We start from the raw sequence: 112460 nt of genomic DNA, 5'->3' as shown, positions 1-112460 counted from the left end.
TCGGCGTCGTCCTTGAACAGCCGCATTTCGTCGAGCATGGCCAGCAGGTCGTGCGCCACCGCCGGCGCCGTGATGCCGGTGCGCGCCTGGCGCCGTACCGCCAGCAGCCAGTTCTTCATTTGCATGTCGAGCGCGGCGCTGTGCCCGAGCGCGTAATACGCCGCCGGGGCGTTGGCCAGCAGCCTGGCCATTTCGGCGTCCAGCTCCTCGATCGGGAAGGCGCTATCGAAGCCGAAGGCGGCGCGCGCGCCCTCGGGGCCATGGCGAAAGCCGTCCCAGATTTCGCGCTCGACGTTCTTCTGGCGGCAGAACAGGATCGCCTGCGCCGCCGTCGCACCGTGGGCGGCCACCAGCACCAGCACGCTGTCCGGTTCCGTGAAGCCGGTCAGATAATAAAAATAGCTGTCGTGGCGGTAGGGATAGTCGGTGTCGCTGTTGCGCTGCACTTCCGGTGCGGTCGACAGGATCGCCACCGCGCCCGGCTGCATCGCCGCGCACAGGCGCGCGCGCCGCGCTGCAAAGGGCGCGCTGTTCATGGCGCGGCCTTGCGTGCGCCCAGCGGTGCGTTGAGCTCTTCGAGCTGCGCCACCGTGCCGACGTTGACCCAGTCGCCTTCGTAGATTTCGCCGCCCACCTGGCCCAGCTGCGCGTACTGGCGGATCAGGGTGCCCAGGCGCGCATGCGTGCCCGGTGCGATGGCCTTGAACATCTCGGGCCGGTACACGCCGATGTTCGAGAAATTCCACTTGGTGTCGCCGTCGTTGGCCACCTGGTACATGGTCAGGCCGAAGTCGCCCTCCGGATTGTGGAAGGGGTTCGGCGTCAGGTAGATCCAGCAGGCGTCGCGCTTCTCGGGCGGGTAGGGATTGCCCCACATGTCTTCGTCGATCAGCACATCGGTGACCTGGGCAAAATCGAAGTAGGGGCAGTAGATGTCGGCCGACAGCACCAGGAACGGTTCGTCCCCCAGCAGGTGCAGCGCGTTGGCGATGCCGCCGGCGGTCTCCAGCGCCACCGTTTCGGGCGAGTAGGCGATGCGCGCGCCGTACCTGCCGCCGTCGCCCAGCTCGCGCTCGATCGCCTCGCCCATGTACGCGTGGTTGATGACGATCTCGGTGATCCCGGCACGCACCAGGTTCAGGATATGCCAGACGATCAGCGGACGGCCGCGCACCTTGAGCAGCGGCTTGGGACAATGGTCGGTCAACGGCCGCATGCGTTCGCCGCGGCCGGCGGCCAGGATCATGGCTTTCATGATGGGCTCCGCATCAGAAGGTGTAGCCCACTTGCGGCGCCTTGTCCTCGAAGGCGTCGAGCAGGCGCGCCAGCGGTTTGAGGACGATGTAGCGGTTGGCGGTCTTGCGCACGTAGTCGGTCACCGTGGCCAGGTCGCCCATGTAGGCGCTCTTGCCGTCGCGGTAGTTCAGGCGGCAGAAGATGCCGAGGATTTTCAGGTGGCGCTGCAGGGCCATGAATTCGAAGTCCTGGTAAAAGGCGTCGATGTCCGGGTTGACCGGCAGTCCGACCGCCTTGGCGCGCTGCCAGTAGCGCACCACCCAGTCGAGCACGATCTCTTCATCCCACTGCACATAGGCGTCGCGCAGCAGCGAGGCCAGGTCGTAGGTGACCGGGCCGAACACGGCATCCTGGAAGTCCAGCACGCCCGGATTGCCCTGGTCCATGAACATCAGGTTGCGCGAATGGAAATCGCGGTGCATGAAAACCTGTTGCTGCGCCAGGTTATTGGCGATGATCGCCTCGAACACCTTGTTCAGCTGCGTGCTCTGTTCCGGCGTCATGGTCACGCCCAGATGCTTGCCGACGAACCATTCCGGGAACAGGTTCAGCTCGCGTTCGATGAAGGCGCGGTCGTACTCGGGCAGCACGCCCGGTTCGCTGGTGAGCTGGAACTTGATCAGGGCGTCGACCGCGTCCGAATACATGAACGGCGCGTTGTCGACGTCCAGGCGCTGCAGGTACGTGGTGGTGCCCAGGTCCGACAGCAGCAGGAAGCCGTTGGCCACATCCTGCGCCACGATGGCCGGCACCGAGACGCCGGCAGCGAGCAGCAAGCCTTGCACGTGGATGAAGGCCGGCACGTTTTCGCGCTCGGGCGGGGCATCCATGGCGATCAGGGTGTCGCCCAGCCTGGCGCGCAGTGCGGGCGCGACGTCGAGCCGGAAGTAGCGCCGGAAGCTGGCGTCGGCCGAGGCCGGACGGCGCGATTCGACCTGCACCAGGCCGAGCGTGGCGAGCCAGGTGGTGAGCTGCGTCAGGCGGGTGTCCGACGATGTTGCTGGGGTGGTGGGGAGCGTTGAAGACATGATGCAGCCTGAGAATCCGATTGAAGATGAAGATTCCCATATAATAAGGGATTAAACTCAAAAAATCGCCTGCCATGGTGTTTGCACACGTCATTTCATGAGCTGGAAAAAACCGGCAGCTCTCCCCTCGCAGCGTTGGGCCTATGCCCTGACGGCGCTCGTCACCGCCACCGCGGTGCCCTTGCACGCCCAAACCGTCCAGAACGTCCAAAAGCGCGAACGTACCGAAGATCCGAACCTGCCCGTTACCGTGCGCGCAGAGGAAATTTCCGGCCGCCCCGAACGCGAACTCATTCTTGAGCGCAAAGTCGAACTGAGCCGGGGACAAACCCGGATGAAAGCCGACCGCGCCTGTTTCAAGAACGTCGAGAATGAAGTCACCGCCAACGGCAATGTCTGGATGGAACGCTTCGGCGACACCTACAAGGGCGAGGAGTTGCAGCTGAACTTGTCTTCGGGCAAGGGTTGGGTGCTGCGTCCCGAGTACCGCATGGAGCTCAACAACGCGCAGGGCTCGGCCAAGCGCGTCGATTTCATCAGCGAAGACGAGGCCATCGTCACCGACGGCACCTACACCACCTGCGAAGGCCTCACGCCCGACTGGTACCTCAAATCGAACACCCTGCGCCTGGACGCCGGGCGCGACGTGGGCGTGGCCGGCAAGACCGTGATCTATTTCAAGGGCGTGCCGATCATCGGCACGCCGGCGCTGTCGTTCTCGCTGTCGGGCGCGCGCCGCTCGGGCTGGCTGCCGCCGACCGTGGGCCTGCGCTCCAAGGGCCGCGCCGAGGTCTTGCAGCCTTACTACGTCAATATCGCGCCCAACCGCGACCTGACCCTGTATCCGCGCTGGATGCTCGACCGCGGCATCCAGTTCGGCGCCACCGGGCGCTACCTGGGCGAAAACGACTATGGCGGCTATGCCGGCCAGACCCACGCCGAGGTGCTGCCCAACGATAAAGTCACCAAGACCGACCGCTGGCGCGTCAATTCGCAGCACAACCAGGGCGTCGCGCGCGGCCTGTCGTTCGGCTGGAACCTGAACGGCGCCTCGGATGACAATTATCCGAGCGACTTCTCGCAGTCGATTTCCAGCAGCGCCGAACGCCAGCTGGTGCGCGAAGTGCGCACCGACTATCGCGCCGAGCACTGGAACATGTCGCTGCGGGCGCAGAGTTACCAGATTTTGCAGGACCCGAATTTTTTCATCGCGCGTCCTTACGCGCGCTTGCCGGAATTGCTGATTCATGCCGGCCGTTACGACGTCAACGGCTTCGACTGGGCGGTCGACACCGAAATCACCCGTTTTTCGCATCCGGACCTGCCGACCGGCAACCGTGCGGTGGTGATGCCGCAGGTCAGTTATCCGATCGTGCGGCCCGGTTACCACATCACGCCCAAGCTCAGCCTGCACGCCAGCGCCTACGAGCTCAGTCGTGGGGTCGACACCGCCGCCAACGCCCCCAACTCGCTCACGCGCGCGCTGCCCACCTTTTCGCTCGACAGCGGCCTGGTATTCGAGCGCGACGCCAAGCTGGTCGGGCGCAAGATGACGCAAACGCTCGAACCGCGCCTGTTCTACGTGTACACGCCGTACAAGGACCAGAGCAAGTTCCCCAATTTCGATACCTTCGAGGCCAGCTTCAACATGGCCCAGATCTTCAACGAAAACCGCTTCGTCGGCAATGACCGGGTCTCGGACGCGAACCAGTTGACCGCGGCCCTGGTCTCGCGCTTTCTCGAATCGAACGGGGCCGAGCGCCTGCGCCTGGTGTTCGGGCAGCGCTTTTACCTCAACGAGCAGCGCGTCCAGCTGCTGGCCAACACCCCGCGCACCGAAAGCCGCTCCGACGTGCTGCTGCAGGCGTCCGGACGGATTTCCGAGAAATGGAACTTCGACAGCGCGGTGCAATACAATGCCAGCGCCAGCAGCGTGGTCGCGTCCAACTATGCGGTGCAGTGGCAGCCGGGCGAGAAAAAGGTCATCAATGCCGAATATCGCTTCCTGCGCGACAGCGTCAAGAATGCGATGATATCGTCGCAGTGGCCGCTGTCGGCGCGCTGGTACGGCGTGGGCCGGATGAATTACTCGGTCCTGAGCCACAAGGTGGTCGAAAGCCTGGTCGGACTGGAGTATCAGGCCGATTGCTGGGTGTTCCGCATGGGCGGCCAGCGTTTTGTGACGACCACGCGCAATACCTCGACCCAGGCGTTCGTCCAGCTTGAGCTGAACGGCCTGTCCAAGCTTGGTTTCGGCAGTCCGCTCGAATCGTTTTACAAGAGCGTTCCAGGTTATACGAGGCTCAATCCGGGCCCGAGCCGTTAAGCGGGACGTCGGATTTTTTATTCACCGAATTTCACCTGAATATGAGTGCTTCCCAGATTATGCGTAATATCCGTATGCACCAACTCAAGATCGCAGCGACGCTGCTGTGCGCCCTGTGCGCCGGACAGGCCGCCGCGCAGGGCGCTCCGGCCAAGCCAGGCGCCCCGGTCAAGCCGGCGGCAGCGCCGGCCGCCAAGCCGTCGGGCGGCTTTCTGCCGCCGGCATCGGCTTCCGCCAATGTCATCGATTCGATCGCCGTGGTGGTCAACGATGAAGTCATCACCCGCAACGAAATCGCCGCGCGCGTGCGCGCCGTCGAAGGCGCGATGAAGTCGCAGAACGCGCCCGTGCCCGAAGCGGCCGACCTGCAGCGCCAGGTGGTCGAACGCATGATCGTCGAACGCGCCCAGATGCAGCTGGCCAAGGAAATGGGCGTGCGCGTCGACGACAGCATGCTCGACCGTGCCATCGGCCGCATCGCCGAGCAGCAAAAGATGTCGGTGCAGGAGATGCGCAACCAGATGGAAAAGAGCGGCACCACCTTCGCCGCCTTCCGCGAAGAGATCCGCAGCGAAATCATGATGCAGCGCCTGCGCGAGCATGAAGTCGACAACAAGATCCAGATTTCCGACGCCGAAGTCGACACCTACCTGGCCGCCGAAAAAGCCGCCGCCGCCGACAAGGTCGAAATGAACCTGTCGCAGATCATGGTGCGCATCCCCGAAAACGCCTCGCCCGAGCAGATCGCCGCGCGCCGCGCGCGTGCCGACGAAGTGATGCGCCAGCTGCGTACCGGCGCCGATTTTGCCAAGATCGCCGCCACCTATTCCGATTCGAGCGATGCGCTCAAGGGCGGCGAAATCGGCTGGCGCAACGCCGACCGCCTGCCGCCGCTGTTCTCCGACGCCCTGTCCAAGCTCAAGCCGGGCCAGGTCACGCCGGTCCTGAAAAGCACCACCGGTTTCCACATCCTCAAGATGGTCGACAAGCGCAACCTGGCCGACACCACCGCCCCGGCGCCGGTGCAGCAGACGCGCGCGCGCCACATCCTGCTCAAGGTCAGCCCGACCATGACGGCGGCCGACGCCAAGCGCAAGCTGACCGAACTGAAGGAACGCCTCGACAACAAGGCCGCCAAGTTCGAGGAACTGGCGCGCCTGTTCTCCAATGACGGCTCGGCCAGCAAGGGCGGCGACCTCGGTTGGCTGTACCCGGGCGACGTCGTGCCCGAATTCGAGACCGCCATGAGCACGCTCAAGCCGGGCGAGCTGAGCGACGTGGTCGAAACGCCGTATGGTTTCCACCTGATCGAAGTGATGGAACGCAAGAGCGACGACCAGAACAAGGAACGGGTACGCATGGCCGCGCGCCAGGTGATCCGCGACCGCAAGCTCGAAGAAGCCACCGAAGACTGGGCGCGCCAGGTGCGCGACCGCGCCTACGTCGAGTTCCGCGACGAAAACAAGTAAGCCGATGCACCAGGCAAGCACACGGCCGGCGATCGCCATCACCACGGGCGAACCGGCCGGGATCGGGCCCGAAATCTCGATCCGCGCCGCCTGGGCCATGCGCGCGCAGGTCAACTGCGTGCTGCTCGGCGACGCCGCCTTCCTGGCGCTCACCGCCAGCCTGATCGACCCCGATATCCAACTCGCCGCGCTGTCGGTGCAGGCGCTGCGCAACGGCGGCTTGCCGCAGTTCGGGCCTTCCCGCATCGCCGTCATCGACGTGCCGCTCGGCGCCCATGTGGTGCCGGGCGTGCTCGATCCGGCCAACGGGCGCGCGGTGCTGGCCACGCTCGACCTGGCGGTCGAAGGCGCGCGCGCCGGCTGGTTCGATGCCATCGTCACCGCGCCCCTGCAAAAGAGCACCATCAACGACGCCGGCGTGGCCTTTTCTGGCCATACCGAATACCTGGCCGAAAAGACCGGCACCGCGCAGGTGGTGATGATGCTGGCCGGCGAGACGGAACCCGGCAATCCGCCGCTGCGGGTGGCGCTGGCCACCACCCACCTGCCGCTCAAGGATGTCGCGGCGGCCATCACCCGCGACGGCCTGGGGCGCGTGATCGGCATCATCGACGCCGACCTGAAAACCAGATTCGGCATTGCATCGCCGCGCATCCTGGTGACCGGCCTCAATCCGCACGCCGGCGAGAACGGCTACCTGGGACGCGAAGAAATCGACACCATCACGCCGGCACTGGAACAGGCGCGCGCGCTCGGCATCGATGCGCGCGGGCCGTATCCGGCCGATACCCTGTTCCAGCCCAAATACCTGATCGAGGCCGACTGCGTGCTGGCCATGTACCACGACCAGGGCCTGCCGGTGCTCAAATACGCCACCTTCGGACGCGGCGTGAACATCACGCTCGGCCTGCCGCTGATCCGCACCTCGGTCGACCATGGCACGGCGCTCGACCTGGCCGCCGCGGGCCTCGGGCGCGCCGACTGCGGCAGCATGGAACAAGCCATCCGCACCGCCCTGCACATGGTGGACGCCGCTGCGGCCCATGGTGCATCGCAGCTTTAGAACAGAATCGAGAAGAAGAATATGAAACACGTCGCCCGCAAGCGCTTCGGCCAGAATTTTTTGACCGACAAACTCGTCCTCGATAACATCATCGACGCCATCGGACCCGAGAAGGGCCAGGCGATGGTCGAAATCGGACCCGGGCTGGCCGCCATGACGGCGCTGCTGCTCAAGCGCCTGGACCACATGCACGTGGTGGAACTGGACCGCGACCTGGTCGCGCGCCTGGAAAACAACTTCCCGCGCGAGAAGCTGACCATTCACTCGGGCGACGCGCTCAAGTTCGACTACGGCCAGATTCCGGTGCCGGAAGGGCAGAAGCTGCGCGTGGTGGGCAACCTGCCGTACAACATTTCGAGCCCGCTGCTGTTTCACCTGGCCGAATTCGCGCACCTGATCGAAGACCAGCATTTCATGCTGCAGAAGGAAGTCGTCGAGCGCATGGTGGCGGCGCCGGGCAGCAAGGTGTACGGCCGTTTGTCGGTGATGCTGCAGTGGCGCTACGACATGTCGCTGATGTTCATCGTGCCGCCGACCGCGTTCGATCCGCCGCCGCAGGTGGAGTCGGCGATCGTGCGCATGGTGCCCGTCGCGCGCAAGCTGGCCTGTGACGGCCCGACGTTGGAGGCGGTGGTGATGAAGGCGTTTTCGCAGCGCCGCAAGGTGATCCGCAACTGCGTGGCGGGGATGTTTACCGAAGCGCAGCTGGTCGAGGCGGGTATCGATCCGTCGACGCGTCCGGAGACGGTCAGCCTGGAGCAGTATGTGGCGCTGTCCAATTTGCTCAAGCAACCGGCCTGATTGGCCGACCTGATGGGAGCATTGTCATGATCATGCTGAAAGTCCCGTACGCCGAAAAAGACGAGGCCAAGGCCCTGGGCGCGCGCTGGAACAAGGATAGCAAGCTGTGGTACGTGCCCGATGGCGTGGATGCGGCGCCGTTCCAGCGCTGGGTGCTCAAGGGCGTGGCGCCGAGTCCCGCCAAGGCTTCCGGCGCTCCGGCGGGCAGGGTCGATTCGTATGTGGGCAAGCAGGTCGTGGGAGCGCGCTACGTGGCGCTGGAACACGGGTGCAATCCGTTTGTGGCGTGCGCGGAGTGCCAGCCGAAGCTGGCGGCATCGGGATGGACGGATGCGCGCGCCGAGGTGCTGCGGATTGTGGGTGGGCTGACGACCTGAAAACCGTCATTCCCGCCGAGTGCCGCCTTGGCGCGGGAATGACGGTTTTTATGTTAGTGGCTAATGGTCCTTAGGTCCCGATCCGCCCACCATCGTTCTTGGTAATCACGATGGTCGCCGAACGTGGGCGCTTGCCGGCGCCGTAGCCGGCATTGCTCGGCCACTGGCTGGTGTACTTCGACGGATCGGCCAGATTGGCCTGCGCCGTGTTCTCGCCCGGGTGCTGGATGTTGATGAACATCGACTTCCCATCCGGCGTTTCGCAGATACCCGTGATTTCCGACCCCACCGGCCCGACCAGGAAGCGCTTGAGCGTCTCCGCGGTCGGCTTCTTGCCCACATAGGTATCGACCGCCAAGGTGCCGCCACCGGCCTTCGGATGGTTCAAGGTGACCTTGGCGCCATCGCCGACCGTGCCCGGGATAGCGGCGAGCATCATGCAGTTGCTGACGTCGGTGTACGCGCCGTCGTCGGTCTGGATCCAGCAGATGCCGGTGTACGGGCTGAAGGCCAGGCCGTCCGGGCTCGAAAAATCCTGGTCCGCGGTCAGGTTCGACAGATTCACGAAACCGCCATTCGCACCGGCTTCGGCGCCGAACAGGTACACGTCCCACGTAAAGCTGGTCGCCGCCGCGGCGCCCGCGCCTTCCTTCATGCGCAGAATATGGCCGTTCGGATTACCGTTTTGGGCCGAGCTGCCTTTCATGTCGGTGTAGGCGCGCGGGTTGGCGCTGTCCGGCGCCAGCTGCGAGGAGGTCGGGTCGACCGCGCGGTTCGAGTTGTTGGTCAGCGCGTAGTAGATCTCGCCGTTGGCCGGATTGACCGAGCACCATTCCGGGCGGTCCATCCTGGTCGCGCCAACCGCATCGGCGGCCAGGCGGGCGTTGATGGCGATGTCGGCCTGGTCGGCGAACTTGTACGCGCCGTATGCGGCGATCGCGGCGGTCGACATGGCCAGCTCGATCCACTGGCCGCTGCCGTCGGCATTGAGCTTGGCGACATACAGCTTGCCGCTGTCGAGGTATTTGTCGCCCGTGGCCATGCGGTCGCTGGCGGTGGCGTCGGCGGCGGCCCACACGGCGGTCGAGACGAATTTGTAGATGTACTCATTGCGCGAATCGTCGCCCATGTACACGGCCAGCTGCTGGCCGACGACCGGGTTGCCGAAGGCGGCGCTTTCGTGCGCGTAGCGGCCCAGCGCGGTGCGCTTCTTCGCTGCCTTGGACTTGTCGTACGGGTCCATTTCGACGATGTAGCCCATGCCGTTCATTTCGTTGCGGTAGTCGTCGCTGCCGTCAAGCGACGTCCCTTTCTTGCTGATGTCCCAGCGTGCGTATTTGTCGTCGGTGCCGGCGCTTTCCCAGCCGTGGCGCGAGGCGGCGCCCTGGTTGCGGCCGTAGCGCTTGAGCGAAGCGACGCTCTTGTCGCCGACGCGCGCGGCATCGTCGGCGCTGCCGCGCACGAAGTAGCCGGACCAGTTTTCTTCACCGGTCAGGAACGAGCCCCAAGGCGACTTGCCGGTGCCGCAGTTGTTCAGGGTGCCGCGCGTTTTGGTCGCGCTCGGCGAATATTTGGTCACCAGCAGCGCATTGCCGCGCGCGGGGCCGGACAGCTCGATGTCGGTCAGCGGCGTGATGCGGCGGTTGAATGACGAATCCTTGACGTAGGCCCAGGCGGCGCCGCTCTTCCTGACTTCGACCACGCTCACGCCGTGGATCGCCACTTCCTTGTCCACTTCCGCGGCAGGGCGCGGCAGGGTGGTCACGCCGCCATTGGCGTGCAGGAAGAAGGACGACAGTTTGGCGTCGGTGGTCGCTTCGTGGTTCACGGCCAGCAGGCCGCGTTCGGAACCGGTGGTGGTGGCGCTGCCGCTCGCCGACAGGCCGTAGAACTCCATGCCGTCGTGATGGTCGCCGGCGCGGGTCTCGAAGTCGCCGTCGGTGCCGTCGTTCTTGTAGGCGGCGGTGGTGCCGTTGAGCGGGTCGCCCAGCGCATAGATGACGGACGCGGTGTAGCCGGCCGGGACGCTCACGACGTCGGCCAGGCTTTTCGGAACGGCGCTGAACGCCAGCAGTTTCTCAGCCGGGACCGGCGTCGGGGTCGGCGTCGGGGTAGGGCTTGGGCTGTCATCGCTGCTGCAGGCTGACAAACCGACTGCGCCGAAGATCGCCGTGGCGGCCGACGCCATGCCGCCGCGCAGCAGGCTGCGGCGGCTCAGGCGGGCATTGAGCACTGTATTGAAGTGTTCATTCGGCGAATCGTTGCAGTCGATATCATCTGGATCGATGGACGTGCGAACCAGATCGTTTGGCTTGTTCATGAAGGTCCTATGGCTGGGGGTTAATTTAGCAAGCCGGATTCTAGCCAGCCCAGATGACCGTGCCGTGACGGCAAGATGACCGGATGATGACAGACAGCGCCCCGCTTATCCGGCATGCATGGCGCGCAAGGCGATCCATGCAGAAATATCGTTTCCAAAGGGCTAACATTGCTCTTGCTTATGCCATGATGGGCGCTGCTTGCCGAACCATTTGCCCTCACCATGAAGGAACGTCATCCGATGAGTTTTGCCCGCACACTGTGTCTCCTGCTCGCTGGCCTGGCCGTCAGCCTGCCGGGCGCGAGCGCCCTGGCCGCGCCGACGGCCACTGCCGCCGCCGACAGCGCCGCCAACAAGGCAGTCCTGGAATTCATTCGCGCCGAGATGGAGGAACGCCGCATTCCGGGCTTGCAGATTGCCGTGATCCGCCACCGGAAAGTGGTGCTCTCGAGCGCGATCGGCGTGGCCAGCATCCAGCACGGGGTCGCGGTCGACAAGCACAGCGTGTTCTCGCTTAATTCCGCGACCAAGCCGTTCACCGGCGTGGCCATCATGCAGCTGGTTGAACAGGGCAAGCTCGCCCTCGACGCGCCGGTGTCGCGCTATCTCGATGGCTTGCCGGCCGCGTGGCAGGGGGTGACCGTGGCCCAGCTGCTCAATCACACGTCCGGGCTTCCCGACGTCCTCGATGCGGAAGGCGACCTGCTGCCGGGCGGCATGGAGGGGGCGTGGAAGAGCGCGCAAACGCTGCCGGTGCAGTTCGCGCCCGGCCAGCGCTTCAGCTATAACCAGACCAATTACGTACTGCTGGGGAAAATCATCGACCGCCTCAGCGGCGAGCCTTTCCTGGCGTTTATCCGGCACGGGCAGTTCGACGTGGCCGGCATGCCCGACAGCTCCTTCGGCGACAGCGGGGACATCATCAGGAATAAGGCCAATTCCTACCGCTTCGGACGCGACGGTACGCTGCGCAACGTGATCGAGGAGTTTCCGCCGGCAATGCGCACGGGAGCCGGCATGAATACCACTGCCACCGAACTGGGCAAATGGATCGTGGCCCTGCAGCAGGGACGCCTGCTCAAGCCGGCGAGCATGGCCGCGATGTGGACGCCATCGTCCTTCGCCGATGGGCGGCCGGCACCGTGGGCGATGGGCTGGCCGGCGATCCGCCGCGGCGAACAGCCGCACCGGGCGGTGGCGGGCATCGGGGGCGGGCGTTCGGCCTTCTATATGTATCCCGACGACGACCTGGCGGTGATTATCCTGACCAACCTGGCCGGCGCCCAGCCGGATCAGATGATCGACACCGTGGCGGGATTTTATGTGAAGGGCCTGCGCGCCACCGGCGGCGGATATGCCCTGTTTCGCTTGCGCGAGCAGACCGGCCGCGGCGGTTTCGATGATATCGACGCGACACTGCGGCAGGTGACGCAGCAATATGGGGTGCCGAACCCGTCCGAGGGCAGCCTGAACGGCTGGGGCTACCGCCTGCTGTCGCGCAAGCAGCTCAAGCCGGCCATTGCGGTACTCGGCCTGGCTACGCGCCTGTATCCGGACAGCGCCAATGCCCATGACAGCCTGGCCGAAGCGTACCAAGCCCTTGATGACCATGCGCTGGCGATCCGCCATTACCGGCGTTCGCTGGAACTGAATCCGGAAAACCGCAATGCGGCGGACCACTTGAAAGCGCTGGAAAAGAAGTAGCGCGAAAATCAGGACAAAAAAAAGCCCGCTGTGAAGCGGGCTTGAAATCCAATTCTTTTTGAGGAGAGTTGGAGGAGACAGGTGCAATTATGCTGCGCTACAGCATATCAAGCCAATTTATCTTTGTAATATCAGTTATAGCTTTTGCAAATATCACCTTCAGCATCCCCGCCCGCCTTATTTTTCGCGGCAGGTCACGTCGATGTCGGTGACGTCGGCATCGCCCTTCGCGCCCTCGCCCATGACGCCAACGGCGCGCTCGACCGTGCAAACATACTTGCCGCCGTCCGGCTGGGTCAGCACCGAGACGCCGTAGCTGGTACCGTAGGGGATCGCCCCGGCGAATTTGTACGCCTTGGCATCCTTGGGCATGGGGTATCTGTCGTTGCTGCCGTTGATCAGCACCAGGCCGTCGCCCGTATAGGGACGGGACTGGCCGTCGGCGCCGATCACGTTGACCGCGCCGCCGATCGAAAAGGCGTTGTCGGTGCACTTGACAATCACGTTGATGGAAGCCTGGCGCCCGGCGGTGTCCTTGCCATTCTCCCATGTGCACTTCTGGTGATCAGCACTTTTCTTGACCTGGACATCGTAGGGTACGCCGTATTCGATCGTGTTGGGGAAGCGGAAACTGGTGGCCTTGGCCTCGACCGTCAGGTCTTGCATGCCGACGTTACTCATTACCAGGCCGGAATACTTCAGGCCTTCAATTTTGCCTTCGACAGGGAAGGTCGCTTTGCCGCCGCAAGCGGACAGGCCCACGACGAGGGCCAGCAGCAGCGAATGGCGCAGGACGGATAACTTCATAGAATTCTCCAGAGGAAAGGGCGCCACCCGCGCAGGGGCGGCTGCCGGGATCAGTTGCAGGTGATGAGGATGTTGTCGACGTCGGCTTTGCCCATCGTGCCGACGGCGTTGTCAATCCGGCAAGTCAGGCCCGGCGGCTGTTGCAGCACGCTCACGCCGTAGGCCAGGGTTTCGCCGACCTGGCCGAGCTTGTCTTTTTTATTTTCAGCCAGCTGGGTCATGTTGAATTCGGTGTTGTTGGCGGGAATACTCAGGCGATGATCGCCGTTGATGATGACCAGCGGGCCGCTCGTCAGGCCGGTGATCTTGCCTTTAAGGTCGTGCGGAATCAGGGTGCAGCGCACGATGATCCGGCCGACGCCGTACACGCTCGACTTGCCCTTGCCGTTTTCCACGCTGCAGGTGGCGTTCGATGGTGGCGACTTGACGGTGATGTCGAATTCGGTATTGTTGGCGATCAGGTCTGGAAACACGAAGCCGGTGGCGTCCGGTTCGATCTTGAGATCCGGGCCGCCCTTGTTTTGCAGCACCAGACCGGACACGGTCACATTCGTCACGGCGCCGCCCAGCTGCACGGTGCCATCATCGTCGCCGCCGCAAGCGGCAAGACTCAGCGCGCACGACAGTGCCACGGCGGAACGCAGGTACAGATTTTTCATACTTTCTCCAAAACGAATGCGGTAAGGTGGGAAGGCTGGGCCGCCGATGGACAGCCTGATGTGGACGTCATTTTAGTGCATTTGTTAACGCGGCGGCTCATTGCCTTGTATCGGTGTGTAAGGCGTCGCCTTGGCGCGTCGCCTTGGCGCGCCGCCTTGGCGCGCCTTGACACACCGGCAGGCGCGACGATTGATTTTCGGCGCCGCCCTCGTTATGCTGGAACCTGACCCACTACCGAGCCAGAACATGAGCACCACGCCGCGCCGCGCCTGGCCCAAAGCCATCCTGTTCGACCTGGACGATACCCTGTGGCCGATCGCCCCGGTCATTTTGCAGGCCGAGCAAACCCTGCACACCTGGCTGCACAGCAACGCGCCGCGCGTGGCCGAGCGCTTCACCATCGACGCCCTGCGCCAGGCGCGCCTGGCCCTGTTGGCCCAGCAGCCCGAGTTCGAGCTCGACCTGGGCGCGCTGCGCCGCGCCGGCCTGCTGTCGGCGTTCGAGGCGGCCGGCGAAGACGCCGCCAAGGTCGAGCAGGCCATGGTCCATTTCTATGCGGCGCGCAATGCCGTCATTCCCTATGACGACGTGGTGCCCGGCCTGCTGCGCCTGAAAGGCCGCTCCCTGCTCGGATCGGTTACCAACGGCAATGCCGATTTGCAGGCGATCGGCCTGTCGCACCATTTCAAGGTGTCGGTGGCGGCCAGCCAGTTCGGCCGCGCCAAGCCGGACGCGGCCATCTTCCTGGCCGCCTGCGAGGAACTCGGGGTCGACCCGGCCGATTGCGTGTACGTCGGCGACGACGTGCTGCTCGACGTGCAGGGCGCCCAGCGCGCCGGGCTGCGCGCGGTCTGGCTCAACCGCACCGGCAGTGCGCGCCACCTCGAACACGGCGTGGTGCCGGACGCCATCTGCCGCAGTTTCGACGAGCTGCTCGACTGGCTCAAGCGCGAGCACGATTGAGGCGGCCGGGACGCGCAGTCGACATTACTGCACACCGCGCCTGCGAACGTGCATAATAAGGGGATCAGCACTTGTGCTTGCCCTTGTCTTTGTCCTTACTGCACCCCACCTAGAATCATGCAACTCGATACCCGTGCGCAAACGCTGCTCAAAGCCCTGGTCGAACGGTACATCGCCGACGGCCAGCCGGTCGGGTCGCGCGCGCTGTCGAAGATTTCCGGACTCGACCTCTCGCCCGCGACCATCCGCAACATCATGGCCGACCTGGAAGAGCTGGGGTATGTGGCCAGTCCGCACACCTCGGCCGGACGCATTCCGACCCCGCGCGGCTACCGCATCTTTGTCGATACCTTATTAACTGTACAACACCTGGACGAGCACGCGGTCGACGGGCGGCTGCGCCTGCCGGCCCAGCAGCCGCAAAAGATGATCGCCAACGCGGCGCAAATGCTGTCGTCGCTGTCGCAGTTCGCCGGCGTGGTGCTCAGCCCGCGGCGCGAATCGGTGTTCCAGCAGATCGAATTCTTGCGTTTGTCCGAAAAGCGCATCCTGCTGGTGATCGTCGATCCGCGCGGCGACGTGCAAAACCGCCTGCTGCTGACCGAGGCCGATTACACCCCGGCCCAGCTGGTGCGCTCGGCCAATTACATCAACCAGAATTACGGCGGCCTGTCGTTCGACGACGTGCGCACGCGCCTGACCAGCGAATTGCGCCAGTTGCGCGACGATATGGGCAGCCTGATGCAGGCCGCGGTCGAGGCCGGCAGCGAAGCGATGGCCGACCAGTCGGACGACATGGTCATTTCCGGCGAGCGCAACCTGCTCAGCGTGTCGGACCTGTCGTCGAACATGACGTCGCTGCGCCAGATGTTCGACATGTTCGAGCAAAAAACCGGGCTGATGCAGCTGCTGGACGTCTCGAGCAAAGCAACCGGCGTGCAGATCTTCATCGGCGGCGAATCGAACCTGGTGCCGATGGATGAAATGAGCGTGGTCACGGCACCGTACGAGGTCAACGGCAAGATCGTCGGCACCCTGGGCGTGATCGGGCCGACCCGCATGGCGTACGAGCGCGTCATTCCGATCGTGGACATCACGGCCAAGCTGCTGTCGAACGCGCTCAGCCACTCCTAGGCGGCGCGCGTTGCCGGCATCAGGCCGGGATCAGGTTTTGTGGGGGCAGGCAGGCTTGACGCAGTTGCCGTAAATCGCCAGCGCGTGCTCGGCAATCTTGAAGCCGCGCTCGACCGCCACCTTGTGCTGGCGCGATTCGATTTCTTCGTCGTAGAACTCTTCCACGCGGCCGCAGTCGAGGCACACCAGGTGATCGTGGTGCGAACCGGCGTTGAGCTCGAAAATCGCCTTGCCGGTTTCAAAATGGTTGCGGTTGAGCAGGCCGGCCTGCTCGAACTGGGTCAGTACGCGGTACACGGTGGCCAGGCCGACATCCATATTATCGGTCAGCAAAATCTTGTAAACATCTTCCGCTGTCAGGTGGCGCACCTCGCTGTTCTGGAAAATCTCGAGGATTTTCAGACGGGGCAGGGTGGCTTTCAGGCCGCTGGCTTTGAGGTCGCTAGGATTGTTACTCATGTTTGTTACTCGTATATTGGCGTAGTGCTTTATCATATAGCGTTTTAGACGGAGGTGCCTAGGCTTCCGTACAACGATTTGAGGTCCTCTATGCCTGTCGATACTGCCGTTTTGCACCGTTTTAGCTTGCGCGCCCCGCTCGTGGCGGCCCTGGCCGGCGCCGTTCTGAGCCTGTCCGGCTGCGCCATGTTCGGCGGCGCCAAGGATCCCGTGGTCCCGGTGAACGCCTCGCCCGGCGACGGCGCCCAGACCGTCCAGGCCAGCAAGCTGCAGAAGTTCCTGTGGATTTTCTCGCCGTATCGTCCGGACATTCAACAAGGCAACTTCATCTCGCAGGAAATGCTGACCCAGCTCAAGGTGGGCCAGACCCGCGAACAGGTCAAGTTCCTGCTCGGTACGCCGCTGCTGACCGACATCTTCCACGCCGACCGCTGGGACTTCCCCTTCTATCTGGCGCGCGGCGATGGCGAGCTGACCAGCAGCCGGGTGACGGTCTACTTCAAGGACAACAAGGTCGAGAAATTCGACGGCGGCAATCTGCCGACCGAGAAGGAATACATCGCCCGTATCGCCGGTCCGACCAAGGTGGCCGCCAAGGAAGCGCCGAAGCGGGAAGAAGCCGGTTCGGCCTCGATCAAGATCAACAAATAAGTTTTTCAATACACAGCACCAGCGCACGGGCGGCACGAGGGTCGGCACAATGAATCAGATGAAAATTGCAGTAGCGGGCGCCGACGGGCGCATGGGACGGATGCTGGTCGATGCGGTCGCGGCCGCTCCCGACGCGGTGCTGGCCGGCGCGCTCGGCCTGGCCGGTTCGCCGTCGATCGGCCAGGACGCCGGCGCCTTCGGCGGCCATCCGGGAGGCATCAGGATCGAATCGGACCTGGCTGCCGGCCTGGCCGGGGCCGACTTCCTGATCGATTTTACCCGTCCCGAAGGCACGCTCAAGCATCTGGAATATTGCGCCGCCCACGGCATCAAGCTGATCATCGGCACCACCGGTTTTGATGACGCCGGCAAGGCCGCGATCGCCGCCGCCGCCGAAAAAACCGCGATCATGTTCGCGCCCAATATGAGCGTGGGCGTGAACGTCACCCTCAAGCTGCTCGAACTGGCCGCCAAAAGCTTTGCCGAAGGCTACGACATCGAAATCGTCGAAGCGCACCACCGCCACAAGGTCGATGCGCCGTCCGGCACCGCCCTGAAGATGGGCGAAGTGATTGCCGACGCGCTCGGGCGCGACCTCAAGGAATGCGCCGTCTACGGGCGCGAAGGCGTCACCGGCGAGCGCGATCCGTCGACCATCGGCTTCGCCACCATCCGCGGCGGCGACATCATCGGCGACCATACCGTGCTGTTTGCCGGCACCGGCGAGCGCATCGAAATCAGCCACAAGTCCAGCAGCCGGGTCAGCTACGCCCACGGCGCCTTGCGCGCCTGCCGCTTCCTGGCCGACAAGGCGACCGGCTTGTACGACATGCAGGACGTGCTGGCACTCAAGGACTAGGCGGCGTCATGCCACCGGTCAATCACTTCAGCGTCGCGCGCTACTGGGAACAGGGCGACGCGATCAGCCACGCGGTGGCGTACGTGCTGATGCTGATGTCGCTGGTGAGCTGGTTCTTCATCCTGTCCAAGGCGCTCAGCACTTGGCGCGTGCGCCGCGCGGCGCCGGCGCTGGACGCCTTCTGGGGCGCACCCAGCCTGCAAGACGGCATCGCCCTCCTGAGCCTGGCCGACCGCGAGCGCATTTATGTGCCGCTGCCCGCGCAAGGGCTGGCGCATGCCGGTGGCGCCGCCACCCTGGCCGGCGAAATGAGCAAGGATGAACAGATCATCCGCGTGCTGCGCCAGGAAATCACGCGCGCCACCCATCGCATCGAAAGCGGACTGACCGTGCTGGCCTCGATCGGCGCCACCGCCCCGTTTGTGGGGCTCCTGGGCACGGTGTGGGGGATTTATCATGCGCTGTCGAATGTGCCCGCGGCCGGCATCGTGCAGATCGACAAGATCGCCGGGCCGGTGGGGGAAGCCCTGATCATGACCGGCTTCGGGCTGGTGGTGGCCATTCCCGCCGTGTTGGCGTATAACGGATTGAACCGCCTGAACCGGCTGACCCTCGCCGAACTCGACGGATTTGCCCACGATTTGCATTCCTACTTCAGCAAATAAGGGGAACGGCATGGCATTCGGCAGCTTCAATCCATCGCGCCAGCAGTCGATGATGAGCGATATTAACGTGACCCCGATGGTCGACGTGATGCTGGTGCTGCTCGTCATTTTCATCATTACCGCGCCCATGTTCACGCATGCGGTCAAGCTCGACCTGCCGCGCGCGCAGGCTGCGGCGGCGCAGCAGCAGCCGGACACGGTCACCATCGCCATCGATGCGGCCGGCGTGCTGCATTGGGGCGAGCAGCAGGTCGATGCGGCCGGACTCGATGCGCGCCTGCTGCAGGCCGCGCGCCAGGCGCCGCAGCCCGAACTGCAGCTGCGCGCAGACAAAAACACCCGTTACGAAGTCGTGGCCCAGGTCATGGCGGCGGCGCAGTCCCGTGGGCTGAGCAAGCTGGGCTTCGTGACCGATCCAAAAAAGGAGAAACAACATGGCCAGCGCTGAACTCAATGGTGCCTCGATCCTCGGCTGGGATACCTTTCATTCCGAAAGCCGCGCGGCGTTCGGGTTTCCCGAGTTTTACGCCAACACGATGGATGCCTGGGTCGATTGCCTGAGCTATCTGCGCGACGAAGACGGCATGACCAAATTCCGGCTGAAACCGAACGAGGTGCTGGAAATCGTCGTCAAGGATGCGGCATCGATGCGCGAGCGCGTGCCCGACCTGCTCGAAGAGATGACCTTCTGCATCGCCGGCATCAACGAGCGCTATGAGGATTACGGCGAAAAGCCGGCGCTGGCGCTGGTGTTGCGCTGACCGGCTTCATGCTGCGCGGGCGGCGTGTGCCCGCGTACAGCTTGCGGATGGTGCTTAACGCACCTTCTTGAGGTCGAAATGGGGGTTGTAGATCAGCCCCAGCGTGTTGCCGAACGGATCCTTCAGCTCGACCACCTTGATCCCTTCACCCACGTCCTGGATGGCCGAGTGGATACTCGCGCCCAGGCCCGTGATGCGGTCGGCTTCCGCCTCGATATCATCCACGCCCCAGTACGCCACGCAGCCGGGCATGCCGGGTTCGCCCGGGTGCAGGCCCAGTTCGAAGCCGCCGATCTCGAAGCCGATATAGAACGGCTGATCGAAGTAGGGGGCGGTGCGGAACACCTCGGTAAACCAGGCCTTGGCCGCATCCATATCCTTGACCGGGTAGCAGACAGTACGCATTCCGTTGATCATGTTCGTCTCCTTGAGTGCAAAGCAGCATCCTGCCATGGGGTGCCGCGTTTGTATTGTAAAAATGTAAGGCGGTCAGGTCGGCGGCGTGCCGAACGATTCCGGCGTACTGCCCGACAACTGGCGAAATTCGTGGATCAGGTGCGGCTGGTCGTAATAGCCGAGATCGAGCGCGAGGCGTGCCCAGTCGAGCTGGCCTGTATGGGTGGCTGCGCGGATGCGCGCGCTCGCCTGGCGGAAGCGGCACACGCGCGCGAATTGCTTGGCGCCCAGGCCGACCCCGGCGCGGAACTGGCTGGAGAGGTGCTGGCGCGACACGCCCAGTTGCGCGGCCAGCGTGTCGATGCGCATGGTGCCGCCCGATTGTTCGATGGCGCCCACGGCCGCGTCGATCAGGCCGGGCGCCTTGATCGTCCCGTTACTGCGCAGGCGCCGCAGCAGCAGGCGTTCGACAGTGGTGACGGCGTCGACGTCGGAGAGCGTGCGCGACCAGATGGCATCGTTGAACTGGCGCACCGCCGCGCCGCCCCATAAGTCGTCCAGCAGCGGATGCTGGTCGGCCAGTTCGTGCAGCGGCATGGCGAAAAAATGGGCGGCGGCGCCCGGCTTGAAGCGGGCCGCGATGGTGCGTACAGGCTGGTGCACGGGAACATGGACGACCGTACTCATCATGCCGGACACCCGGCTTAGCGCGGCCACGTCCTGCCACAGGATATCCATGCAGTTATCGGGCAGCACCCGGTGCGTGACCGGCGTGGCGCCGGGCAGCACCTGGCAGGTCCACAGGCAGGCCAGGTAGGGCGCCAGCGCGGGGTGAGGCGGGTGTTCCTGGTAGAGGACCATGGTAGTGCCGGGCACGGGGCAAAAAGGCCATTTTACCCTGCGCACACCGTGCTTGAAGATGGCGTCATGGGAAGTAAACCCTGGCAAGAATCGCGCCGTTCATGACGATAAGAAGGCCAAGTACCCAGCGGTGCATGGCCAATGCATCTTTTACCGAGCGCAAGTCTGCAGCCATAATCTCGATCTTCGCGTTCAGATCGGCTCGAAGACCGTCGATCTTCGCGTTCAGATCGGCTCGAAGACCGTCGATCTTCGCGTTCAGATCGGCTCGAAGACCGTCGATCTTCGCGTTCAGATCGTTTCGGACACCATCGATTTTTGCGGTCAGATCGATTCGGATACCTTCGCCTTTGGCGTCGAGCAACCCGATTTTTGCGCTCAGATCCGTTCGGACCCCGTCGATTTTTGCATTGAGCAACCCGATTTTCGTGCTCAGATCCGTTCGAAACCCGTCGATTTTTGCGTCGAGCAGGTCGATTTTTGCGCTTGATTCTGCTCTGAACGTCTGTAACTCGGCGCCGAGTTTTGTCTTTGCCAGATCGATCCGCGCGGTCAAACGCTCTTCCGACTGGTGAATATCGCATTGCAAGTCGTTCTTCATTTGCAGGCGGTCGGATGTCGACACCCCCTCGCTCGCCACTTCGTTCAGTGCCTTGGCATGCACGTCCGCCTGGTTCCTGGCAACCCCGGCCGATTCTAACTGCTGGGCATAGTCTATCGGATCGAATTCGATTGTCATGACGTCAATCTCCGGTATGTGGTATTCGGTTCGGCGGAACATGCGGGTACATCGCTTGGCCTGCGACGACCCTTGGTGTAAGCCAAAGCGTCGAATGTGCTTGTCATGTTATTTCGACAGCAACGCCACCCGATAGTTCAGCGAAATTTGGCGCCCAAGCCCCGGCCGCGCCCGGATGCGGGATGTGCCAGTATAATGACCGGTTCATATTCACTTTTGGCCGGGCCACGCTTGGCTGCACATATCATGCAAGATAAATATAGTCCCGCCGACGTTGAACAAGCCGCCCAAGCCCACTGGAAGGCGATCGACGCCTACAAGGCCGTCGAGAACGACCCGCGTTTCCCGAAAGGCAAGTACTACGCCTGCTCCATGCTGCCTTACCCGTCGGGCAAGCTGCACATGGGCCACGTGCGCAACTATACGATCAATGATGTGATGTACCGCTACCTGCGCATGAGTGGCTACAACGTGCTCATGCCGATGGGCTGGGACGCCTTCGGCATGCCGGCCGAGAACGCGGCCATGCAAAACAACGTGCCGCCGGCGCAATGGACCTACTCCAACATCGCCCACATGCGCGAGCAGATGGAGTCGATGGGCCTGGCGATCGACTGGTCGCGCGAAATGACCGCCTGCAAACCCGAGTACTACAAGTGGAACCAGTGGATGTTCCTCAAGATGCTCGAAAAAGGCATCATCTACAAAAAAACCGGCACCGTGAACTGGGACCCGGTCGACCAGACCGTGCTGGCCAACGAGCAGGTGGTCGACGGCAAGGGCTGGCGTTCCGGCGCGCCGATCGAAAAGCGCGAAATCCCCATGTATTACGCGCGCATCACCGACTACGCCGATGAACTGCTCGACTACGTCGACAACAAGCTGCCGGGCTGGCCGGAACGCGTGCGCGTCATGCAGGCCAACTGGATCGGCAAATCGGTCGGCGTGCGCTTCGCTTTCCCGCACACCATCGCCAACGCCGCCGGTGACTTGATCGACGACGGCAAGATGTATGTCTTCACCACCCGCGCCGACACCATCATGGGCGTGACCTTCTGCGCCGTGGCGCCGGAACACGCGCTGGCGCAGCACGCCGCCCAAACCAACCCGGAACTGGCGGCCTTCATCGCCGAGTGCAAACTCGGTAGCGTGATCGAAGCCGACATGGCGACGATGGAGAAGAAGGGCATGCCGACCGGCCTGTTCGTCACCCATCCGATCACCAATGAGCAGGTCGAAGTCTGGGTCGGCAACTACGTCCTGATCACCTACGGCGACGGCGCCGTCATGGGCGTGCCCGCGCACGACGAGCGCGATTTCGCGTTCGCCAAAAAATACGATCTGCCGATCAAGCAGGTGGTCGCCGTCGAAGGCAAGGAATATTCGCTTGACGCCTGGCAGGAATGGTACGGCGACAAAGAGAGCGGCGTATCGGTCAACTCGGGCAAATACGACGGCCTCGATCACATTTCCGCTGTCAACGCGGTTGCTGGCGACCTGGCCACGGCCGGTCTTGGCGACAAGAAGATCACCTTCCGCCTGCGCGACTGGGGCATTTCGCGCCAGCGCTACTGGGGCACGCCGATCCCGATGATCCATTGCGCCGATTGCGGCGTGGTGCCGGTGCCCGAGAAAGACCTGCCGGTGGTGCTGCCCGAGGACTGCGTCCCGGACGGCAGCGGCAACCCGCTGGGCAAGCACGAAGCCTTCCTCAAGTGCGACTGCCCGCAGTGCGGCAAACCGGCGCGCCGCGAAACCGACACGATGGACACCTTCGTCGACTCGTCGTGGTACTACATGCGTTATACCTCGCCGGGCAGCAGCGACGCCATGGTCGATGCGCGCAACGATTACTGGATGCCGATGGACCAGTACATCGGCGGCATCGAACACGCCGTCATGCACTTGCTGTACGCGCGCTTCTGGACCAAGATCATGCGCGAACTCGGCCTGGTCAAGTTCGACGAGCCGTTCGTCAACCTGCTCACGCAGGGCATGGTACTGAACGAAACCTACTACCGTGACGATGAAGCGGGCCGCAAGTCCTGGTTCAACCCGGCCGACGTCGACCTGACCCTGGACGACAAGGGCCGTCCGCAAGGCGCCACGCTCAAGAGCGACGGCCAGCCGGTGGTCATCGGCGGCACCGAGAAGATGTCGAAGTCGAAGAACAACGGCATCGACCCGCAAGCCCAGATCGGCCAGTACGGCGCCGACACCGCGCGCCTGTTCACCATGTTCGCCTCGCCGCCGGAGCAGACGCTCGAGTGGTCCGACAGCGGTGTCGAAGGCGCCAGCCGCTTCCTGCGCCGCGTGTGGGCGTTTGCCTACGCGCAGTCGCCGCGCATCGCGTCGGCCCTGGCCGCGACCGACAAGGCCGAAGGCGGCGAAGCGCATAAAACGCTGCGCCGCGAACTGCACAAGGTCCTGCAGCAGGCCGACTACGACCTCAAACGCATCCAGTACAACACCGTGGTGTCGGCCTGCATGAAGATGCTCAACACGATGGAATCGGCCAAGCTGGAAGACGGCCCGGCCACCGACGCGGTGATTGCCGAAGGCCTGTCGATCTTCCTGCGCGTGCTCAACCCGGTCGCCCCGCATATCACCCACGTGCTGTGGGAAGAACTGGGCTACGCCAAGGTGCACGGCGACATCCTCAACGTGCAGTGGCCGCAGGTCGACCCGGCCGCGCTGGAACAGGCCGAGATCGAGATGATGATCCAGGTGAACGGCAAGCTGCGCGGCTCGATCAAGGTGGCCAAGGATGCCGACAAGGCGTCCATCGAAGCGATGGCGCTCGCTTGCGAAGCGGTGCAGAAGTACATCGAGACGCCACCGAAAAAGGTGATCGTGGTGCCGGGCAAGTTGATCAGCATCGTGGTGTAAGCGATGACGATCCTTCGCTCCGCCACCGTGCTGCGCACCGTTTGTGCGCTGGTGCTGCTCGCAAGCCTGAGCGCGTGCGGCTTCCAGCTGCGTGGCTCGAACGGCCAGTTCAACATGCCGTTCCGCAGCATCTACCTGGCGTTCCCCGAAACGTCGGCCCTCGGCACGGAATTGAAACGCAACCTGCGCGGCGGCGACGCCGTGCAGGTGCTGACCGATGCGTCCAAGGCCGAGACCCTGTTCGACGTGCTGTCGGAAACGCGCGGCAAGCAGATCCTCTCGCTCAACGCCCAGGGCCGCGTGCGCGAATATCTGCTGACCTACACCCTGGTGTTCCGCCTGCGCGACGCCAATGGCGCCGAGCTGCTGCCGGCCACCGAAATCTCGCTCAAGCGCTCGATCACCTTCGACGAAACCCAGGTGCTGGGCAAGGAATCGGAAGAAGTGCTGCTGTACCGCGACATGCAGACCGACCTGGTACAGCAGGTCCTGCGCCGCCTGGTGGCGGTCAAGCCGACATGAGCATGAGCGATGCAACTGCGGGTTGATGCCCTCGAAGGGCACCTGGCCAAGACGATCGCGCCGCTGTACGTGATCTCCAGCGACGAGCATCTGCTGGCGCTGGAGGCGGCCGACAAGATCCGCCGTGCGGCGCGCGCCAATGGCTATTCGGAGCGCGACGTGCTGACGGTCGAGCGCACCTTCAAGTGGGGCGAGCTGCTGGCCGCAAACCAGGCCATGTCGCTGTTCGGCGACAAGAAGCTGATCGAGCTGCGCATCCCGACCGGCAAACCGGGCAAGGATGGCGGGGCGGCGCTGCAAAGCTACGCCAAGGACCTCAGTCCCGACAACCTCACGCTCATCACCCTGCCCAAGCTGGACTGGCAGACGGCCAAGGCGGCCTGGGTCGGCGCGCTGCAGCAGGCCGCGGTGTACATCGAGATCCCGGCGGTCGAACGCGCCCAGCTCCCCGGCTGGATCGGCACGCGCCTGGCCGCCCATGGCCTCTCCGCCGACCGCCAGTCGCTCGACTTCATCGCCGACCGGGTCGAAGGCAACCTGCTGGCGGCGCACCAGGAAATCCAGAAGCTCGCGCTGCTGCACGATCCGGGCAAGCTGACGTTCGAGCAGATTCACGACGCGGTGCTCAACGTGGCGCGTTACGACGTATTCAAGCTGTCCGAGGCGATGCTGGCGGGCGATTCCTCGCGCCTGGTACGCATGCTCGAAGGCTTGAAAGGCGAGGGCGAGGCGCTGCCGCTGGTTTTATGGGCGGTCGCCGAAGAAATCCGTACGCTGTTAAAATTGAAATCCGGGATGGCGCAAGGCAGGCCGCTCGGCGTGCTGCTCAAGGAACACCGCATCTGGGGTCCGCGCGAACGCATGATGGAACCGGCGCTGCGCCGCATCTCGCTGCCGACCCTGGAAGGGGCGATGCGCGACGCCGCGCAGGTCGACAAGATGATCAAGGGCCTGCGCGCCAAGGGCTTTGCCGGCGACGCCTGGGATGCGATGCTGCAGCTGGCCTTGAAAGTAACGCGCGGATAGACCGCAGCGGCACGCTACCATGGTGCCTGCGCGATGGATGCGCTTCACCTACGTAGACGAGATAATGAACATTACCGAATACATGCAACAGGTCGGCCAGCGCGCCCGCGCCGCTTCGCGCGCGATGGCCAGGTCCGACAGCGCCACGCGCAACCGCGCGCTGCTGCTGATCGCCGACGCGATTGTGCGCGATAGCGCGCTGCTGCGCGCCGCCAACCAGCTCGATCTCGACGCCGCCGCCGCCGCGGGCCTGGCGCCGGCCATGCTGGACCGCCTGCAGCTGTCGGACAAGGCCATCGACACCATGGTCGAAGGCTTGCGCCAGATCGTCTCGCTGGCCGATCCGATCGGTGAAATCTCGAACATGAAGTTCCGTCCGAGCGGCATCCAGGTGGGCCAGATGCGCGTGCCGCTGGGCGTGATCGGCATCATCTACGAAGCGCGCCCGAACGTCACGGTCGATGCGGCGGGCCTGTGCATCAAGAGCGGCAACGCCACCATTTTGCGCGGCGGCTCGGAAGCCATCAACTGCAACCGCGCGCTGGCGAAAATCGTGGCCGAAGGCCTGGCCGGCGCCGGCTTGCCGAACGATGGCGTGCAGATCGTCGACACCACCGACCGCGCCGCCGTCGGCGCGCTGATCACCATGCCGGAATATGTCGACGTGATCGTGCCGCGCGGGGGGAAAAGCCTGATCGCGCGCCTGATCGCCGAGGCCACGGTCCCGATGATCAAGCACCTGGACGGCATCTGCCACGTCTACATCGACACCAGGGCCGATCTGGAAAAAGCCGTGGCGATCGCCTTCAACGCCAAGTGCCACCGCTACGGCACCTGCAACACCATGGAAACGCTGCTGGTTGCGCGCGCCATCGCCCCGGCCGTGCTGCCACGCCTGGCCGCGCTGTACGCGGCGAAGGAAGTCGAACTGCGCGCCGATCCGGAAGCGCTGGCGCTGCTGGCCGGCTACCCGCACCTGGTGGCCGCCGTCGAAGAAGACTGGAGCACCGAGTACCTGGCGCCGGTGCTGTCGATCAAGCTGGTGGACGACATGGATGCGGCGATCGACCATATCAACACGTATTCGTCGAAGCATACGGAAGCGATCATCACCGAAGACTACAGCGACGCGCTGCGCTTCCTGCGCGAAGTCGATTCGGCCTCGGTGATGGTGAACGCTTCGACGCGCTTCGCGGACGGCTTCGAGTATGGCCTGGGCGCCGAAATCGGCATCTCCAACGACAAGCTGCACGCGCGCGGGCCGGTCGGACTGGAAGGCCTGACCTCGCTCAAGTACGTGGTGTTCGGCCACGGCGAAATCCGCACTTAACTTACTTTGGATTGCCATGCTCTGGATTAAAGCGTTTCACATCGTCTTCATCGCCTCGTGGTTTGCGGGGCTGTTTTACCTGCCGCGCATTTTCGTCAACCTGGCGCAGGAAACCGACACGGTCGCCACCACGCGATTGCTGCTGATGGCACGCAAGCTGTTTCGCTTCACCACCATGCTGGCGGTGCCGGCGGTGCTGCTGGGTGTCTGGCTGTGGCTCGGATACGGCTTTCGGGGCGGCTGGATGCATGCCAAGCTGGCGCTGGTGCTGCTGGTGATCGGGTATCACCACGCGTGCGGCTCGCTGCTTAAAAAATTCGAGAACGGCGCCAGCAAGCGCAGTCATGTCTGGTTCCGCTATTTCAACGAGGTGCCAGTGCTGCTGCTGACCGCCATCGTGATCCTGGTCGTGGTCAAACCCTTCTGACGGGGGCTTCATGAGTAAAACGGTTCAGTATTTTTTCGCGCCGCAGTCGCCCTGGGCATATCTGGGACATGAGCGCTTCGTCGCCATGGCGCAGGAACGCGGGGCGCTGATCGACATCAAGCCGTTCGACCTGGGCAAGGCGTTCAGCGTGTCGGGCGGGCTGCCGCTGGCCAAGCGCGCGCCGCAGCGCCAGGCGTACCGCCTGCAGGAGCTGGCGCGCTGGTCGAAGCATCTGGGCTTGCCGCTCATTGTGCATCCGACGTACTTTCCGGTGCCGCCCGATGCGGCGGCGCGCCTGATCATCGCGGCGCGCACCGGCCTGGGCGCCGATGCGGCGCTGGGGCTGACCGGCGCCATCATGCGGGCGCTGTGGGCCGAGGACCGCAATATCTCGGACGCCGATACGCTGGCGCAGATTGCCAGCGCCTGCGGGCTCGATGGGAAGATGCTGGTCAAGTCGTCCGAGACGGCCGGCGTGCAGGAACAGTATGACCGCAACACCGATGAAGCCATGGCCGCCAGCGTGTTCGGGGTGCCGTGGTATGTGGTTGACGGGGAGGGGTTCTGGGGACAGGACCGGCTTGATTTTGTGGAGCGGGCGTTAAGTTAGCTTGGCGCTGGAATGGCGCGGCGACCGGAACGACGGTGGCGGCGCGAGCGACGAAGATTTTGCAGTAACGATAAGACGATTTTTTTACAACGGACAAAGGGTTCACCAAATGCCATCATTTTTCTGCCCATGCCCACGCGGCATGGAAGCGGCACTCGCCGAAGAACTGGGCGAAATCGCCCTCACCAGCACCAACATGAAGGTGCATAACCAGGTTCCCGGCGGCGTGCACTGCTCCGGCGACCAGCTTGATGCCTACCGCATCAACCTGCACTCGCGCATCGCGTCGCGCGTGCTGATGCGCATGGCGCACGCCAGCTACGCCAACGAAAACGATATCTACGACCTGGTCCTGGCCCAGCAATGGGAAGACTGGTTCAGCGTCGACCATACCATCCGCGTCGACGTCACCGCCGTCAAGTCGCCCCTGCGCAGCCTCGAATTCACCACGCTCAAGATCAAGGATGCCATCTGCGACCGCTTCCGCGACCAGTTCGACAAGCGCCCGTCGGTCAACACGCGCGAGCCTGACATGCGCATCGTGGGCTTTCTCGACAACCGCAACTTCACCGTCTATCTCGACACCTCCGGCGAAGCCCTGTTCAAGCGCGGCTGGCGCGAGGAAACGGGCGACGCGCCGCTGCGCGAGAACCTGGCCGCCGGCATGCTGCGCGTCTCCGGCTGGAAGCCGGGCACGGTGCTGTTCGATCCGATGTGCGGCTCCGGCACCATCCTGATCGAAGCGGCCCAGATGGTGCAGGGCATTCCGCCCGGCGCGCGCCGCAGTTTCGCGTTCGAGAAATTCCACAATTTCGTGGCCGCCCCGTGGCAGGACATGAAGAACGCGATCAAGCCGCTGCCGTTGCCGGCCGAACCGACCATCTTCGGCAGCGACATTTCGGGCGACATGGTCGCCATGACGCGCCACAACCTGAAAATCGCCGGCATCATGTTCGACGTGCCGCTCAAGCAGATCGAGGCGCAGGAAGTCAAGGCCCCGACCGAGCAGCCGGGCATCCTGCTGACCAACCCGCCGTACGGCGAGCGGATCGGCGTGCGCGGCGACAGCACCATCCCGGCCGACGACATGTCGGTCGCGTTCTACTCGGCGCTGGGCACCACGCTCAAGCAGCGCTTCGCCGGCTGGACCGTGTTCCTGTTCACGGCCGACCTGACCTTGCCCAAGCTGCTGCGCCTGAAAGAAGCGCGCAAGACGCCATTCTTCAACGGCGCGCTCGAATGCCGCCTGTTCCGGTTCGACATGGTAGCCGGCTACAACCGCCGCGAAGAAGCCAAGCCAAAACCGGAGTAAGCATGTTCCCCAGCCCGCCGCCCGACCTGCCGCCGGACCCCATCACGCCGGTGCCCCCGCCGCCCGTGATCCGGCGCGCGGTGCCCGGCACGGTGGGCCTGGCGAGCTTGCTGGCCGGCTTGTCGATGCTGGGACCATTCTCGATCGACGCCTACCTGCCGGCCTTCCCCAACATCCAGGCGTCGTTGAATGCGACGCCGATCGAGGTCCAGCAAACCCTGACCGCCTACATGCTGGCCTTTGCCGGCATGGTGCTGTGGCATGGGGCGCTGGCCGACGCTTTCGGGCGGCGCAACGTGGTGCTGTGCGCGCTGGTGGTGTTCGCCATCGGCACCTTCGGCTGCGCCGCCTCGCATTCGGTGCACTACCTGTGGATCTTCCGCATCATGCAGGGCGTGTCGGCCGGGGCCGGGGTGGTGGTGGGCCGCGCCATCATCCGCGACCTGTACGACGATGCGCCGGCGGCGCGCCTGCTCTCCCTGGTGACGATGATCTTCACCATCGCGCCGGCGATTGCGCCGATCCTGGGCGGCTGGATCGTCAAGTATTCCGACTGGCGCACCATCTTCCTGGTGCTGCTGGCCTACAGCGTGATCCTGTTCATCTACTGCTACCGGCGCCTGCCCGAAACGCTGCCGCCGGAAAAGCGCCAGGCCTTCAATCCGCGCTACCTGTGGCAGAACTACAGCGCCATTTTCAGCTCGGCCCTGTTCCACATGAAGGCCGGCATCGTGGCCTTCAATTTCGCCGGCCTGTTCCTGTATATTGCGGCCGCGCCGGTGGCGCTGCCGCTGCATCTGGGCCTCGGGCCCGATCAATTCGGATGGCTGTTCATTCCGTCGGTGGCCGGCATCTTCCTGGGCGCGCTCGCGGCCAACCGCATCGCCGGCAAAATCACGTTCGCGCGCCAGATCGGCATCGGCTTCGGCTTCCTGCTGACGGCCGCCGTCGCCAATCTGTTGTATCACAGCGTCTTTACGCCAGCGCTGCCGTGGAGCGTGGCGCCGATGTTTTTCTACACCTTCGGCATGTCGCTGATCGCGCCCGGCGCCACACTGCTCGCGCTCGACCTGTTCCCGCACATCCGCGGCACGGTGGCCTCGTGCCAGTCGTTCGCGGTGACCCTGCTGGGAGCGCTGGTGGCGGGCGTGATCGCGCCCTTCCTGTCGCACTCGATGCTGTGGCTGGCCATGGGGCAGGTCGGTTTCGCCCTGTGCGCACTGGGCTTGTGGGTGGCGTCGCGCAGGTACCGCCGCCAGCGCCTGGCCATCGGAGCGTGAGCGTTAAGCGGACTGAACAATAAAACTTTTGCCTTGGGTAATGTTCCACCGGTCAACATTCGTGCATATATGCTAAGATAGCCGTTTTTAAAACCTGACACGCTGCCCAAACCTCGCGCGCGACAGGCGTAATCTGATTTTTTCGTCGTGGCCGCATTGCGTAGTGCGCCACCTCCAACCATCGACCATTTGGCGGCAGTTTTCGACACAATGCAGCATTCGGACAACGATCTTCGCAAGCGGCCAGAGCGTGCCCTGCTACCACTGTTTCCCGTACCAGCCGGGCAAGTGCGCGTTGCCGATGCGGACGATGGATTCCGTTTAAGGCTCCAATGAACGACAATCCTGCCAGCGTACTGTCGCCGGCCGCTTCCGCCGCCGAGCCGTCCGCCTCTTTCGGCGAGGCCGATATCCCCGCGCTGCCGCGCATCCTGCTGATCGACGACGAGCCGCGCCTGCTGTCGGCCCTGCACGACCTGCTGCGCGACCGCGGCTTCGAACTGGTAACGGCCAAGAGCGGCGCCGAAGCGCTGGCGCAGCTGAGCGCGCGCCGCTTCGACCTGGTCCTGCTGGACCTGCGCCTGCCCGACATGAGCGGGCACGAGATCATGGACTTCATCAACGAGCGCGACATCGATGCCGACGTGATCGTGATGAGCGGCGACGTCGGCATCGAGGCGGCCATCGGCGCCCTCAAGCGCGGCGCCTACGATTACCTGCGCAAGCCGTACAGCCGCGAAGAGATGCTCAAGACGGTCGGCAATGCGCTGCAGCAGCGCAGCCTGACCATGGCCAACGAGCGCATCGCCTCGCAGCTGGAAAACTCCGAGAAGCTGTACCGCTACCTGGTCGACAGCTCGCCCGACATCATCTACACCCTCAACCACGAGGGCCGCTTCACCTTCATCAACGACCGCGCCTTCCAGTTGCTCGGTTTTGCGCGCGAAGACCTGATCGGCCAGCACTACACAATCCTGGTGCACGATGAAGACCTGGAGCGCGCGCGCTACGCCTTCAACGAGCGCCGGGTCGACGAGCGCGCTTCGCGCAATGTCGAACTGCGCCTCAAATGCCATGCGCGCGCCGGCCAGAACCGGGCGTTCAACACGACCCTGATGACGATCTCGCTCAATTCGATGGGCATGCATGTGCCGGATCACGACGTCAAGAAGCTCGAGTTCTACGGCACCTACGGCGTGGCGCGCGATATCACCGACCGCAAGCGCGCCGAAGAAGTCATTTCGTACCAGGCTTACCACGACATCCTGACCGACCTGCCGAACCGCATGCTGTTCAAGGACCGCCTCGGCTTGGCCATCATCCAGGCCAAGCGCAAGCTTACCGAGCTGGCCGTGATGTTCATCGACCTCGATCGCTTCAAGCTGGTGAACGACACGCTCGGCCACGTCAAGGGCGACGAGCTGCTGCAGCAGGTCGCGCTGCGCCTGAAGCAATGCCTGCGCGATGGCGACACCCTGGCACGCCAGGGCGGCGACGAATTCACCATCGTGCTGCCGGAACTGGCGGGACGCGGCGAAGCGAAGGCGATCGCCGAAAAATTCCTCACCTGCCTGCACCTGCCGTTCGACCTCGATGGGCACCAGGTGCACGTGTCGGCCAGTATCGGCATTGCGATCTATCCGGGCGACGGCGAGTCGATCGACGAGCTGCTGCGCCACGCCGACATCGCCATGTACCAGGTCAAGGCGCTGGGCAAGAACGGCCACAGTTTTTATCACAACTCGATGCTCGACGTGTCGCACCAGAAGATCGCGCTGGAACAGAGCCTGCGCAAGGCGCTCGAGCAGAACGAGCTGGAAATGTACTACCAGCCGCAGATCGACGTGATCACCGGCCGCATCATCGGCGCCGAAGGGCTGATGCGCTGGAACCATCCGCAGCGCGGCGTGCTGACCGCGAACGAGTTCCTGCCGTTCGCCGAAGACAATGGCCTGATGCTGCCGATTTCGGACTGGATGCTCGACGCCTTGTGCCGCGATATGCTGGTGTGGAACGAGAACGGCGGCGAGGCGATCCGCCTGTCGCTGAATTTGTCGCCGCAATACCTGGACCGCGGCGACTTTTTCGAGAAGATGCGCGGCGCGCTGCTGCGCTACGGGATTTCGCCGGCGCAGATCGAGGTCGAGATCACCGAGAATATCTGCATCCGCAATCCGCAATACGCGATCGAACAGTTGAACAAACTGTGCCAGCTGGGGGTGTCGGTGGCGATCGACGATTTCGGCACCGGGTATTCGTCGCTGTCCTACCTGCACCGCTTCCCGATTCACACGATCAAGATCGACCAGTCGTTTGTGAAGGAAATCCACGACGAGCAAGGGCATTATCCGGTCATCCTGGCGATCATTTCGATCGCGCGCGGCCTGGGCCTGCACCTGATCGCCGAAGGCGTGGAAACCGAGGTGCAGGCGCGCTACCTCAAGTCGAACGGCTGCCTGACCATGCAGGGTTACCTGTTCCATCATCCGATCTCGCTGGGCAGCTTCCTGGAAGTGCTGCAGGAGCAGGAAGTGCAGCTGGCCGCTTCCCTGGCCACGCCCAAGGCCAAGCGGGCCTGATTGCCGGCTTGCGGCGACTGCGGGCCGGTCGCTGTGTGGCGGCAACAATGCTAACTTGCAATATTATTAACACTTCCCCATGAGCGGACTGGCGCGGCGCCGCAACACGGCGTCATCATCTGCAGACCGGCGGCGCATACCGCGTGCGCCCGTCCGTGGGAATGATGTAATATACTGTATATGCATACAGTTGAGCGCCAAGCCCATGGAACTGACCGACAAGCTGGAAATCCTCGCGGATGCCGCAAAATACGATGCCTCCTGCGCCAGCAGCGGCGCGCCCAAGCGCACTTCCGAGGGCAAGGATGGCATCGGCGCCACCAATGGCATGGGCATTTGCCACAGCTACACGCCGGACGGGCGCTGCGTCTCCCTGCTCAAGATCCTGCTGACCAATTTCTGCGTCTACGACTGCCAGTATTGCGTCAACCGCCGCACTTCCAACGTGCCGCGGGCACGCTTTTCAGTCGATGAAGTGGTCAAGCTGACGGTCGATTTTTACCTGCGCAACTATATCGATGGCCTGTTCCTCAGTTCCGGCATCATCCAGTCGGCCGACTACACCATGGAGCAATTGGTGGCCATCGCGCGGCAGTTGCGTGAAGTACACAATTTTCGTGGCTACATCCACCTCAAGACCATTCCCGACGCCGACGCCGCCCTGATCGCCGCCGCCGGCAAATACGCCGACCGCCTCAGCGTCAACATCGAACTGCCGACCGAGGGCAGCATCACGCGCCTGGCGCCCGAAAAAAGCGTGCATACCATCAAGCTGGCGATGGGTTCGATCCGCCGCAAGCTCGACGAAAAGGCCGAGGAGCCGCGCGCGCCCAAGTTCGCGCCGGCCGGGCAGAGCACGCAGATGATCGTCGGGGCCGACGCCAGCGACGACCAGACCATCCTGAACACGGCCGAAACCCTGTACGGCAGCTACAAGCTCAAGCGCGTCTACTATTCGGCCTTCAGCCCGATTCCGCAAAGCCCGGACAGCGTGCCGCTGGCGCCGCCGCCCATGCAGCGCGAGCACCGGCTGTACCAGGCCGACTTCCTCATGCGCAGCTACGGCTTCAACGCGGCCGAACTGCTGCCGGCGGCCGGCAACCTGGCGCTCGACATCGATCCCAAGCTGGCCTGGGCCCTGGCGCACCGCGAGCATTTCCCGATGGACTTGAACATGGCCGAGGAATCGATGATCGCGCGCGTGCCCGGCATTGGCCTGCGCAACGCCAAGCGCCTGGTGGAGCTGCGCCGCCTGCGCCGCATCCGCTACGCCGACCTGACCCGCCTGCGCTGCAGCATGAAAAAAATCGCGCCCTTCATCGTCACGGCCGACTACCGTCCGGCCTCGGACACCACCGCGTCCGAGGTACTGCGCCGCTCGATGGCCGAGCATTCACCACGGCAGCTGGATTTATGGGCGGAATTGCAGGCGGCGTAAGCGCGGCCGCGTCCGCCGCGGCCGGGCGTCCGGTACTGGTCCATTCCTTCGACCAGTGGCGCCACGCCGCGCGCGACTTGCTGGCGCACAAGGTGCCGCCCCACGCGGTGCAGTGGATTTCGCACAAGGATGATGGCGATCTGTTTTCGCAGGGCGCGGAACCGCAGGCGCCGGAGGCTGTCCAAACGGACAGCAAGTCCACCATGCGCATTCCGCGCCAGCTGATGGACATGCTGCAAAGCGCGGCCTGCTGCCGCGTGCCGAACCGCTGGGCGTTTTTATACCTGGTGCTGTGGCGCTGGCAGCAGGGCGAAAAAGACGTGCTCTCGGCCGCCGACGAAGATGGCGCCCGCCTGCACGCCATGGTCAAGGCGGTGCACCGCGAGGAGCACGACATGCACGCATATATCCGTTTCCGCGAGCGCCGCGAAGATGCCGGCCCGCCCCGTTTCGTCGCCTGGTTCGAACCGGCCCACGACGTGCTGCCGCAGGTGGCGCGCCACTTCGCCAGCCGCATGGGTAAGGTCACGTGGATGATCGCCACGCCCGAAGCCAGCGTGCTGTGGGATGGCGCCACCCTGCACAGCACCGGCCCGCTGATGCGCGGGCCGGAAGACATCGACGACGCCGGCGAAGCCCTGTGGCTGACGTACTACCGCAGCATCTTCAACCCGGCCCGCCTCAACGCCGACCTGATGCATGGCCACATCCCCACGCGTTTCTGGAAGAACCTGCCCGAGGGCGCGGTGGTGCCCGAGATGGTGTCGCAGGCCGCTGCCGGCGCGCGCAAGGTGGGCCAGACGCACAGCGTTGGGCAGCGCGGCGGCACCGTCATTCCCATCAGTGCCGACAAGGCCCAGCCGCAGCGCGACGCGCCCAGCACGCTCGACCAGTGCCGCCGCTGCGAATTGTGGCAGAACGCGACCCAGGCGGTCGGCGGCGTCGGCCCGGTCGAAGCGCGCATCATGCTGGTGGGCGAGCAGCCGGGCGACCAGGAAGACCTGGCCGGCCTGCCGTTCGTCGGCCCGGCCGGGCAGCTGCTCGACCGGGCCATGGCCAAGGCCGAGCTGGACCGGCGCACGATCTACCTCACCAATGCCGTGAAGCACTTCAAATGGGAGCCGCGCGGCAAGCGGCGCATGCACAAGACGCCGGCCCAGCGCGAGGTCGACGCCTGCAGCTACTGGCTCGGCAGCGAGCTGGAGCAGGTCCAGCCGGAGGTCGTCGTTGCCCTGGGCAGTACCGCGCTCAAGGCGGTGACGGGCAATCCGCACGCCACGCTCAAGGACGTGCTGGGCAAACCGTTCATGCACGAGGGGCGCTGGGTGGTGGTGGTGTATCACCCGTCCTACATCCTGCGCGTGCCGGGCGAGGACATGAAGACGCAAGCGTTCGGCGTGATGGTCGATGGCTTTCGCCAGGCGCGCGAACTGGCGGCACCAGCGGCACCTTGATGACGCGCTGGTGCCAGGTGCGGACCGTTACGCCGTCGGCCGCACGCCGCCCGCATGGGCGCCGACGCAACGCATCAGCGCATGGCTGGCTGCATAACACGCGATAACGACGCATCCCACGAGCACATAACAAAGCGGCCCCGGCTGCTGCATCAGGCGGTGGCCGAACAGGTCGGCACCGACGGCGGTGACCAGCATCATCAAGGGAAAATGAAACAGAAAGGCCACGCTGGCGCTGTCGGCCAGATGGCGGTTCAGCCTGGCAAAGAAGGATGGCGCCGCCCCATCCACCCTGGAGGGCATCGGGCTGCGGTAGAGCACGGCAGCAACCGCGGCAAATCCTGTGCCGACGAGCACGTACTTCCAGAGCATCAGCATCTGTCCCCATGGCACCGGCAGCAGATCGGTGCGGGCACCAGCCAGGCGCGAAAACAGGAGGGCCGCAGCCAGCAAGGCCCAAGCCGCCACCGGATGGAGGAGAGGCCGCTGCCACGGTCCGTGCAGCCCGACGCCCACGCCCAGCATCCAGATCGTCAGCCAGGGCCAGAATGTCGGCGGCATCCACACCACCAGGCCGAGCAGCAGTGCGGCGCCCATCGCCACGCTCCACGGTTTGCCGCTGCGCCACGCATGCCGCAGCAAGACCAGCAGGCAGCATGACCACCACAAGAAGGCGTACAGGTACAGCATGCCGTTGCTGCCGAAAGTCGGCACCAGCACGGGTTGCAGCATGAACAGGTTGCCGAAAAAGGCACTCCAGCTCAGCGTTACCGTACTAAAGTCGGGAAAGTCCGAATACACGCCCGACTCGTTGAGAAAATGCGCGCCGGCCAGGTCGAGCAGGCCGCCCAGGACCAGCAGGGGCAACAGCGCCAGGTGCGAGCGCCACCAGCGGCCCAGCAGGGCAAGTTCTCCCTGCGCCCGCGGCTTGTCTCGCAGGATCAGGCCGGCGAAAATGCCGTTGATGACGAAGAACACCGCAAAGGATTCGTGCCCCAGTCCGGTGAGGAAATAAAACACCTGATCGACACGGGACTTGTCGGTCAGGGCATTGTAGTCGACCAACATGAGGAAGCGGACGTGGTACAGGAGCGCCATCAAGGCGCTGATCCACAGCGACATGTCGAGGAATGATGCAAAGCGTCTATTCATTTTGCGCTCCTTCATAGGGCCCGGACGTCAGCCCAGCGGCCTATTGTCGATGCATGTGATCGACTGTAGTTTGTGGGCCGACAAAGACGCGGGCCTCTGCCGCATCAACGTAGTGACAGTCTGCAATCCGGAACACCGATTGACGCCGGGCGCGGCGCCATGGTGAACCGTGGATCAGGGGGCAAGATGGCGAACGGATCGAAAACCCTTGGGTACGGGGCGGGCGGGAGCTATAATGCGTGCGACCGTTCAGGTCGTCAAAGCGTCCGAATCGGACCAGAAATGCGGCTGTAGCTCAATGGATAGAGTATTGGCCTCCGAAGCCAAGGGTTGTGGGTTCGATCCCCGCCAGCCGCACCAATAAGTCAATCAGCGTTTTTCGCTTTCATTTTGCAGTCCCGCGGCCCTCGCATCTCCGGCCGGCTACCTGCTCTTCACAGAGCAGTTCCATTCCCTTGACCAGTCAGTTTCGGTCTGCCAACGTCAACATATGCGCTGCATTCCTGGATTGCTCAGCCTATCAGGGCCACCATCGGGCCTTGCCAGGATGAGCGGCCGTCACTGTTTTCATCACACCCGCTGTGGCTGAAATTTGTCAAAAACACCAAAACCCGCGTAGAATACGGCTGCACGCGGGTGTAGCTCAATGGTAGAGCAGAAGCTTCCCAAGCTTACGACGAGGGTTCGATTCCCTTCACCCGCTCCAGTAACATCCCTGTCCTGCGCATGCTCCCGATACTCAGTTTCCCCAGGCCCCCCGCTTCTTACCTCTTGCATTAAAGCTGTGCATGGCAGGCGTGAGCGCATGCATTTCACTGTGCATCTTCTAGGGTTTCAATGAACAGAATCGCCGCATTTTGCTATTTCATAATGGCGCTTGCGCTGCGGCCGGTCCTGCAGCGGCATGCACTCCGCTCAAGGCGACCGCGTATCGCTCAAGATTCTGGAGCATTTCAAAGGCCCTCAATTGCAAAGCATCCAGGCGCTATCTCAATCACCAGAACGAGTCACATCCTGTTGCAGGCGGGTTGACAATCATCCATCTGTGCATAAACCTCGTCCTTGCCGGATCGTTGTCAACCGCCGTTCGGATACACCAGCAACAGCCTAGAACGGGAGCGCTTCGGTATCTTCCGGCAAGGCATTGACATCGACAAAGGTCACGTGTTCGAGCTGCACGAGCGCGAGCAGCTCACTGGTCTGGAACGTGGCATATGCGCGAAAGCCATTGTTCTCGATCGACACCAGCATGATCGGCAAGGCCGGAAAATACGGCTGCAGGCGCACCAGCAGTGCCGCTCCGCGCTCCGGCAGCGTATCGGCCGAATCGACCAGCACGATTGCCAGTTCGGCGCCGCCCACGGTGATGCAGGCCGATTTCATCGCTCGCCCGGGTCGCGGCGGACCTGAGAACCTTCGGGTGCAGCATGCAGGTCGAGTATTCTTTGCACGGGTTTGAGCTGCACTTCGTGCGGGCGGAAACAGGGGATCTTCAGGATTTGTGCATCCGCGATCATGTCGTCGTCGTTCGTATAAATCGCGCTGACGCGATACTGACGCGCGATCGCCAATATCTGCCGATCGATTTTGACTTGTTGCCATGCAAGCGTGGATCGGCCCTTCTTCGTGCCTGTGGCGCCAACGATTTCCTGGTGAAGCAGTGCCGCTTCATAGGCGCTGATATCATCGAAGGGAAGAATCTGGACATAGGCGCGCGAACGAAACGCGGTGGAAAAAACGCTGGCCGAGGCGTCGCTGCCGCACAAATATTCTGCCCACGCGGGGGCCGGGATGCCAATTACTGTTTTGCTAATGCTTAGTTCAGAAAGGAGACCCTGAATCCGCTCCTTCGTTTCCGAAGTTTCCAGCCGGGATAGTTCAACAAGGACGTTGGCATCGAACAGTATCAATCGAGTCCTCGCAGTTTCCGCCATTCGGCTTGGGGATTACTCATTTGAGCCCAACCGTTGTCCGGAGACGCAAGGACAGAAAGCAGGTCTTCAGGGGAGCTCTGATCCAATAGTTCCCAACTATCGATGTCAAGAATGTCCAGGATCCACTTCCCATCTTGTCCACGTGTCCATCGACCACTGCCATGCACCCGGATGGGTGCTTCCAGATAATGGCGCGACAGTTTTTTCGCGTTGGCGGCGCCGCGGATCTGACAACGCACGACCTGTCCTTCCAGATCGTTCAGTGTCACAGGAATCGACGAGTCGCGGCCACCAATTTTAATCACCGTGCCATCGATTGTGGTAGGTTTGGTAATCGACACCGTTTCAACAATTTTGCGGTTTCTTCCGGGAAAAGCAAGGACGACACCGCCGTGCACGTGAACCGCGCCGACCGCCTTGTCTTCGCGCAGCAAGCAGTCGAGCTGGTTATATGCCTTATGGATAGAGGCCGCTGCCGTGCCCGCATCGACGGATGCCAGTTGCGTCATCACCGTCGTCATCGCCGGCTCATCAACCCACACTTGCAGCAGGGCGCTACCCTTTTCGACCACATCGAAATGAACGTAGTCGTCACTCCCATACAGCGTTGACAGCGCTGACAAATACTCGGCCAGCCGGCTCATCGGAAGCGTGTCCGGCGTGCGGCTGTCGATGCTGAACGTAATCTTTTCTTTGGATTCCATGGGATTCCTCGCCTTCTCCGAGTATAGCGGCACTCGTCTCGATACGCTTGCGATAATCAGATGCGTCAGATGCGTCAGATGCGTCAGATGCGTCAGATCCGGTCGCTCTCCTTGCGCACCACGCGCCCCACGATGATGCAGTCGCTGCCCCGGCACACCTTGCGGTGGTACTTGCGCTTGTCGGAATTGTCGGACTCCAGCCACCATTCGCCCGCATCGCGCGAGAGCCGCTTGACCACCGCCTCACCCTCGTAATTGACGGCGAACACCGCACCATCGACCGGCCGGTTGTCGGCCGTATTGATCACGATGATGTCGCCCTCGTACAAGGTGGGCTCCATGCTCTGGCCTTTGACGCGCGTGGCCACCAGACGTTCCGGAATATAGTTGTTGCGCCCAACCCAGCCGGCGTCGAGCGGCAGGGTGGACCCGGTATCGTGCCCGGGATCGGTCTGAAAACCGCTGATGCCGGCCGACAGGCGCAGCGTCACCATCTTGATCTGCACAAAGCGCGGGTCGCCATCTTCGGCCACGATGACCGGCTGCATCTCCCCGGGAAGGCCATCGGCCCCGGCGGCACGGCGCGCCATCGGTCCCGTGCCTTCGTGCAGCCATTCGAACGCCACCTTGCAGGCCGACGCCAGCGCCGCCAGGGTGGCCGCTTCCGGGCCGCGCGTGCCGCTGCGGTTGATGATGCGGTTGATGGTCGGCTGCGGCACGCCGGAGGCACGCGACAGGGCGCTCTGCGACTGGAAACCGGCTTCTTCCATCGCGTGTGTCAGGCGGTCTGAAATAGTCATGAACCAATTATACACGTACGAATAGATTTTTTCAAAACCGTAGCGTGCTCTTGTTGAAAATCTATCCGAGCGCGTATAGACTGTGTTCATGGAAAAAGACATCTCCACCCTGTTACGGGAAATCAAGGACGCAACCGGGTGGACGGAGATGCGCATGGCGACGGCGCTGGGGACCACCCAGCCAACTGTCAGCCGCATCCTGAATGGCCAGGCGGACTGCAAAATCGCCACCTTTCACGCCATTTGCGCCCTGCACGCGCTGAAATGCCCTCTCGCCCGCGCAAGCGGACCGTTGACCTGACCTGAGGCACACATGAGCAAGACCAATATTGCCGGCGGCCTGTCCGCCGCACCGGGACAGTCACGTCCGCACCCTGTCCGGCGCGCCGTTGCGCCACCGGCATGCGCCAGCCGCGCCGCGCGCCGCCTGATCAACGATTTTTTGGAACGCCGGAGCCCTGGTGGCGCTGACGCTCTTCGATGCCCACCAGCGCTTCAAGGAGGTTCTATGCGCACCTTTCTACACCTGAAACCCCGGCTTTGCTGGACCTGGCTGCTCTCCTCATGGGACACCAGTGCAATCGCCGCCACCAACTTCGCCAGCGACCTGTCGAGCATCCCGCTCGATGGCGTCGCCGTCGCCGTCACGCTGTCGCTGGTCGGCGGCGCCGCCGGCACGCTGCAAAAGATCGCCAGTCCCGATGTGGTGATCAAGTCGCTGCCGCTGGAGATCGCCAAGGATATCCTGATCTCCCTGGTGGCCGGCCTGGTAACGTACTCGCTGTGCGCGTGGCAGGAAATTCCGCTCCTGCTGCAACCGGGCTGCATCACCATTGCCGCCTATGGCGGCTCGCGCGTGCTGGAACGCTACCTGTCGGCCGGCATCTCGCGCATGGAGCGCCTCGACGGCAAGCAGGACTAGCCGTCCTGGCGCCTCCTGCTACCCGCTGCCGGCGCCTGCCGCCGGCACGGGGGCGCCGTACGATATAATGTCGTCCTGCCTTTTTTTCCTCATCCATCCCCATGTCCGCAGATACCCCGAACCGCCCGATGTTGTACGACCCGACCGAACACCGGATTCGCAGTTTCGTCACGCGCGCCGGCCGCCTGTCGATCGCCCAGGCGCGCGCGCTGGAAGAGCTGGGACCGAAGTTCCTGGTCGACTACGCCAAGGCGCCGCTCGACTTTGAACAAGCCTTCGGCCGCCGTGCGCCGGTGATCCTCGAAATCGGCTTCGGCATGGGCGACACCACCTCGCACATCGCCAAGGGCATGCCGGAGAAGGACTTCATCGGCGTCGAAGTGCACACGCCCGGCGTGGGCAGCCTGCTCAAGCAGATCGGCGAACAGGACCTGACCAATTTGCGCCTGATCCAGCACGATGCGGTCGAAGTGCTCAACCAGATGATTCCTCCGGCCTCGCTGGCCGGCGTGCACGTGTTCTTTCCCGACCCGTGGCACAAGGCGCGCCACAACAAGCGCCGCCTGCTGCAGCCGCCGTTCGTCAAGCTGCTGGCCGAGCGCCTCGCGCCGGGCGGCTACCTGCACTGCGCCACCGACTGGGAAGACTACGCGGTCCAGATGCTCGAGGTGCTCGGCGCCGAGCCGCTGCTGCAAAACACGGCCGAAGGCTACGCGCCGCAGCCGGCCTACCGTCCCCTGACCAAGTTCGAAAACCGCGGCATCAAGCTCGGTCACGGCGTCTGGGACCTGGTGTTCACCAAAAAATAAGCCGACCTTGGGCCGACCTTGGGCCGACCTTGGGCCGACCTTGGGCTGGCCTTGGGCGACGCGGCCATGCAGGCTGCATCGCCACGTATTTTTTTCCAAAGTGGTAGCGTTTCCAATTAGAATGCGACTTCTTGGTACGCTTCTTCACGAGGAGTTAATACGATGGGTTCAACGGCACCCCGCCTGGACGTGGTCGACGCATTGCGTGGCTTTGCCATCGTCTCGATCATGCTGCTCCATAACATCGAGCACTTCGACCTGTACTACGTCGTACCCGATCTCCCGGCCTGGCTGGTTGTCATCGACAAGATCATCTGGGAGTGCGCCTTCTTCCTGTTCGGCGGCAAATCGTACGCCATCTTCGCACTGCTGTTCGGCCTGACCTTCCACTTGCAGGCGCAGCGCCGCGCCGGGCGTGGCGAGGATTTCCGCGCCCGCTACGGCTGGCGCCTCCTGATCCTGTTCGGCTTCGGCTTGCTCAACTCGATGTTCTACCACGGCGACATCCTGACCATCTATGCCGTCATCGGCCTGTGCCTGCTGCCGGTGGCGCGCATGCGCGATGGCGTGGTGCTGGCGCTGGCCGCCGCCCTGATGCTGCAGCCGCACGCATGGCTGGTGCTGGGCGACGCCATGCGCCATCCGGACGCGAAGATCGGCGACCCGGTCTCGTGGCAGTATTTCGCTCGCATGAATGCATACCTGACGGGCGACTCGCTCCTGCGCGTCTGGGCCGGCAACCTCACCAACGGCAAGCTGGCGGTGATTCACTGGAGCTGGGAAAACGGGCGCGTATTCCAGATCATGTCGCTGTTCATGCTCGGCATGCTGGCCGGGCGCCGCGCTCTGTTCGAGGCCGTGCCGGCAAGCCTGCGCTTCTGGCGCCGCACCCTCGCCGGCGCCGCGCTGCTGTTCATTCCCCTGTTCGCGATCAAGACCATGCTGCCCGACCTGGTCGCCAGCGCCGCCGTGCGCCGCCCGCTGGGCACCATCATCGCCTCATGGTCGAACGTGGCGTTCATGCTGGTGCTGGTGGCGTGCTTCGTGCTGCTGTATCAGCGTGGCGCCTTCACGCGCGCACTGCGCGTGCTGGCGCCCCTGGGACGAATGAGCCTGACCAGCTACTTCACCCAGTCGATCATCGGCTCCTTCATCTACTACGGTTTCGGCCTTGGCCTGTACAAGGTCACCGGCGCCACAGTGTGCCTGCTGATCGGCGTGGTGCTGGCGGCGCTGCAGTGCGCGTTTTGCGCATGGTGGCTCAGGCGCCACGCACAGGGCCCGCTGGAGCGGTTGTGGCACCGGGCGACCTGGATAAGCGCGCGCCAGCCGGCATGAACGCCAGCACGTTCCCGCCCAGGACCAGCAGCTGGCCGCCAACAGCGAGGGCGCTCCACTGGTAACCCTCGAGCACCGTCGACACGCTCAGCGCCACCACCGGGAACAGCACCGTCGAATAGGCCGCGCGGTCAGGGCCGATGCGCCCGACCAGCAGCAGGTAGGCGGTAAACCCGACCACCGAGCCGGGAATGGCCAGGTACAGCAGCGAGGCGGCGTAGCGCATGGTCGGTTCGAGCGCGAAGGGCATGTTGAGCAGCCACGCGCCGCAACCGAGAATGGTGGCGCCGATCAGCATGGCCCAGGTATTGGTCAGCCACGGCGTCAGGCCGAGTGCCTGCATGCGCGAGGACAGCAGGTTCCCGGTCGAGAAGCACACGGTGCCCAGCAGCGCCAGGCCGAGGCCGAGCAGCATGCCGCTGTCGTTCCAGTGTCCGCGCATCTGCGGCAGGAACAGCAGGGCGATGCCGCAAAGACCGAGCAGCGCGCCGCCCACCACCTGGCGCCGGATCGGGCGTCCCATGAACAGGCGGCCATTGATCGCATTCCAGATCGGCGCGGTCGAAAACACCACCGCCACCAGCCCGCTCGGCACCCATTGGCTGGCGTAATAGAAGCACAGGAAATTACAGCAGAACAGGGCGAAACCCTGGGCCAGCAGATAGCGCCAGGCGCTGCGCGGCGGCCAGATGGGTTTGCGCGCGGCGATCAAGAACAGCATCAGCACCGCGCTGGCGATCCAGAAGCGGTAGGCGATCGATACCGGCGCCGGCACCACGCCGAGTTGAAAGGTAATGGCGATCCAGGTGGTACCCCAGATCGCGACGGTGAGAAAGTAGAGGAAGATATTCATGGCCCCATCTTGAACCGGCATGCCTGGTGCGGCTTGTCTGATCTTGCGCACTTTGGGCCGGCCGCCGGCAGCGGCGGGCATGCCATGCTAGACTTTTCAGCATGCACTCACGCCCACCGCTCATATCGCACGCCGTCTTCAACACCATGAGCGGCACCAATGCCACGCTCGAACGCTTCGCGTGGCTGGGCGACGGCTTGGCTGCGGCGATTTGGAAGCGCGAAACCGTGGAGGAGTTCACCAGCTATGTGCAGCCGGGCCACCACACCCTGTCGTGCTACCTGGGCGGCGGCTACCGTACCGAGCGCGCCGGCGTGCCGGGGCGTTACGGGGCGCCGCAGCAGCTCTGCTCCATGCCCGACTGGCACGAGTCGCAATGGGTGGTGCGCGGCCATGTGCACATGCTGCATGTCTACTTCATGCCCGAGCACTTCACGCGGCGCGCCGTGGCGGAACTGGACCGCGAACCGCGCGAGCTGACCCTGGCCGACCGCACTTACTTTGAAAACCCCCGTATCGTGCAGCTGTGCGAGGCGCTGGTGGGGCAGTCCTGGGACGATACGGGCCAGCTCCTGCGCGCCAACGAGATCACCCACGAGGCGCTGAGCGAACTGCTTCGTTCGCAGGCCATCGTGCGGCGCGACCTGCGCCTGCGCGGCGGCCTGGCACCGCTGGTCAGGCGCCGCCTGGCCGACTATATCGAGCAGCACCTGGCGCAGCCGGTAACCCTGGGCGAACTGGCGCAGCTGGCGTGCATGTCGGAGTTTCATCTGGCGCGCATGTTCCGCGTTTCGTTCGGGATGCCGCCCTCAAGCTGGGTGGCGCAGCGCCGTATCGAACGCGCACGCGCCCTGCTCAAGGCCGGCAAGCTGCCCTTGCAGCAGATTGCCGCCGCCTGCGGCTACGCGGACCTGAGCCACTTCAGCCATCGTTTCAGCAAGGCGGTGGGGGCCCCGCCCGGGCGTTACCGCCAGGCGCTGGCGGGATGAGCCTTAGCTCATCTCCATGATGATGGCGACGATCTCGTCGCCGTAAGAGACCAGTTTTTTCTCGCCCACGCCGGTCACCCCGCGCAGTTCCTGCAGCGAGGTGGGTTTGGCCTTGGCGATTTCGCGCAGGGTGGCGTCGACAAAAATCACGTAGGCCGGCACATTGTGCGCGCGCGCGGTTTCGACCCGCCACCAGCGCAGCTTCTCGAAGATCGCCTGTTCCGATTTGGACAGGTCCATCTCCACATGCCCCTTGGACGAGGCGGACGGCGCGCGCTTCTGCTTGACCGGCTTCTGGTACTGGCGCAGCTGCACCTTCTGGCCGCCCTTGAGCACCGGGCGCGCGGCGTCGGTCAGCTTGAGCGAGCTGTAAACTTCGTGGTCGACCGTGATCAGGCCGAGCGCGATGGCCTGGCGCAGGATGGCGCGCCACTCGGCTTCGGTGCGTTCGCTGCCGATGCCGTACACCGACAGCGAATCGTGGTGCCACTGCTTGATGCGGTCCGTCTCGACCCCGCGCAGCACGTCGATCACATGGCCGGCCGCGAAGCGCTGGTCGACCCGGTAAATCGCCGACAGCAGCTTTTGCACCGGCACCGTGCCGTCGAACGACACCGGCGGAATCAGGCAGGTATCGCAATTGCCGCACGGGGTGGATTGCTCGCCGAAGTATTCGAGCAGGCGCACGCGCCGGCAGCTGAGCGTCTCGCACAGGCCCAGCATGGCGTCGAGTTTCATCGACAGCACGCGCTTGAAGGTTTCGTCGGCTTCCGACTCGTCGATCATGCGCCGCTGCAGCACCACGTCCTGCAAGCCATACGCCATCCAGGCGCTGGCCGGCATGCCGTCACGGCCCGCGCGTCCGGTCTCCTGGTAGTAGCCCTCGATGCTTTTCGGCAGATCCAGGTGGCACACAAAACGCACGTCCGGCTTGTCGATGCCCATGCCGAAGGCGATGGTCGCGACCATGACAATGCTCTCCTCGCGCAGGAAGCGCGCCTGGTTGGCGCTGCGCTTGGGGTAGTCCATGCCGGCGTGGTAGGGCAGGGCGCGGATGCCGTTCTCGTTCAGGAAGTCGGCGGTTTCTTCGACTTTTTTACGCGACAGGCAGTACACGATGCCGGCGTCGCTGCCATGCTCGGTGGTGATGAAGTCGAGCAGCTGCTTGCGTCCGTTACCCTTCTCGACGATCTGGTAGCGGATGTTCGGGCGGTCGAACGAGGACACGAACTGGCGCGCATCGCCCAGTTGCAGGCGCAGCGCGATTTCGGCGCGGGTCTGCTGGTCGGCGGTGGCGGTGAGCGCAATGCGCGGCACGTCCGGGAATTGCTCGTGCAGGATCGACAGCTTGATGTACTCGGGGCGGAAGTCGTGCCCCCACTGCGATACGCAGTGCGCCTCGTCGATGGCGAACAGCGCGATTCTCGAGGCCTGGAACAGGTCCAGGCAGCGCTGCGTCATCAGGCGCTCGGGCGCCACGTACACCAGGTCGATCTCGCCGGTGCGCACCAGGCGTTCGATGCGCATCGATTCTTCGTACGTCTGGGTCGAATTCAAGAACGCGGCGCGCACGCCGACTTCGGCCAATGCGTCAACCTGGTCCTGCATCAGCGCGATCAGGGGCGAGACCACCACGCCGACGCCGTCGCGCAGCAGCGCGGGAATCTGGTAGCACAGCGACTTGCCGCCGCCGGTCGGCATGAGCACCAGCGCGTCGCCGCCGCTGGCGACGTGTTCGACGATCTCCTTCTGCTGTCCGCGAAACGCCGGGTAGCCGAAGACCGTTTGCAGCTGGTCGAGCGCGCGCGCTGAGAGACCTGGATCCATTATTCCGCCCAAACGACCCATCCGTAGTGCGAGCTGGCCAGCACCACGATGCCGAATACAATGCGGTACCAGGCGAACACGGTGAAGTCATGGGTGCTGATGTAGCGCAGCAGCCAGCGCACGCACAGGAAGGCCGAGATGAAGGCCGCGATCGAGCCGATGCCGAACATCGGCACGTCGGCCATCGACAGCACATCGCGTTCCTTGATCAGCGAATACACGGTGGCCAGCAGCAGGGTCGGGATCGCGAGGAAGAACGAGAATTCGGTCGCGGCCTTGCGCGGCAGGCCGAACATCATCGCGCCGATGATGGTCGCGCCCGAGCGGCTGGTGCCGGGAATGAGCGCCACGGCCTGGGCGCAGCCGACCTTGAAGGCGTCGAGCAGCGTCATGTCGTCGACCGTTTCAACGCGCACCACCGGAGGATTGAGCTTGTTGCGGCGCTCCACCCACAAGATGATGATGCCGCCGATGATGAAGGCCAGCGCCACCGGCACGGGCTTGAACAGGGCCGACTTGATCATCTTGCCCAGCAAAAGGCCGAGCAGCGCGAGCGGCAGGAAGGCGACGATCAGGTTGAGCATGAACTTCTGCGCCTTCGGGTCGGACGTCAGCCCGCTCATCACCGAGGCGATGCGCACGCGGTATTCCCAGCACACCGCCATGATGGCGCCGGCCTGGATGACGATCTCGAACACTTTCGCTTTCTCGTCGGTGAAGTCGAGCAGGCTGCCCGCGAGGATCAGGTGGCCGGTCGAGGAAATCGGGAGAAATTCGGTGAAGCCTTCCACCAGACCCATGATGATGGCTTTTAGTGCGAGAGCGAGAGTTATGTCCATGAAGCAGTTTGTATTGTTATCGGGGAAGTCGGACCGGATGACGGCACGGTGCGGGGTCGAAGCTTACCACGAGCACGCCTCCGGCCTCTGATCCAGCCGCATATGTAGCGCTGTTTTTCGTGACGGGTCGGGCTATTGTTTTCTTGTTGCAATATTTTTAACGTCGTCCAGCAGTGGCAGGATGGCCAGGGTCATCAGTGCCAGCGCCAGCGGCACCGTCGCCACGTAGCCGAGGCGGCTGAAACCGAAGGCGCCGGCCACGCCGCCGAGAAAAAAGCAGGCGGCCAGCGTGGACAGCAGCTTGAGGCGTTTGCGGTCGCTCGCCACCGGCGCCAGCCCGGCCTGGGCAGGCGCCGGGCGGTTGAGGTACATCATCTTGCCCAGTTCAATGCCGATGTCGGTGACGATCCCGGTGATGTGCGTGGTACGGATCTCGGCGCGCGACAGTTTGGTGATGAGGGCATTCTGCAGTCCCATGATAAAACTGAGCAGCATCACCGTCACCGATGCAAACAGGCCGTCGATATCGGCCAGGCGCGCGCCGAGCAGGCCAAAGCAAAGCAGCAGGACCGATTCGAGCATCAAGGGCAGCGCATATTCGCCGTGGAGCGCGCGGCGCCGGCCGTAATTGACCATGATCGCGGTGCAGGCCGCGCCGGACATGAACGCGAGCAGCGCTCCGAGGCCGGTCAGCACCAGCGCGTGCGCGCCCAGCACCAGGTCGTCGGCCATGCCCGAAACCACGCCGGTCATGTGCGAGGTGTAGCGCTGCACCGCCAGGAAGCCGCCGGCGTTGATGGCGCCGGCCACGAATGCCAGCATGTAGCCCAGGTGCGCATTGGCGTTGCTGGAGCGGCTTGCCGCGGTGAGCCTTCTGGCGTAGTTGACGGGCATGGGCGGTGCTTTCTCGGGGGCCGGTCATGCATTGTAACGCGGCCCGCGCCGCCGTTTAGCGGGATCCGGCCAAGGCCAGCGCGTCGGCGCCGGCCGCAATCTGCATCGGCGTTGCGGGGTCGGTGGCCGCGCGCCACACGGCTTCGGCCACGTCCTGCGCGAGCGTGACCGCTGGCGACTCGCTCCATCCCGCGAAAACCCGCTGCGCCAGTTCGGCATAGGCTTCGGGGATCGCGCCTTCCATGCGGGGACGGGCATTTTCGCCGAAGCGGGTTTCCGGTGCGCGTCCCGGCAGCACCAGCCGCGCGCGTACATTAAATGGTGCCAGTTCCAGCGCAAGCGACTCGGTAAACGCGTTCACCGCGGCCTTGCTGGCCGTGTACACCGATAGCAGCGGCAGCGGTTCATAGGTCACGCTCGAGGTGACGTTGACGATCACGCCGGCCTTGCGCTGCCTGAACTGCGGCAGCACCGCCTGCGTCATCGCGATCGTGCCGAGGGTGTTGGTGTCGAAGACTTCGCGCGCGGTGGTCATCGTTGTGCCTTCGAGGGCGGCCAGCACGCCGATGCCCGCATTGTTAACCAGAACGTCGATCGGGCCTGCGGCGCCGATGGCTTGCGCGATGCTGTGCGCATCGGCGATGTCGAGGGCGATGATGCGCAGGCGCCCGGACGGCGGCAGCACGTCGGCACGCGGCGTGCGCATGGTGGCGATGACGTTCCAGTCGCGTTCGAGGAAGTAGCGCGCGGTCTCGAGGCCGAAGCCGGACGAGCATCCGGTAATGAGGATCGTTTTCATGGGAACTCCTGTGGGTGGTTGGCAGTACAGGCACTGTAGCCGCCGTCCGCCGGACGGGCTGTAATCGCGAGTCCACTTTTCATGTTCAGGAGTCCGGTTCATGATCGATCCACTTGCGGAGGTTGTGACCTTGCTGCAGCCGCGCGCGCCGTTTTCGAAGGTCGTCAGCGGCGCCGGTGCGTGGCGCATTCGCCGCGCCGAGTCGGGGCAACCGTTCTACTGCGTGCTGCTCGACGGCGCTTGCCGCCTCGAGGTCGATGGCTGCGCGCCGGTCGACCTGGTGCAGGGCGACTTCGTGCTGATTCCTTCCGTGTTCGGTTTTACGATGTCGAGCATGTCGCCAACGACAGCGTTTGAGGCCGACACCACGCCCGTCGCGCTGTTGCATGGCGAGTTCCGGCTCGGCGTGCAGGGCGAGCCGCCCGATGTCCTGCTGCTGGTGGGGCACTGCGTCTTCGGCTCGCCCGATGCGGCCTTGCTGGTATCGCTGCTGCCGCAATTGGTGCACGTGCGCGGCGAACCCCGGCTGGCCATCATCGTGCAGCTGGTCGCGGACGAATCGCGCGCGCAGCGGCCGGCGCGCGACGTCATCCTTTCGCGCCTGCTGGAAGTGCTGCTGATCGAATCGCTACGTTGCTCGGCGGGGACTGCGGCGTCGCCCGGCCTGTTGCGCGGCCTGGCCGACGAACGGCTCGCGCTGGCGCTGCGCCGCATCCACGAAAACATGACGCGCCCCTGGACGGTGGCACAACTGGCAAAGGAAGCTGCCCTTTCGCGTTCGGCGTTCTTCGAGCGCTTCAGCCGCGCGGTGGGCATGGCGCCGATGGCTTACCTGCTGGCCTGGCGCATGGCACTGGCAAAGGATCTGCTGCGGCGGCAAGAGGGTGGCCTGGCCGAAGTGGCCGAACGCGTCGGGTACGCCTCGGCCAGCGCGTTCAGCGTTGCCTTCACCCGCCACGTCGGCCTGCCGCCCGCGCGCTATGCACGTGGGCAGGCAGCGCCTTAAGCGCGATCCATCAGCGCAGTGATGGCGTCGAGCGACGGCGGCGCAGCACCCGCCGACTGGCAAGCTGCCGCGCCGGCGGCCACCGCGAAGCGCAGATGGCCGGCGGGAGCACGCTGCGCTTCGTGCAGGAAGCTCCAGGCCAGCGCCGCGATGCTGGCGTCGCCCGCGCCGACGCTGTCGGCAACGGTGATGCGCGGCGAGGCCGCGTGCCAGGCTTCTGCGCCGATGTGCAGCGAGGCACCTTGCGCGCCGCGCGTGTACAGGTAGGTGGCGCCGGGGTTCCAGCTGCGCAGGGCGGCAAACGCGTTCTCAAGATCGTCGGTGCGAAACAGCCCGGCCAGGTCTTCATCGGACACCTTGATCACATCGGCCAGCGCCGTCATGCGCTGCAAGGTGGCGTCATAGCGCTGGTCCATCAGTGCCCGAAAATTCGGGTCGTAGCTGATCTTCACGCCGTCGGCCTTGAGCGAAGCGGCCAGTGCCAGCAGCTTGCCAGCGAGCGGCTCGCGCGCCAGGCTGATGCCGCCGAAGTGCGCCCACTTGCAGTGCGCGCGCCAGCCGTCCGGCAGGCGCGCCGCGTCGAAGTGCAGGTCGGCGCTATCGTCGCCCACGAAAAAATAGCTGGGCGGGTCGGTCCGGTAGACGATCGCCAGCAGCGGCGAGCGCGCCTCGCGCTGCACGAAGCGCAAATCCAGGCCGGCCGCCGCGCTGGCGTCCCACAGCTGGTCGCCGAAGACGTCGCAGCTGACAGCGCCGGCGAAGGCGCTCGGCACGCCCAGACGCGCCATGACGCGCGCCACGTTCCAGGTCGAGCCGCCCACCTGGCTGCGCCAGTGTTGCTGGCCCGGTTCGGCGATCATGTCGGTCAGCGCCTCGCCGGCGGCCACGAAAATCGGGAATGTCGGTGCGTTCATCTCAGTCCTTGAGCACATTGAGCACTTCGTAGCAGGCGCCCATGGTGTGGTAGTCGACCTTGCCGGCCGGGCTTTTCTCGTCGGTCAGCTTGGCGTTCGATGGGCTGAGAATGCGGTACCAGGCGCCGTGCTGGTGGTCGACAAAATGAGTCCAGCTGTATTCCCAGATGCGCTGGTACCAGTCCCAGTACACCGCCTCGCCCGTGCGCGCGCCCAGCAGCGCGGCCGCGGCCAGGCTCTCGGCCTGCACCCAGAAGTATTTGTGGCCGTCGCAAATGCTGCCGTCGGGCGCGAAGCCGTAGAAGATGCCGCCGTGCTGCGCATCCCAGGCCTTGTCCATCGCCTGTAAAAACAGCGCACAGGCGCGCGGCAGCAGCCAGTCCGCTTCGCCCAGCAGGTGGGCCTGGTGGCGTTCCAGGATCAGCAGCAGCTTGCTCCATTCGGTCAGGTGGCCCGGCTGGAAACCCCACGGCCGGAAGATGTTGCTGCTGTCGTGGCGGTTGTAGTCGTGATCGACCGACCAGTCGGCGCGATAGTGCTCCCACACGGTGTCATTGCACAGCGCGGCCTGGCGCACGGTGATGTTGTAGGCCAGCGTTTCGGCGCGGCGCAGATAGGCATTCTCGCCGGTCGCTTCAAAAGCGCTGAGCAAGGCTTCGCAGGCGTGCATGTTGGCGTTCTGGCCGCGGTAGGGCGCCAGCTGCGACCAGTCGGCGTTTGCTTCGTCGGCGTACAGGCCGTACTGCGGCTCCCAGAAGCGGCGCTCCATCAGGGCGAAGGTTTCTTCGATATGCAGGCGCGCCTCTTCCACTCCGGCCATCAGCGCGTGTGAATAGGCCAGCAGCACGAAGGCCAGGCCGTAGCAGTGGTTGGTACCGTCGGTGACCTCGCCCTTGCCGTCGGCCCAGTGCAGCTGCCAGCAATAGCCGCCGGTGGCCGGATTGCGGTGCGCACCGCGCAGGAAGTCCAGGCCGTGCAGAAGACGCATCTCGTCGGCCGGGTCGCCGAACTCGCGGTACGCCATCGCATAATTGAAGATGAAGCGCGTGCTGCTCACCAGGTGACGCGTGTGCGCGTCGTAGACCGTGCCGTCGTCCTTGTAGAAGTGATAGAAGCCGCCGCTGGGGTCGACGCAGCGCGGATCGTAAAAGCGCTTGGTGTGGCGAATGTGGTCAAGCAGGGTATCGCGCGAGTGAAAATCGGGGGCCATCGTCAAGTCTCGTTGTCAAAAAAAGGGTGTTGAAAAAGGTATGGATAAGCGCGGGGACGCAGTTGTCCCTGGCGCCGGTTGAATGCGGCGCGCGCTGTGCTGCTTTTGCATGGGGGTTGGTCAGCCGGTGGTGTTCGCTCGCTTCATTTGTGCGGTCCCCAGTCGTCGCACACGGTGCTGGCCCGGACGATCAGTTCCACCGGCGCGACCTGCTCCACCGGTGCGTCCTGCTGGTCGCGCAGCAGCAGCTCGACGCCCATCGCGCCGAGCTCTTTTTTGTCGATACGCAGCGTCGTCAGAGGGCGGTGGCCGAGCACCGCGCTGGAGATGTCGTCGAAGCCGACGATCGATACGTCGTGCGGCACCGTCAGGCCGGCCGCCAGGCAGCAGCGCATCGCCACCAGGGCGGCGCTGTCGTTGTAGCAGAACACCGCGTCCGGCGGATTGGGCAGGGCCAGCAGCGACTGCATCGCTTCGCAGGCCCCGGTTTCGAGATCGACGCCATCCGGCAGGCTCGCTTCCAGGCGCGGGTCGGCCAGCATGCCCGACTCGAACAGGGCCTGGCGGTAGCCCTTGTTCCGTTCGCGCACGCTGTAGTGGCCGAGGGAACCCGAGATCATGCCGATGCGCGTGCGCCCCAGGCCGATCAGGTGTTTGGTGGCCAGGTAGCCGCCCATGAAATTGTCCGGGTTGACCGAGCTGTAACCGCGCAGCTTCATGTCGATCAGGACCAGCGGCTTGCCGCTCGCGCGCAGGGCGCCCAGCAATTCGGGTTCGAAAAAGCCGGCGCACACGATCGCGTCCGGCGCATGCATGCGCAGCTGCTCGGTCACGCCATCGGCCGGACCGACCGCCATGAACGAAAGCACGATGCCCTGCTTGCGGCAGGCTTCCTCGGCCCCGTGCAGCACCGGCGAATAGAACGGGCTGCTGGCGGCCGTGTTGTGCTGGCGGTGCAGCAGGAAGGTCAGGCGCCGCATGCGCTTGCGCCGCAGGTTGGTAAAATCGTAGCCCAGTTCATGGGCGGCCGACAGCACCATCTGGCGCGTGGTTTCGGTCAGACCCGGCTCGTTCTTGAGCGCGCGCGAGATGGTCCCCGCCGACACGCCGGCAAACTTGGCGATGTCGCGGATGGTGACGTTCGATGGGCTGGCGGCGCTCATCGGAACCGGGCCGGCGGGGTGCTCAGATGCGGGGTCGGGACGATCACAAGCTTCTCCAGTGGCAGATGCCTTTTTATGCTGAGAGTCTTGCATATCGATTAGCCCATGGTCAAACGATTGGTCCGGTTTGCAAACAGTTTAGCCGGGTTTTACTAAACAGGGTCGCGCCGCCTGTTGCGCAGCCGCCCAAGCGCGGCTCCCCGGGCGTAGCACCCTGCGTGCGGCCGTCCGCGTGTTTAGCGATCATGGCTAAACATGATCGAAAGCGCCACCTTTTGTTTGACCCGTCGACAGTCCGCATGCACACTCCCCCTCATCCATATAAACCGGCCGGCGACCTTTTCCAGGCGCCGAGCAGGTAAATACAAAGAGGAGACACGCACGATGAACACCCGCACGACCACCCTGATCAAACACGCCCTGGCCGTCGCCATCGCGGCCGCCCTGCCGCTGATTGCCGGCGCGGCCGAGGCGCCCATGCCGTGGATGAACCGCGCCCTCTCCGCCGACCAGCGCGCCACGCTGGTGCTCAAGGAAATGACGCAGGAAGAAAAGCTGCAATGGGTGTACGGCTACTTCGGCTCGGACTTCGCACCCAAGAAAACCACCAAGATCGCGGCGGCCCTGCCGTCGTCGGCCGGCTACATTCCCGGCGTGCCGCGCCTTGGCCTGCCGGCACTGTTCGAGACCGACGCCGGCCTTGGCGTGGCCTCGCAGGCCAGCGCCAATCCGCGCGAGCGCACCTCGCTGCCGTCGGGCCTCGCCACGGCGGCTACCTGGAACCCGAAGCTGGCATACCAGGGCGGCGCGATGATCGGTGCCGAGGCGCGCGCCTCGGGCTTTAACGTGATGCTGGCCGGCGGCGTGAACCTGATGCGCGATCCGCGCAACGGCCGCAATTTCGAGTACGCCGGCGAAGACCCGCTGCTGTCCGGGATCATGGTGGGGCAGGCTGTCAAGGGCATCCAGTCCAACCACCTCATTTCGACCGTCAAGCACTATGCGCTGAACAGCCAGGAAACCGGCCGCACCGAACTCGATGCGCGCATCGGCAACGTGGCCGCCCGCACCAGCGACCTGCTGGCCATGCAGCTGGTGATCGAACAGGGCGACCCCGGTTCGGTGATGTGCGCCTACAACCGCGTCAACGGCCCCTACGCATGCGAGAACGCCTGGCTGCTCAACGAAGTGCTCAAGCAGGACTGGGGCTTCAAGGGCTATGTGATGTCCGACTGGGGCGCGGTGCACAGCACCGTGGCGTCGGCCAACAATGGGCTGGACCAGCAGTCCGGCTCCGAATTCGACAAGTCGCCTTACTTCGCGGGCGCGCTGGAAGAAGCGGTCAAGACCGGCGCTGTTTCGCAGTCGCGCTTCGACAATATGGTCTACCGTATCTTGTACGCGATGTTCGACAAGGGCGTGGTCGACCATCCGGTCAAGCCGGATGGCGCCATCGACTTCGCCGCCCATGGCCTGATCAGCCGCCTCGATGCCGAAGAGAGCATGGTCCTGCTCAAGAACGACGGCCAGGTGCTCCCTTTGCGCAAGGACGTGAAAACGATTGCAGTGATCGGTGGCTATGCCGACAGGGGGGTACTGTCCGGTGGCGGTTCGTCGCAGGTGTATCCGGTCGGCGGCAGCGCCGTCAAGGGTTTGCTGCCGGCCATCTGGCCCGGTCCGGTGGTATATCACCCATCCGCGCCGGTGAGGGAAATCGGCGCGCTGGCGCCCGCCGCCAACGTGGTCTTCGACAGCGGTGCCGATCCTGCCAAGGCAGCGCAGCTGGCCGCGGGCGCCGACGTGGCGATCGTCTTCGGCACCCAGTGGATCGGCGAAGCCAACGACGCGGTCGACCTGTCGCTGCCCGACAAGCAGGATGACCTGATTGCGGCCGTCGCCGCCGCCAATCCGCGCACCGTGGTTGTTCTCGAGACCAGCGGCCCGGTACTCATGCCGTGGCTGGGCAAGACGGCAGCCGTGCTGCAAGCCTGGTACCCGGGCACGCGCGGCGGCGAAGCGATCGCGCGCGTGCTGTTCGGCGATGTCAATCCATCGGGGCACTTGCCGGCCACCTTCCCGGCGTCTCTCAGCCAGTTGCCGCGCCCCGTGCTCGATGGCGACCCGGCCAAGCCGCAGATGCAGTTCCGGGTCGACTATCACGAAGGCGCGGCGGTCGGCTACAAGTGGTTCGACCTCAAAAAACTCAAACCGCTGTTCCCGTTCGGGCATGGCTTGTCGTACACGCAGTTTGCCTACACCGGTCTGGCGGGCGAGTACAGGAACGGGCAGCTGCAGGTGCGCTTCAAGGTGAGCAATACCGGCAAGGTGGCGGGCAAGGATGTGGCGCAGCTGTACGTGGCGGCGTCACCGGGCGCGCGCTGGGAAGCGCCCAAGCGCCTGGCCGGCTGGGACAAGGTCGATCTGCAGCCGGGCGAAAGCCGCGAGGTAACGCTCACGGTGGAGCCGCGCATGCTGGCCGTGCTCGATGGCCCGTCCAAGACCTGGCGCATCGCCAAGGGGAAGTACAGATTGTTGTTGGCGCAGGACGCCGGCGGCACCGGTGAAAGCAGTATCACGGTCGACCTGCCTGCGCGCAAGTTCGACCTGCATGGTAAAGCCGTCCCTTCAACCGAGAAAAGGTAAAACGCGATGATCAGGATGAACCAGTTGGGTGCGGCATTGGCAATGGCCGGTTTGGTGAGCGGCGCGGCGTCGGCGGCGGCGCCAGTGAGCGCGGCGGGCAAGAGCGAATTCGTGACGGTCAAAAAGACGCACTTCGCGCGCAAGGGTAAATCGTATTACATCGCCGGCGCCAATTTCTGGTACGGCGGCTATCTGGGCTCGCCGTCCGGGGTAGGCGAGCGCGCGCGCCTGCGCAAGGAACTCGATACCATGAAGGCGCTCGGGATCAACAATGTGCGGGTGCTGGCCGTCTCCGAAAAAACCGCGATGGCTAGCGCCGTGCGGCCTGCCACCACCAACGGTCCGGGCAAGTACGACGAGGACCTGCTGGCGGGCCTCGATTTCCTGGTCGATGAACTGGGCAAGCGCGACATGACGGTCGTGCTTTACCTGAACAACTTCTGGCAGTGGTCGGGCGGGATGACGCAGTACCTGAACTGGTTCGAAGGCACGCCGGCGCTCGATCCGAACGTGACCAAGGACTACGACGACTACATGGCCAAGACGGCGCGCTTTTACGCCAACAAGGACGCGCAGAAGGAATTTCGCGGCACCATCAGGAAGATCGTTGGCCGGGTCAACACGATTAACGGCAAGGCGTACCGCGACGACCCGGTGATCATGTCGTGGCAACTGGCGAACGAACCGCGCCCGGGCAACGGCAAGGCAAGCGACAAGGAGAAAGCGGTCTACACCAAATGGATCGCCGAGACCGCGCAGTACATCCATGAACTGGACAAGAACCACCTGGTGAGCAGCGGCAGCGAAGGCCTGGCCGGATCGGCGCAGGATGCCAAACTGTTCATGGCGTCGCATTCGTCGAAGCACATCGATTACCTCACCTACCACCTGTGGCCGAAAAACTGGGGCTGGTTCGACTCCAAAAAGCCGGTCGAGAGCTGGGACGGGGCAATTTCCAAGAGCCGCGATTATCTCAATACGCACATCGACATGGCCAAAACGCTGGGCAAACCCATCGTGCTGGAAGAGTTTGGGCTGGACCGCGACGGCGCCTCGTTCGACATCAAGTCGGGCACCAAAATCCGCGACCGCTTCTATGGCGAGATCTTTGAATTGATACAACGCCGCGCCGCCAACGGCGATCCGATCGCGGGCTGGAATTTCTGGGCCTGGGGCGGCGCCGGGCGTGCCGCCAACGCCGACTACTGGTGGAAACAGGGTAATGATTTCATGGGCGATCCGCCGCAGGAAGAGCAGGGCCTGTACTCGGTGTTCGATTCCGATGCCAGTTCGCTGGCGCTGATCAAGGACCACGCCGGCAAACTGCGCCTACTCCAGAGGTAAACTCTTCGACAGGACGATCCATGAAAACTGTACCTACGCTGTTGATCTCGGCGGGACTCCTGCTGGGCGCGAATGCATCCGCACAGAAGTTCGACCATCTCGCGGCGACGCCGCAAATGGGCTGGAACAGCTGGAACAAGTTCGCCTGCAATATCGATGAAAAACTGATCCGCGAAACGGCCGACGCCATGGTCAGGATCGGCATGAAGGACGCCGGCTACGAATACGTCAACATCGACGATTGCTGGCACGGCAAGCGTGACAAGAACGGGAATATCCAGCCCGATCCCGAGCGCTTCCCGTCCGGGATGAAGGCGCTGGCCGACTACGTGCATGCGAAAGGCCTCAAGCTGGGCATCTATTCGGACGCCGGCGCCACCACCTGCGGCGGCCGTCCGGGCAGCCGCGGACACGAATACCAGGACGCGATCACCTACGCCGCCTGGGGCATCGACTACGTCAAGTACGACTGGTGCGATACCAAGGGCTTGAACGCGGCCGCCGCCTACACCACCATGCGCGATGCCATCCGCAGCGCCGGCCGCCCCATGTTGTTCAGCATGTGCGAGTGGGGCGACAACAAACCGTGGGAGTGGGGCGCCGATATCGGCCATTCGTGGCGCACCACCGGCGACATTTATCCGTGCTGGGATTGCGAGATCAATCACGGTTCGTGGTCCGCCTTCGGCGTGCTGCGCATCCTCGACAAGCAGGCCGGCCTGCGCAAGCACGCCGGTCCCGGGCACTGGAACGACATGGACATGATGGAAGTCGGCATGGGCATGACCGAGGATGAAGACCGCGCGCACTTCTCGATCTGGGCCATGATGGCGTCGCCCCTCATCTCGGGCAACGACCTGCGCTCGATGCCTGAGTCCACGCGCAAGATCCTGACCAACAAGGATGTCATCGCGATCAACCAGGATAAGCTGGGCGTGCAGGCGTGGAAGTTCATGTCCGAAGGGACGCTGGAATTGTGGGCCAAGCCGCTGGCCAATAACGAATGGGCGCTGATGATCCTGAACCGTGGGCTTGGGGCCATCAGCTACAAGGTCGACTGGAAGAAGCACAAGATCAGCGATGACCTGAGCAAGCGCGAACTCGATATCAACAAGACCGCCTACCGCTGGACCGACGCCTGGACCGGCAAGGCGGGCGACACCGGCAAGACCCTCGACCTCACCATTGCCTCGCACAGCGTGGCCATGCTGCACCTGAAAGCGAAGTGACCGATCATGAACATGCATATTCTTCCAATCCTGCTGGCCGGTGCGCTGGCCAGCCATGTCGCACACGCCGAGACCGCGGACCCGAACGACGGGGCCGGCGTAAATACCTGCGCCATCAACATCAAGCCGCGTACCCAGGAATACCCGTGGATGTCGATCGGGCGCTGGAAGCGCATGCATGAAGACCAGCTGGCCCTGGCCGACAAGGGCGATGTGGACCTGATGTTTATCGGCGATTCGATCACCGAAGGCTGGCCGCGCGCGATCTGGAATGCGCATTTCGGCGCCTACAAGGCGGGCAACTTCGGCATCGGCGGCGACAATACCGGCAATGTATTGTGGCGCCTGCAGGACAAGCGCATGGCCAGGCTCGCGCCCAAGGCGATCGTGCTGCTCATTGGCGTGAACAACCTGGGGCTGTGCGACGAGAGGCCGGAACAGGTTTTCCCCGGCATCAAGGAGGTGGTGACGGCCTTGCGCAAGCAGTACCCGGCCGCGCGCATCCTGCTCAATGCCGTGCTGCCGACCGGCGAATTCCCAACCAGCGAACGGCGCCAGAATGTCGTCACGCTCAACAAGATGGTGGCAACCCTGGACGACGGCCGCCATGTGGTTTTCCGCGACTACGGCGCGTCCTTCGTGCGGCCTGACGGCGCCATCGGCACCGACATCATGGGCGACTATCTTCACCTCACCCCAAAGGGCTACACCATCTGGGCCGGCGCCATGCTGCCCGACGTGCAAGCACTGATGAAGTAGGGCGCCATGAACCGTAACGCGCTGGCACTGGCGCTGCTGCTGGCCCATGGCGGCGCCTGGGCCGAACCGGTGGTGCGCGCGGACGACCCGCGCATTGCGCGCATGGGCAGGACCGTGGCCCGGGCGGACGGCAGCTTGCGCTTCGCCTATCCCGGCGTGCAGCTGTCGCTGGCGTTCGAGGGCAAGGCGCTGTCGGTCGATGCCACGGCCAGTGGTGAGCGCAGCATTCTCGAAGTCGTCGTCGATGGCGGCGCGGCACGCATCGTCAAGCTGTCGGCGAAATCGCGCACCATCAAACTGGTAGACGAGCGCCAGGCCGGCATCCACCGCGTCGACATCATGCACCGTACCGAAAGCTGGCACGGCGTCGTCACGCTGGCCCGGTTTGTCGCCGACGGTACACTGCACACCGCGCCGGTGCTCCCGCAGCGCAAAATGCTCGTTCTTGGCGACTCGGTCACCTGCGGCGAAGCCATCGACCGGGTTGACAGCGGGGTGAAGAAGCCGTCGTGGTGGAACCCGCGCGCATCGTACGGCATGCTGGCCGCGCAGACGCTCGGTGCGCAGGTTCACCTGGTATGCCATGGCGGACGCGGGCTGCTGCGCAGCTGGAACGGCCGCACCGATAACGACAATCTTCCCGATTTTTACGAACTCGCCATCGCCAATGAAGAGCAACGCGTGCGCTGGGACCACGCCGGCTACTGGCCTGACGTGATTGTCAGCGCGATCGGCACCAACGATTTCAGCACCGGCATTCCGGAGCGCGACTCCTATGTCAAGGCCTACGAGCGCCTGGTGCGCACGCTGCTGCGCAATCATCCGCACGCGCTGATCGTACTGACCGAAGGCGCCATTCTCAATGGCGAGCGCAAGGCCGCCTTGAACAGCTATATCGCCGAGACCATCAGGCGCGTCGGCAGCGCGCGGGTGCATGCCGCAACAACCATGCACCATCCGGGCGATGCGACCGATGCGCATCCCACCAGGGCGCAGCATGCCGCGATGGCGCGCGAACTGGTTCCCCAGCTACGCGACTTGACCGGCTGGTAATGGCGGGTCGTCCGGCATCTGCGGCGACGAAAAAAGGACCGGTGCAGCGCGGGATTGTCCGCACTGCACCGGCCCTAAGCCACCCAGGTAAAACGGATCAGTAATTCACGCCCACGCGCACGCCGAACATGCGCGGCTCGACGAAGTTGGCCTGCATGAAGCCACCCATCACCGAGTCGCCGCTGGTCTTGGCGTGGCTGTCGGCGATGTTGCGCACGAATGCTTCCGCGTGCCACTTGTCGTTCGGCGAATCGAGCCGTACCGACGCGTCGCCCATCGCATAGGCCTTCTGATAGCGTCCGATATGCGCAAACTCCGAGTTGCGCAGATCGAAATAGGCCTTGTCGCGCCAGTTCACTTTCACATACGGCGTCACGCGGTAAGCACTGGCCAGCTCGAACTCTTGCGAGAAGCTCAGGTTCAGCTGGTACTTGGGCGTGTTGGGCAGGTGGTTGCCATCGATGTTGTACAGGCGCCGGCCCAGCAGCGCCTTGTCCGGACCGTTGTAGATGGCCGGGCAGGGTTCGATGCCCAGTTCCGCGCGCAGTTCGCCGCACTGGTACTCGTCGCTGAATTCCTTGAAGTCGTGCACCTTGGTGTTGATGTAGGCGAAGCCGCCGCCGATGCGCGCGCCGCTCCACGGCCGCCAGTCCGCTTCGATCTCCAGGCCGGGAATATCCACCTTGCCGACGTTGATGGTGCGCCAGGCGTCGTACACATCGCACTTGGGCTGGTCGGCCGGGCAGGGCAGGCCGTTGTCGGGGATGATCTGGTTGATGAAGTAGTTACCGGTCAGCTGCATGCCCTTGTACTTCATGAAGAAGGCGGTGGCCGACAGGTTCAGGCGGTTGTCGAGGAACTTGCCCTTGTAGCCCAGTTCATAGTTGGTGACGGTTTCGGGCTCGTAAGGCAGGAAGGTCGCCACCCCCGGTTTGCCGTCGGCGCACAGGTGGTAGTTGCAGGAGTCGGTCTTGTCGGCGAAGCCGCCCGCCTTGTAGCCGGTCGATACCGAGCCGTAGGCCATCTGGTTGGCGTTGATCTGCTTTTGCAGGCCGACGCGCCAGGTGGTCTTCTTCCAGGTTTCCTTGTGGTCGTTCGAGGTCGGCGCCGCGTAGCCCGCGTACGCGCCAGGACCGCCGCCGGCCCCCATGTCGGTCGACAGGTCGTTGCCGTTGTGGACCCGGAAGCCCGGCGTGCCGGGGATGCCGCGGTTGTACCAGCCGCGGTAATACGCGGTGTCGCCGATCCAGTTGCGGCCATACACTTCGCCACCCTTGTCTTCCTTGCTGTCGGACGACAGGCGCGCGCCCAGGGTGGCGGTCCAGGTGGGCATGAACTTCCAGTCGGCCTGCGCGAAGGCGGCCTTGGCGTCGACCTGGCGGTTCGGCTGGTGATACAGCACGCTGCCAGGATCGCCGTACGGCTTCTGGATCACGTTGGTGATTTCGTAGTCGATGCGGTTGCGTTCGTGCATCCAGAACAGGCCCGCCACGTACTGCAGCGGTCCGACCGTTTGCTTGAGCTGCGCTTCGTGCACGGTCGACAGGTAGCGCGAATCCATGGTGCGGTGGATGACATCGTTGAGCGGCCATGTGCCCCAGTCGCCGCCGGCGATGTTGGGGTAGTTGCCGTTGATCTGGAACGGCGCGGCATGCTGCAGGCCCTTGTCGTCGTCGGTGGTCTCCCTGCGGCGCTGGTCGGCGATCTGGAAGCTGTAGCCGACGCTGGCGCTGTCAGTCAGATTCCAGTTCACGCCCGCGCGCACGGTGCGGATGTTCAGGTCCGTCATGCCCGGTACGTTGACGTTGATGTCCCACTTGCCGCCGGTGCAGGCGTAGCGCGTGCCGGCGCCGGATTCGCAGTCGCGAAAGTGCGACCAGCCGGCGCCGGAGTCCTGGAACTCTTCATGCACCAGGCGCGCGGTGACGTTCCTGTTGATCTTGAGCGCGGCGGCCACGCGCGCGGCCCACTGGTCCTGGTTGGTGTAGTAGTCCTTCTTGCCCACCTTGCGGTTGAAGCGCTGGTCGACGTCGGGGATGCCATCGGGGATCCAGCCGTAGGCGGGCGCGTTCGCTTCGCTCAGGTCGCGCATCTGGTTGGCGTAGCCGTCGCGCCGCACTTTCATGTAGGTCGCGCGCAGGGCCAGCATGTCGTTGACGGCGACGTTCTGGACGATGTTGGCCTGCTTCTTGTTGTAGTTGCCAAGTTCGATGTTGGCCTTGCCGTAGTTGCCCGTGAAGTCAGGCTTGGCCGAAATGACGTTGACGCTGCCGCCGGTCGAATTGCGGCCGAACAGCGTGCCTTGCGGGCCGCGCAGCACTTCAAGCTGGTCGATGTCGAACATCAGCGCCTGCGCGCCTTGCGGGCGCGGCGAGTACAGGCCGTCGACGTGAAAGCCGACGGCCGGGTCGCCCGTTTCGGTGAAGTTGGTCGAGGTGATGCCGCGGATGGTGATCTGCACGGCCGAATCGAGGCCGGTGTTTTCGATGACGACGTTGGGGATGTCGCCGGCCAGGTCCCTGAGGCTGGTGGCGCCCTTGCGCGTGAGCTCGTCCTGGCTGAGGGCCGTGACGGCCAGCGGGGTGCGCAGCAGCGAGGTGGAGTGGCGGGTGGCGGTGACTTTGACTTCCTGGATCTGATTCGGGTCGTTATTGGCGGGTACGGTGGTGTCGGCGGCGCTGCCGGCGGTTTGCGCATGGCCGGGCAGGACCGTACAGCCGAACGCGCTGGCGACTGCCAGACTGGTCAAGGTCCGTGTCGTTGGGAATAGCATCTTGTCTCCTGTTTTCCATTTGGATTATGTGCGCGCGGCTTGGCGAGCCCGCCTTACGCTTATATGCAACACAGTGGTGACCCGCCAGCTGTGGCAAGCGATGCAGCCTTGCAGGGATGGACGAATCGACTGAATCGAGTATTGCATTCGGAAATTCGGAGGGTCAAACGAATCCCTGAAACAGCGCGCAGTTTCATGGGATTTACTAAAGAGGGGTGCGATGCGCCGGTTGGCTTGATGCGTTGACGCGCAACGGTACGTGTTCTACTCAGCGTAGCCTCGCCGGACGCCTACAGTTATTCAGAGAACGTGGATGACATTCGTGCCCGATGAGGATGGCTGTCCCATCGCATCAGGTCAATACCATCGAGTTCTCGGACTCGAAAGTAGCCGCGGATGCACTCGTGGTTTCGGACGCAAATTTGCATGTGGTTCTTGTCTGTAATGCCGGCGTCCTCGTAGAGATCCTCGCCTTCCCACAGCGCCCCAATAACGGTGTCATAGTCAGGTAAGCCCGCATCCTTGCGCATCTGATGGAGGTGTTCGAGGACAGCGCAATCCAGGGTTCGAACAAGATATGCACCACTTTTGTCCTTGAATTTGTTACTCCGCAGGTGTTGCCCTTCAGCTTCCGTCAGGGTCTTCAGCATGCGATGTGCCCTTTTCATTTCAGACAGACCTGCATGGTCGAGCAGATTGAGGCAATTGCCCAGCTCAATGACTGCACCGACGACATAAGGATAACGAATTCTCCCTTGGGAAATTTTTCGGCGAACCTTGGCATCGCGCGCGAACTCCAGTCCGCGCTCAGGGCTCGATTCCCAAAAGTAGATGCCGTGACCAAGCCAGTCGTAGTCGTTGGTGCTCGATTTTAAATGCTGAACGTGGGACGCAAGCACTGCCTCGCCGATGCGGCGGTCGCACCCGTGGAAACCGTAGATGATGCCCGGGCGCCCGTACATCAATCAGGGTGCAGGCTTGGAACTGATGACTTTATCGTATGGTTTTGCGACGGCGAGTTTGCCGTCAGCAGTACGGACGAATATGCCGGCCCCAATCAGGGTTGCTTGACGCAAACTGGCATCACTCATGACCCGCTCGTGATGAGCTCGCAAGATATCCATTTCCTGCTGATGTTTGGTTAGCTTGGCGTGTGAGTTCAGAGACTGCCGAAGATTTTTTGACATGATCCAATGCTCTCTCAGTTACCAAAACAGGGAGGACAAAAATATGCAAATAATGCCAGCGCAAGGTGCGCCGGAGTCCGATAACTTTAGCACACTACGCTTCATTTTCCCGGGTCAACCAGACGAATGCTGATCCTGTAGCTGCATGGCTCATCGCCCTGCATTGTCCGGGGTGGGTGTTGTCACGCGCTCTAACTCCCCCAGCCACTGGATCGCATGTTCGCGGCTGGTCCCGCACATCTCTTCGGACGGCTGCAGCCCGCCGCAAAACGCAGGCCGTTCCGGCTTGCCGAAAATGCGGCACAGATTGTCGTCGGCCAGCTGCACGCAGCGCACACCCGCGGGTTTCCCGTCCGGCATGCCGGGAATCGGACTGGTGATCGACGGGGCGGTGCAGCACGCGCCGCAATTGTCACGGCAATTCATGCCATCTCATTTCTGTGGGTAAGTCATACGTGGCCCAAGTATACACCGCATCGAATCATAAGATGTCGTACAACTAATCGGGTTGTATAATACGGCCATGACATCCACCTTCACTGCCCAAACGCTCCCGCCACCCCGCAAGAAACATCGCACCCTCGCCCAGGGCGTGGTCGAGCACATCACGGGCAGCATCCAGCAGGGCGTGCTCAAGCCCGGCGACAAGCTGCCGACCGAATCGGCCATCATGGAGCAGCACGGTGTGAGCCGCACCGTGGTGCGCGAGGCGATTTCGCATTTGCAGGCAGCCGGCTGGGCGCAGACCCGGCACGGCATCGGCACCTTCGTCATCGAGCGCAGCAATGCGGGCCTGGCGATCAATGCCGAGAGCATCGTCACCGTCATGGATGTGCTGGCGATGCTGGAACTGCGCATCAGCATGGAGGCCGAAGCGGCCTGGCTGGCAGCGGCGCGCCGCAGCGAAGCGCAGGTGGCCGAACTGGCCAAGGTGCTCGGCGCCATGCAGCGCAGCGTGGCGCGGGGCAGCCCCGCCGTTGACGCCGATGTGCAATTTCACCTGCTGATCGCCCAGTCCACCGGCAACCGCTATTTCGTCGACATCCTGAGCCAGCTCGGCACCACCATCATCCCGCGTGCGCGCATCAACATGCCGCAACTGGGGCATGACGATCCGACCGCCTACCTGGAACGCGTCAACCGCGAGCACGAAGACATCTTCAACGCGATCCTGCGCAAGGACCCGGAAGCGGCGCGCGCCGCCATGCGGACCCACCTGAGCAACAGCCGCGAGCGCCTGCGCCAGGCGCAGCAGCAGCTGGAGTCGAACGGGGCCTGACCGCCCGCCCCATCGACCCGCCTCGCATACGGGCGCGCTGCCTCCCGCAGCGCGCCCGCTGGTCCGGTCTTCCTCCCGCCCCGCCTTCGTTTCTCCGCACCTTCCCGAACTCCTCCCGCGGGGCCGTCATCCGGCCGCCAGCCGTCTCAACGTTGTGCTTGCTTATGTCAAAGACTAGTTGTACGATGACGTATCACTATCACCAAACAACCCGCCTATCTCTGGAGATCGCATGAATCCGCAAGAACTCAAACACATCCTGTCGTCCGGCCTGCTGTCGTTCCCACTGACCGACTTCGACGACCAGGGCAATTTCAACGCGCGTACCTACGCCGAGCGCCTTGAATGGCTCGCTCCGTACGGCGCCAGCGCCCTGTTCGCGGCCGGCGGCACCGGTGAGTTCTTCTCCCTGACGCCAAGCGAATACGCGGATGTGATCCGCACCGCGGTCGATACCTGCCGCGGCAAAGTGCCGATCCTGGCCGGCGCCGGCGGCCCGACCCGCACCGCGATCGCCCTGGCCCAGGAAGCCGAGCGCCTCGGCGCCCACGGCATCCTGCTGCTGCCGCACTACCTGACCGAAGCGAGCCAGGACGGCCTGATCGCCCACGTCGAAGCGGTGTGCGCGTCGGTCAAATTCGGCGTCGTCGTCTACAACCGCGGCCAGTGCCGCCTGAGCGCCGACTCGCTCGAAAAGCTGGCCGCGCGCTGCCCGAACCTGATCGGCTTCAAGGATGGCATCGGCGACATCGAACTGATGGTGCAAATCTGGCGCCGCATGGGCGACCGCTTCAGCTACCTGGGCGGCCTGCCGACCGCGGAAGTCTACGCCGCCGCCTACAAGGCGCTGGGTACCCCGGTGTACTCGTCGGCCGTATTCAACTTCATGCCGAAAATGGCGATGGACTTCTACCATGCGGTTGCCGCCGACGACCACGCGACCACCAACCGCCTGCTGGACCAGTTCTTCCTGCCTTACCTCGACATCCGCAACCGCAAGGCCGGCTACGCGGTGAGCATCGTCAAGGCCGGCGCGCGCCTGGTCGGCCATTCGGCCGGTCCCGTACGCGCTCCGCTGACCGACATGACGGCCGAAGAAGACGCCATGCTGGAGAAGCTGATCACCGCCCAGGGCGCCCAATAATCCCGTTCGAGGAAGAGCATATGCAAATCAATGGAGAAATGGTCATCGGCCAACGCACCGTGCGCGGCACGGCCGGCGTGGTGCGCGCGATCGACCCGTCCCGTAACGACTCGATGGGCCCGGACTTCGGCCTGGCCACCGACGCCGACGTCGATGCCGCCTGCGCCCTGGCGCAAAGCGCCTTCGACGCCTACCGCAACACCACGCCGGAACAGCGCGCGGTCTTTTTGGAGACCATCGCCGAAGGCATCCTCCAACTCGGCTCCGCGCTGATCGAACGCGCCGCGCTCGAAACCGGCCTGCCGACGGCGCGCCTGGAAGGGGAACGTGGCCGCACCGTCAATCAACTGCGCCTGTTCGCCAAGGTCGCGCGCGACGGTTACTTCATCGACGCCACCATCGATTCGGCCCTGCCGGAGCGCGTGCCGCCGCGTCCCGATCTGCGCCTGCGCAAGATCCCACTCGGACCGGTCGCCGTCTTCGGCGCCAGTAACTTCCCGCTGGCGTTTTCGGTCGGCGGCGGCGATACCGCCTCGGCGCTGGCCGCCGGCTGCCCGGTCGTCGTCAAGGCGCACGGCGCCCATCTCGGCACCTCGGAACTGGTTGGCAAGGTCATTGCCCAGGCGGTGGCCGACTGCCAACTGCCCGAAGGCGTGTTCTCGATGCTGTTCGGCGAAGGCCGCCAGATCGGCCAGCGCCTGGTCGACCATCCGGCCGTCAAGGCGGTTGGCTTCACCGGCTCGCGCCAGGGCGGCCTGGCGCTGATGCGCACCGCCGCCCTGCGCGCCGAACCGATTCCCGTGTACGCCGAAATGAGCAGCATCAATCCGGTGTTCCTGCTGCCGGCCGCCTTATCAAACGACCGCGCCGCCGTGGCGCAGGGCTTCGTCGATTCGCTGACCCTGGGCGTGGGCCAGTTCTGCACCAATCCTGGCCTGGTCATGGGTCTGCAGGGCGACCACTTCGACCAGTTCGTCGAAGCGGCTGCAAGCGCGCTGCAAGGCAAGGGCGCCGGCACCATGCTCACCCCGGGCATCCACAAGGCCTACCTGGGCGGCGTGGAACAGCTCTCCGGCATCGACGGCGTGACCCTGGTCGCCAAGGGCAAGCCGGAAGGCGCCGGCTGCGCGGCGCAAGCCTCGCTGTACGTGTGCGAAGCGGCCACCTATCTGTCCACCCCTGCGCTGGAGTCCGAAATCTTCGGACCGTGCGCCTTGCTGGTGCGCTGCCGCGATGCGGAGCAGATGCAGCAGGTCGCCGAACACCTCGAAGGCCAGCTGACCGCCACCGTGCACGCCCTGGCCGCCGACCGTGCGCACGCTGCGGCGCTGCTGCCGGTGCTGGAACGCAAAGCGGGCCGCATTCTGTTCAACGGCTACCCGACCGGCGTCGAAGTGGCGCATGCGATGGTTCACGGCGGCCCGTTCCCGGCCACCTCGGACAGCCGCAGCACCTCGGTCGGCGCGTCCGCCATCGACCGTTTCCTGCGGCCCGTGTGCTACCAGAATGTGCCGGCGGACTTGCTTCCGGACGCACTTGCCGACAATAATCCCCTGGGCCTGACCCGCCTTGTCGACGGAGGCATGCAGCTCCCGCAGTAACAGCTGGTTGCGCCGCCGGAGAACCGGGTGTGGAGACACCTTCCGGCGGCGCTGTTTCTAAAAACAACCATAAAGAAGCGACCGATGAACCAGCAAGTCATAGGCAAGTACCGGTGGACGATTTGCGCCCTCCTGTTTTTCGCCACCACCATCAATTATCTGGACCGCCAGGTCCTCAGTCTCCTTGCCACCGACCTGTCGAAGGAATTCGGCTGGTCCAATACCGATTACGCCAACATCACGGCGGCCTTCCAGTTCGTGTACGCGTTCTCGATGCTGTTCGCCGGCCGCGTGATCGACAAGCTCGGAACCAAGCGCGCCTTCGTACTGGCCATTACCATCTGGTCGCTCGGCGCCATCATGCACGCTTTCGCCATCGGCATCGGCGAAGGCATCAACGGCATCCTGACCAGCCTTGGCATGACCGTGGTACCGGTATCGATCGCCGGCTTCATGATGTCGCGCGCGGTGCTGGCGCTGGGCGAAGCGGGTAACTTCCCGGCCGCGATCAAGGCCACCGCCGAGTACTTCCCCAAGAAGGAGCGCTCGTTTGCCACCGGTATCTTCAACTCCGGCGCCAACGTCGGCGCCATCCTGGCGCCGCTCACCGTACCGGTGATTGCCGCCGCGTGGGGCTGGCAGATGGCGTTCATCATCATCGGCGGGATCGGCTTCTTCTGGATGGCCGCGTGGATGGTGTTCTACGATACCCCGGCCAGCCAGGCGCGCATGGGCAAGGCGGAACTGGACTACATCAACAGCGATTGCGCGGTGGTTCCCGATCCTGCGGCGGGCGCTCCCGCGGCGGGCATCGTCAAGCCGAAAACCTCGTGGTTCAAGCTGCTCGGCTACCGTCAGACCTGGGCCTTCGCGCTCGGCAAATTCATGACCGACGGCGTGTGGTGGTTCTTCCTTTTCTGGCTGCCCAAATACCTGGCCGCGACCTATGGCCTGAAAGGCACCGACATCATCGTGCCGCTGGCCGTCCTGTACAGCATGACCATGGTCGGCAGTATCGGCGGCGGCTGGTTCCCGACCTACTTCATCAACCGCGGCGACAATCCCTACGACGGACGCATGAAGGCCATGCTGGCCATCGCGTTCATTCCGCTGGTGGTGCTGCTGGCGCAACCGTTCGGCTACATCAGCTTCTGGGTACCGGTGATCCTGATCGGCATCGGCGCATCGGCCCACCAGGCCTGGTCGGCGAACATCTTCACCACCGTCTCCGACATGTTCCCGAAGCATAGCGTCGGCTCGGTGGTGGGCATCGGCGGCATGGCCGGCGGCATGGGCGGCGTGCTGCTCACCAAGCTCGGTGGCTGGCTGTTCGATTACTATGGCGCCATGGGCCAGATCAGCACCGGCTACATGATCATGTTCTCGATCTGCGCGCTGGCCTACCTGGCTGCATGGTCGATGATGAAAACACTGGTGCCGCGCTACCGCGAAATCACCGATCTGTAAGGGAAATATGAGCAAGCAAGCCAGCATCGAAAAAGTACCGGGCGTGAGCTGCAAGGTGGGCGAAAGCCCGCTGTGGAGCGCGCGCGAAGGCGCCTGGTATTGGGTCGACATTCTCGGCAGGCGCGTCTGGCGCCTCGATGCGGCAAGCGGCGAGCAGCGTATCTGGTTCACCGCCGAAATGCCGGCCTGTCTGGCGCTCACCGGCAGCGGCACCCTGCTCGCGGGGATGGAGACCGGCGTGTTCGAGCTCACGCTCGATGTCGAGGTGCATGCGCATGCGTCGCTGCTGGCCGCGCTGCCCGACCTGAAGAAGGGCATGCGCTTCAACGACGGCCGCTGCGACCGCCAGGGACGCTTCTGGAGCGGCACGCTGGACCTCGACCAGCCCGAACTGCGCGCCGCAGGTTCCCTGTACCGCTACACGCGCGAGCAGGGCTTCTCGGCGCCGGTGGTATCGAACCTGGTGGTGCAGAACGGCCTGGGTTTTTCGCCGGACGGACGCACCATGTATTTGTCCGACTCGCACGTCTCGCGCCAGATGATCTGGGCCTTCGACTACGACACCGACAGCGGCACGCCGCACAACCAGCGCGTGTTCGTCGACATGAACGCGCACCAGGGCCGTCCCGACGGCGCGGCGGTCGATGTCGACGGCTGCTACTGGATTTGCGGGAACGACGGCGGCTGCCTGCTGCGCTTCACGCCAGAGGGCAAGCTCGATCGCACCATCGACCTGCCGCTGCTCAAGCCATCGATGTGCAGTTTCGGCGGCCCCGATATGGACACCTTGCTGGTCACCTCGATCGCGGCCGGCAGGAAGCCCGAGGACACCGAATCGGGCGCGCTGCTGCTGGTGCGCCCCGGCGTGCAGGGCATGCCCGAGACGCGTTTTCGCGACTGAGGCGGCTAAGGTGAACATCGCGCGACTCGATCCTGCGCACGCTGCGGCGTACCGGTCGATCACGCTCGAAGCGCTTGCGCTCCACCCCGACGCCTACACATCCGGCGAACCTGAGCGCGCCGCCTTGCCGGCATCATGGTGGGAAGCGCGCCTGAACCCGGACCCGGCATCGAACGAAGTGGTGCTCGGTGCGTTCGGCGCCGACGGTACGCTTGCCGGCACCGTCGGCCTGTCGTTCGAGGTGCGCGAAAAAGGGCGCCACAAGGTCACCTTGTTCGGCATGTACGTCACGCCCCTGTACCGCCGCGGCGGGCTTGGCGGGCAATTGCTCAACGCCGCCCTGGACTACGCCCGTTCGCGTCCGCACGCAAAAATCGTCCAGCTCACGGTCACCGAAGAAAACGGTGCTGCCCGCGGCCTGTACGAACGGCTCGGTTTCACCGCCTTCGGCGTGGAGCCGTTCGCCATCGCGCTGGGCGAACGCTATCTCGCCAAGGTCCACATGTGGCGCGCGCTCGCTCCCCTGGAGGCCCGGGACTAAAAGCCTGGTGCGGTGGACAGGCGTGGCAGCTGGCGCGGCTGGCGCACCCGGTGAGCCGGGGCGGCCTTGCTCGTCGTCGCATGGCTGGACATGCGTTTTGCTTGCGGCTCGTGTGCCGCAGGCGCCGGATCGACGACGAAAAATTCGACGACTTGCGCCAGGCGTTGCGCTTCGCCCTTCATCGTCTGGGCGGCACTGGCCGCTTCCTCGACCAGGGCGGCATTCTGCTGGGTTACCTGGTCGAGCTGCGCAACAGCGCGGTTGATCTGGTCGATGCCCGTCGCCTGTTCCTGGGTGGCCGCCGAGATTTCGTCAATGACTTCGTTTGCCTTGATGATGGCGCCAACGACGTCACGCATGGTGTCTCCGGCGCTGCGGGCAAGTTGCGTGCCGGAGGACACCTGGTCCAGCGATTCATTGATCAGTTGCTTGATCTCTTTCGCCGCCGCGCTGGAGCGCTGCGCCAGGGTCCGCACCTCTGTTGCGACCACCGCGAATCCACGGCCATGCTCACCGGCGCGCGCAGCCTCGACCGCCGCATTCAGCGCCAGGATATTGGTCTGGAAAGCGATGCCATCGACCACGCTGGTGATATCGGCGATGCGCCTGGCCGACGCCGAGATGGCGTCCATTTTTGCAACCACTTGCTCCACGGCGCTACCACCGATCCGGGCGGTATTCGATGCGTCCCGTGACAGGGCTTGGGCATGCAAGGCATTTTCCGCGTTATGGCGCACGCTGGCATTCATCTGCTCCATGGACGAGGCGGTCTGCTCCAGCGCGGCGGCTTGCTGTTCCGTCCGGCTCGACAATTCCATGTTTCCAGCTGCGACGTCGGCCGAGATCGATGTAATTGCATCGGTTCCGGAGCGCACTTCGGTAACCACCGATGCCAGGCGATCGGTCATGCTCTGCACCGAGGCCAGCAAGCGCCCGCTTTCGTCCTGCGACGTGATCTGCACGCGTCCCGTCAGGTTGCCCGATCCCACCGTTTCCACAGCGCGCAATGCATTTCCAAAAGGCTGCACAACCAGCTTTCGTACAATGAAATACAGCATCGCCGTCACGATCAGGACCATCAGCAAGCCCATCAAGGCAGCCTGGTTGCGCTGGCGCGTGGCGCCGGCGGTGACTTCGTCCAGATAGGCGTCGCCGACGATAAGCAGCTTCCAGTCCTTGACGGTGCTGAACGCCGCGATGCGAACGCGCGCGTCGCGCCCCTCTTTACCTGCCTCGGCGTAGCGCAGCACGCCGTTGGCCTGGGTCAGCATGGTTTGCACGTAGGGTTGTCCCGTTTCATCGCGTGCGTCGAGCAGGTTCGCGCCTTCTTGCTGACGGTGGACAAGCGCTTTGCCAAGCTCTTTTCCGGGCCGCGCATTGAGAACGTAAAATCCGCCCTCGCTTCCCAGTTTGATCGACTTGATGCCTTCCCCGAGCAGACGCATGGAATCGGTGAAATTGATGCCCACATACAGCACCCCGATCACTTTTTTGGCGGTATCGACGATGGGCGTGTAGCGCGTCATATACTGGCCGCCGAACAGGCTTGCCGACCCGGCGTAACTCTGGCCGTCCAATAGCACCTTGTACGCGGGGTGGGCGTGGTCGAGCGCCGTGCCGATTGCCCGCTTTCCATCTTCCTTTTTATGTGACGTCGTTACGCGGAAAAAGTCGTCCCCCTGCCGTACAAAAATCGTCGCGTAGGCGCCGGTCTGTGCCGTGAACGCATCCGGGATACCGAAGTCAAGGTTGACGGCTTTGCCATCGAGCGTCATGACCGATACCTGTTTGCCTGCCACATCGACCATGTTGGCCGGATCGACAGCGAATTCGCCCCGCAAGGAATCCGCAAATACTTTTGTGTAAGCGCCGACCTGTGTCCGAAGGCTTTGATCGAGCACTTCGACGGTGGTTCTGAAAAGCCGGCTTTTTTCGGTCACGTTCAGGACCGCTTCCTCTTCCGCTTGCTGTTGACTAGTCACGTTCGTGAGCACCACGAAGATGCTGAACAGGCCACCGACGGCCACCAACATCGCAGCAGCGACCTTGGTACCGATTTTAGCGCTTGAGAATCCGAAAGTTTTCATGTTGACCTCATTATTTTGATAAGACATATTGCCCTGAGGAATCATAAAGCGCAATCGAATTTTCGCATTTTTGTGCGAATTTCTCACTTTCACCAAATTCAGCACTTTTTAACCGCGACAACAATTGCACATGGGATATAATTCTCTTCATGTCGATCCTTCCCCCCCACCCTCCAGCTCCCGTCGACCCGGTCCTTACGACACGCGAGGCGGCGTATGAACTTGGCGTCAGTATTAGTACTGCTCAGTTGTGGATGGAGAGCGGGGCGCTTCCCTCATGGAAAACTCCCGGGGGACACCGGCGCTGCCGCCTCAGTGCAGTGGTGCGTCTGCAGGGCAGCAGGCAGGATGGGGCCGCGCCGCGGCAAGCGGAAAAGCTGGCGGAGGAATTCGTCAAACCGCCGACAGCGTCCTATCCGATGCTGGAAACGGAACAGCAACGGCTCAGTGCACTGTCGGCCAGTGGCTTGATCGGCAGTCCGCCTGACCCTGCATTCGACCGGCTGACCTGGCTGGCGTCGCACATCACGGGATGCCCGATGGCCGTGGTGTCCTTGTTGACGTCAGAGCGTCAGTGGTTCAAATCCCGTGTCGGGCTCGACGCGGCGCAAACGCCGAGGGACGCCGCGTTCTGCAGCCATACGATCTTGTCGCCAGAGGGAATGGTGGTTGAGGATGCGTGGACAGATGAGCGTTTTGCCGCCAACCCCCTGGTTCTGGGGGACCCGCACATCCGGTTTTATGCTGGCATACCTGTCACTGATCGGGAGTCGAACCGGCTCGGTACCCTTTGCGTGCTCGATTCGGCACCGCGTCAACTCACCGAGGACCAGCACCGTGGCCTGAAGGAATTGGCAGCGATCGTCACTGGCGAGATTTCTCGCCCAAAGTAGACCGGCCGGTATCGATGACGCAGCGGTTGCAGCGGTGCGCTGACTACTTCGCCTTGCGCGACGACCAGTGAAAATGCAGCACCACCCAGCCGTCGCCCTTTTTCTCCAGCAGCGCCGTCTCGGTTCCCACCGCATTGATCTTCTTGCCCTTGAACGTACCCTTACTCTCGGTTTCGTCCAGGATGATGGCGATGTTGCCGTCGATCCGCTCCTTGTGCCGCAGCACCCGGCGCGTGGTGGCCCTGGCGAACGCAATGTCGTCCGCCAGGTGATGGTCCGCATATTCGCTGCGCGAACGTTCTATATGACCGGCCTCGTAAATGACCGCATCGGGGCTCAGGAGCGCCATCGCACGCGCCTGGTCGCCCGCGTGCAGCGCGGCGTGGAAGGCCGCCAGCGTCTCGCTGGGCGTCGCCGCCCGGGCATGTAGCGATGCCAGTCCGAGGACGGCAAGCAGAACGTATTGACGCATCGGCTTCTCTCAGTCGTTGAAAAAAGCGTCAGTGTGCATGATTTTTGCCCGGTTTGGTCACTTGCAGCACCTTCTCGCCAGGTTTTGCCGCCATCCTGTCGGCATCCGGCGCGCGCACCGGCTCCGGTTTGGCGATGCCGCCTTCCTTCCATTCGTAGGCCACCGTTCCGGGCGGATGCTTGTACCAGCCCGGGTCCTTGTAGTCGCCGCGCGCCAGCCCTTTGCGCACTTTCATCATGGTGAACATGCCGCCCATGCCGATGCCGCCGAACGGGCCGCTCCCGGTCATCATCGGCAGCGTATTGTCCGGCAGCGGCATCTCCATTTCGCCCATGTCGGCCATGCCCTTGTCGCCCATGACCATGTAGCCCGGCACCAGCTTGTTGATCTTGCCGAGCACCTCGCGCTGGTCGACGCCGATCAGGGTCGGCACGTCATGGCCCATGGCGTTCATGGTGTGGTGCGATTTGTGGCAGTGGAAGGCCCAGTCGCCCGGCTCGTTGGCGACGAACTCGATCGCGCGCATCTGGCCGACCGCGATATCGGTCGTCACTTCCGGCCAGCGCGACGCCGGCGGCGTCCAGCCGCCATCGGTGCCGGTGACCACGAACTCGTGGCCGTGCATGTGGATCGGATGGTTGGTCATGGTCAGGTTGCCGACCCGGATGCGCACCTTGTCGTTCTGCGCGATGACCATCGGGTCGATGCCGGGAAAGGCGCGGCTGTTGAAGGTCCACAGGTTAAAGTCGAGCATCGTGTTGACCTTGGGCGTGTAGCTGCCCGGGTCGATGTCGTACGCGTTGAGCAAAAAGCAGAAGTCGCGGTCGACCCGCATGAAGTTGTGGTCCTTGGGGTGGGTGATCCAGAAACCCATCATCCCCATCGCCATCTGCGTCATTTCGTCGGCGTGCGGGTGGTACATGAAGGTGCCGGGACGCCTGGCCACGAATTCGTAGACGAAGGTCTTGCCCGGGTCGATGCCGGGCTGGGTCAGGCCGGTCACGCCATCCATGCCGTTGGGCAGGCGCTGGCCGTGCCAGTGCACGCTGGTGTGCTCGGGCAGCTTGTTGGTGACGAAAATGCGCACCCGGTCGCCTTCCACCACTTCGATGGTCGGTCCCGGCGACTGGCCGTTGTAACCCCACAGGTTGGCTTTCATGCCGGGCGCGATTTCGCGCACCACCGGTTCGGCCACCAGGTGGAATTCCTTGACGCCGTCCTTCATCCGCCAGGGCAAAGTCCAGCCGTTGAGGGTGACCACCGGGTTGTACGGGCGGCCGTTGGGGGGCATGAGCGGCGGCTGGGTCGCTGCCTTGTCCATGATGACCGCTTCCGGCAGCGATGCGGCGCCGACGCGCGAGACCAGTGCCGTGCTGACGGCAACCGCGCCCGCGCCGGTGAAGAAATTTCTACGTGAAACCATGTTGCATGTCCTTTCAGTGTTGGGCCGGCGCGGCGCTGGCGGCGCGTGGCGCCGGGGTTGCGGCTGCGGCGCTGTCGCCGGCACCGGTCAACGCGGCTTGCAGGGCGGCGTCGGCGATCCAGTAGTCGCGCTGCGCTTCGATGGCGGCGTTGACGCTGACAACCTGCTCGCGCGCGTCGGCCAGCAGTTCGAAGACGCTGATCAGCATCCCGTTGTAGCGCAGCAGTTGCTCGTCCGCGATGCGTTTTTTGAGCGGCACCACTTCGTCGCGGTAGTGGCGCGCCAGGTCGTAGGCGGTGCGGTAGGCGCCATAGCTTTCGCGCACCTGCGAGCGGGCGTCGACGGCAAAGCCGGCGGCGCGGTGCACCGCCTGCATGTACATCGCTTCGGCCTTGGCCACTCTGGCGCTGCCCCAGTCGAACAGCGGAATCTGCAATTCGATCTCGTAGCCGGTGGCGCGCTCGCCGGTTTCGCCGGTGTTGCGCAGGTAGCTCAGGTCGAGCAGGTTGACGAAGCGTGTGACGCGCGTCAGGCTAAGGGAGGAGGCCAGTCCGGCCAGTTCCTTTTGCGCCATCAGCATGTCGAGCCGGTTGTTCATGGCCTGCGCTTCGGCATCCATCACCTCGCGCGGGGCCGCCGGCAGGTCGGGCAGGCGTTGGGGCAGGGTCAAGGCAGCCGCGCTTGAAAGGCCCATCAGGCGCGTGAGCTTTTCGCGCTCTAACGTGCGGGTCTGGCGCGCGCGGGCCAGCTGGGCCACCGAATCGGCGTAAAACGCCTGTTCGCGCGCGTGCTGCAGTTTGCTCCAGTTGCCGGCCACCGCCATGCGGCGCGCCAGTTCGGCGCTCGCTTCGGCGGCGTTTTTCACCTGCTCCATGTACTCGGCGCTTTGCTGGGCCGCGACCGCGCCGTACCAGGCGCGCCGGGTGGCGTCGGCGGTGCGCAGCACCTCGCCGGCGGCGCGCAATTGCGCCTGTTCGTAGCGGCGCCGTTCGAGGCGCGTGGTGACCGGCATGGTCAAGAGGCCGATCACGGGCAGCATCAGCTTGCGTTCGATCTCGATGCCCTCGTGGCTTTTCAGGCGCCCGAAACTGAACACCGGGTTGGCGATGCGCCCGGCCTGCACCAGGTCCGCTTCGGCGATGCCCAGTTCCGCGTAGCCGGCCTGCAGGCTGCGGTTATTGAGCAGGGCGACGGTCACCGCATCGTCGGCCGACAAAGGCTTGGCCAGCAGCGCGGCGACCTCGCGCTCGACGCTGCCGGCGCCCGGTGCGGTGGCGGGAATGGCGTTGCCGGTGCGCTGCTGCGCGAGCTGGCGCACCTCGGCGTAGCCGCCATCGGGCGAGAACGATGCGCAGCCGGCGGCGCCGGCGCAGATGGCCGCCAGAGCGATGCGGCGCAGCGGAGTCGATAATCGTTGCATCGTCATTCCTTGTGGTGGTGGCCGTGGTGCGGTTCGGCCTTGGCCTCGGCCTTGGCCTCGGCCTTGGCCTTGGCTGGCTCCGGGCTCTTTTTCATGCTGCTCATGTCGTGGCCGGCATGCGGATCGTCAACCTTTGCTGCGTCCGGTGTTTTGGCGGCGCTCATGTCGTGACCGGCGTGGCCCATGTGGCCCATGTGGCCGGGCGCCTTGCGCAGCTGGTCGTTGGTATCCTTCCAGGATGCCGGTTGCGGCTCCTGGTAGGTGCGGTACCCGGCAAAGGCCGAGTCGTAGGCAGGTGGTGCGGCGCTCGTTTGCGCCAGCGCCGGCGACGCGGCGGCAAGCAGCAGCGGCCATATCAGGCGAAGGGAATTCATGACAACCTCAATCGTGTTGGTTAAAAGTCGCTGGTCCGCGGACGGACCAGGGGCATTCAGGCGATCGGGGAATGAGGGGGACGTTCCAGGCCGCCGGGAATATGCGCCGTCACGTGCACGGCGGCATAGGCAATCCGTTCGGATGCAAGCGCTCGCGCATCGGCCAGCGCGGCAAAGGCCGGGGCAATGGCCATGCCCACGCAGCAGAATGCACAGTTACTGCACTTGGCGGGGCTGTCCGGCTGGTGGCAATGACTTTCGTCCATGCTGACGACCGGTGCCCTGGCCGCCTCGCACAGCGCCGACGAGGCTGCGGCGAAGCCCTGTAAAGGGATCGCGAGCAGCAACAGCCAGACCAGCAATGTTCTCAAGGACGTCATGGGCAAAGTCTAGCACATGGAAAATCGGCGCCGCACCGGTGCTTACCGGGCCACTGTCGCAGGGTAGCCGGCATCGGCCAGGCTGGCGACAATGCGCTCCTGCGCCGCTGTCGTGTTCAGCAGGGCCGTGCGCGCCGGCATGTCGAACGCGATGACGGCATCCTGGTCCAGCTCCTTGACGGTCTTGGTAATGACGCCTGCGCAATGGCCGCAGCTCATGTCGGGGATACTCAGCTTGATCATGGCGGAACTCCTGGTGGTGGATGTGACAAACGCCATTGTCGACGTTCCCACCGTGGGAAGGTCAAGCGGTTTTTTCGCTTGACCTTACTATAATGGGAAGCTTGATCATGGCGGCATACGGTTGTATAGGAGCAAGAAATGACTACCACGACAATGCAGGACAAGCAGGGCGCCTTTGAAACGTCGCTGGACGTGGGCGGCATGACGTGCGCCTCGTGCGCCGGACGGGTCGAAAAAGCGCTGCGCGCGGTGCCGGGCGTGCAGGGCGCCACCGTCAATCTGGCCACCGAGAAAGTACTGGTCACCGGCGCCGGCCAATCGCTCGACCCCGCCCAGCTGATTGCGGCGGTCGAGCGCGCCGGCTACACGGCCAGGGCGCCTGCCGAGACAGCGCCACCGCCCGCGCCGCCACGCGCGCTGTCCGAACCGGCGGAAATCGCGATTGCCGCCGCCCTGACCATCCCCTTGCTGGCACCGATGCTGTTGGCAGCGGTGGGCATCGACTGGATGCTGCCTGCCTGGGTGCAATGGCTGCTGGCCACGCCTGTGCAGTTCTGGATCGGCGCGCGCTTCTACCGTTCCGCATGGAAAGCGTTACTGGCCAGAAGCGGGAACATGGATTTGCTGGTCGCGCTCGGCACCTCGGCCGCGTACGGCCTGAGCCTGTACCAATGGCTCGGGCAGCCGCAGCATCATGGGGCGCACCTGTACTTCGAGGCGGCCGCCGTGGTGATCACCCTGGTGCGCCTCGGCAAGTGGCTGGAAACGCGGGCCAAGCGCCAGACCACTGAAGCGATCCGCGCCTTGCAGTCCCTGCGGCCGGCAACGGCGCGCGTGCGCCGCAACGGCGTGGAGAGCGACATCCCGATCGCTGCATTGAAGGTTGGCGACGAGGTCGTGATTCGCCCCGGCGAGCGCATTCCGATGGATGGCACCGTCATCGAAGGCGCCAGCCATGCCGACGAATCGATGCTGACCGGCGAAAGCCTGCCCGTGAGCAAGGCCGTGGGCGCGCGCGTGATCGGCGGGGCGGTCAACGGTGAAGGCATGCTGCTTGCCCGCGCCAGCGCCATCGGCACCGAAACCGTGCTGGCGCGCATCATCCGCGCGGTCGAGGACGCGCAGGCGGCCAAGGCGCCGATCCAGCGCCTGGTGGACAAGGTCAGCGCCGTGTTCGTGCCGGCCATCATCGTCATCGCGCTGCTCACCTTCTTCGGCTGGTGGCTGGCCAACGGCGACTGGAGTGCGGCGCTGCTCAACGCGGTGGCGGTGCTGGTCATTGCCTGCCCCTGCGCGCTGGGGCTGGCCACGCCGACGGCAATCATGGCCGGTACCGGCGTTGCCGCCAAATACGGCATCCTGATCAAGGATGCCGAGGCGCTGGAACTCTTGCATGGCGTCACCGTGGTGGCTTTCGACAAGACCGGCACGCTGACTGCCGGCAAGCCGCGCCTGACCGCGACCGTGGCGGCGCAGGGCGACGAGCAAGCCTTGCTGGCGCTGGCGGCCGCCGTGCAGCAGGGCAGCGAGCACCCGCTGGCCCGTGCTGTCGGGGACGCGGCGCGGGCGGCGGGCGTCGTCACGGTGACCGCCTCGGGAACACGTGCGCTGGCCGGGCTGGGCGTGAGCGCGACGGTGGATGGCCGGCAGCTGTTGCTGGGCAATGCGGCGCTGATGCGCCAGCACGGCATCGACATTGCCCCGCTGGCCGCGCAGGGGGAGGCGCGCGAGGAGGCCGGCGAGACCGTGTCGTGGCTGGCCGACGCCGGGCAAAGCCCGCGCCTGCTCGGCATGCTCGCCTTTGGCGACGCGCTCAAGCCGGAAAGCAGGCAGGCCATCGAGCGCCTGCACGCGGCCGGCATCCGCACGGTGATGCTCAGTGGCGACAACCCCGGCAGCGCGCGCCATATCGCGGGCCAGCTCGGCATCGACGAGGTGCACGCGCAGGTGCTGCCCGAGGGCAAGGCAGCCATCATCGCGGCCCTGCGCGCCAAGGGCGAACGGGTGGCCATGGTGGGCGACGGCATCAACGACGCGCCGGCGCTGGCGGCGGCCGATATCGGCGTGGCCATGGGCAGCGGTACCGACGTGGCGATGCATACGGCCGGCGTGACCTTGATGCGGGGCGATCCGCGCCTGCTGGTCGACGCCATCGATATCTCGCGCCGCACCTACAGCAAGATTCGCCAGAACCTGTTCTGGGCGTTTGTGTTCAATGTGATCGGCGTGCCGCTGGCGGCGTTCGGTCTGCTTAATCCGATGATTGCAGGGGCGGCGATGGCGTTTTCCAGCGTGTCGGTGGTGAGCAATGCGCTGCTGCTCAAGCGCTGGGTTGCGGGAGGGAAAACATGATGATGAATATCGGCGAGACGTCCAAGGCGTCGGGGGTGTCGGCGAAGATGATCCGGCATTACGAATCGATCGGGCTCATTGGCGAGGCGCAGCGCACCGATGCGGGCTACCGGGTGTACGGGCCGCGCGATGTGCAGGTGCTGCAGTTCATTCACCGCAGCCGGGAACTGGGGTTTGCGCTGGAGCAGATCAAGACCTTGCTGGCCTTGTGGCAGGACAAGCAGCGCGCCAGCAAGGACGTGCGCGCGATGGCGAAGCAGCATATCGCGGAGCTGGATAAAAAAATCAACGACATGCAGTCGATGAAGCGCACGCTGGAAAAACTGGCTGGCGCCTGCCACGGCGACGATCGCCCGGACTGCCCGATCCTCGACGATTTGTCGCTGGGTTAAGCCTGCATTCATGAATGGCGTGCCTGAACCTGTCCGACGTTCGGGCTGCCGCCAGCGCTTGCGGGTCTAAAGAACGAGTCCGGATGCCGTTCCAGTCCTGTGCAGTTTCTGAAACGTCGGCGGTTCCTACCGTTTCTTCATTTCCTTGGTCGCGACATCCGCCGAAAATTTTGGATTGCGACAGCGTTCCAGTTCCGCCGGGGACGATCCGATGCGCTCCCCATATTCATCTTTCAACTGGAATGAAATTCTCGACAACGAGACGTCTTTTGGATTGGAAAAGACATTCAGCGTCGGGATTACAGCAAGGCATTCAGCGGCACGGGAGAGCGACATGGTAAGGTTGTCGGCATCATCAATTCCTGTTGCAGTCACCTTGGACATGACGTGAAGCGCGCATTCGCGGTAAAAAGAATACACCGCGTAAGGTACCCACGCTCGCTTCAGCTCATGCTGATTAGCCAAAATTGCGGCACCTTGAGGTAACTTCACAGCCACAAACCGGAAGTCGGCAGTATCACTGACCAAAACGATGCCGACAGGAACGCCAGTGGGCAGTGTGCACGCCAGGTTAATCTTGCCCAAATTATAGTCATCCAAAAAAACCACCGAATAGTTTTTCCGGTGAGTCAGTTGGTGTGCGTTCGGCAAATCCGCGGCATGGCTTGATCCAGCAAAGAGCAGCACAATAAGACCATGCAAGAAAAATCGCATATTCACTCCTTCATGGACGTGCAATTTGCGTCGGTAATTCGCCCCAGTACGATGGGACTGACTTCGATCGAACGGTCCGCATCGTTGCGTTTGATATCAATTTTATTTTCGGACTTCAGCGCATCGAACGTGCCTGCGGAATTGACGCCATCGAGCCTCACTGTGCGCCGCTCGCGGCATTCGCTCCGCAGTTCGAACAACACCTTCGGAAAATTGAGGACGTCGCCCGAACGGTGGACAATGACCTTGAACTCGTAGGAGCCGTCGGATTCCACGCTCAGCGTCTGCGGCAAGCTACGCACGGCCAGCACGTTTTTAATATCAATATTTCCAGCATTTACCGCGCCGCGCACAGTCCACACTTCCACTTCTCTGGCCTGAAACCAATGTTTGTTTGCACTCAGGACCATTAGAGCCACAACCAGATAGGCGGCGAACGCGCCGCCGAATTTCCAGCGCATGCCATACAGTGTTCCCTCGCCAGCAGCGCTGTTGTGCGGTTGGGGAAATGCCTTGAATATAACAACGGCTGGGATAATCGGTAGCAAAACCAGAATGCAGCTCGTCAATAAAAATTGATAGTAGCTGCTCATTGCACATCCCCCGAAGGTTAGATAGAAATGTTGCTGGTTATCACGCCGAGGTCTTTATCTTGATGAATTTACGCGCTTGGGTGCTTCCGCGCTGCCCGACTTCAGCAAGCACGTCAGCTCGCACTTTCGCCATGGAAAACCTGCATTCTCAAGGCGCTCCACCATGTTCGATCTGTCGAAGGGGGATTCTCGAAACCGGAGACTGAATCGCATCTCCATGTGAGTGAATATATACCCTCATTGGGGATAGTAAAGCATCTTTTTTGCAACATGCATCAAATCTCGTGGACGAACTTCGGGCCTGATCCGGCATGCTTCGTCGCCTTCCCATGGCCGTCCGCCGGTTCTGCCCGGCTATCGATCAAGGGCTGACCAAATGGCCTTGAATTTCGTCATTGCGCGCGCTGAACTGTCCTCGCCAGCGTCGCCGAAATCGCTGTTCGTCAGGAAGATCTTTCCCGTTCCCTGTACCGGATCGAACGCCATGAACGTCGTCACGCCCGGATCGCTGCCCGAGTGCCCGATCAGCCCGTTGGCCTCGTAGCGCCAGAAGATACCGCCATTCGGTTCGCCTTTTGGACTGCCGGCCGGAATGGCGTCGTCGGCGAACTGCTTGTCGAACAGTAGCCGGAACGATGCTTTGCCGAGCAAGGCCGACTCGCCCCGATACCCCTTGATCATTTCCACCAGGAAGATGGCCAGGTCGTCGGCGGAAGTGATCAGGCCGCCATCCGGATAGGTGATGAGCGAATACAGCGGATATGCCTGTTTCCCGGTGTCGTACAGCCGCGCATGGCGCGCAGCGAGCTCATCATTGATGGACCATCCCGTATGGCGCATGCCCAGCGGCTGGAAAATATGGGTCTGGCAGAACGCATCGAAGCGCTGTCCGCTCTTGAGTTCGACCAGATAGGCGGCCAGCGCCGCGCCGATGTTGGAATAGTCGTAGGTGCTGCCGCTCGGCGCCGCGCTGAAATTGCTCGCCTTGAAATCGCGCCCGTCCGCCGCCAGGTAGCCCCGAAGAAAACCGCCGAGCGACGTATCGGCACGTCCCGGCACGGTGTACTCCTGTGTGAAACGCTTGAGCAAGGCACTGCGGCGGTCCGAATAGGCGTTCAGGTAGTACGAGTGCCCGTAAGTCTCGTCGTCGTCGACGATGCCGGACGTATGCGTGACCAGATGCCTGATCGTGATCGGTCCGGCGCCCGCATGCGGATTGTCCACGCGAAAGGGCAGTACCGCATTGATTTCGGTATCCAGGGTGAAGTAACCCAGCTCGATCGCCTTGGCCAGCGCCACCCCCACAAAGGTCTTGCTGACCGAACCGACGTTTTGCACGGTATCGGTCCGGTATGGCCGCCTGGCGCCCAGGTCGGCGTAGCCGAAGCCGTGCCGGTACGTCACCCCATCCTTGCTGACGGTGGCCACCGCAAACCCGGCAAAGCCCGCGTCCCGATGCAGCGCCTGCAGCCTGGCGGTCAGCGCCTTGTGGTCCGGCTGCGCCTGCGCCACGGCGCAGCAGGCCAGCATGATGGCCAGTAGTACTCGTCGTCTCATGTGCATCCCACCTTCTTGTTCAAGTAGCGCATTTTCACATTTCCTGTCAGGCCGCGTCGATGCGGTATGTCGTGACGCTATTTCGCGGTGGCTGGGCCGCCGCACGGTCATCGAGGCGCATGGCGGTAGAATCGAGGCTGGCGCGCCGCAGGCGAACACCCCGGCGCCCGCTCCAGAACCCGAACCCGCTTGATACGCCCGATGACCACTTGTCCTTCCACCGCCCCGATGCCGGGCTAGCCCGCACGTGATCCATTCCCTCATCGATGCCGAAAACACCCTGGCCTCGCCGGTCTGCGCGCTCGCCGGCCGCGCCGCGCAGCGGCTGGCGCTGACCATCCTGTGGCACCCGCAGCCGCAGCGTATCGGCGACCAGTTCATCGCCGCGCCGGGCAGCGGCGACATGGAGCTCAACCGCTTCGCGCCGCTGTTCTGTGGCCCCGCGGCCAGCGCGGCGCCGCTCGGACACCGCCGCATCGCGCGCGATTCGCTACGGCTGCGGCGCCATCGCGACCATGGCGTGAGCCTGCTGCTGCCGCAAAGCCGCATGCAGGTGGAATTGAACGGCGCCTTGCTGGCCGGCGCGGGCACGCGCTGCACAGCCGAACAGGTGGACGCGGGCCTGGTCATCGCCCTCGGTGGCGTGGTGCTGCTGTGCGTGCACTGGATGGACCGCCTGCCGCAGCACAGCGCCATCGCCTCCGTGCGCGGGGTGAGCAGCGCCGCGATCCGCGTGCGTGAGCTGATCCGGCAGGTGTCCGCGGCCGACCTGCCGGTGCTGCTGCTGGGCGAAGCCGGCAGCGGCAAGGAACTCGCGGCGCAGGCGATCCATCAAGCCAGCGCCCGCGGGCCCGGCCCGATGGCGACGGTGAACATGGCGACCCTGGGCGAAACGCAGGCGGTGGCCGACCTGTTCGGCGCGCAAACGGGCGCCTTCGCGCGGGCCGGCGGCGGCACCCTGTTTCTCGACAAGATAGGCACGGCGCCGCAGGCGGTGCAGGCGCTGCTGCTGCGCGTGCTGCAGACCGGCGAGTACCGCCCGCCCGGCGCGCGCGTCAAGGAGGCGACGCGGGCGCGCCTGATCGGCGCCAGCGACCACGATCTGCAGCACGGCGGCTTTCATCAGGGCTTGCTGCGCCGCCTCGAAGCGCTGGTGGTGCACCTGCCGCCCCTGCGCGAGCGGCGCTGCGATATCGGCGTGCTGGCGCTGCACTTCATGCAGGCGTGGAGCGCGCGCACCGGCAGCGCCGCCGAACTGCCGCTGGCCTTCATCAGCCAGCTGTGCAACTACGACTGGCCCGGCAATGTGCGCCAGCTCGGCAGCGTGGTGCAGCGCGCCCTCAGCGCCGCGCAGGCGGGCGAGCCGCTGGCCTTCGATGCGCTGGTGCCGGGCGTGGCGGCCGGGGTGGCGAGCCGGCCGGCGCGCGTCAGGCTGGGCAAGGTGAGCGGACAGGCGGTGCTGGACGCGCTGGAGGCGAACGGCTGGCTGATCCGCAATGCGGCGCTGGCGCTGGGGGTGTCGCGTCCATCGATGTACAAGCTGATCGAGGCGCATCCCGCCATCCGCCAGGTCGACGCGATCGCACCGGCCGAGATCGAGGCGGCGCTGGCGGCCAGCGGCGGCGACGCCGGACGCTGCGCCGCCGCCCTCAGGACGCCCAGCGAAGCGCTGCGGCGTTATCTGCGCCGGCGCGCCGCAGGCAAGGTGTTGTGAAGCGGGGATGGGGCGTTGGCGTAGAATGCTGTTTCTATAATTGAAATGGAAACATTGCCATGCGCACCCTTCCGCTCCTGTCCGCTCTCGTCCTGGCCACGGCCAGCCTGACGTCGTTCGCCGCACCACCCGACATCAACGACCTGCCCGGGAATTACTTTCTGCAAGGGGTGAGGGAAGTCGGTTCGGAGCTCTGGCTGGGCAAGAACGGCAAGTTCCAGTTCATGCTCATCTACGGTTCGCAAGACGATGGCACCGAGGGCGTCTGGGAGATCAAGAACGACCTCATCGTGCTCACGCCGGTAAAGAATCCGATGGTGTTCCGCCTCGAGACCGACAGCGAGTTCAAGGCGAAGAAGGAACCCGAGGCCGGCACCTGGGTGGCGGTCGCCAGCACGGCGGACATTTTGTTGAAGAACATCGAAGTCAAGTTTGAAGCGGCGTCGGGCAAGAGCGCGGTCGCCAATACCAACCCCAGGAATGGCGAGGCGACCGTGACCATGCCGGCCGGCGAAGTCTGGGCCCGTACCGGCCTGCGCCGCAGCAACAGCCAGGAAGAGTGGCAATGGCTGGCGGTGACGCCCGAGCGCGCCAAAGCCCGCATCGCCGGTTTCCGCCTGACCAATCCCATCTCGGCCATGACCGCGTTCGCGTCCCTGGAATTGAAGGTGGGCAAGGATGGCCTGGTGGTGGCCGATGAACAGTCCGCCCTGGCGGACGGCGTATACAAAAAAGCAAAAACGCGCTGAGCGCACATATCCGGCATCCGTTCAGCAATCTGGCTGGCACACCTGGCAGCACGGCGAGCGCCGGCTGCCTGCCGCCACTAAGCCACTAAAGGAGACAAAGCGTGGGAGAGACCGATCATGTCCTGATCGTGGACGACGACCGGGACATTCGTGAGTTGCTCAGTACCTATCTCGAAAAACAGGGCCTGTGCTGTACGGCGGTGGCCGACGGCCGCGAGATGCGGGCGGCGCTGCAACGGTCGACGCCGGACGTCATCGTTCTCGACATCATGCTCCCTGGCGACGACGGGCTCGTTTTGTGCCGCGAAATCAGGGCGGGCAAGCACCGCGCCATTCCGATCCTGATGCTCACCGCGCGCGACGATGAAACCGATCGCGTTGTCGGTCTCGAGCTCGGCGCCGACGACTATATGGCCAAGCCGTTCGCGGCGCGCGAACTGCTGGCGCGCATCCGGGCAGTGCTGCGCCGCACACGGATGCTTCCTCCCAACATGCAGGTGACCGAGTCGGCGCGCCTGATCGGCTTCGGGACGTGGCGGCTCGACGTCGTGGCACGCCATCTGCTCGCCGATGACGATGTCGCGGTCGCACTGAGCACTGCGGAATACCGGCTGCTGCGGGTCTTCCTCGACCATCCGCAACGGGTCCTGACACGCGATCAGCTGCTGGAGCTGACCCATGGCCACGATGCGCAGGCATTCGACCGCTCCATCGACATTCTTGTCAGCCGCCTGAGGCAGCGTCTGCGCGACGATCCGCGCGAGCCGCGCTACATCAAGACGCTGCGCAGCGAAGGGTATGTGCTGTCATGCCCGGTCACGCCGCTCGCGGGCGCGATGTGAGCCGCCTCATCGTCCTTTTGCGCAGGCTGGCGCCGGCCAGCCTGTTTGCGCGCCTGTCATTGATTTTGCTGGCGGGACTGGCTGCCGCCCAGTTCCTTTCCGCCCATCTGACGATTGAAGAACGCAACGATGTGAGCATGGGGGCGATGATCGATTACGTCGAAGCCGACGTGCGCACCGCCGTTGCCCTGATCGACCGCTTGCCCCACGCGGAGCGGGCGGCCTGGCTGCCGCGCCTTGCCCGCGGCGGCTACCGTTTTTCGTCCGGCACCGGCAGCGACGGGCCACCGGTTCGCGCCCCGCACTCGGCACGCTTGCTGGCGTCGGTCACGCGCGCGCTGACACCGGGCTACGCATTCACCGCGCATGCGGTCGAAGGCGGACCCGAACGATTCCAGGTGCACGTGCAACTGTCGGACGGGCAGCCGCTGACTGTCGATTTCCGTCCGCGCCGCGGCCTGCCCCTGTCACCGCGCCTGCCTTTCATGCTGGCGGGGCAGCTGGCCTTGGTCGCGCTGGCCTGCTGGCTGGCGGTACGGCTGGCAATCAAGCCGCTGCGTACCCTCGCCCAGGCCGCCGACGCGCTCGGGCCCGACCTGCGCCCGGTCCCGATGCCGGAACAAGGACCGTCGGAGGTGGTGCGCGCGGCGCGTGCCTTCAATGCCATGCAGCGCCGCATCGCCGCCTACGTCGACGAACGGCTGCGCATCCTGGCGGCGATATCGCACGATTTGCAAACCCCGATCACGCGCATGCGCCTGCGCGTCGACCTGATGGATGAATCGCCGCAGCAGCAACGCCTCATCGAGGACCTCCAGCAGCTCGAAGACCTGGCGCGGCAAGGGATCGGCTATGCGCGCGCCATGCACGGCCTGCTGGAACCGGCGCGCGCGATCGACCCCAACGACCTGCTCGACGCCATCACGCTCGACTACCTCGACAGCGGCGCCGACGTCGGCTTCAGCAGCCAGCCCGGCGCGCCGCTCGTCACGCGCCCCGGCGCCTTGCGCCGCGTCGTGACGAACCTGGTCGACAACAGCCTCAAGTACGCAGGCCAGGCACGGATCGTGATGGAGCGCTCGGGAGATGCGCTCATCACGATCCGGGTACTCGACGAGGGGCCGGGCATTCCGGAGGCGGCGCTGGAGGCGGTGTTCGAGCCGTTTTACCGGATCGAAAGCTCGCGCAACCGCGACACCGGCGGCACCGGCCTGGGGCTTGCCATCGCACGCCAGCTGGCACTCACGCTCGGGGGGGCACTGACCCTGCACAACCGCCCCGAAGGCGGCCTGGAAGCGCGGCTGGTGTTGCGCGCCCTGGAGGCGCCGGCCGCGCCATGACCGGGCAGGCGCGCTGCCGCCGTGCCGTCATCCGAAGGTAAAGGCATACACGTCAGCCCCGCTGTCGAGAAAACGGATCTCGACGCGCCGCTGGCGTACGGTTCCGGACTGCCGGATCAGCTGGTAGAGGCGGGTGTCCGTGACGAGGCCGTTTCCGTCGGCATCGATGTCGGCCCCGTGGTCGGCGCCCGGAGCGCGGCCATCGATGGTGACCTTGATGCGCGCCCGGCGCCCGGGTGCGCCGGCGCCCATCACAAGGTGCAGGTCGCGTGCGCTGAACTGGTGGATGACGCCGCTTCCGGCTTGTGCGGCCACCGCGGACTCGGCATTCACGCTCCAGCGTCCGGACAGGCCCCACTGGTTCAGGGCGAGTGCGCCCACCGAGTAGTCATGCGGCACGCCGGAGCGGACCCGTTCAGGCGAGCGGAAGTTCGTGGCCCGGCTGTATCCGACATAGGTCTCGGCCGAATCGAGCTGGCGCAGGTCGGGCGCGAGCTGCTCGCCGGGCATGGGGGGAGCGACCAGCGCGGTATCGACCGGGCCGCCGCGCGCCTCGGCCAGCAAGGACTGGATCGCCCGCTCCAGCTTGTCATACCCGCCTTCCCCCAATTGGCGGTAGCGGATCTTGCCGTTCGCATCGACCAGGTACCAGGCGGGCCAGGCGCGGTTGCCCCAGGCCTGCCAGATGCGATGGTGACTGTCGACCGCAACGGGGAAATCGATCTGGAAGCGGGCGACGGCGGCACTCACGTTGGCCAGGTCTTCTTCGAACTTGAACTCGGGGGTATGCACCCCCACCACGGCCAGGCCCTGCCCGCGATACTTGTCGGCCCAGGCGCGCACATACGGCACGGTGCGGATGCAATTGATGCAGGAATAGGTCCAGAAATCGACCAGCACCACCTTGCCGCGCAGTTGTGCCGGCGTCAGCGGCGCGCTGTTGAGCCACGTAACGGCGCCGTCGAAACCCGGCATGGCGCCCTGTACCGGCAAGTCGCTGCGGTAGGGGCTGGAGGTGGCGGCACGGCTGCCGGCCGGCATCGAGAGTGTCGCCACGCCGAGCGTGACGGCGACTGCGAGTGCGGCCATGGAATAGCGGTTCATGTTGCTTCCTTGGCAAAATATTACTTGTCGAGAATGACGATGGGCTTGTTCTTTTCCACCAGGTAGGTTGCCAGTTCCGCGCTGACGCCGGCCGCGACATTCTTTGCCGAATGCGCCACGCCCGCCGGAATGTACAGCGACTCGCCGGCCTGGAGCCGGATGGTCTCGCCATTCATTTCATACTCGACCGTGCCGCTGAGGACGTAGGCGATTTCAACGCCAGGGTGGGCGTGTTTCGGGAACGAGGCGCCCGGCCCGAAATCGACACGCACCTGGATCGCTTCCCTTTTGCTGTCGAACTCGTGGCGTACGGTTTCCGTGCGGGCGATGCCGTTGGGACCGAACTTTTGTGCGCTTGCCGCCGACGACAGCAAGCCCGCTCCCGCCATCAACATGATGCCTGCTGCGGTTCGTACAAGCGATGTGGCGCTGCGGATTCGAATGGTATTCATATGTTCTCCTGTGAGTGAGCGTCGTCGTGGCCCGCCGGGATGGCAAGCTGCGACAACGAGGACTCATTAAACCGCGTCCTTGTTTCCGGACGATGTGGAGAACCCGCCTGAAATCGAGGCTAACGTGTCCAAAGGGACTCTGGAAACAATTCGACACAAACGAAGGTGCCGGTTGTCAGGAAACCGGATGCACGCCCTTCACGGTTTCCTGGACCGCGGCCCGCAACGGCAAGCTCATCGTTGCCCGCGTTCCTTGCGCCAGCGGTTCGATGAGCAGCGCGGCGCGGGCGCCGAACCGGGTTTCCAGGCGCGTGCGGATATTGATCAGCGCCACGCCGTTGCCGGCGCGGGCGCCGCGGCGCGCGTGGCCGATGCCGACGCCATCGTCGTCGACCACGATCTCCAGCGCGCCATCGCGCACGATGGCGCTGAGGCGAACATGGCCGCCTTCCAGCCTGGGAGCGACGCCGTGGTGCACGGCATTTTCGACCAGTGGCTGCAAGAGCAGGGGCGGCAGCAGGGCTTGCCGCACGGTCTCATCCGCCTCGATGGAGAAGGTCAGGCGGCTTCCCATGCGGATCTGCATCAGCAGCAGATAGTTGCGCGCGGTCTCCAGTTCCACCCCCAGGCTGCTGTCGCTGGCGCGCATCTGGCCGAGACTGGCGCGCAGGTAATCGGTGAACGTTTCGAGCATCAGCTGGGCGCGCGGGGCGTCGGTGGCGATCAGGCTCTGGACGTTGGCAAGGGTGTTGAACAGGAAGTGCGGCTCGATCTGCGCCTGCAGCATGCGCAACTGCGATTCGGCGGCCTGCTGCGCCAGGGCTTTTTCCTTGGCCCGGAACTGCCACCAGACCCAGTTGGCCGCCAAAATCAGCGCCGCGAAGATGGCGAACTTGAGCTGCACCATGGGCGCGCCCGACAGTTTTTTCCACATGTCGTAGGCGTAGAGCTGTCCCAGCACCACGTAGCCGGCGCGCACGCCCAGCGCCGCCCCCGCGAACAGGATCGCACTCATCAGTGCGAGCGGGCGCCACTCGGGTCCTGCGGCCAGGGCGCTCAGCCACGCCTGCGGCAGCAGCCATTCGCCCACGCGCATGAGCAGCAGCATGGCGGCAGCGGCGCAGATGCCAAGCAGCAGGTTGTTGGAGAGCGAACTGGTCCACCAGCTCATCTCGGCCTTCGCCATCAGGAAGACCGAGGCCAGCATCAGCACCAGCGCCACCGCGAGCGCCAGCGCGGCGCCGACCACCAGGCGCGCCCAGAGGGGCTCCTCGCGCCGCTTTTTCAAGATCAAAAAACTGCGCAAGGCCTGCTTCAATGTGTTGCTGATATCCATGGGAAAATAGTGTAGCAGCTTCGCTGGCTCATCCTTTCGGGTGCGGGATGTCGGCAATCGCGGCGCGGCGCGCGCGTTCGGCCTGCTGCGCCTGCGCCAGTTCCAGATCGAAGGGACCCGGTTTGGTCTCGGCGGCCGCTGGCGCCACGATATCTTCGGCCACCCGGAAGCCTTCCAGCGCGCCGATGAAATCGGCCGGCAGGGCGCCGCGGTGGCTGGCATGGAAGCCGCGCCAGTGCCAGCTGCCGCCGCGCAGGGCGCGCGCCTTGCACTGGACGTCAACCCAGGCGCTGCCGTCGGTGGGGGCGCCAGCGTAGGTGTCGTGCTCGCAGTCCTGGACGAACTCCGCGATATTGCCGAGCGTGTCGTGCAAGCCGAAGGCGTTCGGCTCGTACATGCCGACGATGCTGGCGTAGCCCGCCTTGTCGTCGCAGGGAATCACGCCCGTGTGCTCGCGCGCTTCAAGGCCATCGAAGTCGCGCCGGATCGCCGCCTCGGCGGAACGGTCGGCCAGGTTGGCGTAGCGGCAGGCCTGGGTTTCATCGTTGCCGAAAAAGTAGCGGCCGCTGCCGCCGGCGCGGCTGGCGTATTCCCATTCCGCTTCGCTCGGCAAGCGGTATTTCTTGCCGGTTTCCTTGGCCAGCCACTTCACGTAGGCGTCGGCGCCGTTCCAGCCGATGCAGGTGGCCGGTTCGAACTTGCTGAGCGACTGCAGGGTGGCGGCGGCGACGAACTCGTTGGGTACGCTGGCGAACCAGCGCTTCGACGCCATTTGCAGGCACATGCGCGGCGCCTTGTACCTGGTCGCCTCGGCGAAGCGCTGGAACTCGGCCGCGGTGACTTCGTATTTGCCGATCCTGAATGCCTTGAGCGTCACGCTGCGCACCGGCTGCGTATTGGCCGCGCGCGCGCTGCCCATCATGAATTGGCCGGCCTCGATGGTGACCATCTGCGGCTCGATCGGCGCCAGATCGGGCGCCGCTACGGCGGCGATCGGGAACAGGCAAAGGGAAGCGGCCAGCGTGCGTCGGATGAACATGGAATGCCTGCGTGTGGTTGAGATGGCCGCAGGATGGCAGAGCGCGCCGGCCCGGCCATCGGCCGGGCGACGGATCGACGAGCGCAACGACGAATCGACAAACGTGGCGACGAATGGGCGGCCGCCCGTCGCACCCGGCGTCGATTCGTCGCACCGCGCTGGCGGTGGCGCGGCCGGCGCCACTACAATGGCGCCATGACATCCTCTTCCATCTTGCGTATCCGATGCGCGCCCTGATCGCCGACGACGAGCCGCACCTGGCGCTTTACCTGCGCCAGCAGCTGGCCATGCTGTGGCCGGAACTGGAAATCGTGCAGGTGGCCGTGAACGGCGTCGAGGCGGCGCACGGCATTGCCACCTTGCAGCCTGAGCTGGCCTTCCTCGACATCCAGATGCCGGGACTGACCGGACTGGAAGTGGCGCAGGGCATCGAAGGGCCGACCAGGGTCGTCTTCGTGACCGCGTACGACAGCCACGCGGTGGAGGCGTTCGAGCATGCCGCGCTCGATTACATTCTGAAACCGGTGAAAACGGAGCGCCTGGCGCGCACGCTGGAGCGCATCCGGGCCGCCTGCGCGCCAGCGCAGGACGATGCCCGCCTGTCGCGCGCGCTGGCGCGCCTGCTGGCCACGCCCGCGCAGCCGCGCCTGCGCTATATCCGCGCCGGACAAGGCGAACTGACGTTCCAGATCGCGGTGGAGGACGTGCTGTTCTTCCACGCCGACGACAAATACACGGTGGTGGCGACCAGGGCCGGCGAACACCTGATCCGCACGCCGCTCACCGAACTGGCGGCGCAGCTCGACCCGGAGCTGTTCTGGCAGGTGCACCGTTCCACCCTGATCAACCTGGCGTTTTTGGACGGCACCCGGCGCGATGAAAGCGGGCGCCTGTTTTTACGCATCAGGGGCCACCAGCGCGAGCTGCCGGTCAGCCGCGCTTTCGTGCACCTGTTCAGGGCGATGTAGGGCGGCGCCGCGCCCGGCGGCCGTCTTAGGGCGGCGTTTTCGGCTTACACATCGGCAGCGCCGTGTGCTGGGGTCGTGCGTGCAGAAATTGCGCTTGGGCGTAAAGGCCGTGAAACAGCCGCTGGTCGACACCAGCATGGCGGCCATCGCCAGCACGCTATTTGTGATACGGTTTTTTGGCGTACTGCGTCCAGCCGTGGCGGGCGATGTCGTCCATCCCGGCCCGGGTGGCGGGAATGTCCACGCCCATGAACACCTTGTCCGGATCGCCGATCTCGGCCGCCGTGTTCCAGGCCGCTTCGCACTCGTCGCAATGAAAAAACAGGGCGCCGTTGTCGCTGCGCTTGCAAATGACCAGGCGTCCCTGGCCGTCGCATCGGGGGCACACCTTGTACCAGTATGCTTCCATATCGCTCTCCTAAATCGCGGGGTAGCCCGTGATGAACTTGTGCGTTGCGGCCGCACCCTTGTTCATTTGCCCGGCCGGGGGGCGATGGCGTTCTGTCAGCCGAGCCAGGCAAACAGGCCGGCACCGGCGCAGGCGAGCAGCGTCGTGCCAACGACCACTTGCAGCGTGCGCCCCGCGCGTTCTGGCTCGGCGGGCTGGGCGCCGCTGCCCGCGGCGGGCATCGCTGGCGCCGCCACCACCACCGCCGGCAGTGGATCGGGGCGCAGCGGGGCAAGGCCGGCGGTGCCGGCCGGGGTGGCAAGGACGCCGCTCAGGTCGTCCTGCGGGTAGTGTTCAGTGCTGCTGGTGGACATGGGACAATTCCAGGGAAAGGGGGAAGTTACGCATCGACGGTGGCATTCACCGTGCAGATGACCATGCTGGTGCAGGCGCTCTTGTGGGCGTGCAAGGTCAGCGGAATCGATTCGTCCAGGGTCGCGCCATCGCCCTCGATAATGGGGTTGATGCCGTGCAGCGGGCAGCTGACCAGGTCGCCCACGCGGGCAACCCGGCGGCCGTCGATGGTGAAGCTGCCGCTGGCCTTGATGACCTTGCCGCCGTGGGTGGTCATGTCGCCTTCGCAGCAAATCGGGCGTCCCGTAGGGCGGTCCATCAGAAGGTATCCTTGACGCCGGCGGTGGACGGGAAATACGGACGCTTGATCGCCGCGTCTTTTTTCATCTGCTCGGCCGTGGGCGGCACCACCAGCAGCAAGGTGGCGCCCTCGTTGCGGCGCAGGTTGGCGACCAGGGTCGCGCCGCCGCTCTGGCGGCCCGCCATCGAGGCCAGCGAGACGCCGACGAAGGCGCTGGCGGCGCCGGTGTCGCCCAGGATGCGCGCCAGGTCGAAGCCGCGCTTGGGATCGAGCAGGTCGAATTCGTCATCGAGCGCATGCAGGCTTTGCACCAGCGGCACCAGGCGCGCACCGCCGTTGCGGTCGTCCCAGACGCTGCCGTAGTCGTAGAAGATGCGCACCGGCAGCTTGCCGCCGAGCGGGGCCAGCGCGGCGCGCAGGGCCGCTTCCATGCGCGCCGCTTTCTCGGCCGCCTTCACCGGCTTGCCGTCGGCATCGAGGTAGGACACCACCTGCGGGCGGTACACCGTCCCGAGATGCTCCAGGTGATCGAACTGGTCGATCTGGAAGGCAGTCCACGGCTTGGCCATGTAGGGGGTCGGCACAAAGGGCGTGGGCGGGTTTTTCTTCCAGCCGGCAAACTCCGACCAGTTGCGCGAGAACTGGCCGCCGAGATTGCTGATCCGCATGGTATCGGCGACGAACGGGGCGAACGGGCGCAGGCGCTCGACCCGCGCGCGCCGCGCCAGCACCAGCATGGCGTAGCTGTCGCTGATGGTGCGCGCCTGCTTGGGGCGGTACACCTGCTCGGCCGCCAGTTTCTCGTAGCGCGGCGGGTCGCTGCGGATGAAGCTCAGGGCGCGGTGCATGGCGCTGTCCTTGGCGTGCACACCGATGGCGGGTACGTCGGCGTTCTGCTCGAAGGTGGCGAACAGGGTTTGCCACAGCGGATCGGGCTCGTCGTTGAGCCAGGAGTTGACCACCTGGCCGCTCTGGGTCAGCAATTCGCGGAAGGAGCCGGGATCGGTGTAGTGGCCGCTCACCTTGGTCACCACCACGCTGCCCGCGTTCGTCTTGTAGCGCAACTCGCGTCCCGGACCGTCGGCCGGCTCGCCGAACGCGGGCGCCACGACCGAAATCGGCAGCGGGTAGCGGTCCATGAATTCGCGCACGGCGGCGTCGATGGTGTCCATATTGCGCTTGGCCGCCATCATTTGCCACTCCTGCAAATTTTTCGGATATTGCTTGGCGTCTTGCGAAACGAGATAGCTGCCGTTGCTGTCCAGCACCGCCTGCCACAGGTTGGACTTGGGATAGTCGGGATGGTTGCGCCAGGTTTCGACGGCCACGCCGACGCCGACCAGGTCCAGCGAGTCGATGGGCGGATAGGAGGTGTTGCCGGTTTGCGTCTGCGACATGAGAGGGTCCATCTTGTTAATGGGATTTGGCGGCGCACACAGGGCCGGGACGGCGCACAGCATGCCCGCCAGCGGCCAGGCAAGCGCGGCGCGCGGCGAAGGTGGGCGCAGTGCCATCGGCCGGTCCTATTGCGGGGCTTTCGGTTTGCATAAAGGCACGGCCGTGTCTTTCGGGTCGTGCGTGCAATAGTTGCGCTTGGGCGTGAAGGCGGTGAAACAGCCCGCCGTCGACAGCACGATTCCCATGATGGCCGCGCCGCACACGGCGCGGCGCGCGGCGCCAGGCGATAGCAGGTTCAATGGTATCCTCCCCGGGAAAGTTGGTGTTCATGATACAGCCGCTGCCGTTCTTCGGCGCGCGCCCCGGTCGTCTCCGAGACGACGAAGGGACTGAGGCTGGCAACGCTGCAGTTCAAGGTGAAATCGGGCAGCTTGCCGGGATGCTCGCCCCCGATTGCATGATAGTGGAAGTTGCCGTTGATGACCTCGCGGTCGCGGGCGTCGATTTCAGCGTCGAGCATCGCCACGATCTCGGGCGCCGGCGGCGGGAACGAGGCTTCGTCCGCCCCTTTTTCATCGGCCGAGCCATGCCAGTTGGTGCGCCAGTCGGCCACCGCGCGCAGGAAGTTAATCCACTTGACGTTATTCGTCTTGAGAATCTCGCTGATGCCGATGCAGACATCGTAGGCGGTCGCTTTCTCGGTATGGCCGGGATTGCTGACGATGCTCGAATGGTAAGAGTTATCGCCATCCCGGTTCATCCAGCGTGCCTTGGCCTGTTCCGCAGTATCTCCCGGCAACATGCCTTCCTGGCCCTTCTTCGTGTAGGGACTGGTGGCGCCGATGGCGGCGTCGATCGGGCCGTTTTCCAGCCTGGCCTCGCCCATGTCCGGCCGGAACGGCACGTTCAGCTGCTCGCCGTTGATGAAGCGCTTGCGCCCGAAGGTGTGGCCGACGTTCCATTTGAAGTGAATCTTGAATTCATAGGGCGCCACGCCGATCTGCCGGGCATCCTTGTTTTTGCCCTTCGGCGAGGTAAACATGCGCTGGAAAAAGCGGCTGCCGAGCTTGACGCGCATGTCTTCGTAGACGCCCCACCAGCCGATGCCCTGGATATTCGGCAAGCCGACCGTGGCGTCGTCCGGGCTGAAATAGAGAAACACCTTGCCGCGGTTGTCGCGCTCGAATCGGGCGGCCGGTTCCCAGGTGCGCCCGACCACGCCTTCGCCCTCGGTCTTGAGGGTGGCGAACGCGGGCACCGTGGCCGGCGCGGTGGTCATGAAGTCGGCCACGATCTTGCGCAGGGTTTCTTCGCGGGCGGCGCCGGTCTGCTGTTCGCTGCCGGTCTGGAAGGTTTCGATGAACGGTTCTTCGAGGCTGTAGGGCGGATTGTTGAGCACCACCGTGTCGGCCTTGATGCCGGCGCCTTCCTTGCCCAGCATGGCGTGCGCCAGCAGGGTGACGAAGCAGCCCTGGCTGTGCGCGATGATGTTGACCGGTTCGTTCGGCGACTTTTTGCGGATGATGCGCAGCAAGGCCGCCAGGCGCTGGGCCGCCAGGATCATGTAGGTGCGGTCGGGCGCGTCCAGCAGCGGGTGGGTGCCGTCGTCGGGATCGGCGCGCCGGATCGCCCAGTTGCGCCGGAAGCCTTCGCCGAACATGTCCGGAATGTTGGTGGTCGCGTTGGCGAACGGTCCGCCATTCTTGCCGAAGCGTTTATCGATGCGGTTGCCGTTGCGGTCGACGTATTCCTTATGCGGCAGATTGGTTTTGGCAAACTCCGTATCTTCGCGAAAGCCCCAGTAAAAGGGAATCACCGAGGAGGTTCCCTGGTCCGGCTTGCGCTGGAAGTAGACCTTGTCCGGATCGGCCAGCACGTCGGTGTCGACATAGGTGCCGGACGCCTTGGGATCCGGCACCACCCATATCCCGGACTGGAGGTCGGTGCGGCCCAGGCGCGTGTTCAGGCCGGCGCACAGGCCGGCTTCCTGCTTGAAGAAGGCTTCGCCCACGTCGTTGACCCCGTGCACCAGGATGGTGATGCAGGGCATGCTGCGCTTGATCGGCAGCGGCGCCGTCGACTTGCTGGTCAGCGTGCTCTGTTCCCTGCTGCCGGGCAATACCAGATTTTCCGGTTCGCTCATGGCTTGTCCTTCCACACCTTGATCTCGGCGATGCGCATCACGTCTTTCTCCGCCAGTTTGGTCAAGCCATCCTTGCCGGTCTTGCCTTCGATAACTTCACCGTCATCAAGCTTGATGCTGTAATTGTGATTGTCCAGTTTGTCGAGCTTGTCGCCATCGCGGTGCAGCATGAACTTGCGCCCGGTCGCGCCGACCTCGAAGGCGGGCATGTCCTGCTTCATGCTGCCCGGTCCGGTGAATGAACGCGAGGCCGACTTGAAGATCAGGTTGCCCGGGCACACGATTTCGATGTTGCCGCCCGACAGTTTGATGTAGGCTCCGCCGCTGGTGAGCGTGATGTGCTTCTCGGCCGCCATCAGGATGTGATCCTTGGTCGAGAGCACGGTGACGCTCTTGTCGGCCGTGATTTCGATGGCGTTGTGCTGCGCCTGCTGGATGATCTTGCCCTTGTTGGCAATGGCCCGGATGTCGCCGTCGAGCGCGAACTGCTCGATATCCTTGCCGGCCGTCTGCAAGATCGATTTGCCGGCATAGTGCTGCTGGTTGTGGCGCGCCACCGTGTCCATGTTCTTGCCGGCGAAGTGGGTCTGGTCCATCGGCGTGGCGCTGGCGATGCCGGCGGCGGCGGTGATGGCGACCACCGGCACGCCGCCCGGCATGCGGCCCTCGGCGTCCATTTCGTTGCCGCTGCCGTGGCCGAGCGCGCTGACCGCCTCGGTCAGCGACTCTTGCGGCTTGGAGTCGCGGGCGCCGCCCTCGTGCTGTTCGGCGGCCTCGCCCAGGCTGCGGGCCAGGTCGAGCGCCTGTTCGAGGCAGCGCACCAGCTCGTCGCGGCTGAGGGTGCCGCCGACCGCGCGCGCGCGCCCGTCGGTGGAAAGCAGCAGGCCGCGCGAGGCGCGCAGGGCGCCGGCGCCGTTGGTTTCCAGCGCGAAGCCTTCGCCGCGGCTATCCTTGCGCCCGATATTGTCTTCGATGCGCGTGATATGGCCGAGCGACAACTGGCTGTGCTGGTGGTCGCTCTTGAGCTGGGCCTGGATCTGGCCGCCCGAATCGTCCAGCACCAGATGGTTGCTGCGTCCGCCGGCGGCATTGCCGCCATCGGGCGTCAGTTCGCGGCTGCGGATGCCCATCAGGGCTTTTTGGTCGGACACCTTCCACGGCGGCATATTGCGTTCGTTATACACCGCGCCCGAAATGATCGGGCGGTCGGGGTTGCCGTCGAGCCAGACCACCACGACTTCCTGCCCGCGCCGCGGAATCGCATGCAGGCCCAGTTCGGCGCCGGCCCAGGGGGTCGATACCCGCAGCCAGGCCGAGCTGCGCTCATCGTTGTTGCCCTCGCGGTCCCAGTGGAACTGGACCCGCACGCGGCCGTAGGCATCGGTGAAGACATCCTCGCCGGCCGGGGCGGCCACGGTGGCCGTCTGCGGCGCCAGGATGCGCGTGGCGCTGCTGTTATAGCCGCGCCCCGGACGCCAGGGGATACGCTTGCGGATGCAGGTGAAGCGGTTGCTGTACTCGGCCGGCGTATCGACCTGCTGCAAATAATTATTGCTGACCGAATGGTGCACGCCGACGATCAGGAAATCGTTCTGCTGCGCATCGCCCGCGCCGTCGGGATCGTGGAAATGGTCGGCCAGGCGGAAGCTGCGGCCCGGCATGCTGAAGCGGTTGTTACCCTTCGCGGCGAAATGCTTGCCGCTCGCTTCCGTTTCTTCCATGCGCAGGCGGGCCTGGTCGACGCCGCCGGCGCTGTCGGTGAAACCGTAGGCGCCGGTGTATTCGTAGGACTCGATCTTGAGGACCGCGCCCTGCTGGTTTACGCTGGGCACGTCGACATGGACTGGATGCGGACTCTTGAAGTTGAAGCTCGACAGCGCGATGCTGGCCGCGACCAGGTCGCGCACGGGCGACCATTCGCCGATCGCATCTTCTTCCAGCGCGCCGCCATGGCGCTGGAAGCGCACCTCCGGCTTGCCGTCGATGGGCGCGGCCAGGGGCGACTCGTCCGCCAGGATCAGTTTGTGGCCGCTTGCCGTGTGTTCATACCAGTAATGCCAGCCGGCCGCTTCCCAGCGCCGGTGCAGGTAATTGTGGTCATCTTCGGCGAACTGGCAGGCCATCGTCATGCGCGGCTCGGCCGACCGGATGCGGCAATCCCAGTCGGGATGCGTGCCGTAATCGTCGAAGATGCTGGTGGTTTGCTCGCGCAGGGTCGCATCGTGGAAGACGTAGTTGTCGCGCCGCAGCTTGAGGTAGGCCAGCCAGGGTTTCAGGACCATCGAATAGAAGGCCACGCTGCCGTCGGTGCGCGCCAGCTGGAAAGCGAAGACGTAGCCGTTGAAGTAGCGCAGGGAGCCGTCGCCACGGACCAGCTCGATGGTGACCATCTTGCCCTGCATGTCCTTGAGGGCGATGCTGGCGTTGTCGGACAGGACTTCGACGGTGTACTCGAAGTCGCGCGACAATGCCTCGCTCGCCTCGAGCCGGTTGGCGAGCAGCACCGCGTCCGGTCCATCCCCCCGGGGGAATGTCAGACGTAAAAGTCGATTATGTTGCCGGCCCAGCGCTAAAGCCGCCACTGCCGCGATCATACCACCCATAAAATTGCGTCCTCAACCAAGAGTTAGACAACAATAAATCATAACAAAGTACTAATAGTATCATTGTTTTGTCGCATCTCTATTTTTGTCGGATGATGCCGCCGCATGCGGCGGCCGGCCGGTGTCGAGGGGCGGCAGGCGCGGCCGCCAGAGCGTGTGCGATGCAGCGCGCTGATGCGGTGCGCAGCCCGGCGGCTGGCAAGCGTCAGAGGCGGTCCAGCAACTGCTGTGCGGCGCGTTCGCTGAGCACCAGCACGAGCTTGAGCCGGGCGCGGGTCATGCCCACGAAGAGCTTGCGCAAGACCAGCTCGTCGACCTGGGCGAAATCGATCTCGGTGAAGATCACGGCGGGCGCCGACTGGCCCTTGAAGCGGTACACCGATTCGGCCAGCAAGCCGCCCTCGCGGTAGACCGGATTGCCGAACAGGTCGTATTGGCCGGTGAAGGAGTGGAGCGTGTGGGCCTCGCTCAACTTGTCGAGCCGCAGGATGGCCGACTTTTCGCGTCCGCGAAACGAGGCGATGGCGATATCGTGGCGCGCGAAGCCGGCGCCCAGGCACAGGGTGACCGCGCGCCGGGTCTGCGCCAGCATGGCCTCGGTATCGCCTTCGGGATACAGCAATTCCTCGATGTCGGCGCCCTTGAAGGGACTGCCCGCTTGCACCGGCGGGTGCGCCGCGCCGATCGAGGCCAGCATGTCGACAATCTGGCGCGGACTGCGGAAGTTGGTATCGGAATGGAGCTTGACCCAGCCCGGCAGCGGCACCGGGGGGCGGCCGTACAGGTTCTGGTTGGGGTCTTCCAGCCAGATGGCGCGGCCGTCGTCTTTCAGCATGCGCAGCAGGATGTCGCGCCAGGCGAGCGAAAAATCCTGCCCTTCGTCGACGATCAGCACATCGTATTTCCAGGTTTCCGGCAGCGCGGCGCCGGCCATGCGCGCTTCGATCTCATCCCACACCCCGGGCGCGGCGTAGTCGGGGATATGGCCCTGGGCGCGCAGGAAGGCGTCGCTGAGCATGTGGAAGGTGGCCACCCGTCCGCCGGCCGGAACCAGCCGCTCGATGTGATCGGCCAGCGGCCGGTTGTAGCACACGTACAGGGGCGACAGGCCGGCCTCGATGGCGGCGCCGTATTCCGCCAGTGCCAGCTGGGTCTTGCCGCTGCCGGCGGTGCCGGCCACGCGCAGCCGGAACGGGGTGAACTCCAGCCGCCGTGCCCAGGTGGCCAGGCCGCCGGACAGGCGCGTGACCATGGCGGCGGCGTTGCCGATCATGGCGCTGGGATCGGGGCGCAAGCTGAGCATGTTGCCGAGAAAACGCGTCACCTTCTCGAACTGCTCGCCAGGAGTGGTATCGGTCATGGGCAGGATGTCGCGGATCGCTTTCGCCAGCCGGTCCTTGTTGGTCGCGTCGATGATGTGGCGCGGGTCGATGCCCGCCAGGTGTGGGTTGCGCACGATGTAATCGGGGCAGTACAGCAGGTAATCGATGGACAGCTCGCCGCCGAAGCGTTCGGTAAGGCCCTTGATGGAGCGCATCAGGTGGTTGGCGACCTTGCGCGGCTTGCCCTCGTAATGCTTGACCAGGCCATCGGCCGTTTCGTTCAGCAGGCCGGATTTCTGCTCGATCAGCAGCACCCGCCCGCTGGGCGCGACGATGATGAAATCGATCTCGCCAAAGGCGGAAAAGCCATTCTCGACGTTGGTCCAGTGCACGCCGTGGTAGATGCGGTAGGGCGCATCGGCCAGTCTCGTTTCGAGATAGCTCAGTGTGTCGATCTCGCGCACGGCGGTGCCGGTGACCGCCATCTCTTGCCAGCCGGTTGGATGAATGTGGGCCATGGGGGCAGGGCGCGCGCGCCGTGGTGGTTAAAACAATATTGTAAACGCTGTACGGGGGAAGACCGCACGCTTGCCATGTCGTCCGGCAGCGCCCGCGTTACCTGGGCGCGACGCTGCCCGCCATCGTCAAGCCGCCGCGTCGCGAGGCGCCTGCTATTTTATTGACGATGCGGCGTTCGCACGACAGACTGGTGATGTTAATTCGCTAAGATGCATCTTTGTCCAGGAGACCACCATGTTCAAACCCTCGTTACTTATTGCATCTGCCGCTGCCGCGGCCGCGCTGGCGACCGGCGCGCACGCGGAGCCGCTCTCCCGTGAATTCACCTATACCGGCTTTTACCACGTGGAAGGGGGGCAGTTCCTGCCCAACGCCAGCCTGTACGGCTACTTCGACAGCGACGATCGCAACGGCGACGGTCGTATCGAGCTCAGCGAGGTCACGTCCTTTATCCTCAACAGCCAGCAATATGTCGGCTGGTGCGGCCCCGAAGTGTTCATGTGCGGACTGTTCGACTTCTCCTATGCGCCCGGCAGCGCCCTCAATTTTCATACGGCATGGAGCACCGATCCGTGGGGCGAGGGCGTGGCGGGGGGCAGTGTGATCAGCGGCGTTGAAGCGAAGGAGCATTCCTACTGGCCGGGCGGCTCGGCATCGTATACCTTGCGCTGGACCGAGGACACCATGCTCAGCATGAGCCCGGTGCCCGAGCCGGCAAGCTACGGCATGCTGGCGCTGGGCTTGGGCGTGCTCGCCCTGAGTGCCCGGCGGCGCTCGCGGTCGTAGCAGGCAGCGTGCCGCGTCCGCTGGCGCGGCACGCCAGGCGTGGCAGCCATGCCGCTGCATGGGCCTTCCAGCACGGGATACGTTGCGGGACGCTTCTTGATCCCGGCGACGCACACATTTTTAGAAATCCCCGAAACGATAACCGACGCCGTAGACGGAGAAAATGAATTCGGTGTCTCCGGTGTACGGTTTGATTTTCTTGCGAATGTTTTTTATATGACTGTCGACGGAGCGGTCATTGACCGCACGCCCAACGCAATCCTTTGCATTGAGCAGGGCTTCCCGTTCAAAAATTCTCCCTGGTTGGGACAGCAGTGTCCTGAATATCCGGTACTCGACTTGAGAAAGCGGTAACACCTTGCCCTGCCACCAAATGCGTTGCGCCGCTTCCTCCACGATAAATCCAAAGGTGTGCTGGTCGCTGGTCATCGGCCCGGCGGCCCGGCGCACCTGGGCACGCACGCGCGCAACCACCTCCCGTGGACTCACCGGCTTGCAAAGATAGTCGTCGGCACCGATGTCGAGGCCTTGTATCCGGTCGGCTTCGTCCACGCGAGCCGTCAACATGATAATCGGCACCATCGAAAACCTTCTCACGGCCCGGCAGACCTCGATCCCGTCGAGCCCGGGCAGCATGACATCCAAAATCAGAACGCCTGGTGCATGCTGCCTGACGTACGCCACCGCGCTGTTCCCGTCAAGGATGTGAGCAGTACGGAAGCCGTCCCGCTGCAGATACTCGGCTAATACCTGCGCCGGTTTGACCTCATCGTCAACAATGACTATTTCGTGCGCTGCAGGGTTCATAGCTTATCGGTGGACTTATCGGCGGAACGGGGCAGATCGATTCGGATTGCCAGGCCGCCCATCGGCGACGGCTCGGCAGTGATGTTCCCAAGGTGGGCATGGATGATGGCCTGGCATATCGACAGTCCGAGTCCGCTTCCACCGGCGCGCCGGCTGCGTGCGATATCGGCTCTGTACAGTGGCTCGAACAGGTGCTTTGCATCAGCCGGATCGATTCCGGGCGAGGTGTCCTCGAGGGTGATGGTCACGCGCTGCGGCCCGGCCTCGATCGACAGCGTCACATCGCCCGGCGCATCCGTGTAGCTGATGCTGTTTTGAACCAGGTTATCCAGCAGCTGCTCGAAGCGTCCCTTATCCCATTTGACCAACAAGGCACCGGCTGGCATGTCCACGCTAAAGCGCAGACCTTTTTCCTGTGCGTATCGCACATACTCGTGTTTTTTCTTTGTCAACAGCGCCTCAAGTTGCCAGCTTGTGAAAGTACATGGCAGAGGACGGAGATAGGTCAAGGCCACTTCATGCAAGTCCGACACCAGCCGGGATAGCCGCATCACTTCTTCATGGATGGAAGCGATGGCGCGCTTGTTGATCGTTCTTACGCCGTCCAGCAAAGCCTCGGTTTCGCAGAGCAAGGAAAAGAGGGGGATGCGCAGTTCGTGGCTGATATCGGCAATCCATCGTTTGCGGGCTCCTTCCAGGCGGGACAGCGACGCGGCCATCACGTTGACATTACTGGCAAGGTCAGCCAACTCTGGCGACTCCCCCGGAGCCAGGCGCACACTGAATTCGCCATTGGCAATGCGGCCAGTTGTCGTTTTCACGGCAGCCATGAATTCAGTGCGCTGTTGCGCTTCCCGTAGCTGGCAAGTACGTTGTTCAAGTTGCTTGGCCAACTCAGCGTTATTGACCTGCAGCGCTGTGTTGTACTTCTGCTCGAACGCCGTTTTTTCGCGTTGCAGGATGCGCACCCTGTCTTGCTGCGCCACGCCGAGGAGCACCAGTTCCGCGATAAACGCCAGCTGGCAGTAGAAGAAATAATTTTCATAACTCAGTTCCGAAAACCGCACCCCGGCAATTCCGATGAGCAGGGCCGCGTTATACACCAGCTGCGCTACCAGATACCAGCGCGTGAAAACCGCGCGGCCTCTGAGGGACAGTATCGCCACCACGGGGGCAATGGCATGCGTCAATAACAAGACGATCGTCACCTGGATCACCGCAACCTGAAGGCCCAGTGCGCGCAAAACGATTCCTGCGATGGCAAGAAGGATGACGCCGCTAAAATACTTGTCGAAACGAGGCATGAACTGCTTGGTCTGCAGGAACTCTCGCACGAACATGCAGTTGGCGATTGTCGCCAGCAAGAAGAATACGACCAGCATGAAGTTCGCGATGTCCGGCGTGTCGACAAAGACGTATTCGGCCAATTGTCCATTTATTCCCAGCCACGAGCCCATGATGGCGAGGACATAGCCTGCGTAGACCAGGCTGCTGGGAGTGCCGTTGATGAACCATCCACAGAGCGCATACACGACCAGGGCGCAGGGAATCCCGTAAAGAACGCCCATCAACAGCTGATCGTTCGAAATCTTTCGTAAAAACGTGACTTCATCGGACAGCGCAAAGACCAAATGCATCGGCGCCGCCTGTTTGTTCCGCAAACGTATGTAGACCTCCGATACCTGACCCGCTTCCGACGTGTGGCGAACGCTCGCGATGCGATACGGAATCTGCCGATCCGACATCAAGGTCCGGTCGCCACCTGCGGCATGGGTAAGCAGCGCGCCATTTGTAAAAATCCAGTAATCGACGTAGTCGGTGATCGGCATGGGATGCCGCAGCACCCACGTCATGCTGGCCTTGGAGGCGTTATGGACCGATGTCTTGAGCCAGTAGTCGCCACGCTGGAAACGCTGATTGACATCGCGCTGGCGCACCGCGGAAAACTGCCCCTCCGGCAGTTTTCTCAGTTCACCGATCGTCAGGGTCTGCCGTGTGTCACGCAGATAGCGCAGGCCGAGTGTTTCACCGGATAGATCGCCGGACTGCTTCAGGCTGACCGAAGCAACACTGTCCGTGGCCTCGGCCGAAAAGCACATCAACACGAATGTGGCGAACAGAACAAGATGGCGTAGTGCGTGGAGGGAGAACAACATAGAACGCTAAAGGTTGAACCGTTGAAGCAACGCCAGGACAGTCGATTGTGCTTCTCGTGGGAAGGGTCGGGAATGTCGTGCGTGGAAGGCCCGGTCAGGCAGCAATGCATCGCGTCCGTAAGCGCTGACCGACCATGATTGTGCATGGATTGTACGCTCGCTTCCGGTTACGGTGCGGCATTTTTCGAGAGTGTGCAAGGTCAGGAAATGGTTAGCGAAGAATCCACAATTCATCCACATTTTCCTTTCATACTTTGGCGCCTGGGAACCCAGCGCGTCATGAACACGTTGCGGGCGGCCGCCACGCGCGCGGCAAATTGCTCATGAAGTGAGGCGCGGTGACCGGTTCAAACATGACCAGCGGCGAACCGCATGGCCATGTACGAAACGGAGAAAACTGCCGCATTTCAACCAGATCCACGCGCCAACGACCTTGGCGCGCCGCTTTGCCATTACCAATCAGAAAATTCTCAAAAAATCGATTGAACAACGTGCCCATGTGGCGCAGGAGACTTATATGCATCGCCATCCCCGTTTTTACCGTGCCTGTACCGCATCCGTTATTGCCGTGGCCGCCGCTCTGGCTTCGGCCGCGCAGGCTGCCCCCGCCGCGCCGGCCGCCCACGCCCTGTCCATTGACGAGCTGCGCGCCATGGAAGGATCGCAGCGCTTCGACCGCACGCGTCTGATCGTCAAGTTCCGCAGCGACGCTACCGAAGCCGACAAGGAGCAGGCAATGCGTGCCATCACGCCGACCAGCCGTAAACGCTTGCACGGCGGGCGGAACGGTCGCAGCCTGGCCAGCGCCACGGATTTCAGCCTGGCCGGCGCCGCGGATCGCGCCCGCACGCGCGGCATGGATCGCTACGAACTGGTCAATCTGAACCGTTTGTGGAGCGTGCCATCGGCGATCGCGCAACTGCGCCGCAACCCCATGGTGGAAGATGTGCAGCCGGACTGGATGCTGGAGTTGCAAGACACCGCACCGTCCAACGATGCGGCATTTAACAACCTGTGGGGCGTGCACGGCGCCACAACCACTCCCGCCAATCCGTTCGGCACCGGCGTGGCCGCGCTCTGGCAGCAGGGCTATGCATGCAAGACGACACAGCCTGCGTACGTGGCGGTGCTCGATACCGGTGTACGCAGCACGCACGAGGACTTGAAGGACAACATGTTTATCAACGGCGGCGAAAAAGCCGGCGATGGTATCGATAACGATGGCAATGGATTCATCGACGACGTCAGGGGCTGGAATTTCTATAGCCACACCAGTAACGCGGAGGATGATCACTCGCACGGCACGCACGTGGCCGGAACGATCGCCGCGCGCCGCAACAACAGCCTGGGCGTGGCCGGCATCTGCGGCGACGGCGGGGTAAAGATCATTCCCGTCAAAGTATGCAGCGGCGGCGGCAGCTGCCCCTCGAGCGCGGTGATGGAAGCGCTCAGCTATCTGGTGGACCTGAAAACCAAGCGCGGCATTAACGTGGTGGCAGTGAACCTTTCGCTGGGAGGCCTGTCCGACACCGTCAACAATAACGGTATCGAATACTTTCAGGCTGCGCGCGACGCCAATATCATGGTGGCCGCCGCGGCCGGCAATAACGGCGCCAACACCGACGGGAAATTCATGTGGCCGGCGAACCTGGACGTGGAGAACGTCATCGCAGTGGGCAATCTGAAGCAGGATGGCATCTTGTCGTCGACCTCCAATTTTGGCGTCACGTCGGTGGACATCGCTGCGCCGGGTACGGGCATTTATTCCACCGTGATCAGTTCGGACAGCGCTTACAGCTGGAAGAACGGTACTTCGATGGCGTCGCCTCACGTCGCTGGCGCGCTCGGACTGTATCGCGTGCTGAACCCGACGGCCACAGTACAGCAAACGCGCAATGCCTTGCTGTCCAGCGCGGCGGTGGAACCCTCGTTGAACGGCAAGATAGCAGGATCGCGCAGGCTGGACGTGTCGCGTTGGGCTTGGGGAAAAACCACCAGCTTTCAGGCGCAATGCGGCGCCAGCCTGACCAACCGGGTGGGTTTGTGGATCCGCACGACGGCGTATAGCGATGGTTCGCTGCGCACACCGCTTGCACAGATGGGTGTCGCGTTGACTTTCACCAACGCTCAAGGCGGGTTGATGGGCAGCTACGCCCGCAAGACCGACGCCAACGGCCAGGTGCTCTGGTCGTTCAGCGGCACCCAGTTCCCATGGGGATCGCAGTTCTCGGTCAATGTCCGCACCGACGATGGCGGCAGCCGCACCTACACCAGCGCTGAGCTTGGTTGCTATGCCGGCCGATAAGCGCGGGTAAGGCAAGCCACGGGGAGGCGGACGGAGCTGCTCCGTATGGCGCAGGCACGGCGGGAGTGCCAGGATGGTTGTGCGCGCTGCCTCGACAACTTTTTATGCGAGGAGGGTGATGTCGCTTGTCCTGCGCGGTGATTTCCGTCCGATCCCCGCGGTGGATATGCACGTTGGACGACACATCCGGTTGCACGGCTGGGTTTGCTAAATCAGCGACTTAGGACATTTAGCGACACACCCGATTGCACGCGACGACACATCAGGTTGCACTATGCTCGCTGAGCGACACATCTCTTTGCACGGCTCCAGCAAAGTCCAGTTTCTGATTATTAGGGGGTCTCTTTACGGCGCCTGCTTGGTGATTAACGCGGTAGAGCAAGGCGTACAATCTCATGCCGTGCTTGCGGCACTATACGGCGTGCGTGGGCTTGCTGATGCGCAATGCGACGATAGCTTATGGTCGTTACGGTAATTGACGTTGGGGTCGATCAGCAGTGCGAGGCACCCCTTGAAACTCAACGCGGCCATGCATTCGGAGGACCGGTCCCAAGTGTTAAACATTATCAGGATCTTCTATGCGTTTCCAGCTCACGCCATCGAATACCAATAGCCAACGCTCGGCGACGACCAAAAGCTGTCCACTGACGCTGTCCAGGGCCACGCAGGAGAAACTCCCTTGCTTGGTATCGACGAGCTGAAGTCCGTGCGGCTCCAGCCTGTAAAGGCCTTTAAGACCGCCGACATACAAACGCCCCTCAAACCAGGTCATTGCGTAAAAGTCGTCAGTTACACCGGTATACAGCGCATGGAATCCCTTTTCATTGCCTTGCAAAAGGACTCCGGGCTGTCCAGCCGCATAGACCCAGCCATCACCGGCACAGTGCACGCATTGCAAATTTGCATTGGTCGATGATTCTACTGCTGACCAGCTGGTCCCATCGAAGCGAAAAATCAGGCCGTTGCGGCCAACACAATAAATTGCTTGCTCTGTACAACCGTGGATGGCATCCATGTTTCGGTGAGTATTCTCGGCAGCCTCCAGCGCTTCTTCCAACGCCATTCCTTGCTTCAAATAATCACCCAAACCGAGCGCTTTGAGGCCCTTGTCGAGAATTTCCCATTTCCCATCGGTGCGGCGCATTAATTTGCCGCCGTACCCGCACACATAAAGCGAATTTCCAATTTGCTTGATATCAGTTAGCGACGCAATCCCATGACCATCCTCCGCCCCAGGCAGTACCTCATCGACCGTGGCTTTAGCGCTCGGCCAGTAAACGCCGACGATACCCGATCCCTCTTCGAGTACAACGGATGCCCGCCTCGATTCCTCGTGCGTTGGTCGCATCACGCAAACCGAACTTACTTGCCAATTACGTTTCTGGTACATCCATTTACCTTTAACGTACCACTCAACGATTCCCAAATCGTACTCGTCATGGGGCTGTGAATCCAGCCTGCACGAAAAAAGGAAAATATCTTTCTCTAGAATACAACCATCCAGAAAGCTTACCGATGTCTTTGCGCTAACCATATATTTCTCCTGTTGTCATGGAATTCCGAGTGCTTTTTTACGCAAAACTTCGCCGAATTTCTCCATTGTAAGTCCGCTCTGCCCGTAGGGATCTGCTCTCAACAAGGTATCCTTGTCCAAGCCCAAAGCGTCATGCCGCTGTCGCAGCGTGTCTTTTATTTTTGCCTTATCGCAACCCGTAACAGAAGAGACGGATGCAGCGCCAATGGTCTCTAGTTGACCTAATGTGGCGGTGTACTTAGGATCAGCCGCTTCACCAACTACTTTTTCGGCTAGATCGTGCAGCTTGTGAACAGCGGTATGCTCTGCAGTCGTCAAACAAATACATTGCCCCTTTTTCTCATCCATTTTTCCAGCGTAATAGTAGCCGCCTCCGCGCCACGGCAAAACCTCGTCCAACATGGCATCAACTAGCGCACTGATCGATATCTTGCCGCTGTTGGGACCGCGTGTGCCTGGAGACCGCCAGCTTCGGTCGGGTACGATATGATGCGAACGGCCATCCGGGCATTCCTTTTTTGCGTCGCTGTATGGGTAAACCTTGCATTTATCCTTCTCTTCCTCGTCTTTGTTGTCTTTGTACCGATTCGTTAGGACGTTCGCCAAAGTTGATAAAAGTAAGAGGGCTACCCCCGGATCGAGAATGGTCGGTCCAGGCGAGGGAGACGGCGCTGCGGGGGAAGTCGGAAATTCATCGACGGGAAATCCTCCTGGCGGTCTCGGCACCGGAACGCCCCTCGGTCCTTTCGCTAAAAGGATTCCGCTCCCGGCCTGCTGGGTCATTACACCTTGTGCCACAAATGCCATGGCTGTCCTTAGCTCTTGTGGTTGTGGGTCATGAGGTCGAGGTGACGCGGCACGTTGTAGCCTTCCACAAAGACATTTGGAGACCACGATGTGAAGTATGCCTTGCCCTTAATGACGTTGGTCTTCACTCCTTTTTTGAAGGCCTCGGTGGCAGGCTCGTTGCCGGTGCTCGTGGCGATGCGGCTCTTATCGCGCAAAGCAACGGGTTCGCCGTACATGAATACGCTCGTGGAGCCATTTTCCAGGTCCTTGATCTTGGGTAAGCGGTCTATTTACCCCACCTTCCATTGCTAATTTTCGGCATCCAGAATCG

105 protein-coding genes, 2 tRNA genes and 1 pseudogene (1 of these 108 running past the window's edge) are annotated in these 112460 nt (G+C 63.8%); 54 read left to right on the top strand and 54 right to left on the bottom strand.

Annotated elements, in window-relative coordinates; translation table 11 throughout:
* The 3 genes in view from pepP to RBA41_RS21005 are tightly spaced (at most 13 nt apart) and all read right to left on the bottom strand, a layout consistent with a single transcriptional unit that may run on beyond the window.
* Positions 1–536, bottom strand: the 5' end (the start) of a protein-coding gene (gene pepP / locus RBA41_RS21015; RefSeq protein ID WP_306626200.1) for a Xaa-Pro aminopeptidase. Its footprint begins 799 nt before the window's first position; 536 of the gene's 1335 nt are visible here — the first part of the coding sequence; the start codon lies at positions 534–536; its stop codon lies beyond the left edge, outside the window.
* Positions 533–1255, bottom strand: a complete 723-nt coding sequence (gene murU, locus RBA41_RS21010; protein ID WP_306626199.1) for an N-acetylmuramate alpha-1-phosphate uridylyltransferase MurU — start codon at positions 1253–1255, stop codon at positions 533–535. The genes pepP and murU overlap by 4 nt, the downstream gene beginning before the upstream one ends.
* 13 nt (positions 1256–1268) lie before the next feature.
* Complete coding sequence (locus RBA41_RS21005) at positions 1269–2324, bottom strand: aminoglycoside phosphotransferase family protein (protein WP_306626198.1); 1056 nt, start codon at positions 2322–2324, stop codon at positions 1269–1271.
* 97 nt (positions 2325–2421) lie between these two features.
* Here RBA41_RS21005 and RBA41_RS21000 point away from each other — a divergent pair, with 97 nt between their 5' ends.
* From RBA41_RS21000 to RBA41_RS20980, 5 genes are all read left to right on the top strand, one after another.
* Positions 2422–4650, top strand: coding sequence for an LPS-assembly protein LptD (locus tag RBA41_RS21000; RefSeq protein ID WP_306626197.1), 2229 nt, complete (start codon positions 2422–2424; stop codon positions 4648–4650).
* A 74-nt stretch (positions 4651–4724) separates the two neighbouring features.
* Positions 4725–6119: a peptidylprolyl isomerase gene (locus RBA41_RS20995; protein ID WP_306626196.1), complete on the top strand. Its 1395-nt coding sequence runs from the start codon at positions 4725–4727 to the stop codon at positions 6117–6119.
* Positions 6120–6123: 4 nt separating this feature from the next.
* Positions 6124–7182 carry a 4-hydroxythreonine-4-phosphate dehydrogenase PdxA gene (gene pdxA, locus RBA41_RS20990; RefSeq protein WP_306626195.1) on the top strand — a complete coding sequence of 353 codons (1059 nt, stop codon included), beginning with the start codon at positions 6124–6126 and terminating at the stop codon, positions 7180–7182.
* Between the two features lie 21 nt (positions 7183–7203).
* Complete coding sequence (gene rsmA, locus RBA41_RS20985; protein WP_306626194.1) at positions 7204–7983, top strand: 16S rRNA (adenine(1518)-N(6)/adenine(1519)-N(6))-dimethyltransferase RsmA; 780 nt, start codon at positions 7204–7206, stop codon at positions 7981–7983.
* A gap of 26 nt (positions 7984–8009) precedes the next feature.
* On the top strand, positions 8010–8360 hold the full coding sequence (locus RBA41_RS20980; RefSeq protein WP_306626193.1) for a DUF5710 domain-containing protein: 351 nt from the start codon (positions 8010–8012) through the stop codon (positions 8358–8360).
* A gap of 70 nt (positions 8361–8430) precedes the next feature.
* On the opposite strand, the gene RBA41_RS20975 is transcribed toward RBA41_RS20980, so the two are convergent.
* Positions 8431–10680 (bottom strand): PhoX family protein, encoded by a 2250-nt coding sequence (locus RBA41_RS20975; protein ID WP_306626192.1) that lies wholly within the window; start codon positions 10678–10680, stop codon positions 8431–8433.
* Positions 10681–10920: 240 nt separating this feature from the next.
* On the opposite strand from RBA41_RS20975, the gene RBA41_RS20970 reads away from it, so the two are divergent.
* On the top strand, positions 10921–12384 hold the full coding sequence (locus tag RBA41_RS20970) for a serine hydrolase (protein ID WP_306626191.1): 1464 nt from the start codon (positions 10921–10923) through the stop codon (positions 12382–12384).
* Between the two features lie 177 nt (positions 12385–12561).
* Here the strand turns inward: RBA41_RS20970 and RBA41_RS20965 are convergent, their stop codons facing one another.
* Positions 12562–13191 (bottom strand): hypothetical protein, encoded by a 630-nt coding sequence (locus RBA41_RS20965; RefSeq protein ID WP_306626190.1) that lies wholly within the window; start codon positions 13189–13191, stop codon positions 12562–12564.
* A gap of 50 nt (positions 13192–13241) precedes the next feature.
* Positions 13242–13850 (bottom strand): hypothetical protein, encoded by a 609-nt coding sequence (locus RBA41_RS20960; protein WP_306626189.1) that lies wholly within the window; start codon positions 13848–13850, stop codon positions 13242–13244.
* A 247-nt stretch (positions 13851–14097) separates the two neighbouring features.
* Here RBA41_RS20960 and RBA41_RS20955 point away from each other — a divergent pair, with 247 nt between their 5' ends.
* Together RBA41_RS20955 and hrcA are read left to right on the top strand one after the other, a co-directional pair.
* Complete coding sequence (locus RBA41_RS20955) at positions 14098–14814, top strand: HAD family hydrolase (protein ID WP_306626188.1); 717 nt, start codon at positions 14098–14100, stop codon at positions 14812–14814.
* A 117-nt stretch (positions 14815–14931) separates the two neighbouring features.
* Entirely contained in the window at positions 14932–15948 is a 1017-nt protein-coding gene (hrcA, locus tag RBA41_RS20950; RefSeq protein WP_306626187.1) for a heat-inducible transcriptional repressor HrcA, read from the top strand.
* Between the two features lie 30 nt (positions 15949–15978).
* On the opposite strand, the gene fur is transcribed toward hrcA, so the two are convergent.
* Positions 15979–16407, bottom strand: coding sequence for a ferric iron uptake transcriptional regulator (fur, locus tag RBA41_RS20945; protein WP_054264984.1), 429 nt, complete (start codon positions 16405–16407; stop codon positions 15979–15981).
* Positions 16408–16497: 90 nt separating this feature from the next.
* Here fur and RBA41_RS20940 point away from each other — a divergent pair, with 90 nt between their 5' ends.
* From RBA41_RS20940 to RBA41_RS20920, 5 genes are read left to right on the top strand one after another with little or no spacing between them, the layout of a single operon-like run.
* Positions 16498–17058 carry an outer membrane protein assembly factor BamE gene (locus RBA41_RS20940; RefSeq protein WP_306626186.1) on the top strand — a complete coding sequence of 187 codons (561 nt, stop codon included), beginning with the start codon at positions 16498–16500 and terminating at the stop codon, positions 17056–17058.
* Between the two features lie 49 nt (positions 17059–17107).
* Entirely contained in the window at positions 17108–17917 is an 810-nt protein-coding gene (gene dapB / locus RBA41_RS20935) for a 4-hydroxy-tetrahydrodipicolinate reductase (protein ID WP_306626185.1), read from the top strand.
* 8 nt (positions 17918–17925) lie between these two features.
* Positions 17926–18582, top strand: a complete 657-nt coding sequence (locus tag RBA41_RS20930; RefSeq protein ID WP_306626184.1) for a MotA/TolQ/ExbB proton channel family protein — start codon at positions 17926–17928, stop codon at positions 18580–18582.
* A 10-nt stretch (positions 18583–18592) separates the two neighbouring features.
* Positions 18593–19030 carry an ExbD/TolR family protein gene (locus RBA41_RS20925; protein WP_306626183.1) on the top strand — a complete coding sequence of 146 codons (438 nt, stop codon included), beginning with the start codon at positions 18593–18595 and terminating at the stop codon, positions 19028–19030.
* On the top strand, positions 19017–19343 hold the full coding sequence (locus tag RBA41_RS20920; protein WP_306626182.1) for a barstar family protein: 327 nt from the start codon (positions 19017–19019) through the stop codon (positions 19341–19343). Before RBA41_RS20925 ends, RBA41_RS20920 begins: the two co-directional genes overlap by 14 nt.
* 54 nt (positions 19344–19397) lie before the next feature.
* Here the strand turns inward: RBA41_RS20920 and RBA41_RS20915 are convergent, their stop codons facing one another.
* The 3 genes from RBA41_RS20915 to RBA41_RS20905 all read right to left on the bottom strand — a co-directional run bounded on the left by RBA41_RS20915 (position 19398) and on the right by RBA41_RS20905 (position 21339).
* The gene (locus tag RBA41_RS20915) at positions 19398–19760 is read right to left on the bottom strand and encodes a VOC family protein (RefSeq protein WP_306626181.1); all 363 of its coding nucleotides are present in this window, start codon (positions 19758–19760) and stop codon (positions 19398–19400) included.
* Between the two features lie 72 nt (positions 19761–19832).
* Positions 19833–20600 (bottom strand): helix-turn-helix domain-containing protein, encoded by a 768-nt coding sequence (locus RBA41_RS20910; RefSeq protein ID WP_306626180.1) that lies wholly within the window; start codon positions 20598–20600, stop codon positions 19833–19835.
* A gap of 64 nt (positions 20601–20664) precedes the next feature.
* Positions 20665–21339, bottom strand: a complete 675-nt coding sequence (locus RBA41_RS20905) for a hypothetical protein (protein ID WP_306626179.1) — start codon at positions 21337–21339, stop codon at positions 20665–20667.
* A gap of 246 nt (positions 21340–21585) precedes the next feature.
* Between RBA41_RS20905 and leuS the strand changes: the two genes are divergently transcribed.
* From leuS to RBA41_RS20850, 11 genes are all read left to right on the top strand, one after another.
* The gene (gene leuS, locus RBA41_RS20900) at positions 21586–24228 is read left to right on the top strand and encodes a leucine--tRNA ligase (protein WP_306626178.1); all 2643 of its coding nucleotides are present in this window, start codon (positions 21586–21588) and stop codon (positions 24226–24228) included.
* 3 nt (positions 24229–24231) lie between these two features.
* The gene (locus tag RBA41_RS20895) at positions 24232–24750 is read left to right on the top strand and encodes an LPS-assembly lipoprotein LptE (protein WP_306626177.1); all 519 of its coding nucleotides are present in this window, start codon (positions 24232–24234) and stop codon (positions 24748–24750) included.
* Positions 24751–24759: 9 nt separating this feature from the next.
* Positions 24760–25776 (top strand): DNA polymerase III subunit delta, encoded by a 1017-nt coding sequence (gene holA / locus RBA41_RS20890; protein ID WP_306626176.1) that lies wholly within the window; start codon positions 24760–24762, stop codon positions 25774–25776.
* Positions 25777–25840: 64 nt separating this feature from the next.
* On the top strand, positions 25841–27106 hold the full coding sequence (locus RBA41_RS20885) for a glutamate-5-semialdehyde dehydrogenase (RefSeq protein WP_306626175.1): 1266 nt from the start codon (positions 25841–25843) through the stop codon (positions 27104–27106).
* Positions 27107–27122: 16 nt separating this feature from the next.
* Complete coding sequence (locus RBA41_RS20880) at positions 27123–27533, top strand: CopD family protein (protein ID WP_306626174.1); 411 nt, start codon at positions 27123–27125, stop codon at positions 27531–27533.
* Between the two features lie 10 nt (positions 27534–27543).
* Positions 27544–28143 carry a 2-hydroxychromene-2-carboxylate isomerase gene (locus tag RBA41_RS20875; RefSeq protein ID WP_306626173.1) on the top strand — a complete coding sequence of 200 codons (600 nt, stop codon included), beginning with the start codon at positions 27544–27546 and terminating at the stop codon, positions 28141–28143.
* A gap of 109 nt (positions 28144–28252) precedes the next feature.
* Positions 28253–29455, top strand: a complete 1203-nt coding sequence (locus tag RBA41_RS20870) for a THUMP domain-containing class I SAM-dependent RNA methyltransferase (RefSeq protein WP_374709582.1) — start codon at positions 28253–28255, stop codon at positions 29453–29455.
* Between the two features lie 2 nt (positions 29456–29457).
* Positions 29458–30735 (top strand): multidrug effflux MFS transporter, encoded by a 1278-nt coding sequence (locus RBA41_RS20865; protein WP_306626171.1) that lies wholly within the window; start codon positions 29458–29460, stop codon positions 30733–30735.
* A gap of 332 nt (positions 30736–31067) precedes the next feature.
* Positions 31068–33314, top strand: a complete 2247-nt coding sequence (locus RBA41_RS20860; protein ID WP_306626170.1) for a putative bifunctional diguanylate cyclase/phosphodiesterase — start codon at positions 31068–31070, stop codon at positions 33312–33314.
* A gap of 205 nt (positions 33315–33519) precedes the next feature.
* On the top strand, positions 33520–34752 hold the full coding sequence (locus RBA41_RS20855) for a putative DNA modification/repair radical SAM protein (protein WP_306626282.1): 1233 nt from the start codon (positions 33520–33522) through the stop codon (positions 34750–34752).
* Positions 34728–36206 carry a UdgX family uracil-DNA binding protein gene (locus RBA41_RS20850; RefSeq protein WP_306626169.1) on the top strand — a complete coding sequence of 493 codons (1479 nt, stop codon included), beginning with the start codon at positions 34728–34730 and terminating at the stop codon, positions 36204–36206. The genes RBA41_RS20855 and RBA41_RS20850 overlap by 25 nt, the downstream gene beginning before the upstream one ends.
* Before the next feature lie 27 nt (positions 36207–36233).
* Here the strand turns inward: RBA41_RS20850 and RBA41_RS20845 are convergent, their stop codons facing one another.
* The gene (locus tag RBA41_RS20845; RefSeq protein ID WP_306626168.1) at positions 36234–37358 is read right to left on the bottom strand and encodes a hypothetical protein; all 1125 of its coding nucleotides are present in this window, start codon (positions 37356–37358) and stop codon (positions 36234–36236) included.
* Between the two features lie 284 nt (positions 37359–37642).
* Between RBA41_RS20845 and RBA41_RS20840 the strand changes: the two genes are divergently transcribed.
* A tRNA-Arg gene (locus RBA41_RS20840) sits at positions 37643–37718 on the top strand.
* 272 nt (positions 37719–37990) lie between these two features.
* Positions 37991–38064 (top strand) — tRNA-Gly (locus RBA41_RS20835).
* Between the two features lie 401 nt (positions 38065–38465).
* Here RBA41_RS20835 and RBA41_RS20830 read toward each other — a convergent pair.
* The 4 genes from RBA41_RS20830 to RBA41_RS20815 all read right to left on the bottom strand — a co-directional run bounded on the left by RBA41_RS20830 (position 38466) and on the right by RBA41_RS20815 (position 40796).
* On the bottom strand, positions 38466–38741 hold the full coding sequence (locus RBA41_RS20830; RefSeq protein ID WP_306626167.1) for a hypothetical protein: 276 nt from the start codon (positions 38739–38741) through the stop codon (positions 38466–38468).
* Complete coding sequence (locus RBA41_RS20825) at positions 38738–39268, bottom strand: type II toxin-antitoxin system VapC family toxin (protein WP_306626166.1); 531 nt, start codon at positions 39266–39268, stop codon at positions 38738–38740. Before RBA41_RS20825 ends, RBA41_RS20830 begins: the two co-directional genes overlap by 4 nt.
* Positions 39265–39996: a hypothetical protein gene (locus RBA41_RS20820; RefSeq protein ID WP_306626165.1), complete on the bottom strand. Its 732-nt coding sequence runs from the start codon at positions 39994–39996 to the stop codon at positions 39265–39267. Before RBA41_RS20820 ends, RBA41_RS20825 begins: the two co-directional genes overlap by 4 nt.
* Positions 39997–40088: 92 nt before the next feature.
* Positions 40089–40796 carry a LexA family transcriptional regulator gene (locus RBA41_RS20815; protein ID WP_306626164.1) on the bottom strand — a complete coding sequence of 236 codons (708 nt, stop codon included), beginning with the start codon at positions 40794–40796 and terminating at the stop codon, positions 40089–40091.
* An 88-nt stretch (positions 40797–40884) separates the two neighbouring features.
* Here RBA41_RS20815 and RBA41_RS20810 point away from each other — a divergent pair, with 88 nt between their 5' ends.
* From RBA41_RS20810 to RBA41_RS20795, 4 genes are all read left to right on the top strand, one after another.
* On the top strand, positions 40885–41097 hold the full coding sequence (locus RBA41_RS20810) for a helix-turn-helix transcriptional regulator (protein ID WP_167089216.1): 213 nt from the start codon (positions 40885–40887) through the stop codon (positions 41095–41097).
* 207 nt (positions 41098–41304) lie between these two features.
* A complete protein-coding gene (locus RBA41_RS20805) occupies positions 41305–41718 on the top strand; it encodes a phage holin family protein (protein ID WP_099874847.1) in 414 nt (137 codons plus the stop codon).
* A gap of 128 nt (positions 41719–41846) precedes the next feature.
* On the top strand, positions 41847–42527 hold the full coding sequence (gene trmB / locus RBA41_RS20800; RefSeq protein WP_306626281.1) for a tRNA (guanosine(46)-N7)-methyltransferase TrmB: 681 nt from the start codon (positions 41847–41849) through the stop codon (positions 42525–42527).
* A 162-nt stretch (positions 42528–42689) separates the two neighbouring features.
* On the top strand, positions 42690–43865 hold the full coding sequence (locus RBA41_RS20795; RefSeq protein ID WP_306626163.1) for a DUF418 domain-containing protein: 1176 nt from the start codon (positions 42690–42692) through the stop codon (positions 43863–43865).
* Here the strand turns inward: RBA41_RS20795 and RBA41_RS20790 are convergent.
* Positions 43789–44718 (bottom strand): DMT family transporter, encoded by a 930-nt coding sequence (locus tag RBA41_RS20790; RefSeq protein ID WP_306626162.1) that lies wholly within the window; start codon positions 44716–44718, stop codon positions 43789–43791. The two genes, RBA41_RS20795 and RBA41_RS20790, sit on opposite strands and share 77 nt — an antisense overlap.
* 101 nt (positions 44719–44819) lie before the next feature.
* On the opposite strand from RBA41_RS20790, the gene RBA41_RS20785 reads away from it, so the two are divergent.
* On the top strand, positions 44820–45707 hold the full coding sequence (locus RBA41_RS20785) for a helix-turn-helix domain-containing protein (protein ID WP_306626161.1): 888 nt from the start codon (positions 44820–44822) through the stop codon (positions 45705–45707).
* A 3-nt stretch (positions 45708–45710) separates the two neighbouring features.
* Here RBA41_RS20785 and recQ read toward each other — a convergent pair whose 3' ends face one another.
* The 4 genes from recQ to RBA41_RS20765 all read right to left on the bottom strand — a co-directional run bounded on the left by recQ (position 45711) and on the right by RBA41_RS20765 (position 50066).
* Positions 45711–47534: a DNA helicase RecQ gene (recQ, locus tag RBA41_RS20780; RefSeq protein ID WP_306626160.1), complete on the bottom strand. Its 1824-nt coding sequence runs from the start codon at positions 47532–47534 to the stop codon at positions 45711–45713.
* A complete protein-coding gene (locus RBA41_RS20775; protein WP_306626280.1) occupies positions 47534–48367 on the bottom strand; it encodes an undecaprenyl-diphosphate phosphatase in 834 nt (277 codons plus the stop codon). The genes recQ and RBA41_RS20775 overlap by 1 nt, the downstream gene beginning before the upstream one ends.
* A 138-nt stretch (positions 48368–48505) precedes the next feature.
* Complete coding sequence (locus RBA41_RS20770; protein WP_306626159.1) at positions 48506–49267, bottom strand: YoaK family protein; 762 nt, start codon at positions 49265–49267, stop codon at positions 48506–48508.
* Positions 49268–49322: 55 nt separating this feature from the next.
* Positions 49323–50066 carry an SDR family oxidoreductase gene (locus RBA41_RS20765; protein WP_306626158.1) on the bottom strand — a complete coding sequence of 248 codons (744 nt, stop codon included), beginning with the start codon at positions 50064–50066 and terminating at the stop codon, positions 49323–49325.
* 100 nt (positions 50067–50166) lie between these two features.
* On the opposite strand from RBA41_RS20765, the gene RBA41_RS20760 reads away from it, so the two are divergent.
* A complete protein-coding gene (locus RBA41_RS20760; RefSeq protein WP_306626157.1) occupies positions 50167–51072 on the top strand; it encodes an AraC family transcriptional regulator in 906 nt (301 codons plus the stop codon).
* Here RBA41_RS20760 and RBA41_RS20755 read toward each other — a convergent pair.
* From RBA41_RS20755 to RBA41_RS20745, 3 genes are all read right to left on the bottom strand, one after another.
* A complete protein-coding gene (locus RBA41_RS20755; protein ID WP_306626156.1) occupies positions 51069–51986 on the bottom strand; it encodes a carbohydrate kinase family protein in 918 nt (305 codons plus the stop codon). The genes RBA41_RS20760 and RBA41_RS20755 overlap by 4 nt on opposite strands.
* A 1-nt stretch (position 51987) precedes the next feature.
* Entirely contained in the window at positions 51988–53196 is a 1209-nt protein-coding gene (locus tag RBA41_RS20750) for an AGE family epimerase/isomerase (RefSeq protein WP_306626155.1), read from the bottom strand.
* Between the two features lie 143 nt (positions 53197–53339).
* On the bottom strand, positions 53340–54359 hold the full coding sequence (locus RBA41_RS20745) for a LacI family DNA-binding transcriptional regulator (protein ID WP_099874855.1): 1020 nt from the start codon (positions 54357–54359) through the stop codon (positions 53340–53342).
* Between the two features lie 384 nt (positions 54360–54743).
* On the opposite strand from RBA41_RS20745, the gene RBA41_RS20740 reads away from it, so the two are divergent.
* From RBA41_RS20740 to axe2C, 5 genes are read left to right on the top strand one after another with little or no spacing between them, the layout of a single operon-like run.
* Positions 54744–57002, top strand: a complete 2259-nt coding sequence (locus RBA41_RS20740; RefSeq protein ID WP_306626154.1) for a glycoside hydrolase family 3 C-terminal domain-containing protein — start codon at positions 54744–54746, stop codon at positions 57000–57002.
* 6 nt (positions 57003–57008) lie between these two features.
* The gene (locus RBA41_RS20735; protein WP_306626153.1) at positions 57009–58346 is read left to right on the top strand and encodes a glycoside hydrolase 5 family protein; all 1338 of its coding nucleotides are present in this window, start codon (positions 57009–57011) and stop codon (positions 58344–58346) included.
* 20 nt (positions 58347–58366) lie between these two features.
* On the top strand, positions 58367–59575 hold the full coding sequence (locus RBA41_RS20730) for a glycoside hydrolase family 27 protein (RefSeq protein WP_306626152.1): 1209 nt from the start codon (positions 58367–58369) through the stop codon (positions 59573–59575).
* Positions 59576–59587: 12 nt separating this feature from the next.
* On the top strand, positions 59588–60334 hold the full coding sequence (locus RBA41_RS20725) for a GDSL-type esterase/lipase family protein (protein WP_306626151.1): 747 nt from the start codon (positions 59588–59590) through the stop codon (positions 60332–60334).
* A gap of 6 nt (positions 60335–60340) precedes the next feature.
* Complete coding sequence (axe2C, locus tag RBA41_RS20720; protein ID WP_306626150.1) at positions 60341–61387, top strand: bifunctional acetylxylan esterase/glucomannan deacetylase AxeC2; 1047 nt, start codon at positions 60341–60343, stop codon at positions 61385–61387.
* A 97-nt stretch (positions 61388–61484) separates the two neighbouring features.
* On the opposite strand, the gene RBA41_RS20715 is transcribed toward axe2C, so the two are convergent.
* From RBA41_RS20715 to RBA41_RS20700, 4 genes are all read right to left on the bottom strand, one after another.
* On the bottom strand, positions 61485–64136 hold the full coding sequence (locus tag RBA41_RS20715) for a TonB-dependent receptor (protein ID WP_306626149.1): 2652 nt from the start codon (positions 64134–64136) through the stop codon (positions 61485–61487).
* Positions 64137–64456: 320 nt separating this feature from the next.
* Positions 64457–65122, bottom strand: a complete 666-nt coding sequence (locus RBA41_RS20710) for a hypothetical protein (protein WP_306626148.1) — start codon at positions 65120–65122, stop codon at positions 64457–64459.
* Positions 65123–65125: 3 nt separating this feature from the next.
* Entirely contained in the window at positions 65126–65347 is a 222-nt protein-coding gene (locus tag RBA41_RS20705; protein WP_306626147.1) for a hypothetical protein, read from the bottom strand.
* Positions 65348–65497: 150 nt separating this feature from the next.
* Complete coding sequence (locus tag RBA41_RS20700; RefSeq protein ID WP_306626146.1) at positions 65498–65773, bottom strand: YkgJ family cysteine cluster protein; 276 nt, start codon at positions 65771–65773, stop codon at positions 65498–65500.
* Positions 65774–65870: 97 nt separating this feature from the next.
* On the opposite strand from RBA41_RS20700, the gene RBA41_RS20695 reads away from it, so the two are divergent.
* The 6 genes from RBA41_RS20695 to RBA41_RS20670 all read left to right on the top strand — a co-directional run bounded on the left by RBA41_RS20695 (position 65871) and on the right by RBA41_RS20670 (position 72280).
* Positions 65871–66626 carry a FadR/GntR family transcriptional regulator gene (locus tag RBA41_RS20695; RefSeq protein WP_306626145.1) on the top strand — a complete coding sequence of 252 codons (756 nt, stop codon included), beginning with the start codon at positions 65871–65873 and terminating at the stop codon, positions 66624–66626.
* A gap of 232 nt (positions 66627–66858) precedes the next feature.
* The gene (gene kdgD / locus RBA41_RS20690) at positions 66859–67770 is read left to right on the top strand and encodes a 5-dehydro-4-deoxyglucarate dehydratase (RefSeq protein ID WP_306626144.1); all 912 of its coding nucleotides are present in this window, start codon (positions 66859–66861) and stop codon (positions 67768–67770) included.
* A gap of 20 nt (positions 67771–67790) precedes the next feature.
* Positions 67791–69371: an aldehyde dehydrogenase (NADP(+)) gene (locus RBA41_RS20685; protein ID WP_306626143.1), complete on the top strand. Its 1581-nt coding sequence runs from the start codon at positions 67791–67793 to the stop codon at positions 69369–69371.
* 84 nt (positions 69372–69455) lie between these two features.
* Positions 69456–70838, top strand: coding sequence for an MFS transporter (locus RBA41_RS20680; RefSeq protein WP_306626142.1), 1383 nt, complete (start codon positions 69456–69458; stop codon positions 70836–70838).
* Between the two features lie 7 nt (positions 70839–70845).
* Positions 70846–71739: an SMP-30/gluconolactonase/LRE family protein gene (locus RBA41_RS20675; protein WP_306626141.1), complete on the top strand. Its 894-nt coding sequence runs from the start codon at positions 70846–70848 to the stop codon at positions 71737–71739.
* Positions 71740–71749: 10 nt separating this feature from the next.
* Entirely contained in the window at positions 71750–72280 is a 531-nt protein-coding gene (locus RBA41_RS20670; protein ID WP_306626140.1) for a GNAT family N-acetyltransferase, read from the top strand.
* On the opposite strand, the gene RBA41_RS20665 is transcribed toward RBA41_RS20670, so the two are convergent.
* Complete coding sequence (locus tag RBA41_RS20665; RefSeq protein ID WP_306626139.1) at positions 72277–74472, bottom strand: methyl-accepting chemotaxis protein; 2196 nt, start codon at positions 74470–74472, stop codon at positions 72277–72279. The genes RBA41_RS20670 and RBA41_RS20665 overlap by 4 nt on opposite strands.
* A gap of 44 nt (positions 74473–74516) precedes the next feature.
* Here RBA41_RS20665 and RBA41_RS20660 point away from each other — a divergent pair.
* Together RBA41_RS20660 and RBA41_RS20655 are read left to right on the top strand one after the other, a co-directional pair.
* Positions 74517–74687, top strand: a pseudogene (locus RBA41_RS20660) (excisionase family DNA-binding protein); the annotation flags it as partial.
* Between the two features lie 3 nt (positions 74688–74690).
* Positions 74691–75260 carry a GAF domain-containing protein gene (locus tag RBA41_RS20655; protein WP_306626279.1) on the top strand — a complete coding sequence of 190 codons (570 nt, stop codon included), beginning with the start codon at positions 74691–74693 and terminating at the stop codon, positions 75258–75260.
* A gap of 43 nt (positions 75261–75303) precedes the next feature.
* Here RBA41_RS20655 and RBA41_RS20650 read toward each other — a convergent pair whose 3' ends face one another.
* From RBA41_RS20650 to RBA41_RS20625, 6 genes are read right to left on the bottom strand one after another with little or no spacing between them, the layout of a single operon-like run.
* Positions 75304–75732 (bottom strand): YybH family protein, encoded by a 429-nt coding sequence (locus RBA41_RS20650; RefSeq protein ID WP_306626138.1) that lies wholly within the window; start codon positions 75730–75732, stop codon positions 75304–75306.
* 28 nt (positions 75733–75760) lie between these two features.
* The gene (locus tag RBA41_RS20645; RefSeq protein WP_306626137.1) at positions 75761–77155 is read right to left on the bottom strand and encodes a multicopper oxidase family protein; all 1395 of its coding nucleotides are present in this window, start codon (positions 77153–77155) and stop codon (positions 75761–75763) included.
* 13 nt (positions 77156–77168) lie between these two features.
* A complete protein-coding gene (locus tag RBA41_RS20640; RefSeq protein ID WP_306626136.1) occupies positions 77169–78575 on the bottom strand; it encodes a TolC family protein in 1407 nt (468 codons plus the stop codon).
* A 2-nt stretch (positions 78576–78577) separates the two neighbouring features.
* Positions 78578–78949: a hypothetical protein gene (locus RBA41_RS20635; protein WP_306626135.1), complete on the bottom strand. Its 372-nt coding sequence runs from the start codon at positions 78947–78949 to the stop codon at positions 78578–78580.
* Positions 78950–79005: 56 nt separating this feature from the next.
* Entirely contained in the window at positions 79006–79329 is a 324-nt protein-coding gene (locus RBA41_RS20630; RefSeq protein ID WP_306626134.1) for a hypothetical protein, read from the bottom strand.
* Positions 79330–79371: 42 nt separating this feature from the next.
* Entirely contained in the window at positions 79372–79572 is a 201-nt protein-coding gene (locus tag RBA41_RS20625; protein WP_306626133.1) for a heavy-metal-associated domain-containing protein, read from the bottom strand.
* Between the two features lie 138 nt (positions 79573–79710).
* Here RBA41_RS20625 and RBA41_RS20620 point away from each other — a divergent pair, with 138 nt between their 5' ends.
* A complete protein-coding gene (locus RBA41_RS20620; RefSeq protein ID WP_306626132.1) occupies positions 79711–81924 on the top strand; it encodes a heavy metal translocating P-type ATPase in 2214 nt (737 codons plus the stop codon).
* A gap of 2 nt (positions 81925–81926) precedes the next feature.
* On the top strand, positions 81927–82316 hold the full coding sequence (cueR, locus tag RBA41_RS20615) for a Cu(I)-responsive transcriptional regulator (RefSeq protein WP_306626278.1): 390 nt from the start codon (positions 81927–81929) through the stop codon (positions 82314–82316).
* A gap of 126 nt (positions 82317–82442) precedes the next feature.
* Here cueR and RBA41_RS20610 read toward each other — a convergent pair whose 3' ends face one another.
* The 3 genes from RBA41_RS20610 to RBA41_RS20600 form a co-directional block, all read right to left on the bottom strand.
* Complete coding sequence (locus tag RBA41_RS20610) at positions 82443–83030, bottom strand: hypothetical protein (protein ID WP_306626131.1); 588 nt, start codon at positions 83028–83030, stop codon at positions 82443–82445.
* 2 nt (positions 83031–83032) lie between these two features.
* Complete coding sequence (locus RBA41_RS20605; RefSeq protein WP_306626130.1) at positions 83033–83623, bottom strand: hypothetical protein; 591 nt, start codon at positions 83621–83623, stop codon at positions 83033–83035.
* Positions 83624–83977: 354 nt separating this feature from the next.
* The gene (locus RBA41_RS20600; protein WP_306626129.1) at positions 83978–85180 is read right to left on the bottom strand and encodes a serine hydrolase domain-containing protein; all 1203 of its coding nucleotides are present in this window, start codon (positions 85178–85180) and stop codon (positions 83978–83980) included.
* A gap of 247 nt (positions 85181–85427) precedes the next feature.
* Between RBA41_RS20600 and RBA41_RS20595 the strand changes: the two genes are divergently transcribed.
* The 4 genes from RBA41_RS20595 to RBA41_RS20580 all read left to right on the top strand — a co-directional run bounded on the left by RBA41_RS20595 (position 85428) and on the right by RBA41_RS20580 (position 89825).
* On the top strand, positions 85428–86894 hold the full coding sequence (locus RBA41_RS20595; RefSeq protein WP_306626128.1) for a sigma-54-dependent transcriptional regulator: 1467 nt from the start codon (positions 85428–85430) through the stop codon (positions 86892–86894).
* 59 nt (positions 86895–86953) lie between these two features.
* Entirely contained in the window at positions 86954–87643 is a 690-nt protein-coding gene (locus tag RBA41_RS20590; RefSeq protein WP_306626127.1) for a hypothetical protein, read from the top strand.
* 101 nt (positions 87644–87744) lie between these two features.
* Positions 87745–88485, top strand: coding sequence for a response regulator (locus tag RBA41_RS20585; RefSeq protein ID WP_306626126.1), 741 nt, complete (start codon positions 87745–87747; stop codon positions 88483–88485).
* Positions 88452–89825: an ATP-binding protein gene (locus tag RBA41_RS20580; protein ID WP_306626125.1), complete on the top strand. Its 1374-nt coding sequence runs from the start codon at positions 88452–88454 to the stop codon at positions 89823–89825. Before RBA41_RS20585 ends, RBA41_RS20580 begins: the two co-directional genes overlap by 34 nt.
* Before the next feature lie 27 nt (positions 89826–89852).
* On the opposite strand, the gene RBA41_RS20575 is transcribed toward RBA41_RS20580, so the two are convergent.
* From RBA41_RS20575 to RBA41_RS20560, 4 genes are all read right to left on the bottom strand, one after another.
* Complete coding sequence (locus RBA41_RS20575; RefSeq protein ID WP_306626124.1) at positions 89853–90929, bottom strand: redoxin family protein; 1077 nt, start codon at positions 90927–90929, stop codon at positions 89853–89855.
* Positions 90930–90949: 20 nt separating this feature from the next.
* Positions 90950–91381: a cupin domain-containing protein gene (locus RBA41_RS20570; RefSeq protein WP_306626123.1), complete on the bottom strand. Its 432-nt coding sequence runs from the start codon at positions 91379–91381 to the stop codon at positions 90950–90952.
* Positions 91382–91556: 175 nt separating this feature from the next.
* Positions 91557–92687, bottom strand: coding sequence for a sensor histidine kinase (locus RBA41_RS20565; RefSeq protein ID WP_306626122.1), 1131 nt, complete (start codon positions 92685–92687; stop codon positions 91557–91559).
* 58 nt (positions 92688–92745) lie between these two features.
* On the bottom strand, positions 92746–93756 hold the full coding sequence (locus RBA41_RS20560; protein WP_306626121.1) for a formylglycine-generating enzyme family protein: 1011 nt from the start codon (positions 93754–93756) through the stop codon (positions 92746–92748).
* A 224-nt stretch (positions 93757–93980) separates the two neighbouring features.
* Between RBA41_RS20560 and RBA41_RS20555 the strand changes: the two genes are divergently transcribed.
* A complete protein-coding gene (locus tag RBA41_RS20555) occupies positions 93981–94724 on the top strand; it encodes a LytR/AlgR family response regulator transcription factor (protein ID WP_306626277.1) in 744 nt (247 codons plus the stop codon).
* Between the two features lie 157 nt (positions 94725–94881).
* On the opposite strand, the gene RBA41_RS20550 is transcribed toward RBA41_RS20555, so the two are convergent.
* From RBA41_RS20550 to RBA41_RS20515, 8 genes are all read right to left on the bottom strand, one after another.
* The gene (locus RBA41_RS20550) at positions 94882–95133 is read right to left on the bottom strand and encodes a hypothetical protein (protein WP_306626120.1); all 252 of its coding nucleotides are present in this window, start codon (positions 95131–95133) and stop codon (positions 94882–94884) included.
* Between the two features lie 95 nt (positions 95134–95228).
* Positions 95229–95486 carry a hypothetical protein gene (locus tag RBA41_RS20545; RefSeq protein WP_306626119.1) on the bottom strand — a complete coding sequence of 86 codons (258 nt, stop codon included), beginning with the start codon at positions 95484–95486 and terminating at the stop codon, positions 95229–95231.
* Between the two features lie 26 nt (positions 95487–95512).
* Positions 95513–95785 (bottom strand): PAAR domain-containing protein, encoded by a 273-nt coding sequence (locus tag RBA41_RS20540; RefSeq protein ID WP_306626118.1) that lies wholly within the window; start codon positions 95783–95785, stop codon positions 95513–95515.
* A complete protein-coding gene (locus RBA41_RS20535; RefSeq protein WP_306626117.1) occupies positions 95785–97281 on the bottom strand; it encodes a type VI lipase adapter Tla3 domain-containing protein in 1497 nt (498 codons plus the stop codon). The genes RBA41_RS20540 and RBA41_RS20535 overlap by 1 nt, the downstream gene beginning before the upstream one ends.
* A gap of 9 nt (positions 97282–97290) precedes the next feature.
* Entirely contained in the window at positions 97291–97464 is a 174-nt protein-coding gene (locus RBA41_RS20530; RefSeq protein ID WP_306626116.1) for a hypothetical protein, read from the bottom strand.
* Entirely contained in the window at positions 97461–99308 is a 1848-nt protein-coding gene (locus RBA41_RS20525; protein ID WP_306626115.1) for a Tle3 family T6SS lipase effector, read from the bottom strand. Before RBA41_RS20525 ends, RBA41_RS20530 begins: the two co-directional genes overlap by 4 nt.
* Positions 99305–101812, bottom strand: coding sequence for a type VI secretion system Vgr family protein (locus tag RBA41_RS20520; protein ID WP_306626114.1), 2508 nt, complete (start codon positions 101810–101812; stop codon positions 99305–99307). Before RBA41_RS20520 ends, RBA41_RS20525 begins: the two co-directional genes overlap by 4 nt.
* 304 nt (positions 101813–102116) lie before the next feature.
* Entirely contained in the window at positions 102117–103751 is a 1635-nt protein-coding gene (locus RBA41_RS20515; RefSeq protein WP_306626113.1) for an ATP-binding domain-containing protein, read from the bottom strand.
* Positions 103752–103986: 235 nt separating this feature from the next.
* Between RBA41_RS20515 and RBA41_RS20510 the strand changes: the two genes are divergently transcribed.
* Complete coding sequence (locus tag RBA41_RS20510; RefSeq protein WP_306626112.1) at positions 103987–104538, top strand: PEP-CTERM sorting domain-containing protein; 552 nt, start codon at positions 103987–103989, stop codon at positions 104536–104538.
* A gap of 120 nt (positions 104539–104658) precedes the next feature.
* Here the strand turns inward: RBA41_RS20510 and RBA41_RS20505 are convergent, their stop codons facing one another.
* Complete coding sequence (locus RBA41_RS20505) at positions 104659–105345, bottom strand: response regulator (RefSeq protein WP_306626111.1); 687 nt, start codon at positions 105343–105345, stop codon at positions 104659–104661.
* A complete protein-coding gene (locus RBA41_RS20500) occupies positions 105342–107501 on the bottom strand; it encodes an ATP-binding protein (RefSeq protein WP_306626110.1) in 2160 nt (719 codons plus the stop codon). Before RBA41_RS20500 ends, RBA41_RS20505 begins: the two co-directional genes overlap by 4 nt.
* Positions 107502–108018: 517 nt before the next feature.
* On the opposite strand from RBA41_RS20500, the gene RBA41_RS20495 reads away from it, so the two are divergent.
* A complete protein-coding gene (locus RBA41_RS20495) occupies positions 108019–109806 on the top strand; it encodes a S8 family peptidase (RefSeq protein ID WP_306626109.1) in 1788 nt (595 codons plus the stop codon).
* Positions 109807–110362: 556 nt separating this feature from the next.
* On the opposite strand, the gene RBA41_RS20490 is transcribed toward RBA41_RS20495, so the two are convergent.
* From RBA41_RS20490 to RBA41_RS20480, 3 genes are read right to left on the bottom strand one after another with little or no spacing between them, the layout of a single operon-like run.
* Positions 110363–111340, bottom strand: a complete 978-nt coding sequence (locus RBA41_RS20490; RefSeq protein ID WP_306626108.1) for a beta propeller repeat protein — start codon at positions 111338–111340, stop codon at positions 110363–110365.
* Between the two features lie 15 nt (positions 111341–111355).
* Positions 111356–112147: a hypothetical protein gene (locus RBA41_RS20485; protein WP_306626107.1), complete on the bottom strand. Its 792-nt coding sequence runs from the start codon at positions 112145–112147 to the stop codon at positions 111356–111358.
* Between the two features lie 8 nt (positions 112148–112155).
* Positions 112156–112392, bottom strand: a complete 237-nt coding sequence (locus RBA41_RS20480) for a PAAR-like domain-containing protein (protein WP_306626276.1) — start codon at positions 112390–112392, stop codon at positions 112156–112158.
* Between the last annotated feature and the right edge of the window lie 68 nt (positions 112393–112460).

The sequence above is a fragment of the Massilia scottii genome (assembly GCF_030846495.1).
Classification (GTDB): Bacteria; Pseudomonadota; Gammaproteobacteria; order Burkholderiales; family Burkholderiaceae_D; genus Telluria_A; species Telluria_A violaceinigra.
The sequence above is the reverse complement of the archived record's forward strand: the minus strand, read 5'-3'. Positions and strand labels throughout refer to the sequence as shown.

Excerpts from the sequence above, each read along its gene's own strand:
- RBA41_RS20515 (WP_306626113.1), bottom strand. The coding sequence starts at position 103,751 with ATGGCCCACATTCATCCAACCGGCTGGCAAGAGATGGCGGTCACCGGC.
- RBA41_RS20855 (WP_306626282.1), top strand. The coding sequence starts at position 33,520 with ATGGAACTGACCGACAAGCTGGAAATCCTCGCGGATGCCGCAAAATAC.
- RBA41_RS20850 (WP_306626169.1), top strand. The coding sequence starts at position 34,728 with ATGGGCGGAATTGCAGGCGGCGTAAGCGCGGCCGCGTCCGCCGCGGCC.
- RBA41_RS20635 (WP_306626135.1), bottom strand. The coding sequence starts at position 78,949 with ATGAATTCCCTTCGCCTGATATGGCCGCTGCTGCTTGCCGCCGCGTCG.
- RBA41_RS20570 (WP_306626123.1), bottom strand. The coding sequence starts at position 91,381 with ATGAATACCATTCGAATCCGCAGCGCCACATCGCTTGTACGAACCGCA.
- RBA41_RS20605 (WP_306626130.1), bottom strand. The coding sequence starts at position 83,623 with ATGAGCAGCTACTATCAATTTTTATTGACGAGCTGCATTCTGGTTTTG.
- RBA41_RS20960 (WP_306626189.1), bottom strand. The coding sequence starts at position 13,850 with ATGAAAAATCTGTACCTGCGTTCCGCCGTGGCACTGTCGTGCGCGCTG.
- RBA41_RS20805 (WP_099874847.1), top strand. The coding sequence starts at position 41,305 with ATGCGCACCTTTCTACACCTGAAACCCCGGCTTTGCTGGACCTGGCTG.
- RBA41_RS21000 (WP_306626197.1), top strand. The coding sequence starts at position 2,422 with ATGAGCTGGAAAAAACCGGCAGCTCTCCCCTCGCAGCGTTGGGCCTAT.
- RBA41_RS20965 (WP_306626190.1), bottom strand. The coding sequence starts at position 13,191 with ATGAAGTTATCCGTCCTGCGCCATTCGCTGCTGCTGGCCCTCGTCGTG.
- RBA41_RS20625 (WP_306626133.1), bottom strand. The coding sequence starts at position 79,572 with ATGATCAAGCTGAGTATCCCCGACATGAGCTGCGGCCATTGCGCAGGC.
- RBA41_RS20545 (WP_306626119.1), bottom strand. The coding sequence starts at position 95,486 with ATGTCCACCAGCAGCACTGAACACTACCCGCAGGACGACCTGAGCGGC.
- RBA41_RS20685 (WP_306626143.1), top strand. The coding sequence starts at position 67,791 with ATGCAAATCAATGGAGAAATGGTCATCGGCCAACGCACCGTGCGCGGC.
- RBA41_RS20815 (WP_306626164.1), bottom strand. The coding sequence starts at position 40,796 with ATGACTATTTCAGACCGCCTGACACACGCGATGGAAGAAGCCGGTTTC.
- RBA41_RS20760 (WP_306626157.1), top strand. The coding sequence starts at position 50,167 with ATGATCGATCCACTTGCGGAGGTTGTGACCTTGCTGCAGCCGCGCGCG.
- holA (WP_306626176.1), top strand. The coding sequence starts at position 24,760 with ATGCAACTGCGGGTTGATGCCCTCGAAGGGCACCTGGCCAAGACGATC.
- RBA41_RS20695 (WP_306626145.1), top strand. The coding sequence starts at position 65,871 with ATGACATCCACCTTCACTGCCCAAACGCTCCCGCCACCCCGCAAGAAA.
- RBA41_RS20590 (WP_306626127.1), top strand. The coding sequence starts at position 86,954 with ATGCGCACCCTTCCGCTCCTGTCCGCTCTCGTCCTGGCCACGGCCAGC.
- RBA41_RS20580 (WP_306626125.1), top strand. The coding sequence starts at position 88,452 with ATGCCCGGTCACGCCGCTCGCGGGCGCGATGTGAGCCGCCTCATCGTC.
- RBA41_RS20500 (WP_306626110.1), bottom strand. The coding sequence starts at position 107,501 with ATGTTGTTCTCCCTCCACGCACTACGCCATCTTGTTCTGTTCGCCACA.
- RBA41_RS20765 (WP_306626158.1), bottom strand. The coding sequence starts at position 50,066 with ATGAAAACGATCCTCATTACCGGATGCTCGTCCGGCTTCGGCCTCGAG.
- RBA41_RS20995 (WP_306626196.1), top strand. The coding sequence starts at position 4,725 with ATGCACCAACTCAAGATCGCAGCGACGCTGCTGTGCGCCCTGTGCGCC.
- RBA41_RS20870 (WP_374709582.1), top strand. The coding sequence starts at position 28,253 with ATGCCATCATTTTTCTGCCCATGCCCACGCGGCATGGAAGCGGCACTC.
- kdgD (WP_306626144.1), top strand. The coding sequence starts at position 66,859 with ATGAATCCGCAAGAACTCAAACACATCCTGTCGTCCGGCCTGCTGTCG.
- RBA41_RS20980 (WP_306626193.1), top strand. The coding sequence starts at position 8,010 with ATGATCATGCTGAAAGTCCCGTACGCCGAAAAAGACGAGGCCAAGGCC.
- rsmA (WP_306626194.1), top strand. The coding sequence starts at position 7,204 with ATGAAACACGTCGCCCGCAAGCGCTTCGGCCAGAATTTTTTGACCGAC.
- RBA41_RS20745 (WP_099874855.1), bottom strand. The coding sequence starts at position 54,359 with ATGAGCGCCGCCAGCCCATCGAACGTCACCATCCGCGACATCGCCAAG.
- RBA41_RS20915 (WP_306626181.1), bottom strand. The coding sequence starts at position 19,760 with ATGATCAACGGAATGCGTACTGTCTGCTACCCGGTCAAGGATATGGAT.
- RBA41_RS20675 (WP_306626141.1), top strand. The coding sequence starts at position 70,846 with ATGAGCAAGCAAGCCAGCATCGAAAAAGTACCGGGCGTGAGCTGCAAG.
- RBA41_RS20705 (WP_306626147.1), bottom strand. The coding sequence starts at position 65,347 with ATGTCAAAAAATCTTCGGCAGTCTCTGAACTCACACGCCAAGCTAACC.
- RBA41_RS20820 (WP_306626165.1), bottom strand. The coding sequence starts at position 39,996 with ATGGAATCCAAAGAAAAGATTACGTTCAGCATCGACAGCCGCACGCCG.
- RBA41_RS20810 (WP_167089216.1), top strand. The coding sequence starts at position 40,885 with ATGGAAAAAGACATCTCCACCCTGTTACGGGAAATCAAGGACGCAACC.
- RBA41_RS20920 (WP_306626182.1), top strand. The coding sequence starts at position 19,017 with ATGGCCAGCGCTGAACTCAATGGTGCCTCGATCCTCGGCTGGGATACC.
- leuS (WP_306626178.1), top strand. The coding sequence starts at position 21,586 with ATGCAAGATAAATATAGTCCCGCCGACGTTGAACAAGCCGCCCAAGCC.
- RBA41_RS20560 (WP_306626121.1), bottom strand. The coding sequence starts at position 93,756 with ATGTTCATCCGACGCACGCTGGCCGCTTCCCTTTGCCTGTTCCCGATC.
- RBA41_RS20535 (WP_306626117.1), bottom strand. The coding sequence starts at position 97,281 with ATGGCACTGCGCCCACCTTCGCCGCGCGCCGCGCTTGCCTGGCCGCTG.
- RBA41_RS20885 (WP_306626175.1), top strand. The coding sequence starts at position 25,841 with ATGAACATTACCGAATACATGCAACAGGTCGGCCAGCGCGCCCGCGCC.
- hrcA (WP_306626187.1), top strand. The coding sequence starts at position 14,932 with ATGCAACTCGATACCCGTGCGCAAACGCTGCTCAAAGCCCTGGTCGAA.
- murU (WP_306626199.1), bottom strand. The coding sequence starts at position 1,255 with ATGAAAGCCATGATCCTGGCCGCCGGCCGCGGCGAACGCATGCGGCCG.
- RBA41_RS20525 (WP_306626115.1), bottom strand. The coding sequence starts at position 99,308 with ATGAGCGAACCGGAAAATCTGGTATTGCCCGGCAGCAGGGAACAGAGC.
- RBA41_RS20970 (WP_306626191.1), top strand. The coding sequence starts at position 10,921 with ATGAGTTTTGCCCGCACACTGTGTCTCCTGCTCGCTGGCCTGGCCGTC.
- RBA41_RS20640 (WP_306626136.1), bottom strand. The coding sequence starts at position 78,575 with ATGCAACGATTATCGACTCCGCTGCGCCGCATCGCTCTGGCGGCCATC.
- RBA41_RS20650 (WP_306626138.1), bottom strand. The coding sequence starts at position 75,732 with ATGCGTCAATACGTTCTGCTTGCCGTCCTCGGACTGGCATCGCTACAT.
- RBA41_RS20910 (WP_306626180.1), bottom strand. The coding sequence starts at position 20,600 with ATGGTCCTCTACCAGGAACACCCGCCTCACCCCGCGCTGGCGCCCTAC.
- RBA41_RS20680 (WP_306626142.1), top strand. The coding sequence starts at position 69,456 with ATGAACCAGCAAGTCATAGGCAAGTACCGGTGGACGATTTGCGCCCTC.
- RBA41_RS20730 (WP_306626152.1), top strand. The coding sequence starts at position 58,367 with ATGAAAACTGTACCTACGCTGTTGATCTCGGCGGGACTCCTGCTGGGC.
- RBA41_RS20555 (WP_306626277.1), top strand. The coding sequence starts at position 93,981 with ATGCGCGCCCTGATCGCCGACGACGAGCCGCACCTGGCGCTTTACCTG.
- RBA41_RS20880 (WP_306626174.1), top strand. The coding sequence starts at position 27,123 with ATGCTCTGGATTAAAGCGTTTCACATCGTCTTCATCGCCTCGTGGTTT.
- RBA41_RS20770 (WP_306626159.1), bottom strand. The coding sequence starts at position 49,267 with ATGCCCGTCAACTACGCCAGAAGGCTCACCGCGGCAAGCCGCTCCAGC.
- RBA41_RS20975 (WP_306626192.1), bottom strand. The coding sequence starts at position 10,680 with ATGAACAAGCCAAACGATCTGGTTCGCACGTCCATCGATCCAGATGAT.
- RBA41_RS20550 (WP_306626120.1), bottom strand. The coding sequence starts at position 95,133 with ATGGAAGCATACTGGTACAAGGTGTGCCCCCGATGCGACGGCCAGGGA.
- RBA41_RS20600 (WP_306626129.1), bottom strand. The coding sequence starts at position 85,180 with ATGAGACGACGAGTACTACTGGCCATCATGCTGGCCTGCTGCGCCGTG.
- RBA41_RS20905 (WP_306626179.1), bottom strand. The coding sequence starts at position 21,339 with ATGACAATCGAATTCGATCCGATAGACTATGCCCAGCAGTTAGAATCG.
- RBA41_RS20645 (WP_306626137.1), bottom strand. The coding sequence starts at position 77,155 with ATGGTTTCACGTAGAAATTTCTTCACCGGCGCGGGCGCGGTTGCCGTC.
- recQ (WP_306626160.1), bottom strand. The coding sequence starts at position 47,534 with ATGGATCCAGGTCTCTCAGCGCGCGCGCTCGACCAGCTGCAAACGGTC.
- RBA41_RS20735 (WP_306626153.1), top strand. The coding sequence starts at position 57,009 with ATGATCAGGATGAACCAGTTGGGTGCGGCATTGGCAATGGCCGGTTTG.
- RBA41_RS20790 (WP_306626162.1), bottom strand. The coding sequence starts at position 44,718 with ATGAATATCTTCCTCTACTTTCTCACCGTCGCGATCTGGGGTACCACC.
- RBA41_RS20700 (WP_306626146.1), bottom strand. The coding sequence starts at position 65,773 with ATGAATTGCCGTGACAATTGCGGCGCGTGCTGCACCGCCCCGTCGATC.
- RBA41_RS20795 (WP_306626163.1), top strand. The coding sequence starts at position 42,690 with ATGGGTTCAACGGCACCCCGCCTGGACGTGGTCGACGCATTGCGTGGC.
- RBA41_RS21005 (WP_306626198.1), bottom strand. The coding sequence starts at position 2,324 with ATGTCTTCAACGCTCCCCACCACCCCAGCAACATCGTCGGACACCCGC.
- RBA41_RS20865 (WP_306626171.1), top strand. The coding sequence starts at position 29,458 with ATGTTCCCCAGCCCGCCGCCCGACCTGCCGCCGGACCCCATCACGCCG.
- trmB (WP_306626281.1), top strand. The coding sequence starts at position 41,847 with ATGTTGTACGACCCGACCGAACACCGGATTCGCAGTTTCGTCACGCGC.
- RBA41_RS20740 (WP_306626154.1), top strand. The coding sequence starts at position 54,744 with ATGAACACCCGCACGACCACCCTGATCAAACACGCCCTGGCCGTCGCC.
- RBA41_RS20495 (WP_306626109.1), top strand. The coding sequence starts at position 108,019 with ATGCATCGCCATCCCCGTTTTTACCGTGCCTGTACCGCATCCGTTATT.
- RBA41_RS20830 (WP_306626167.1), bottom strand. The coding sequence starts at position 38,741 with ATGAAATCGGCCTGCATCACCGTGGGCGGCGCCGAACTGGCAATCGTG.
- fur (WP_054264984.1), bottom strand. The coding sequence starts at position 16,407 with ATGAGTAACAATCCTAGCGACCTCAAAGCCAGCGGCCTGAAAGCCACC.
- RBA41_RS20755 (WP_306626156.1), bottom strand. The coding sequence starts at position 51,986 with ATGAACGCACCGACATTCCCGATTTTCGTGGCCGCCGGCGAGGCGCTG.
- pdxA (WP_306626195.1), top strand. The coding sequence starts at position 6,124 with ATGCACCAGGCAAGCACACGGCCGGCGATCGCCATCACCACGGGCGAA.
- cueR (WP_306626278.1), top strand. The coding sequence starts at position 81,927 with ATGAATATCGGCGAGACGTCCAAGGCGTCGGGGGTGTCGGCGAAGATG.
- RBA41_RS20725 (WP_306626151.1), top strand. The coding sequence starts at position 59,588 with ATGCATATTCTTCCAATCCTGCTGGCCGGTGCGCTGGCCAGCCATGTC.
- RBA41_RS20785 (WP_306626161.1), top strand. The coding sequence starts at position 44,820 with ATGCACTCACGCCCACCGCTCATATCGCACGCCGTCTTCAACACCATG.
- RBA41_RS20610 (WP_306626131.1), bottom strand. The coding sequence starts at position 83,030 with ATGCGATTTTTCTTGCATGGTCTTATTGTGCTGCTCTTTGCTGGATCA.
- RBA41_RS20620 (WP_306626132.1), top strand. The coding sequence starts at position 79,711 with ATGACTACCACGACAATGCAGGACAAGCAGGGCGCCTTTGAAACGTCG.
- RBA41_RS20485 (WP_306626107.1), bottom strand. The coding sequence starts at position 112,147 with ATGGCATTTGTGGCACAAGGTGTAATGACCCAGCAGGCCGGGAGCGGA.
- RBA41_RS20510 (WP_306626112.1), top strand. The coding sequence starts at position 103,987 with ATGTTCAAACCCTCGTTACTTATTGCATCTGCCGCTGCCGCGGCCGCG.
- RBA41_RS20940 (WP_306626186.1), top strand. The coding sequence starts at position 16,498 with ATGCCTGTCGATACTGCCGTTTTGCACCGTTTTAGCTTGCGCGCCCCG.
- RBA41_RS20955 (WP_306626188.1), top strand. The coding sequence starts at position 14,098 with ATGAGCACCACGCCGCGCCGCGCCTGGCCCAAAGCCATCCTGTTCGAC.
- RBA41_RS20925 (WP_306626183.1), top strand. The coding sequence starts at position 18,593 with ATGGCATTCGGCAGCTTCAATCCATCGCGCCAGCAGTCGATGATGAGC.
- axe2C (WP_306626150.1), top strand. The coding sequence starts at position 60,341 with ATGAACCGTAACGCGCTGGCACTGGCGCTGCTGCTGGCCCATGGCGGC.
- RBA41_RS20505 (WP_306626111.1), bottom strand. The coding sequence starts at position 105,345 with ATGAACCCTGCAGCGCACGAAATAGTCATTGTTGACGATGAGGTCAAA.
- RBA41_RS20895 (WP_306626177.1), top strand. The coding sequence starts at position 24,232 with ATGACGATCCTTCGCTCCGCCACCGTGCTGCGCACCGTTTGTGCGCTG.
- RBA41_RS20540 (WP_306626118.1), bottom strand. The coding sequence starts at position 95,785 with ATGGACCGCCCTACGGGACGCCCGATTTGCTGCGAAGGCGACATGACC.
- RBA41_RS20710 (WP_306626148.1), bottom strand. The coding sequence starts at position 65,122 with ATGTACGGGCGCCCGGGCATCATCTACGGTTTCCACGGGTGCGACCGC.
- RBA41_RS20930 (WP_306626184.1), top strand. The coding sequence starts at position 17,926 with ATGCCACCGGTCAATCACTTCAGCGTCGCGCGCTACTGGGAACAGGGC.
- RBA41_RS20630 (WP_306626134.1), bottom strand. The coding sequence starts at position 79,329 with ATGACGTCCTTGAGAACATTGCTGGTCTGGCTGTTGCTGCTCGCGATC.
- RBA41_RS20490 (WP_306626108.1), bottom strand. The coding sequence starts at position 111,340 with ATGGTTAGCGCAAAGACATCGGTAAGCTTTCTGGATGGTTGTATTCTA.
- dapB (WP_306626185.1), top strand. The coding sequence starts at position 17,108 with ATGAATCAGATGAAAATTGCAGTAGCGGGCGCCGACGGGCGCATGGGA.
- RBA41_RS20575 (WP_306626124.1), bottom strand. The coding sequence starts at position 90,929 with ATGAACCGCTATTCCATGGCCGCACTCGCAGTCGCCGTCACGCTCGGC.
- RBA41_RS20845 (WP_306626168.1), bottom strand. The coding sequence starts at position 37,358 with ATGAATAGACGCTTTGCATCATTCCTCGACATGTCGCTGTGGATCAGC.
- RBA41_RS20860 (WP_306626170.1), top strand. The coding sequence starts at position 31,068 with ATGAACGACAATCCTGCCAGCGTACTGTCGCCGGCCGCTTCCGCCGCC.
- RBA41_RS20750 (WP_306626155.1), bottom strand. The coding sequence starts at position 53,196 with ATGGCCCCCGATTTTCACTCGCGCGATACCCTGCTTGACCACATTCGC.
- RBA41_RS20875 (WP_306626173.1), top strand. The coding sequence starts at position 27,544 with ATGAGTAAAACGGTTCAGTATTTTTTCGCGCCGCAGTCGCCCTGGGCA.